Source organism: Rhizomicrobium sp. (assembly GCA_037200985.1).
Taxonomy (GTDB): Bacteria; Pseudomonadota; Alphaproteobacteria; order Micropepsales; family Micropepsaceae; genus Rhizomicrobium.
On sequence record JBBCGJ010000001.1, the window covers coordinates 3704905 to 3818022 of the forward strand.

At 67.3% G+C, this 113118-nt stretch carries 106 protein-coding genes, 1 tRNA gene and 1 other RNA gene (2 of these 108 cut by a window edge); 56 read left to right on the plus strand and 52 right to left on the minus strand.

Annotated elements, in window-relative coordinates; all coding sequences use genetic code 11:
• A protein-coding gene (locus tag WDN01_18295; GenBank protein MEJ0027981.1) for a hypothetical protein crosses the window boundary here: on the minus strand, positions 1-501 show its 5' portion. It extends 930 nt beyond the left edge of the window; only the first 501 of its 1431 coding nucleotides appear in the window; it begins with the start codon at positions 499-501; its stop codon lies off the left edge, out of view.
• 302 nt (positions 502-803) lie between these two features.
• Between WDN01_18295 and WDN01_18300 the strand changes: the two genes are divergently transcribed.
• The 9 genes from WDN01_18300 (at position 804) to WDN01_18340 (ending at position 9393) form a co-directional block, all read left to right on the plus strand.
• Entirely contained in the window at positions 804-968 is a 165-nt protein-coding gene (locus tag WDN01_18300) for a Flp family type IVb pilin (protein MEJ0027982.1), read from the plus strand.
• An 88-nt stretch (positions 969-1056) separates the two neighbouring features.
• The gene (locus tag WDN01_18305; GenBank protein MEJ0027983.1) at positions 1057-1566 is read left to right on the plus strand and encodes a prepilin peptidase; all 510 of its coding nucleotides are present in this window, start codon (positions 1057-1059) and stop codon (positions 1564-1566) included.
• Between the two features lie 104 nt (positions 1567-1670).
• Positions 1671-2483 (plus strand): Flp pilus assembly protein CpaB, encoded by an 813-nt coding sequence (gene cpaB / locus WDN01_18310; GenBank protein MEJ0027984.1) that lies wholly within the window; start codon positions 1671-1673, stop codon positions 2481-2483.
• Between the two features lie 2 nt (positions 2484-2485).
• Positions 2486-3976 carry a type II and III secretion system protein family protein gene (locus tag WDN01_18315; GenBank protein MEJ0027985.1) on the plus strand — a complete coding sequence of 497 codons (1491 nt, stop codon included), beginning with the start codon at positions 2486-2488 and terminating at the stop codon, positions 3974-3976.
• Between the two features lie 11 nt (positions 3977-3987).
• Entirely contained in the window at positions 3988-4668 is a 681-nt protein-coding gene (locus WDN01_18320; protein MEJ0027986.1) for a CpaD family pilus assembly protein, read from the plus strand.
• A gap of 11 nt (positions 4669-4679) precedes the next feature.
• On the plus strand, positions 4680-5930 hold the full coding sequence (locus WDN01_18325; GenBank protein ID MEJ0027987.1) for a pilus assembly protein CpaE: 1251 nt from the start codon (positions 4680-4682) through the stop codon (positions 5928-5930).
• 3 nt (positions 5931-5933) lie between these two features.
• Positions 5934-7427 (plus strand): CpaF family protein, encoded by a 1494-nt coding sequence (locus WDN01_18330; GenBank protein MEJ0027988.1) that lies wholly within the window; start codon positions 5934-5936, stop codon positions 7425-7427.
• Between the two features lie 7 nt (positions 7428-7434).
• A complete protein-coding gene (locus WDN01_18335) occupies positions 7435-8400 on the plus strand; it encodes a type II secretion system F family protein (protein MEJ0027989.1) in 966 nt (321 codons plus the stop codon).
• 12 nt (positions 8401-8412) lie between these two features.
• The gene (locus tag WDN01_18340) at positions 8413-9393 is read left to right on the plus strand and encodes a type II secretion system F family protein (GenBank protein ID MEJ0027990.1); all 981 of its coding nucleotides are present in this window, start codon (positions 8413-8415) and stop codon (positions 9391-9393) included.
• 279 nt (positions 9394-9672) lie between these two features.
• Here the strand turns inward: WDN01_18340 and WDN01_18345 are convergent, their stop codons facing one another.
• Positions 9673-10605 (minus strand): tetratricopeptide repeat protein, encoded by a 933-nt coding sequence (locus WDN01_18345; protein ID MEJ0027991.1) that lies wholly within the window; start codon positions 10603-10605, stop codon positions 9673-9675.
• A 207-nt stretch (positions 10606-10812) separates the two neighbouring features.
• Between WDN01_18345 and WDN01_18350 the strand changes: the two genes are divergently transcribed.
• Complete coding sequence (locus WDN01_18350; protein MEJ0027992.1) at positions 10813-11871, plus strand: TAXI family TRAP transporter solute-binding subunit; 1059 nt, start codon at positions 10813-10815, stop codon at positions 11869-11871.
• Here the strand turns inward: WDN01_18350 and WDN01_18355 are convergent.
• Positions 11868-12533 (minus strand): glutathione S-transferase, encoded by a 666-nt coding sequence (locus tag WDN01_18355; protein MEJ0027993.1) that lies wholly within the window; start codon positions 12531-12533, stop codon positions 11868-11870. The genes WDN01_18350 and WDN01_18355 overlap by 4 nt on opposite strands.
• 112 nt (positions 12534-12645) lie before the next feature.
• Here WDN01_18355 and WDN01_18360 point away from each other — a divergent pair, with 112 nt between their 5' ends.
• Together WDN01_18360 and WDN01_18365 are read left to right on the plus strand one after the other, a co-directional pair.
• Positions 12646-14022 carry a leucyl aminopeptidase family protein gene (locus WDN01_18360; GenBank protein MEJ0027994.1) on the plus strand — a complete coding sequence of 459 codons (1377 nt, stop codon included), beginning with the start codon at positions 12646-12648 and terminating at the stop codon, positions 14020-14022.
• The gene (locus tag WDN01_18365) at positions 14019-14846 is read left to right on the plus strand and encodes a C40 family peptidase (GenBank protein ID MEJ0027995.1); all 828 of its coding nucleotides are present in this window, start codon (positions 14019-14021) and stop codon (positions 14844-14846) included. The genes WDN01_18360 and WDN01_18365 overlap by 4 nt, the downstream gene beginning before the upstream one ends.
• 94 nt (positions 14847-14940) lie before the next feature.
• On the opposite strand, the gene WDN01_18370 is transcribed toward WDN01_18365, so the two are convergent.
• Together WDN01_18370 and WDN01_18375 are read right to left on the minus strand one after the other, a co-directional pair.
• A complete protein-coding gene (locus WDN01_18370) occupies positions 14941-15876 on the minus strand; it encodes a glyoxylate/hydroxypyruvate reductase A (GenBank protein ID MEJ0027996.1) in 936 nt (311 codons plus the stop codon).
• Positions 15877-15915: 39 nt separating this feature from the next.
• Complete coding sequence (locus WDN01_18375; protein ID MEJ0027997.1) at positions 15916-16524, minus strand: cytochrome c family protein; 609 nt, start codon at positions 16522-16524, stop codon at positions 15916-15918.
• A 110-nt stretch (positions 16525-16634) separates the two neighbouring features.
• Here WDN01_18375 and WDN01_18380 point away from each other — a divergent pair, with 110 nt between their 5' ends.
• Positions 16635-17372, plus strand: coding sequence for a 3-deoxy-manno-octulosonate cytidylyltransferase (locus WDN01_18380; protein ID MEJ0027998.1), 738 nt, complete (start codon positions 16635-16637; stop codon positions 17370-17372).
• The gene (locus WDN01_18385; protein ID MEJ0027999.1) at positions 17369-18232 is read left to right on the plus strand and encodes a prephenate dehydratase; all 864 of its coding nucleotides are present in this window, start codon (positions 17369-17371) and stop codon (positions 18230-18232) included. Before WDN01_18380 ends, WDN01_18385 begins: the two co-directional genes overlap by 4 nt.
• A gap of 138 nt (positions 18233-18370) precedes the next feature.
• Here the strand turns inward: WDN01_18385 and WDN01_18390 are convergent, their stop codons facing one another.
• From WDN01_18390 to nudC, 3 genes are read right to left on the minus strand one after another with little or no spacing between them, the layout of a single operon-like run.
• Complete coding sequence (locus WDN01_18390; GenBank protein ID MEJ0028000.1) at positions 18371-18829, minus strand: GNAT family N-acetyltransferase; 459 nt, start codon at positions 18827-18829, stop codon at positions 18371-18373.
• Positions 18826-19551, minus strand: a complete 726-nt coding sequence (locus tag WDN01_18395) for a hypothetical protein (protein MEJ0028001.1) — start codon at positions 19549-19551, stop codon at positions 18826-18828. The genes WDN01_18390 and WDN01_18395 overlap by 4 nt, the downstream gene beginning before the upstream one ends.
• On the minus strand, positions 19548-20471 hold the full coding sequence (nudC, locus tag WDN01_18400; GenBank protein MEJ0028002.1) for an NAD(+) diphosphatase: 924 nt from the start codon (positions 20469-20471) through the stop codon (positions 19548-19550). Before nudC ends, WDN01_18395 begins: the two co-directional genes overlap by 4 nt.
• A gap of 251 nt (positions 20472-20722) precedes the next feature.
• Here nudC and ffs point away from each other — a divergent pair.
• From ffs to WDN01_18420, 4 genes are all read left to right on the plus strand, one after another.
• An RNA gene (ffs, locus tag WDN01_18405) (signal recognition particle sRNA small type) lies at positions 20723-20817 on the plus strand.
• A gap of 79 nt (positions 20818-20896) precedes the next feature.
• The gene (locus WDN01_18410; GenBank protein MEJ0028003.1) at positions 20897-21304 is read left to right on the plus strand and encodes a hypothetical protein; all 408 of its coding nucleotides are present in this window, start codon (positions 20897-20899) and stop codon (positions 21302-21304) included.
• Positions 21294-21488 carry a helix-turn-helix transcriptional regulator gene (locus tag WDN01_18415; GenBank protein ID MEJ0028004.1) on the plus strand — a complete coding sequence of 65 codons (195 nt, stop codon included), beginning with the start codon at positions 21294-21296 and terminating at the stop codon, positions 21486-21488. Before WDN01_18410 ends, WDN01_18415 begins: the two co-directional genes overlap by 11 nt.
• Before the next feature lie 41 nt (positions 21489-21529).
• Positions 21530-23368: a DNA polymerase III subunit gamma/tau gene (locus WDN01_18420; GenBank protein MEJ0028005.1), complete on the plus strand. Its 1839-nt coding sequence runs from the start codon at positions 21530-21532 to the stop codon at positions 23366-23368.
• Positions 23369-23463: 95 nt separating this feature from the next.
• On the opposite strand, the gene WDN01_18425 is transcribed toward WDN01_18420, so the two are convergent.
• Positions 23464-24072, minus strand: a complete 609-nt coding sequence (locus WDN01_18425; protein MEJ0028006.1) for a short chain dehydrogenase — start codon at positions 24070-24072, stop codon at positions 23464-23466.
• A 118-nt stretch (positions 24073-24190) separates the two neighbouring features.
• Positions 24191-24898 (minus strand): HD domain-containing protein, encoded by a 708-nt coding sequence (locus WDN01_18430; GenBank protein MEJ0028007.1) that lies wholly within the window; start codon positions 24896-24898, stop codon positions 24191-24193.
• A gap of 61 nt (positions 24899-24959) precedes the next feature.
• On the opposite strand from WDN01_18430, the gene recR reads away from it, so the two are divergent.
• Positions 24960-25562, plus strand: coding sequence for a recombination mediator RecR (gene recR, locus WDN01_18435; protein MEJ0028008.1), 603 nt, complete (start codon positions 24960-24962; stop codon positions 25560-25562).
• Here the strand turns inward: recR and rmuC are convergent.
• Complete coding sequence (gene rmuC, locus WDN01_18440) at positions 25559-27118, minus strand: DNA recombination protein RmuC (GenBank protein MEJ0028009.1); 1560 nt, start codon at positions 27116-27118, stop codon at positions 25559-25561. The genes recR and rmuC overlap by 4 nt on opposite strands.
• Before the next feature lie 80 nt (positions 27119-27198).
• On the opposite strand from rmuC, the gene def reads away from it, so the two are divergent.
• The 3 genes from def to truA all read left to right on the plus strand — a co-directional run bounded on the left by def (position 27199) and on the right by truA (position 29499).
• The gene (gene def / locus WDN01_18445) at positions 27199-27717 is read left to right on the plus strand and encodes a peptide deformylase (protein MEJ0028010.1); all 519 of its coding nucleotides are present in this window, start codon (positions 27199-27201) and stop codon (positions 27715-27717) included.
• Between the two features lie 125 nt (positions 27718-27842).
• On the plus strand, positions 27843-28760 hold the full coding sequence (gene fmt / locus WDN01_18450; protein MEJ0028011.1) for a methionyl-tRNA formyltransferase: 918 nt from the start codon (positions 27843-27845) through the stop codon (positions 28758-28760).
• 16 nt (positions 28761-28776) lie between these two features.
• The gene (gene truA, locus WDN01_18455; GenBank protein ID MEJ0028012.1) at positions 28777-29499 is read left to right on the plus strand and encodes a tRNA pseudouridine(38-40) synthase TruA; all 723 of its coding nucleotides are present in this window, start codon (positions 28777-28779) and stop codon (positions 29497-29499) included.
• A gap of 98 nt (positions 29500-29597) precedes the next feature.
• On the opposite strand, the gene murI is transcribed toward truA, so the two are convergent.
• Positions 29598-30407, minus strand: coding sequence for a glutamate racemase (gene murI, locus WDN01_18460; GenBank protein ID MEJ0028013.1), 810 nt, complete (start codon positions 30405-30407; stop codon positions 29598-29600).
• Complete coding sequence (gene dapE, locus WDN01_18465) at positions 30404-31567, minus strand: succinyl-diaminopimelate desuccinylase (protein ID MEJ0028014.1); 1164 nt, start codon at positions 31565-31567, stop codon at positions 30404-30406. The genes murI and dapE overlap by 4 nt, the downstream gene beginning before the upstream one ends.
• 60 nt (positions 31568-31627) lie before the next feature.
• Between dapE and WDN01_18470 the strand changes: the two genes are divergently transcribed.
• A complete protein-coding gene (locus WDN01_18470) occupies positions 31628-32500 on the plus strand; it encodes an SDR family oxidoreductase (protein MEJ0028015.1) in 873 nt (290 codons plus the stop codon).
• On the opposite strand, the gene WDN01_18475 is transcribed toward WDN01_18470, so the two are convergent.
• The 3 genes from WDN01_18475 to WDN01_18485 form a co-directional block, all read right to left on the minus strand.
• Positions 32497-33060 carry a DUF805 domain-containing protein gene (locus WDN01_18475; GenBank protein ID MEJ0028016.1) on the minus strand — a complete coding sequence of 188 codons (564 nt, stop codon included), beginning with the start codon at positions 33058-33060 and terminating at the stop codon, positions 32497-32499. The two genes, WDN01_18470 and WDN01_18475, sit on opposite strands and share 4 nt — an antisense overlap.
• 111 nt (positions 33061-33171) lie before the next feature.
• Entirely contained in the window at positions 33172-33996 is an 825-nt protein-coding gene (gene dapD / locus WDN01_18480) for a 2,3,4,5-tetrahydropyridine-2,6-dicarboxylate N-succinyltransferase (protein MEJ0028017.1), read from the minus strand.
• Positions 33997-34000: 4 nt separating this feature from the next.
• Positions 34001-34702 carry a pyrimidine 5'-nucleotidase gene (locus tag WDN01_18485; GenBank protein MEJ0028018.1) on the minus strand — a complete coding sequence of 234 codons (702 nt, stop codon included), beginning with the start codon at positions 34700-34702 and terminating at the stop codon, positions 34001-34003.
• A gap of 120 nt (positions 34703-34822) precedes the next feature.
• Here WDN01_18485 and WDN01_18490 point away from each other — a divergent pair, with 120 nt between their 5' ends.
• Positions 34823-36067 carry a DUF2336 domain-containing protein gene (locus tag WDN01_18490; GenBank protein MEJ0028019.1) on the plus strand — a complete coding sequence of 415 codons (1245 nt, stop codon included), beginning with the start codon at positions 34823-34825 and terminating at the stop codon, positions 36065-36067.
• 108 nt (positions 36068-36175) lie between these two features.
• Here WDN01_18490 and WDN01_18495 read toward each other — a convergent pair whose 3' ends face one another.
• Genes WDN01_18495 through rpmH form a run of 7 tightly spaced genes read right to left on the minus strand, consistent with a single transcriptional unit; the run spans position 36176 to position 41408 of the window.
• The gene (locus WDN01_18495) at positions 36176-37204 is read right to left on the minus strand and encodes a DUF1036 domain-containing protein (protein MEJ0028020.1); all 1029 of its coding nucleotides are present in this window, start codon (positions 37202-37204) and stop codon (positions 36176-36178) included.
• Positions 37201-38100 (minus strand): acetylglutamate kinase, encoded by a 900-nt coding sequence (gene argB / locus WDN01_18500; protein ID MEJ0028021.1) that lies wholly within the window; start codon positions 38098-38100, stop codon positions 37201-37203. The genes WDN01_18495 and argB overlap by 4 nt, the downstream gene beginning before the upstream one ends.
• Positions 38101-38140: 40 nt before the next feature.
• Positions 38141-38785 (minus strand): ribosome biogenesis GTP-binding protein YihA/YsxC, encoded by a 645-nt coding sequence (gene yihA, locus WDN01_18505; protein MEJ0028022.1) that lies wholly within the window; start codon positions 38783-38785, stop codon positions 38141-38143.
• Positions 38782-40620, minus strand: a complete 1839-nt coding sequence (gene yidC, locus WDN01_18510) for a membrane protein insertase YidC (protein ID MEJ0028023.1) — start codon at positions 40618-40620, stop codon at positions 38782-38784. The genes yihA and yidC overlap by 4 nt, the downstream gene beginning before the upstream one ends.
• Entirely contained in the window at positions 40617-40865 is a 249-nt protein-coding gene (yidD, locus tag WDN01_18515; GenBank protein MEJ0028024.1) for a membrane protein insertion efficiency factor YidD, read from the minus strand. The genes yidC and yidD overlap by 4 nt, the downstream gene beginning before the upstream one ends.
• A gap of 35 nt (positions 40866-40900) precedes the next feature.
• A complete protein-coding gene (rnpA, locus tag WDN01_18520) occupies positions 40901-41299 on the minus strand; it encodes a ribonuclease P protein component (protein MEJ0028025.1) in 399 nt (132 codons plus the stop codon).
• A complete protein-coding gene (gene rpmH / locus WDN01_18525; GenBank protein ID MEJ0028026.1) occupies positions 41274-41408 on the minus strand; it encodes a 50S ribosomal protein L34 in 135 nt (44 codons plus the stop codon). Before rpmH ends, rnpA begins: the two co-directional genes overlap by 26 nt.
• Positions 41409-41543: 135 nt before the next feature.
• On the opposite strand from rpmH, the gene WDN01_18530 reads away from it, so the two are divergent.
• Both WDN01_18530 and tam read left to right on the plus strand, forming a co-directional pair.
• Positions 41544-42980, plus strand: a complete 1437-nt coding sequence (locus tag WDN01_18530; GenBank protein ID MEJ0028027.1) for a HAMP domain-containing sensor histidine kinase — start codon at positions 41544-41546, stop codon at positions 42978-42980.
• Between the two features lie 150 nt (positions 42981-43130).
• Positions 43131-43892 carry a trans-aconitate 2-methyltransferase gene (gene tam / locus WDN01_18535; GenBank protein ID MEJ0028028.1) on the plus strand — a complete coding sequence of 254 codons (762 nt, stop codon included), beginning with the start codon at positions 43131-43133 and terminating at the stop codon, positions 43890-43892.
• Here the strand turns inward: tam and ggt are convergent.
• On the minus strand, positions 43889-45586 hold the full coding sequence (gene ggt, locus WDN01_18540) for a gamma-glutamyltransferase (GenBank protein MEJ0028029.1): 1698 nt from the start codon (positions 45584-45586) through the stop codon (positions 43889-43891). The two genes, tam and ggt, sit on opposite strands and share 4 nt — an antisense overlap.
• A gap of 50 nt (positions 45587-45636) precedes the next feature.
• Between ggt and WDN01_18545 the strand changes: the two genes are divergently transcribed.
• Complete coding sequence (locus WDN01_18545) at positions 45637-46644, plus strand: P1 family peptidase (protein ID MEJ0028030.1); 1008 nt, start codon at positions 45637-45639, stop codon at positions 46642-46644.
• A gap of 155 nt (positions 46645-46799) precedes the next feature.
• A complete protein-coding gene (locus WDN01_18550; GenBank protein MEJ0028031.1) occupies positions 46800-47651 on the plus strand; it encodes a dienelactone hydrolase family protein in 852 nt (283 codons plus the stop codon).
• A gap of 30 nt (positions 47652-47681) precedes the next feature.
• On the opposite strand, the gene WDN01_18555 is transcribed toward WDN01_18550, so the two are convergent.
• Positions 47682-48887, minus strand: coding sequence for a hypothetical protein (locus WDN01_18555; protein ID MEJ0028032.1), 1206 nt, complete (start codon positions 48885-48887; stop codon positions 47682-47684).
• Between the two features lie 267 nt (positions 48888-49154).
• Here WDN01_18555 and WDN01_18560 point away from each other — a divergent pair.
• Positions 49155-49231 (plus strand) — tRNA-Arg (locus WDN01_18560).
• Between the two features lie 85 nt (positions 49232-49316).
• Here the strand turns inward: WDN01_18560 and ribA are convergent.
• Positions 49317-50096, minus strand: a complete 780-nt coding sequence (gene ribA / locus WDN01_18565) for a GTP cyclohydrolase II RibA (GenBank protein ID MEJ0028033.1) — start codon at positions 50094-50096, stop codon at positions 49317-49319.
• On the opposite strand from ribA, the gene ribB reads away from it, so the two are divergent.
• Both ribB and ribC read left to right on the plus strand, forming a co-directional pair.
• The gene (gene ribB, locus WDN01_18570; GenBank protein ID MEJ0028034.1) at positions 50082-51515 is read left to right on the plus strand and encodes a 3,4-dihydroxy-2-butanone-4-phosphate synthase; all 1434 of its coding nucleotides are present in this window, start codon (positions 50082-50084) and stop codon (positions 51513-51515) included. The two genes, ribA and ribB, sit on opposite strands and share 15 nt — an antisense overlap.
• A 14-nt stretch (positions 51516-51529) precedes the next feature.
• Positions 51530-52015: a riboflavin synthase gene (gene ribC, locus WDN01_18575; protein ID MEJ0028035.1), complete on the plus strand. Its 486-nt coding sequence runs from the start codon at positions 51530-51532 to the stop codon at positions 52013-52015.
• A 322-nt stretch (positions 52016-52337) separates the two neighbouring features.
• Here the strand turns inward: ribC and WDN01_18580 are convergent, their stop codons facing one another.
• The 4 genes from WDN01_18580 to nhaA form a co-directional block, all read right to left on the minus strand.
• Positions 52338-53750, minus strand: a complete 1413-nt coding sequence (locus WDN01_18580) for a PAS domain S-box protein (GenBank protein MEJ0028036.1) — start codon at positions 53748-53750, stop codon at positions 52338-52340.
• Positions 53751-53968: 218 nt separating this feature from the next.
• Entirely contained in the window at positions 53969-54772 is an 804-nt protein-coding gene (locus WDN01_18585; GenBank protein MEJ0028037.1) for a hypothetical protein, read from the minus strand.
• Positions 54773-54884: 112 nt separating this feature from the next.
• Positions 54885-56036 (minus strand): saccharopine dehydrogenase NADP-binding domain-containing protein, encoded by a 1152-nt coding sequence (locus WDN01_18590; GenBank protein MEJ0028038.1) that lies wholly within the window; start codon positions 56034-56036, stop codon positions 54885-54887.
• A gap of 11 nt (positions 56037-56047) precedes the next feature.
• Positions 56048-57907, minus strand: coding sequence for a Na+/H+ antiporter NhaA (gene nhaA, locus WDN01_18595; GenBank protein MEJ0028039.1), 1860 nt, complete (start codon positions 57905-57907; stop codon positions 56048-56050).
• A gap of 419 nt (positions 57908-58326) precedes the next feature.
• On the opposite strand from nhaA, the gene WDN01_18600 reads away from it, so the two are divergent.
• Positions 58327-58659 (plus strand): DoxX family protein, encoded by a 333-nt coding sequence (locus tag WDN01_18600; protein MEJ0028040.1) that lies wholly within the window; start codon positions 58327-58329, stop codon positions 58657-58659.
• On the opposite strand, the gene WDN01_18605 is transcribed toward WDN01_18600, so the two are convergent.
• Positions 58618-59556, minus strand: a complete 939-nt coding sequence (locus tag WDN01_18605; GenBank protein ID MEJ0028041.1) for a LysR family transcriptional regulator — start codon at positions 59554-59556, stop codon at positions 58618-58620. The two genes, WDN01_18600 and WDN01_18605, sit on opposite strands and share 42 nt — an antisense overlap.
• A 108-nt stretch (positions 59557-59664) precedes the next feature.
• On the opposite strand from WDN01_18605, the gene WDN01_18610 reads away from it, so the two are divergent.
• Both WDN01_18610 and WDN01_18615 read left to right on the plus strand, forming a co-directional pair.
• Positions 59665-60363, plus strand: a complete 699-nt coding sequence (locus tag WDN01_18610; protein ID MEJ0028042.1) for a pirin family protein — start codon at positions 59665-59667, stop codon at positions 60361-60363.
• A gap of 208 nt (positions 60364-60571) precedes the next feature.
• Positions 60572-61666: an ISAs1 family transposase gene (locus WDN01_18615; GenBank protein MEJ0028043.1), complete on the plus strand. Its 1095-nt coding sequence runs from the start codon at positions 60572-60574 to the stop codon at positions 61664-61666.
• Positions 61667-61950: 284 nt separating this feature from the next.
• Here WDN01_18615 and WDN01_18620 read toward each other — a convergent pair whose 3' ends face one another.
• The gene (locus tag WDN01_18620; protein MEJ0028044.1) at positions 61951-62235 is read right to left on the minus strand and encodes a hypothetical protein; all 285 of its coding nucleotides are present in this window, start codon (positions 62233-62235) and stop codon (positions 61951-61953) included.
• The gene (locus tag WDN01_18625; GenBank protein ID MEJ0028045.1) at positions 62232-62543 is read right to left on the minus strand and encodes a hypothetical protein; all 312 of its coding nucleotides are present in this window, start codon (positions 62541-62543) and stop codon (positions 62232-62234) included. The genes WDN01_18620 and WDN01_18625 overlap by 4 nt, the downstream gene beginning before the upstream one ends.
• 131 nt (positions 62544-62674) lie before the next feature.
• Here WDN01_18625 and WDN01_18630 point away from each other — a divergent pair, with 131 nt between their 5' ends.
• The 3 genes from WDN01_18630 (at position 62675) to WDN01_18640 (ending at position 64195) form a co-directional block, all read left to right on the plus strand.
• The gene (locus tag WDN01_18630; GenBank protein ID MEJ0028046.1) at positions 62675-63007 is read left to right on the plus strand and encodes a helix-turn-helix transcriptional regulator; all 333 of its coding nucleotides are present in this window, start codon (positions 62675-62677) and stop codon (positions 63005-63007) included.
• A 69-nt stretch (positions 63008-63076) separates the two neighbouring features.
• Complete coding sequence (locus WDN01_18635) at positions 63077-63796, plus strand: DUF433 domain-containing protein (protein ID MEJ0028047.1); 720 nt, start codon at positions 63077-63079, stop codon at positions 63794-63796.
• 18 nt (positions 63797-63814) lie between these two features.
• Complete coding sequence (locus WDN01_18640) at positions 63815-64195, plus strand: DUF5615 family PIN-like protein (GenBank protein MEJ0028048.1); 381 nt, start codon at positions 63815-63817, stop codon at positions 64193-64195.
• A 57-nt stretch (positions 64196-64252) separates the two neighbouring features.
• Here WDN01_18640 and WDN01_18645 read toward each other — a convergent pair whose 3' ends face one another.
• From WDN01_18645 to WDN01_18665, 5 genes are all read right to left on the minus strand, one after another.
• Positions 64253-64495, minus strand: coding sequence for a hypothetical protein (locus WDN01_18645; GenBank protein ID MEJ0028049.1), 243 nt, complete (start codon positions 64493-64495; stop codon positions 64253-64255).
• Positions 64496-64597: 102 nt separating this feature from the next.
• Entirely contained in the window at positions 64598-65089 is a 492-nt protein-coding gene (locus WDN01_18650) for a hypothetical protein (protein ID MEJ0028050.1), read from the minus strand.
• 59 nt (positions 65090-65148) lie between these two features.
• Positions 65149-65511, minus strand: a complete 363-nt coding sequence (locus WDN01_18655) for a YkgJ family cysteine cluster protein (protein ID MEJ0028051.1) — start codon at positions 65509-65511, stop codon at positions 65149-65151.
• A gap of 66 nt (positions 65512-65577) precedes the next feature.
• Complete coding sequence (locus WDN01_18660; protein ID MEJ0028052.1) at positions 65578-66636, minus strand: beta-N-acetylglucosaminidase domain-containing protein; 1059 nt, start codon at positions 66634-66636, stop codon at positions 65578-65580.
• Positions 66633-68000 carry a hypothetical protein gene (locus tag WDN01_18665; protein ID MEJ0028053.1) on the minus strand — a complete coding sequence of 456 codons (1368 nt, stop codon included), beginning with the start codon at positions 67998-68000 and terminating at the stop codon, positions 66633-66635. Before WDN01_18665 ends, WDN01_18660 begins: the two co-directional genes overlap by 4 nt.
• 141 nt (positions 68001-68141) lie before the next feature.
• Between WDN01_18665 and WDN01_18670 the strand changes: the two genes are divergently transcribed.
• Entirely contained in the window at positions 68142-71561 is a 3420-nt protein-coding gene (locus WDN01_18670) for a glycosyltransferase (protein ID MEJ0028054.1), read from the plus strand.
• Here WDN01_18670 and WDN01_18675 read toward each other — a convergent pair.
• The 6 genes from WDN01_18675 to WDN01_18700 form a co-directional block, all read right to left on the minus strand.
• The gene (locus WDN01_18675; GenBank protein MEJ0028055.1) at positions 71558-72949 is read right to left on the minus strand and encodes a glycosyltransferase family 39 protein; all 1392 of its coding nucleotides are present in this window, start codon (positions 72947-72949) and stop codon (positions 71558-71560) included. The genes WDN01_18670 and WDN01_18675 overlap by 4 nt on opposite strands.
• Positions 72946-74487: a hypothetical protein gene (locus WDN01_18680; protein MEJ0028056.1), complete on the minus strand. Its 1542-nt coding sequence runs from the start codon at positions 74485-74487 to the stop codon at positions 72946-72948. The genes WDN01_18675 and WDN01_18680 overlap by 4 nt, the downstream gene beginning before the upstream one ends.
• Positions 74488-74543: 56 nt before the next feature.
• Positions 74544-77885 (minus strand): error-prone DNA polymerase, encoded by a 3342-nt coding sequence (locus WDN01_18685; GenBank protein MEJ0028057.1) that lies wholly within the window; start codon positions 77883-77885, stop codon positions 74544-74546.
• Complete coding sequence (locus WDN01_18690; protein ID MEJ0028058.1) at positions 77882-79456, minus strand: hypothetical protein; 1575 nt, start codon at positions 79454-79456, stop codon at positions 77882-77884. Before WDN01_18690 ends, WDN01_18685 begins: the two co-directional genes overlap by 4 nt.
• The gene (locus WDN01_18695; protein MEJ0028059.1) at positions 79350-80114 is read right to left on the minus strand and encodes a hypothetical protein; all 765 of its coding nucleotides are present in this window, start codon (positions 80112-80114) and stop codon (positions 79350-79352) included. The genes WDN01_18690 and WDN01_18695 overlap by 107 nt, the downstream gene beginning before the upstream one ends.
• A gap of 132 nt (positions 80115-80246) precedes the next feature.
• Entirely contained in the window at positions 80247-80891 is a 645-nt protein-coding gene (locus WDN01_18700; protein MEJ0028060.1) for a TetR/AcrR family transcriptional regulator, read from the minus strand.
• Positions 80892-81334: 443 nt separating this feature from the next.
• On the opposite strand from WDN01_18700, the gene WDN01_18705 reads away from it, so the two are divergent.
• From WDN01_18705 to WDN01_18715, 3 genes are all read left to right on the plus strand, one after another.
• Complete coding sequence (locus tag WDN01_18705) at positions 81335-84625, plus strand: TonB-dependent receptor (protein ID MEJ0028061.1); 3291 nt, start codon at positions 81335-81337, stop codon at positions 84623-84625.
• 438 nt (positions 84626-85063) lie between these two features.
• Positions 85064-86590, plus strand: coding sequence for an alkaline phosphatase family protein (locus WDN01_18710; protein ID MEJ0028062.1), 1527 nt, complete (start codon positions 85064-85066; stop codon positions 86588-86590).
• Positions 86591-86654: 64 nt separating this feature from the next.
• Entirely contained in the window at positions 86655-87314 is a 660-nt protein-coding gene (locus WDN01_18715; protein MEJ0028063.1) for a TetR/AcrR family transcriptional regulator, read from the plus strand.
• A 28-nt stretch (positions 87315-87342) separates the two neighbouring features.
• Here the strand turns inward: WDN01_18715 and WDN01_18720 are convergent, their stop codons facing one another.
• The 3 genes from WDN01_18720 to WDN01_18730 all read right to left on the minus strand — a co-directional run bounded on the left by WDN01_18720 (position 87343) and on the right by WDN01_18730 (position 90323).
• Entirely contained in the window at positions 87343-88188 is an 846-nt protein-coding gene (locus WDN01_18720) for a fumarylacetoacetate hydrolase family protein (GenBank protein ID MEJ0028064.1), read from the minus strand.
• Between the two features lie 162 nt (positions 88189-88350).
• On the minus strand, positions 88351-89124 hold the full coding sequence (locus tag WDN01_18725) for a dienelactone hydrolase family protein (GenBank protein MEJ0028065.1): 774 nt from the start codon (positions 89122-89124) through the stop codon (positions 88351-88353).
• Entirely contained in the window at positions 89121-90323 is a 1203-nt protein-coding gene (locus WDN01_18730) for a cytochrome P450 (GenBank protein ID MEJ0028066.1), read from the minus strand. The genes WDN01_18725 and WDN01_18730 overlap by 4 nt, the downstream gene beginning before the upstream one ends.
• A gap of 260 nt (positions 90324-90583) precedes the next feature.
• Here WDN01_18730 and WDN01_18735 point away from each other — a divergent pair, with 260 nt between their 5' ends.
• Entirely contained in the window at positions 90584-92182 is a 1599-nt protein-coding gene (locus tag WDN01_18735) for an acyl-CoA synthetase (GenBank protein ID MEJ0028067.1), read from the plus strand.
• 169 nt (positions 92183-92351) lie between these two features.
• Here WDN01_18735 and WDN01_18740 read toward each other — a convergent pair whose 3' ends face one another.
• Genes WDN01_18740 through WDN01_18750 form a run of 3 tightly spaced genes read right to left on the minus strand, consistent with a single transcriptional unit; the run spans position 92352 to position 95811 of the window.
• Positions 92352-93959: a cisplatin damage response ATP-dependent DNA ligase gene (locus WDN01_18740; protein MEJ0028068.1), complete on the minus strand. Its 1608-nt coding sequence runs from the start codon at positions 93957-93959 to the stop codon at positions 92352-92354.
• On the minus strand, positions 93959-94972 hold the full coding sequence (locus tag WDN01_18745) for a ligase-associated DNA damage response exonuclease (GenBank protein MEJ0028069.1): 1014 nt from the start codon (positions 94970-94972) through the stop codon (positions 93959-93961). Before WDN01_18745 ends, WDN01_18740 begins: the two co-directional genes overlap by 1 nt.
• 44 nt (positions 94973-95016) lie before the next feature.
• On the minus strand, positions 95017-95811 hold the full coding sequence (locus tag WDN01_18750; protein MEJ0028070.1) for a dienelactone hydrolase family protein: 795 nt from the start codon (positions 95809-95811) through the stop codon (positions 95017-95019).
• 94 nt (positions 95812-95905) lie between these two features.
• Between WDN01_18750 and WDN01_18755 the strand changes: the two genes are divergently transcribed.
• The 8 genes from WDN01_18755 to WDN01_18790 all read left to right on the plus strand — a co-directional run bounded on the left by WDN01_18755 (position 95906) and on the right by WDN01_18790 (position 104436).
• Positions 95906-96928, plus strand: coding sequence for a polysaccharide deacetylase family protein (locus WDN01_18755; GenBank protein MEJ0028071.1), 1023 nt, complete (start codon positions 95906-95908; stop codon positions 96926-96928).
• 154 nt (positions 96929-97082) lie between these two features.
• On the plus strand, positions 97083-97829 hold the full coding sequence (locus WDN01_18760; protein MEJ0028072.1) for a sugar transferase: 747 nt from the start codon (positions 97083-97085) through the stop codon (positions 97827-97829).
• Positions 97829-98653 carry a WecB/TagA/CpsF family glycosyltransferase gene (locus tag WDN01_18765; protein ID MEJ0028073.1) on the plus strand — a complete coding sequence of 275 codons (825 nt, stop codon included), beginning with the start codon at positions 97829-97831 and terminating at the stop codon, positions 98651-98653. Before WDN01_18760 ends, WDN01_18765 begins: the two co-directional genes overlap by 1 nt.
• Positions 98654-98865: 212 nt before the next feature.
• Positions 98866-100185: a hypothetical protein gene (locus WDN01_18770; protein ID MEJ0028074.1), complete on the plus strand. Its 1320-nt coding sequence runs from the start codon at positions 98866-98868 to the stop codon at positions 100183-100185.
• A complete protein-coding gene (locus WDN01_18775; GenBank protein MEJ0028075.1) occupies positions 100178-101107 on the plus strand; it encodes a glycosyltransferase family A protein in 930 nt (309 codons plus the stop codon). The genes WDN01_18770 and WDN01_18775 overlap by 8 nt, the downstream gene beginning before the upstream one ends.
• Positions 101097-102389, plus strand: coding sequence for an O-antigen ligase family protein (locus WDN01_18780; protein ID MEJ0028076.1), 1293 nt, complete (start codon positions 101097-101099; stop codon positions 102387-102389). The genes WDN01_18775 and WDN01_18780 overlap by 11 nt, the downstream gene beginning before the upstream one ends.
• The gene (locus WDN01_18785) at positions 102386-103342 is read left to right on the plus strand and encodes a glycosyltransferase family A protein (protein MEJ0028077.1); all 957 of its coding nucleotides are present in this window, start codon (positions 102386-102388) and stop codon (positions 103340-103342) included. Before WDN01_18780 ends, WDN01_18785 begins: the two co-directional genes overlap by 4 nt.
• Positions 103336-104436 carry an endo-1,4-beta-xylanase gene (locus WDN01_18790; protein ID MEJ0028078.1) on the plus strand — a complete coding sequence of 367 codons (1101 nt, stop codon included), beginning with the start codon at positions 103336-103338 and terminating at the stop codon, positions 104434-104436. Before WDN01_18785 ends, WDN01_18790 begins: the two co-directional genes overlap by 7 nt.
• Here the strand turns inward: WDN01_18790 and WDN01_18795 are convergent, their stop codons facing one another.
• On the minus strand, positions 104437-105660 hold the full coding sequence (locus tag WDN01_18795) for an NAD(P)-binding domain-containing protein (GenBank protein MEJ0028079.1): 1224 nt from the start codon (positions 105658-105660) through the stop codon (positions 104437-104439). It abuts the gene before it with no gap.
• Between the two features lie 140 nt (positions 105661-105800).
• On the opposite strand from WDN01_18795, the gene WDN01_18800 reads away from it, so the two are divergent.
• The 4 genes from WDN01_18800 (at position 105801) to WDN01_18815 (ending at position 110565) form a co-directional block, all read left to right on the plus strand.
• On the plus strand, positions 105801-107000 hold the full coding sequence (locus WDN01_18800) for an ATP-grasp domain-containing protein (GenBank protein ID MEJ0028080.1): 1200 nt from the start codon (positions 105801-105803) through the stop codon (positions 106998-107000).
• 52 nt (positions 107001-107052) lie between these two features.
• Positions 107053-109212 carry an exopolysaccharide transport family protein gene (locus WDN01_18805; protein ID MEJ0028081.1) on the plus strand — a complete coding sequence of 720 codons (2160 nt, stop codon included), beginning with the start codon at positions 107053-107055 and terminating at the stop codon, positions 109210-109212.
• 139 nt (positions 109213-109351) lie between these two features.
• Complete coding sequence (locus WDN01_18810) at positions 109352-109921, plus strand: invasion associated locus B family protein (protein ID MEJ0028082.1); 570 nt, start codon at positions 109352-109354, stop codon at positions 109919-109921.
• Positions 109921-110565, plus strand: a complete 645-nt coding sequence (locus WDN01_18815) for an invasion associated locus B family protein (protein ID MEJ0028083.1) — start codon at positions 109921-109923, stop codon at positions 110563-110565. The genes WDN01_18810 and WDN01_18815 overlap by 1 nt, the downstream gene beginning before the upstream one ends.
• A 37-nt stretch (positions 110566-110602) precedes the next feature.
• On the opposite strand, the gene WDN01_18820 is transcribed toward WDN01_18815, so the two are convergent.
• Complete coding sequence (locus tag WDN01_18820) at positions 110603-111280, minus strand: DedA family protein (protein MEJ0028084.1); 678 nt, start codon at positions 111278-111280, stop codon at positions 110603-110605.
• Between the two features lie 182 nt (positions 111281-111462).
• On the opposite strand from WDN01_18820, the gene WDN01_18825 reads away from it, so the two are divergent.
• A complete protein-coding gene (locus WDN01_18825) occupies positions 111463-112944 on the plus strand; it encodes an efflux RND transporter periplasmic adaptor subunit (GenBank protein ID MEJ0028085.1) in 1482 nt (493 codons plus the stop codon).
• A 15-nt stretch (positions 112945-112959) separates the two neighbouring features.
• Positions 112960-113118, plus strand: partial view of an MdtB/MuxB family multidrug efflux RND transporter permease subunit gene (locus WDN01_18830; protein MEJ0028086.1) — the beginning only. It continues 2931 nt past the right edge of the window; only the first 159 of its 3090 coding nucleotides appear in the window; it begins with the start codon at positions 112960-112962; the stop codon falls past the right edge of the window.

Consider the following 113118-nt stretch of genomic DNA (forward strand, 5'->3'; position numbering starts at 1 on the left):
GCGGCTCCTGGCCGTTACGAGCTCCGCAGTCCAGATCGCGAGCAGGGGCAGCGCCAGAAGATGCGGCCGCGCCAGCAGGCTCGCCGTCATGCAGGACATCGCCAGCACGGTCGCGGCGGCCTGCGCCCTGGGTTCAAGCCAGCGGCCGAGCGCGTCGGCGAGCACGAACACGGTCGCCGCCGCGGCGGCGGCGAACAGCACGAGCAGCCCGCTCCATCCGCCCGCCGCATAGGCGAGCGCCATCGCGATCTCGGCCAGCCATTCATGCGCTTCCCACGGCGCGCCGGCGAAGGTGTAGGAGAACGGATCGCGGAACAGGATCGCGTGATCGTCCAGCATCCGGCGTCCCGCCGCGATGTGCAGGAACGTATCGCCGTCGTTCAGCACCTGTGGCGCGAACGCGGTCACGGCGAAGGCCAGCAGCGCGGCGGCCGCCGTCACCGCGCCGCGGCCGCTCCACGCGGCGGCGCGCCATCCGGACATCGAAAGGGCGATGGTCATCGTCTATCGGTAGCGCAAAGCGATGAGGGAATGATTGACTGCGTCCGGTGAACGCGGCTCGGCGGCGGAACCCGGATGAACCGCCGCGTTTCGGGCGAGACGGTTAACAATGCGCCGATATTAATCCTGACGCATGTTCCCGGCCGGCCATTCCGTTCGATATCGGTACATGTCCCGGATCGTGAGGATTGCGAGTTTAATCCGTCGTTAAGCCAGCCGCACTAGACTCACGGCTGTCCAGGTTGGTCTCTCGCAATTGATGCTGGCCGGACGTCCAAGGGTGTCATTTTGTGGAGGCTTTCATGAACAATCTTTTCGCTCGCTTCGTGCGTGACGAATCCGGCGCGACGGCCATCGAGTACGGCCTCATCGCGGCGCTCATCGCCGTCGTCATCATCGGTGCCGTTCAGGTCGTGGGTACCAACCTGTCGACCACCTTCACCACGGTGTCGGGCAAGATCAAGTAAACGTTCGCGCTCTTTGGCACGGACGTCTGGCGTGCGGCCGTTCCCGCCTGGGCGCGGCCGCTCGCATGCCTCTTGAACGGGAAAGCGGATGGCTGCCGAGCTTCTCGTCCTGATCGTGCTGCCCGCCCTTCTGGCGCTCGCGGCCGGCTGGGACCTTGCCAGCTTCACCATCCCCAACTTCCTCCAGCTCGCCCTGATCGCCGCCTTCGCGGCGTTCGTGATCTTCGCCGGCCTGTCGCCCGCCGCGATCGGCGGCCACCTGCTGGCCGGCTTCGTCGGCCTCGCGGTCGGCTTCACGCTGTTCGCGCTTGGCTATGTCGGCGGCGGCGACGCGAAGCTGTTCGCCTGCGTCGTGCTGTGGATGGGATTCCGCAACCTGCTCGACTACGCGCTCGTCGCCGCGGTGATGGGCGGAGGCCTCAGCCTTCTCATCATCGCGATGCGGCGGCTGCCGCTTCCCGTCTTTCTCGGCTCGCAGCACTGGATCGCGCGCCTGCACGACGCCAAGGCCGGCATCCCGTACGGCGTGGCGCTCGCCGCCGGTGCCTTCCTCGTTCTTCCGCAGACGGAAATTTTCAAAATCGCCGCCGCGATCTAGCGGCACGCATCCTCGATCGCGCGCCATGATTCGCTTGCACGGCTTTATGTTAAGCAAATTCTAAAGGGTTCGTGGTCGGATCGCACCCAAAGGAGTTTGGGCTCATGAACATGCCGCGCATGCTGGTTCTCGGTCTCGCCGTCGTCGCCGCGGTCGCCGCCGTGCTGATCGTCCGCGGTCTGATGGGCGGCGGCACGCCGCAGGTCCAGGCGATGCTGCCCAGGCCGCAGGTCGTCACGAGCGAAGTGCTCGTCGCGTCCGTGCCGCTCCAGCCCGGCCAGCCGCTCGACGCGTCGCTGGTGCGCTGGCAGACATGGCCGAAATCCGACATCGATTCGAGCTTCCTCACCCATGAAGACACGCCCAACCTCCAGGCCGCGCTCGCCGGCACGGTGGTGCGCGCGCCGATGGTGGCGGGCGAGCCGTTGACGGCGACGAAGTTCGTGCATGGCGACGCGGCGGGCTTCATGGCCGCCACGCTTCAGCCCGGCATGCGCGCGGTGTCGATCCCGATCGCCACCGAATCCGGCGCCGGCGGTTTCATCCTGCCGAACGACCGCGTCGATCTTCTGATGACCGAGCAGATCTCCGACACGCCGCGCCGCTTCCGCGCCCGCATCGTGCTCACCAATATCCGCGTGCTGGCGATGGACCAGACCTACAAGCAGGACAAGGACCAGAAAGTGGTCCTGGCCAAGACCGCGACGCTCGAATTGTCGTCCGACCAGGCGCGCACCGTGGTGAAGGCGCAGGCCGGCGGCCCGCTCAGCCTGGCGCTGCGCGCGCTCGGCGACAACTCCAAGCCGACGCCGATGGCGGCCAATCAGGCGAACGACGACGACGGGCCGGACGGCAGCGGCGTCACCGTCATCCGCTTCGGCGTGGTCCCGAACGGCGCGAACGGAAGGAAAGAGTGACGATGCGCAATATCCTTCTCGGGCTCGCCCTGGCCGCGCTCGGCCTCCTGGCCGGCAGCGCCGTCGCCGCGCCGCCTTCCGACGGCGCCGTGCGCGTCATCTCGATCAATACCAGGAACGGCACCGTCAGCCAGCGCATCGTGCTGTCGACCAACAAGGCCGTCGTGGTGCAGCTCGACGCCGACGCGCGCGACGTGCTGGTGTCGAGCCCCGACATCGTCGACGCCGTGGTGCGCAACCCGCGCCGCATCTTCCTGCTCGCGCTCAAGACCGGACAGACCAACGCCTTCTTCTTCGACGCCGCCGGCCGCCAGCTCGCCTCGATCGACATCCGCGTCGAGAAGGACACGACCGATCTCGGCACGATGCTCCGCAACGACATGCCCGACGCGAACATCAAGGTCGCGTCGATGAACGACAATGTGGTGCTGACCGGCACCGTCGCCAGCGCGCAGGAATCCGCCCGCGCCCAGGACGTCGCGGCGCGCTTCGCGGGCGACCCGCTCAAGGTCGTGAACATGCTTCGGGTCGCGGCCAGCGAGCAGGTGATGCTGCGCGTCCGCATCTCGGAGATGCAGCGAAACATCGCCAAGCAGTTCGGCGTCGATATCGCCAGCGCCGCCATCGTCGCCGGCGTGCCGATGGTGGGCTCCTCCGCGCCCGCCTTCGGGCTCACGGGACGCGCGCTCAACGACCTGACCGGCGGCCAGATCGGCCAGATCTGCAACGGCGCCACCGGCAGCACCGTGCAGAACCCGCTCACCGTGTTCCAGCAGGGCGGCAGCTGCAGTCTCCAGCCCAACAATCTGCAGGGCGCCCTGCAGGCGCTGGAGCAGGTCGGCCTGGTGCACACGCTGGCCGAACCCAATCTCACCGCGGTGTCGGGCGAGACCGCCAAGTTCCTCGCCGGCGGCGAATTCCCGGTTCCGGTCGCTAAGGACAACCAGGGCAATGTCACCGTCGAGTTCAAGCAGTTCGGCGTCGGCCTGTCCTTCACGCCCGTCGTGCTGAGCGCCGGGCGCATCTCGCTTCAGGTCTCCACCGAGGTCAGCGAGCTCACCAACACCGGCGCCTTCACGCTGCAGGGCACGACGACGGCCCAGGGCCTGACGATCCCGGCGCTGTCGGTGCGCCGCGCCCAGACCACGGTCGAGCTTCCCTCGGGCGGCAGCTTCGCCATCGCCGGCCTGATGCAGCACAATTCCAAGCAGGTGCTTCAGGCGCTGCCCGGCGTGAAGGATCTTCCGATCCTGGGCGCGCTGTTCCGCAGCCGCGACTTCCAGAACGACGAGTCGGAGCTGGTGATCGTCATCACGGCCTATCTCGTCACGCCGACCGCGATGGCCAATATCGCGCTGCCGACCGACGGATTCCTCTCGCCGACCGATCCGGAGACCATCCTGCTCGGCCGTCTCAACGCCGTCCACGACAACAAGCCCGCCGGTACCGCGAAGCCCAACGCTTCGTCCGGCGTCGGCTTCATCATCCAATAGGGAAATTTGCGATGGTGCCCAACGCCAAGGATTTTCTGAAGCTCGCGTCGCTCCTCGCCGTCCTCGCGGCGGGAAGCTGCGCCGCGCCGATCAACGATGCGAATATCGGCCTGCTCGACGATCCGGCCGTCAACCATCCGATCCAGGTCCAGCCGAACTTCCACACGATCAGCCTGCCCTTCTCGGGCAACGATGCCGGCCTGATGCCGGACGATTCGCAGCATTTCGACGCGTTCGTCGCCGGCTATGTCCAGCACGGCAACGGCGCGATCTCGATCGCGGCGCCGGCCGGCCGCGACGCCTCGGCGGCCATCGAATATTTCGGCGAGCGCCTGGCCTCGGCCGGCGTGCCGCGCGACCGCATCCTGGTGGGCACGCGCGACGGCGGCGACGGCAAGGTCGAGCTCGGCTATATCGGCTATGACGCGACGACCGCGCCCTGCGGCGACTGGTCGGCGAATTACGGCGATACCGCCTCCAACCGCGTCTCGCCCAATCTCGGCTGCGCCACCCAGCACAACCTCGCCGCCCAGATCGCCGATCCGCGCGACCTCGTCGCGCCGCAGCCGATGGGCGCGGGCGACGCCGCGCGCCGCGCCACCGTCTACAGCAATTACCGGGACGGCAAGCCGACCGGCGCCACGCTCACGCCGGAACAGTCGGGCGCCGTCGCCGACGTGAACAAGCAATAGGATTCGTCATGGTGAAACACGCACCGGAACCGGAAGAGGCCTTCGGCGCCGCGCCGCACGAGCGGCCGGTGCCGCGCATCTCCATCGACGCCTTCGTCGAATTCCCCGATACCGGCGCCGCGCTGCAGCGGGCCGGCGCTGACCGCCGTCTCGCCAAGGCGCATATGAACGTCCAGCTCGGCGGCATCAATGCCGCGATCGAGCACTTCCAGGGCCAGGTCACGCCCAATCTTCTCGTCGTCGAGACCCGCCTCAACGGCCAGGCGGCGCTGCAGGAGCTCGACCGGCTGGCCGAGGTCTGCGATCCCTCCTCGAAGGTCATCGTGGTCGGCCGCGTCAACGACGTCGAGCTCTATCGCGAGCTGATGCGCCGCGGCGCCTCGGAATATCTCGTCGCCCCGCTCAACCCGCTGCACCTGATCGAGGTGATCTCCGGCCTCTACACCGATCCGGAGGCCGCTCCCATCGGCCGCATCGTGACCTTCGTCGGCGCGCGCGGCGGCGTGGGCTCCTCCTCGCTGTCGCACAATGTCGGCTGGTGCATCGCCGAGGAATTGCGCATCAACACCACCATCGTCGATCTCGACCTGCCCTTCGGCACCACCGGCCTCGATTTCAACGACGAGCCGAGCCAGGGCGTCGCCGACGCGCTCTCCGCGCCCGAACGCCTCGACGACGTGCTGCTCGACCGGCTCCTCGTGAAACGTGGCGACCATCTGTCGATCTTCTCGACCGCGGCGCAGATCGACCGCGACTACGAGGCGGCCACCGACGCCTATGAATCGGTGCTCGACGCGGTGCGCCAGTCCACGCCCTGCGTCATCGTCGACGTGCCGCATCTGTGGACGCCCTGGATCAAGGCCACGCTCGTCAGCGCCGACGACATTGTCCTGGTCGCCACGCCCGATCTCGCGAGCCTGCGCAACACCAAGAACCTGGTCGAGATCCTGCGCCAGAGCCGCGCGAACGACTCGCCGCCCCGGCTCGTCCTGAACCAGGTCGGCGTCGCCAAGCGGCCCGAGATCCCGGTCAAGGACTTCGCCGAGACCATCGGCATCGAGCCGTCCCTCGTCATGGCGTTCGATCCCTATCTCTTCGGCCAGGCCGCCAACAACGGCCAGATGCTGAACGAGCTGGCGCCGAAATCGCCGGCCGCCGGCAGCATCCGGCGCCTCGCCGAACTCGTCACCGGGCGCGTGCCGCAGCCGCTGCAGAAGGCCTCCCCGCTTCTTTCGTTTTTTGCGAGCAAGAAGAGAGCGTAACCGATGTTCGGCAAGCGCAACGCCTCGACGGACGCCGTCGCGCGGACAGCACCTCCCGCGCCGCCGCCGCTCACGCCCGGCGCGCCGCCCAAGGCCCCCGTGGCCGCCGCCGGCGCGCCGCCGAAGGCGGACGCCCAGGGCGGAAGCGTTCCCCAGCGCAGCGCGCCGCTCCTCGTGACCCCGTCGCCCAAGGCGGGCGCGCGCGCCGTCGCCGACACCCGCTCGGACGACTACTACCAGATCAAGTCGACGATCTTCTCCGCGCTGATCGACACCATCGATCTGGCCCAGCTCGCCCAGCTCGATCCGGATTCGGCGCGCGAGGAAATCCGCGACATCGTCAACGAGATCATCTCGATCAAGTCCGTGGTGATGTCGATCGCCGAGCAGGAACACCTGCTGCAGGACATCTGCAACGACGTGCTCGGCTACGGCCCGCTGGAGCCGCTGCTGGCGCGCGACGACATCTCCGACATCATGGTCAACGGCGCCAACCGCGTCTTCATCGAAGTCGCCGGCAAGGTGCAGCTCACAAATATCCGCTTCCGCGACAACGCGCAGCTGATGAACATCTGCCAGCGCATCGTCAGCCAGGTCGGCCGCCGCGTCGACGAATCCTCGCCGATCTGCGACGCGCGCCTGCTCGACGGCTCCCGCGTCAACGTGATCGCGCCGCCGCTGGCGCTCGACGGGCCCACGCTCACCATCCGAAAGTTCAAGAAGGACAAGCTGACGCTCGACGATCTCGTCAAGTTCGGCTCCATCAGTCCCGCCGGCGCGCGGGTGCTGGCCGTGATCGGCCGCTGCCGCTGCAACGTCCTGATCTCCGGCGGCACCGGCTCGGGCAAGACCACGCTTCTGAACTGCATGACCGCCTATATCGACGCCGACGAGCGCGTCATCACCTGCGAGGACGCGGCCGAACTGCAATTGCAGCAGCCCCATGTCGTGCGCCTGGAAACCCGCCCGCCGAACCTCGAAGGCCAGGGCATGATCTCGATGCGCGATCTGGTGCGAAACTGCCTGCGCATGCGTCCCGAGCGCATCATCGTCGGCGAAGTGCGCGGACCCGAAGCGTTCGACCTGCTCCAGGCGATGAACACCGGCCATGACGGCTCGATGGGCACGCTGCACGCCAACAGCCCGCGCGAGGCGATGTCGCGTCTGGAATCCATGATCACCATGGGCGGCTTCCAGCTTCCGACCAAGACGATCCGCGAGATGATCGTCGGCTCGATCGACGTCATCCTGCAGGCCGAGCGCCTGCGCGACGGCTCGCGCCGCATCACCAAGGTCACCGAGGTGGTCGGCACCGAGGGCGAGGTGGTGATCACCCAGGATCTGATGAACTACGAGATTTCCGGCGAGGACGAGACCGGCCGCCTCAAGGGCAAGCATGTCGGCACCGGCATCGTGCGCCCCAGCTTCTGGGAGCGCGCGCGCTACTACAATCTGGAGCGCGAACTGGCCGAGGCGCTCGACGCGCTGCAGCAGTGAGGCGCTGATGCTCTATCTCGTCGCATTCGCGTTCCTGGTCCTGGCGATGGGCGGCGGCTATTACGCCTTCGCCGGCGGCGACGGCCGCAGCGCGCGGGTCAACGCCATCGCCAAGCCGCAGGCCGGCGGCCGCGGCGTCAAGGCCCCGGACAGCGCCGCGCTCAAGCGCAAGAACGTCCAGGCGCTGCTCAAGGAAATCGAGGACAAGCAGGCCGAAAAGAAGGTCAAGATCACGCTCGCCCGGCGCCTTGAACAGGCGGGCCTGCCCAACGTCTCGGTGCGCACCTACTGGATCGTGTCCGGCGCCCTCGCCCTGGTCGCGGCCATGTTCTGCGTCCTGTCCGGCCAGAGCCTCGTCGTCACCGCGCTGGTCGGCTTCGCCTTCCTGCTCGGCGTGCCGCGCTGGGCCCTGGGCTTCATGAAGCGGCGCCGCGAAAAGGCCTTCACCAACGAATTCGCCAACGCGATCGACGTCATCGTGCGCAGCGTCAAATCGGGCCTTCCGACCAACGAGGCGCTGCGCATCGTCGCGCGCGAGGTGCCCAATCCCTGCGGCGCCGAGTTCAACCGGCTGGTCGAAAGCCTGAAGGTCGGCGTCACGCTCGAACAGGGCGTCAAGAAGATGTACGACAGCATGCCGACGCCGGAAGTGAGCTTCTTCGGCATCGTCATGACGATCCAGCAGAAATCCGGCGGCAATCTGTCGGAGGCGCTGGGCAATCTGTCGTCGGTGCTGCGCGACCGCAAGCGCCTGGTCGGCAAGATCAAGGCGATGTCGTCCGAGGCCAAGGCCTCGGCCGCCATCATCGGTTCGCTGCCGCCGGGCGTGATGGGCATCGTCTATCTGACGACGCCGGGCTACATCAAGCTCCTGTTCACCGAGCATATGGGCAACCTCATGCTGCTCGGCTGCGTGATCTGGATGGCGCTCGGCATCGCGGTGATGCGCAAGATGATCAACTTCAAGAGCTAGAGGCGCAAACCTGTGCTCAATGTCGGCATCCTCGAGGTTCTGTTCGACAAGACCTTCATCGCGACGGCCTGCGCCGCGATCTTCGCCTTCGCGACCATCGTTACGCTGGGCCTGCCGCTCGCCAACCGCGACGGTCTCGGCCAGCGCCTCAAAGCGGTGTCGCAGCGGCGCGAGGAATTGCGCGCCAAGCATCTGGCGGCGCTCAGCGCCCGGCGCGGTGCGCTGCGCAGCCAGCCGGTCGGCTACATGAAGACGACGCTCGACCGCTTCAAGCTGGGCAATCTGCTCGAGTCGGAAGACACGCGCGAGAAGCTCTCCAGGGCCGGCTATCGCGGCCAGGGGCCGGTCGTGACCTTCATGTTCTTCCGCTTCGTCATGCCGTTCGCGGTGTTCCTGCTGTCGCTGCTCTATCTCTTCGTCATCGCCCATTTCACCTGGACGCCGACGATGAAGATCACCGTCTCGGTCGGCATGGCGCTGCTCGGCTTCTACCTTCCCGACCTCTTCCTCAACAACAAGATCGCGCGGCGCCAGCAATCGATCATGCGCGCCTTCCCCGACGCGCTCGACCTGCTGCTGATCTGCGTCGAATCGGGCATGTCGGTCGAGTCCGCGTTCCAGCGCGTCGCCACCGAGATCGGGGCCCAGTCCGGCGAACTGGCCGAGGAATTCGGCCTGACGACCGCGGAGCTCTCCTACCTGCCGGAGCGCCGGCAGGCGTTCGAGAATCTCGCCACGCGCTGCGGCCATTCGGGCGTCAAGGCGGTGGCCACCGCGCTCAACCAGGCCGAGAAATACGGCACGCCCATGGGCCAGGCGCTGCGCATCGCGGCGCAGGAAAACCGCGAGCTGCGCATGTCGGAAGCCGAGCAGAAGGCGGCCTCGCTGCCCGCCAAGCTGACCGTCCCGATGATCATCTTCTTCCTGCCCTGCCTCTTCGTGGTGATCCTCGGCCCCGCCATCATGAAGATCATGCACCTGACGCATCACTGAATCGCGCACGCTTCGCGATCGGCCCTGTCCGCTGGCGCCGCTCGGTCCGGCTTGAACCCTCTCGGCCGTCATCGCCCGCTTCATGCGGGCGACCCATTTTGGCGGCGGGAAAGATGGCTTGCCCGGACCAGCCGGGCGATGACGGCCCAATTGTGCGGGCAATTCAAACGAAACGACTCTGGATGTCCTGGCCGGCCGCGTGCGTGGGGACGATCTCAGGACGTTCGGGATCCCGCCGGCGGGACGGTGCGGGCGAAGATCGCGCCGCCTCCGAAAGCCTTACGGCCGGCTGGCGTCCGCCGTCATGCGCAGGGCCGGGATGTGGCTCGCGGCGGGCTTGGTCTTCTTGGGCGGCTTCGGCGTCGTCTGGGCGACGCGGGGCGTGGGACGCGCGGCCGGCTTCGCGGGCTTGGGCGCGGTCGCCGCCACCGGACCGGCGAGCGCGTCGACCGGGACTTCCTGCATGACGACCCGAGCGCCGTCCTGTGTCAGCGGCCGGGGGGCGCCGCTGGCGGAGGGGATGGGCGGCATCGCCGTGCGCGCCACGGGCCTCGTCGCGGGCGCGCCCGCGATGGCACCGGTCGGTGCCGTGGGCGCCGGCATCGCCGTCGGCATGACCGGCGCGGTGCGGTCGAGCAGCGCCAGATTGCTCGCGATGCGCGGATCGGCGGAGCCGCTCGCCTGCGCCTGCATCAGAAGCGTGCGCGCGCTCGCCGTGTCGCCGGCCAGCATGCGCGACATCGCGTAATTGTTCAGGATCGCGGGCTCGCCCGGCTTCAGCGCCAGCGCCCGCTCATAGGCGAGGCGGGCATTCGCCGGATCGTTGCGCTGGTCGAAGGCGACGCCCAGGGCCGAATAGGTCGACCAGTCATTGGGCTGGAGCTGGATCGCGCGGCGCAGGAACGCGATGGCGTCGCCGCTCGCCTTCTGCTGCACCAGAAGCTTGCCGTATTCGCCGACCACGCGCGGATCGTCGGGATAGACCAGCATGAGCTGGCTCATGATGCGCGTCGCGCCGGCGACGTCGCCGCCCAGGCGCAGCGCCTGCGCCTGTCGCACCGCCGCGTCCACATCGGGGGCCATCGGCGAGACGTCGGCGCCGCGCGCCGGCGCGCCGCCCGCATCCGTGTCGGACCCGCCGAAGGCGCCGCAGCCGCCGAGCGTGCCGGCGCAGAGCGCAAATGCCGCGATCCGAACAGCCAAACGATGCATCGCAAGATTCCCTTTTGCCCAAGAGCGCTCCCGGGTTTCAGGATGGACCGGCGGGGGTCAACAAACCCTTAAGTATATTGCGGCATAACGAGATAAAGGCCCGGAACGGCCGGGCGAAAGGCATTCCTCTCAAGCGCGGCGGGAAGGTTACTTTTTTCCGAACGCGTCCAATTCCTGACGCAAAAGGCGAGTTGGATTGGGCAGCTCATGAATATGCCCCGAATCCTCGGTCTCTCGGCCGCCGGTCTTGCCCTGATCGGCGGTGCATTGCTGCTCGCCGTCACGCTCGGCTCGGCGCAGGGCCTGGCGCCGCGCATCTCGTTCCAGATCCTGACCGGCTCGACGGGGGGAACTTATTTTCCGGTCGGCCAGCTCATCGCCGGCCTGCTCAGCCACCCGCCCGGAGTCGACCGCTGCGAGGCGGCGCCGGTCTGCGGCCCCGCCGGCCTGATCATCTCCGCCCGCACCTCGGACGGCGCCGTGGCCAATGTCCTGGCGGTGAATGCCGGCCGCGGCGATTCCGGTCTCGCCCAGGGCGACGTGATCGCCGAGGCGGTCAAGGGCGCCGGCGCCTTTCGCGGCACCGGCAAGCAGCAGGCCGTCCGCGTCATCGCCGATCTCTTCCCGGAAGACGTGCACCTTCTGGTCGCGCGAAAATCGAAGATCCAGAGTGTCGCCGATCTCAAGGGCAAGCGGGTGTCGCTCGGCGCGGCCAATTCGGGAACCGGCGTCACCGTGCGCGCCATCCTGGCGGCCTACGACATTCCCGAGCGCCGCCTGAAGGCGCGCCACGACACCAGCGACGTCGACGCCCAGCTTCTGCAGCAGGGCCAGATCGACGCCTTCTTCTTCGTCGGTGGGCGGCCGGTCGACCTGGTGGACGATCTGATTTCCCACGGCGTGGCGCGGCTGGTTCCCATCGACGGCGGGGGTCGCGACAAGCTGGTCAAGGCGGTGCCGTCGCTGTCGCCCGACGTCATTCCGGCCGGCACCTATCGCGGAACTCCGGCGGTGCAGACGGTCAGCGTCCGCGCCTTGTGGATCGTGAATGCCCGGGTGTCCGACGGTCTGGTCTACGGCCTCACCCGCGCCCTGTTCGATGCCGGCAACCGCGACGCGCTGAACGGCGGGGTGCGCTCGGCGGGGATGATCCGGCTCGACACCGCGACGCAGGACCTGCCCGCGCCGCTGCATCCCGGCGCCGCGCGCTTCTACCGCGAAATCGGCCGCCTGCCGAAGGTGAACACCAAGGCCGGCAAGATCTAGGCCTCGCCCGAATCGATTTCCGTCTGCGCCTCGGCGCCCCAGTCGCGCATCGCGGGCAGCGCCATCACGCGTTCCATGTAGGATTTCACCGCTGCGGGCACATCGACGCCGAAGGTGACGAAGCGCGACACCACCGGCGCATACATACAATCGGCGACCGAGAGGCCGCCGAACAGGAAGCCGCCATCGTGCCCGAACCGCGCCAGCGCCGAGGACCAGGCATCGACGACCCGGCCGATCTGCGCCAGGGTCGCCTCGCGCAGGGTGGGCAAGGGCAGGCGCCGCACGAAATCCATCGAGAGCTGGTCGCGCAAGTCGGGAAAGCCCGCATGCATCTCGGCGGCATAGGACCGCGCCTCCGCCCGCACCAGCGGATCGGACGGCCACAGCCCCGCCGCGGGATGGCGCTCGGCCAGCGTCTCGCAGATCGCAAGGCTGTCCCACACGATCGCCTCGCGTCCGTCGTCCTCCTCGATCCTGAGGATCGGCACGCGCCCCGCCTTGGAATAGCGCTTGATCTCGTCGCCGGTCAGATTCTGCTGGCGCAGCCTGACCTTGATCTCCGCGAACGGCGCCCCCGTCGCGCGCAGCGCAACATAGGGCCGCAGGCTCCAGCTCGACCATTCCTTGGTTCCCACGATCAGCGTGTAGCGCGCGGTCATGTCCTTGCGTCCTCGAAGGGCGCGCACTATCGCCCCATCGCCGCCGCGGCGGCAACATTGCGCGCCAGGACGCGCCGTCCTATCCATCGCCTCGACCCGAAGGAACCGCCCGATGCATCCCAGCCTCGTCAAGTCCGCGCGCGGCGCCATTCCCCTGCACGCCGTGACCAAGGACGGGCTCAAGCGCTTCCTCGCGGAGCTGCCCAGGCGCGACGCGGCCATCCTGAAGAGCATCGGCTTCGCCGCCGGCGAAGGCGAATTGAAGCTCGTGCCGAACGCGGCCGGCGACATCGGCGCCGCCGTGCTGGGGCTGGGCAAGGGCGATGACAAGCTCGCGCTCGCCGTGTTCTCCGAGCAGCTTCCCGCCGGCACCTATCGCTTCGCCGATGTGCCGGACGGCGTGGGCGGTGCGAATGGCGCGCTCGCCTGGATCCTCGGCACCTATCAGTTCACCCGCTACAAGAAGGGAAAGACGCTCGCCGCCAGGCTCGTCCTGCCCGACGGCGTCGACGGCGAAGAGGTCTCGCGCATCGCCGCCGGAATCTTCCTCGGCCGCGACCTCATCAACACCCCGGCCAACGACATGGGCCCGGAAGAACTCGCCGCCGCCGCCCGCGATGTCGCGAAGAAGCACGGCGCGAAATTCGCCGTCGTCGTCGGCGACGCGCTGCTGACGCAGAACTATCCGCTCATCCACGCCGTCGGCAAAGGCTCGGCGCGCGCGCCGCGCATCGCCAGCTTCGCCTGGGGCCGCGCCGGCGCGCCCAAGGTGACGCTGGTCGGCAAGGGCATCGTCTTCGATACCGGCGGCTACGACCTCAAGCCTGCCTCCGGCATGCTGTCGATGAAGAAGGACATGGGCGGCGCCGCGACCGTGCTCGCCATCGCCGACATGGTGATGGGCGCGGGGCTCGATGTCCGTCTCTCCGTCTTCGTGCCGGCGGCGGAGAATTCCGTCTCCGGCAGCGCCTATCGCCCGAGCGATGTGTTCCCCTCGCGCAAGGGCCTGACGGTCGAGATCGGCAACACCGACGCCGAAGGCCGCCTCGTCCTCGCCGACGCGCTGGCGGAGGCCGATGCGGCGGCGCCCGATCTTCTGATCGACATCGCGACCTTGACCGGCGCGGCGCGCACCGCCACCGGTTTCGAATTGCCGCCCTTCTTCACCGACGACGAGGCGCTGGCCGCCGACCTGATGAAGCATGCCGCGCTGGCCGGCGATCCGATGTGGCGCCTGCCCCTCTGGCGCGGCTACGAATCCGCGCTCAACTCCACGGTCGCCGACCTCACCAACAATCCGAACTACGGTTATGCCGGCGCGATCACCGCGGCGCTGTTCCTGAACCGCTTTGTCGAGAAGGCGAAAAGCTGGGTGCATTTCGACATCGCCGCGTGGGTCGACCGCCCCAAGCCCGGCCGCCGCGCCGGCGCCGAACCAACCGCGGCGCGCGCGATCTATTCCCTGCTGAAGGACCGCTACGGCCCGTGAGCGACCCGCGCATCACCCCGGCGCGGCCCGATCTCGCCGCCGCATCGCTGAAGGGCCAGGTCCAGGCGGCCGCCTTCGCCGAGGGCCGCGCCATGACCATCGCGCGCGGCCGCGCCCCGCTCCGGCATTCGCGCTCGCTCGAGGCGGTCCAGGACGACGAACTGCTCTTCGGCGAGGTGTTCACCGTCTATGAGACGAAAGACGGCTGGGCCTGGGGCCAGTCGGCGGTCGATTCCTATGTCGGCTATGTCCACACCATCTTCTGCTGCGATCCCGTCGCGCCCACCCATCGCGTCACGGCCCTGACGACGCCGATCCTGACCGGCCCCGACATCCGGCGCGCGACGCGCGATCTGCTGCCGCTGAACGCGCGCGTGAAGGTCCTGGACCGCGCCAAGGGCTTCATCCGCATCGCGCCCGACGGTTTCGTCTTCGAAGGCCATATCGCGCCGCTGGACGTGCTCGCGCCCGACTTCGTGGCGACGGCGGAGCGTTTCGTCGGCACCGCCTATGTCTGGGGCGGCAAGACGCATGCAGGTCTCGATTGCTCGGGCCTGGTGCAGACCGCGCTCGCGAGCGCCGGCATCGCCGCCCCCCGCGACACCGACCAGCAGGAGACGGCGCTCGGCCAGGCCGTGCCCTTCGCCGAGCGGCGGCGCGGCGATCTCGTCTTCTGGAGCGGCCATGTCGGCATCATGCTGGACGCGGCGCGCCTGCTGCATGCCAACGCCTTCCACATGCAGGTCGAGATCGAGCCGGTGGAAGACGCCGTCGCCCGCATCGCCCCCATCGCCGGCCCGGTGACGGTTGTGAAGCGGCTTTGAAAAAGCTGTCATGCCCGCGAAGGCGGGCATCCAGCGACTGGGCGATTCGCTGAGTCTGTCCTTTCCCGCCTGCGCGGGACGTGACGGAATTGCTTCAATACCCCCGCGTCATGTCCACGACGTTCTTCGGCGCCTCGCCGCGCTCCAGCGCCGCGATCCCGGCGAGGATCGAACGGGTGGCGGCCAGCGGCGAGGTGATCGCCGCGATGTGCGGCGTCGCGATAATCCTGGGATGCTTCCAGATCGGGCTCGTCTCCGGCAGCGGCTCGGTCTCGAACACGTCGAGCGTCGCGCCCGACAGATGCCCGGAGTCGAGCGCCGCGATCAGGTCCGGCTCGTTCACATGCCCGCCGCGCGCGATGTTGACGACATAGGCGCCTTTCGGCAGCTTCGCGAAGGTCTCGGCGCGCAGGATGTGCCGTGTGTCGGGCGTCAGCGGCAGCACGCAGATCAGAAAATCGCAGCCGCCGAGGAACGCGTCCATCTCCTTCGCGCCGGCGAAGCTCGTCACGCCCGCCACCGTCTTGCGCGAGCGGCTCCAGCCGCTGACGGCAAAGCCCAGGTCGCGCAGGCGTGCGGCGCAGGCCGTGCCGATCTCGCCCAGGCCCAATATGCCGACGCGCGTGTCGGCGGTGGCGCGCGGCAGCATGCGCTGGCGCCATTTGCTCTCCGCCTGCGCCGCGGCGAAGAACGAGACGGTGCGGTGCTGCATCAGCACATGGAGCACGGCGAACTGCGCCATCTCGCCCGACAGCGTCGGATCGACAAAGCGGATCAGCGGGATGTGCTTGGGAAAATCCGGATCCATCAGGAACCCGTCGACGCCGGCGCCGAGCGAGAACACCGCTTTCAGGTTCGGCAGCGAGGCCAGCAGGCCCGGCGGCGGGCGGAAGCTCACCGCATAGGCGATCTCGGCCGGGTCGTAGCTGTCGACGCCATGGGCATGGACCCGCAGCCCGCCGACCGACAGCGGCTGTTGCCACAGCCCGCCCCAGCCGGGCGGGACGAGCAGGAGGATCGATCCGTTCATATCGCGCACGCTCACGCCTTCGCGCGCACCGCGCAAGCTTTACTTCGCCGGCGGCGTCGCGGCCGGCGGTGTCGCGGCGGCCGCGGGCTTGGGCGGCGCGGGCGCCGGGATCGGCGGCGGGCTGTCGTTCTGGGTGCGCAGGAACGCGATCAGGTTGATGCGGTCCGCCGCGCTCTTGATGCCCGCGAAGGTCATCTTGGTGCCCGGCACATAGCTCTGCGGCGACTTGATGAACTTGAACAGGTTGTCATAGGTCCACGGATCGTGGCTGGCGCTCATCGCGCTCGAATAGGAGAAGCCGGCTTCGGTCGCGCGCGGCCGGCCGACCACGCCATAGAGCTCCGGTCCGATCTTGTTCGGCCCGCCCTTGGAGATGTCGTGGCACTGCTCGCAGCGGCCGGAGATCGCCTTGCCGCCGGCGACGTCGGCGGTCGGCAGCACCGTGCCCCAATCGGGCAGGGCTTCCTCGACGGGCGCGGTCGCGGCGCCGCCGGTGGAGGCGGTCTCGGTCACACCTTCGACGTGATAGGCCTCCTTGGCCGGCTTCTCCGGCTCGAACAAAGCTTCGGTCGCGAAATTGATCACGAGGACGAAGATCAGCGTGCCCAGGACCGCGCCGGCGATCTTGTTCCACTCCCAGGAATCCATAAGGTCACCGCTCCGCTAAGGTCGCCCGAATGCCGGGCGACATTACCCATGGGCTGGGAACCGTCATTGCGGCGAAGCGTCGCAGAATTCAAGGGAATTCAAGGGTTTCGATGAAACCGATCGTGCTTATCCCCGCCCGCATGGCGTCGACGCGCCTGCCCGGCAAGCCGCTCGCCGACATCGGCGGCCAGCCGATGATCGTGCTTGTGTGGCGTCAGGCGATGGCGGCGGGCATCGGCCCGGTGGCGGTCGCCGCGGCGGAGCCGGAAATCGCCGCCGCGATCGAAGGCGCGGGCGGCCGCGCGATCCTCACCGATCCCGACCTGCCGTCGGGGTCCGACCGCATCTTTCAGGCCCTGAGCCGGCTCGATCCGGGCGGCGAATACGACGTCGTCGTCAATCTCCAGGGCGATCTGCCCGCGCTCGACCCCGCCCAGGTCCGGCTCGTCGCCCGGACCCTGTCGGACAGCGGCGCCGACATCGCGACCCTGGCCGCGCAGATCGACGATCCGGCCGATTGCGACAATCCCGCCGTCGTGAAGCCCGTTGTCGCCTGGCAGGGCAATCGCGGCCGCGCTCTCTACTTCACCCGCGCCCGGGCGCCGTCGGGCGACGGCCCGCTCTACCATCACATCGGCATCTACGCTTACACCCGTGCGGCGCTCGCGCGCTTCGTCGCCTTGCCGCCGTCCCCGCTCGAAATGCGCGAGAAGCTCGAACAGCTTCGCGCGCTGGAAGCGGGCATGAGCATTGCGGTGGCCCGCGTGGACAGCGTGCCGCTCAGCGTCGATACTCCCGCCGATCTCGAAAAAGCGCGCGCGATATTGGGCAAGAAGACGTCGTCATGAGCGGACCGGCCATCTCCAAGGCGCGGCGCGTCGCCTTCCAGGGCGAGCCCGGGGCCTATGCCAACCTCGCCGCGCGCGAGGCGCTGCCGCACGCGCAATACATTCCCTGCCCGACCTTCGACCAGGCGGTCGAGGCGGTGAAGCAGGGCGAGACCGATCTGTGCATCATCCCGGTCGAGAATTCGCTGATGGGCCGCATCGCGGACATCCATCACCTCCTGCCCGAGGCGGGGCTGCACATCGTCGGCGAGCACTTCCTGCGCATCCGCCACCAATTGCTCGGGATCAGGGGCGCGGCGCTCGGCGGCCTCAAAAGCGTCTACAGCCAGGGCCCGGCGCTGGCGCAGTGCCTGAAGGTGATCCGCGAGCTGAAGCTGAAGGCCGAGAACTGGCACGACACGGCCGGTTCCGCCAAGCACATCGCCGAGCTCCAGGACCCGACCGCCGCCGCCATCGCCTCGCGGATGGCGGGCGAGCTTTACGGTCTCGACGTGCTGAAGGCCGATGTCGAGGACGAGCATCACAACCATACCCGCTTCCTCATCATGTCGCGCGAGTTCGATGTCGCGCCGAATGACGGGCGGCGGATCATCACGACCTTCGTGTTCCGGGTGAAGAACATCCCCGCCGCGCTGTACAAGGCGATGGGCGGCTTCGCGACCAACCAGGTGAACATGACCAAGCTGGAGAGCTACCAGCTCGGCGGCTCCTTCAACGCAACGCAGTTCTACGCCGATATCGAGGGCCATCCCGACGACGACAATGTCCGCCGCGCGCTGGAAGAACTCGCCTTCTTCACCTCGAAGCTGACCGTGCTCGGCGTCTATCCGGCGCACGAGTACCGCGACGACATGCCGTGACGTATAATCAGTTCTCGCATAACCAAAACTGTCATGCCCGCGCAGGCGGGCATCCAGCGTCTGGGCGGATAGCCGGGTGTGGATTCCCGCCTGCGCGGGAATGACATTCTGGAATTGGGACGTGAATGGCGGTCGGGCTCAACGCTTGGCAGCCCGCCAGCGATAATACACCCGCGGCCCCGACCATCCCTCCTGCATGATCTCGTTCTCGCGCACGAAGCCCTCGCGCTCGTACCAGGCGATTGCCTTGGCGTTGCCGACGGCCGTCCGCAGCAGGATCTCGTCCGGCAGGTGTTGCCGCGTGAATGCAAGCAACGCCTTGCCGATGCCCTTGCCCTGATGCTCCGGCGCGACGAACAACTGGTCGAGATAGTTGTCGTGCGAGCGGAACGCCAGCATCGCCGCGATCCTGCCGTCCAGCTCGGCGACGTAAAGCTGCCAGCCTCGTGCGATCTCGTCCGGAATCCGCGCCCGCAGATCCGCCAGCGTCGCATCCCATCCGGTCGCCAGCCCGGTCGAGACATGGCTATCCATCCACACGCGGGCGACCGCGTCGAACTCGTGCGCGCGCGCCGGCCGGATGACGATGCCGCTCACAGGCAAAAGCTCTCTCCCACGAAGGGCAGTGCCAGCTTGGCGATCACGCGCTGCGAGGCGGCGTTGTCGCGATGGGTCGAATAGAACAGCACCGGGTGGCGCGGCAGAAGCGTGCTCCAGGCCGCCGTGACGGCCGCCGCCAGCCCGCGCCCGCGATGGGCTTGGATCGTGAACACGCCGACATCCGCGGCCAGCAACCCCTTGCGCGCCGCGAAGGCGATGGCCGCGAGTTCGCCCTCCGCCAGCGCGACGCACCACGGCTCCCAGAAATGGCTGAGGTCGGCGAAGCCGGCCTCGATCATGCCCTGCGGCATGCCTTCGCGTTCGATCCGCGTCCGCAGCACCTCGCCCTCCGGCGTGCCGCTGCGGACGAGCGCCGCCTCGCCTGTCCACCGCAGGCCGCGCGGCAGGCGGTGGATCGGGCCGTAATTGTGCCCGGTCAGCAGGTCGCTCCAGCCCACGATCTCGCGATAGGCGTCGGCGAAGCGCGGCACCGCGCCCGGCGCGCGGACCGGCGGCTCGCGCAAGATCAGTTCGTCGAACGCCCGCGCCGCGGCGTCGTCCACGTCCTCGCGGACATAGCCGATCCAGCCTTCCTCGCAGCCAGACATGAAGAGGAGCGGGCCTTGCGATCCCTCGGGATCGTTCTCGCACACGATCCGCCGGGCCGGCGTGAGGCGGAATCGCGTCGCGGCATGCAGGGCAAGAAGCGCGCGCGTCACATCGCTCCTTCCGCGAACGCCTTGATCAGGTGATGCGCGATGGCGACGGCGGGCGGCACCGAGATGTCGGGCAGCCGCTCGCCCGCGATCAGGCGCCGCGCCTTGTCGCGGTCGAGCCACATCGCATCGGCGATCTCCTCGCCGTCCGGCTTGAAGTCGCGGCTTTCGGCTTCCGCGAGGCAGCCGATCATCAGCGAGGACGGAAACGGCCAGGGCTGCGTCGCGTGATAATGCACCCTGCCGACCTTGAGGTTCACCTCTTCCATCAGCTCGCGGCGCACCGCATCCTCGATGGTCTCGCCCGGCTCCATGAAGCCCGCGAGCGCCGAATAGAAATTCCCCGGAAAGCGCTTGTTGCGCCCGACCAGGCAGGCGCCGTCGTGTACCGCCAGCATGATCACCACCGGATCGGTGCGGGGGAAGTGCTCGGAATTGCACGAAGGGCAGAGGCGTTTCCATCCCGCATCGGCGAATTCGCTGCGCGTGCCGCAATTGGCGCAGAAGCCGTGGCGGTTGTGCCAGTCGATCATCGCCTTGGCCTCGCCCATGATCGCGGCGTCGGGGATGGGAAGCGTGGCGGCGGCCGCGCGCGCATCGCGGAAATGGCCGAGCCCGGCCAGCGGCCCTTCGTTGGCCGGATCGCGCGCCGCCGAGATATCGAGCGCGAAGATCGCGTGGTCCTTCTCCAGGCCGAGGAAGATGCAAGGCGCGTCCGGCGCCGCCAGGGAATCGGCGAGCCCTGGCTTCAGGAGGCCGAGTTCGACCGGCGCGGCCGCCGTCTCCGGCCCGATGACGAAGGGTTGCAGCCGCCACATCGGCAGGATGAAGGACGACGCGTCGCGCCGCCTGGCGGCCATCCAGTCGGCATCGGTCCGCTTGACGCTCGCCCGGTCGAGGGGATTGCCGGTGAAGGGAATCATGAAGCACCCGATAGCTGTTCGCGCCATGGTAGGGCGGAGCGGCGCCAAGATGAAACCGGCAAGGCGACTCGCATTTTCCGCGGCGTCGCCCTATATCCCCGCCCGGAAGTCGGTTGGACGGACCGCTCGCCAACCCGGTCAGGTCGGGAACGGTGAGGGCCCCTTGGCGAGAGCCGACAGGCTCTCGCGGCCCGAACGCCGTAACGAATCCGCCGACTCGCATTTTTCGCGGCATCGCCCTATATCCCCCGCCGGAAGTCGGTTGGACGGACCGCTCGCCAACCCGGTCAGGTCGGGAACGAAGCAGCCGTAACGAATCCGATCCGGGTCAGCCGGCTTCCACCTCACCCAAAATTCGAATGTAAAGCACCCTTGACACGCCTTTTGCGGCCGCCTATGTAAAGGATGCTTTACAGGAGGTTTCCATGATTGCTGCTGTCAGACCGGTCAAATACGCCGCCCGTGCCTATATTCTCGAACTGATCTTCGTCCAGGCGCTCTACATCCTGGCCGCCGTCATACGGCCATGGCTGATCGCCCATGCCGCGAACGCCGACTGGGCGCTGGCGGCGCGGATCGTACCGGCGATTCCGATCTGGCTGACCTTTGGGGTGATCTGGCGCTACTATCGGCGGATCGACGAATTCGAGCGCCTGAAATTTCTCCAGACGCTGGCGGTCTCCTTCGGCGTCGGATCTTGCGTCCTGATCACCTACGCCGTCCTCTCCGACGCGGTTCCGTCGCTCGCCATCACCTGGGCCTGGCCCACGCTGGCCGTGTCCTGGGCCCTGACCACGGCGATCATGTCGCTGGCTCAGAACCATGCGAAATAGCCTTCCGGCGCTCCGGGCCGAGCGCGGCATGACGCAGGCCGCGCTCGCCGAGGCGCTCAACGTCTCGCGCCAGACCATCAATGCCATCGAGACCGGGCGCTACGACCCGAGCCTGCCCCTGGCCTTCGCTATCGCCGCGGTTTTCAACAGGCGAATCGAGGAAATCTTCCAGCCCCAGGCCTGAGATTCCGCGAGCGCGGCGGCCGGGCTTGCTATAGTGCCCCCATGGATGAAACCGACGAACCCGCCCTCGGACTAGGCCTCGAACCCGCGCCGGCCAAGGCGGAAGCCTACCGCGTGCTGGCGCGCAAATACCGGCCGCAGGATTTCTCCGGCCTGATCGGGCAGGAGGCGCTGGTCAAGACGCTGTCCAACGCCTTCGCCACGGGGCGCATCGCGCATGCCTTCATGCTCACGGGGGTGCGCGGCGTCGGCAAGACGACGACCGCCCGCATCATCGCCCGCGCCCTCAACTGCGTCGGCCCCGACGGCACGCGCAAGGAACCCACGATCCATCCCTGCGGGGTGTGCGAACCCTGCGTCGCCATCGCCGAATCGCGTCATGTCGACGTGCAGGAGATGGACGCCGCCAGCCACACCGGCATCGACGACATCCGCGAGATCATCGAAGGCGTGCGCTATGCCCCGGCCAGCGCGCGCTACAAGGTCTACATCATCGACGAAGTGCACATGCTGTCCAAGGCCGCGTTCAACGGCCTGCTCAAGACGCTGGAAGAGCCGCCGCCGCATGTGAAATTCGTCTTCGCGACGACGGAGATCCGGAAAGTTCCGGTGACCGTCCTGTCCCGCTGTCAGCGTTTCGACCTGCGCCGCATCGAGACCGGCGAGCTGGTCGGCCTGCTCTCGACCATCGCCGAGAAGGAGAATGTGAAGATCAGCCGCGATGCGCTGGCGCTGATCGCCCGCGCAGCGGAGGGTTCGGCCCGCGACAGCCTCTCGCTGCTCGACCAGGCCATCGCGCATAGTGGGGAGAAGAGGGGCGACGGCGGCGAGATCCCGGCCGATGCGGTGCGCGGCATGCTGGGCCTGGCCGACCGCGGCCGCGTCCTCGACCTGTTCGAAAAGCTGATGGGCGGCAGGATCGCCGAGGCGCTGGGCGATCTCGGCGAACTCTACGACCACGGCGCCGATCCCCTGGCGGTGATGCAGGACCTTTTGGAGATCGTGCATTTCCTCACCCGCGTGAAGGTGGCGCCCGGCGCCGAAGGCTTCTTCGACGGCGGCTCGGGCGAGGCCAAGCGCGCCGCCGCCATGGCGGGCAAGCTCTCCGTGCCGTCGCTGACCCGCGCCTGGCAGGTGCTGCTGAAGGGCCTCATCGAAGTGCGCGACGCGACGCGGCCGGTGGCCGCGTGTGAAATGGCCCTGATCCGGCTCGCCTACGCCGCCGACCTGCCGCCGACCGACAAGCTGGTGCGGGATTTACTCGACAACCCTCCCCTTGAGGGGTCCGCCAGCGGCGGCGTGCGGACGCGGAGCGAAGCGGAGCAGGGGTCGAAAAATTCGAGCGAAGCGAAGAATTTTTCGGGGAGGGGTCCGACCGCCGCCGCCAACCCCTCCCCGAAATTTGCTTCGCAAATTTCGACCCTCCCTCAAGGAGAGGGTGGAAAAAGTTTCGCGCCGAAGATCGAGGCGTCTGCTGCGCCGCAGGTTCAACTGCGCTCGCTGCAGGACGTCATCGCGCTGCTCGAACCGACCTCGAGCCTCAAGGTGAACCTCGAGCACAACGTCCACCTCGTTCACATGGAGCAAGGCCGCATCGAAATCCGCCCCACGCCCAAGGCGCCGACGACCCTGGCGGGCGATCTCTCCCAGAAGCTTTTCGCGCTGACCGGCCAGCGCTGGTCGATCTCGATCTCGCGCGAGGCCGGTCAGCCGACGCTCGCCGAGCAGAAGCGCGACGCCAAGGCGGCGAAGTTCGAAAGCGTGACGCAGGAAACTTTGGTGCGCGCCGTTCTCGACCGCTTTCCCGGCGCCGAGATCAAGGAAGTCCGCCGCATCGCCGACGAAGACGTCGCCGCGCCGACGCCGGAAGACAATTCCTGACACGTCATCGCCCGCGTCATGCGGGCGACCCAACTTGGCCGCGGGAAAATAGGTTGCCCGTATATGGGGAACTTCAAGTCGAAACGACTCTGGTCTCAGCTATCCGTCTTGTGAAGTTTGACGATCCGGCCGTTCATCGGCGTCGCGATGGCGCGCAGATAGGCGTTTGCGACCTCCGCCGCCGGCACCGGCGTGAAGCCGGGGAAGGCGGCGTAATAGGCGGTCGATTCCGTCAGCACCGTCGGGCTCACGCAGTTGATCCGTATTCCGCGCGGCAGCTCGGACGCTGCGCCCTTCACGAAGCCTTCGACCAGATGGTTGATCGTCGTGCCGATGGTGCATCCCTGGATGACCTCGTCGGTGAGCACGCCGGAGATCAGCGTGAACGACCCCCGGTCGGCGATATGGGGCAGCGCCGCGCGCACCAGATTGATCTGGCCCATGCCTTTCCCCTGGATCGAGCGCGCCCAATCCGCGTCGCTCGCCTGTTCCAGCGGCGCGGGAAACACGTCGCCGGCGGCGCAGGCCACGGCGTCGAACGCCCCGATGCCGGCGAACAGGCGGTCGAGGCTGGCCTTGTCGGTCATGTCCGCCCGATGCGCGCCGGACGAACGGCCGACCGCCACGATCACATGGCCGGCCTCCGCAAGCGCGGCCCGGACGGCTTTTCCGATGGTTCCGCTGCCGATGACGATGACGCGCATTGCCGATCCTCCGTGATCGCGGTTGTTGCACGCCGCAAGCAATGCCGGCGCGATGGCCTTCTGTCTGCTACCAAAAGGTATAATTGCACCGACCGCCGGAAGGGGCCGCCGAGGCGTCCTATAGAAAATTGTTCGGCCAGATCATCGTGCGCCACATATGGGCGACGGGCGAATTGTCGAAGCCGAGGCCTTCCTCCGGCTGCTTGAAGTGCCGGCCGATGACATCCTCGAATTCGCCCGGATCGACCGTGACCGACTCGTCGAAGGCATAAATGTCGTTCAGGCAGATGATCCGCGACGTCATGTACCAGCGATGCGCGCGCGCCGCCGCATAGGCCTTTTGCAGATATTCCGGCACGACATAGCCGGGCCCGAAGAACCGGTCATAAGCCGCCGGATATTCGTAGCCGACATCGGGATCGGGAAAGAACCGCAGCGCCTGGTGGTGCTGTATGGCCCAGCTCACTTCCGCGTCGACGTAAGGCGCCACCAGTTGCGCGCCCCAATAGCCGTGATCGCTGCGGATCAGCACGCCGTTTGCGATGTCGTGCAAGAGGCAGGTGAGCACGATCTTCTCGGAATGCCCCGCCTTGCGCGCCAGCATGGCGCTTTGCAGCAGATGGTTGACGGTGATCTTGCCGAAGCGCAGGCGGAAGAAATCCAGCAGCGTCGGCTTGGCCGGCATTTTGGGCAGCGCCGGATTGTCGCCCTGCATCATCACGACGCCGGGCTCCAGTTGCGCGACCACGGCGCGCTCGGCGCTGCATTCGCGGTCGCCGGCCGTTGCGATCGGCTGCGACAGAATAAGCCGGCGCGTGTCGGACATGGCGGTCTCCTGTTCGCGGGCGACCATGGCAAGATTCCGGCGGCCCTGCTAGATCGTCGCCATGACCAATTCCTCCATGGGGCCGCAGATCGAGCGGCTGATCCAGCTTCTCGCCAAGCTGCCGGGGCTGGGTCCGCGCTCGGCGCGCCGCGCCGCGCTGACCCTGCTCAAGAAGCGCGACCTTTTGCTCGAGCCCCTGGCGCTGGCGATGCGCGACGCGGCGGCCGCGATCAAGACCTGCGAGACCTGCGGCAATCTCGACACCACCTCGCCGTGTTCGCTGTGCCGCGATCCGCGCCGCGATTCCCATGTGCTCTGCGTGGTCGAAGACGTCGCGGACCTCTGGGCGCTGGAGCGCGCCGGCGTGTTCCGCGGCAAATATCACGTTCTGGGCGGCGCGCTTTCTGCGCTCGACGGCGTGACGCCGGAGCGCCTCAACGTCGCCGGCCTGGTCGGCCGCGTGAAATCGGGCGTCGACGAGGTCATCCTGGCGATGAACGCGACGGTCGAGGGCCAGACCACGGCGCATTATCTGATGGACATGCTGGCGCCGACGGGTGTCGCCGTCACGCGGCTGGCCCATGGCGTGCCGGTGGGCGGCGAGCTCGACTATCTCGACGAAGGCACGCTGTCGGCCGCGTTCAAGGCGCGGCGCAGTCTCTAGGCCGCCTCGCCATCGTCCTCGGCTTCGCTCTCCAGCGTTGCTTCATCGAGACCGAGCAGCGTTTGCGACGCAGGCCCCGGCGCCGCTTCGACATTGCGCAGCGCCCGGTTCATGGCCCGCGTCCGCGTGCCCAGCTTGTCGATCGTGTTGGTCGCGGCGTTGAGCTGGCGCTTGAGCGAATCCACCACCTTGCCGTGCGACAGGAACTCGGTACGCACCGCGCCCAGCATCTGCCACACCTCGCTGGAGCGTTTCTGGATCGCCAGCGAGCGGAATCCCATCTGGAACGCGCTCAACATGGACGCCAGCGTGGTCGGCCCGGCCAGCGTCACGCGGCAATCGTTTTGCAGATGCTCGAACAGGCCGGGCCGGCGCAGAGCCTCGGCCAGCAGGCTTTCGGTCGGCAGGAACAGGATCGCGAAGTCGGTCGTGACCGGCGGATTGATGTATTTTTCCGATACGGTCTTGGCGAAGCTCTTGATCCGCGCCTCCAGCGCCGCCGAGGCTTCTTCGACCGCCACGACATCGGCGCGCTCGGTCGCCAGCACCAGCCGCTCATAGTCCTCCTGCGGGAATTTGGCGTCGATCGGCAGCAGCACCTCTTTCTCGTCGTCGCGGCCGGTGAAGCGGACCGCGTATTCGACGCGCTCCAGGCTGTGCTCCTTGACCTGCGCGTTGCGCAGATACTGGTCGGGCGACAGGAACTGCTCGAGCAGCATGCCGAGTTGCACCTCGCCCCAGGTGCCGCGGGTCTTCACATTGCTGAGCACGCGCTTCAGATCGCCGACGCCGGTCGCCAGCGATTGCATCTCGCCCAGGCCGGAGTGCACGCGTTCGAGCTGCTCCTGCACCGTGCGGAACGATTCCGTCAGGCGCTGATCCAGCGCCGTTTGCAGCTTCTCGTCGACCGTCTGCCGCATTTCGTCCAGCTTGGCGGCATTCTCCTGCCGGATGGCGTCGAGGCGGCCCTCGACCGCGCTGCGCAAGATTTCCTGATCGGCGCTTTGCCGGTCCGTCAGCCCCTTGAGTTCGGCGGCGACCTTGTCCAACCGCTCCTGCTGCTGCACGCCCAGGTCGCGCGTGGTCGAAGACAGCGTGTCAGCGGTGCGCGTGTAGTTTCCGATCAATTCTTCGCGCAGCTCGCGGGCGGCGATTGTCTGGCGATCTGCGAACTCGTTCAGCTTGGTTTCGATGGCTTGGCGAAGAGCGTCGCGATTCTCGCCGGCGTCCTTGCCCATCTTGGCGATGTCGGCGTCCAGCTTCTGGCCGATGCCCACGATCGGCTGGCGGATATTCTCGATCGCGACGTCCAGGCGGTTCAGCAGCGCGTCTTGAAAGCGCAGGATCGCCTCGTCCAGTCTCTGCTTCACGGCGCGCGACTGCTCGGCATTGTCGGCGCGGACGCGGTCGGCCTCGGTCCGCACCGTCGCCGCGATGGCGTCGGCCGCGAGGGCCGATTGCGGCAGCTTGCGGCCCACGCCCAGGAGCAGCAGAAGCCCCGCCAGCGTCGCGGTCGCGCTGAACGCCAGCGTCAGATAAAGCAGGATTTGCGGCATAATCGGGTCCGGTTCGCGCGGGAATCGCCGGATTCTATCCTTGCTTGACCGCAGCCACTATCGTCCTTATTTGAGCGATCATGGCCGTACGACCCATCCTGACCGCGCCCGATCCGCGCCTCAAAGCCGTCTCGCAGTCCGTCGAGACGGTCGATGCCGCCACGCGCCGGCTGATCGACGACATGGTCGATTCGATGTACGCCGCCGACGGCATCGGCCTCGCCGCGGTCCAGATCGGCGCGCCCCAGCGCATCATCGTGATGGACCTCGACCAGCGCGAGGGCAAGAAGACCCCGCGCCATTTCATCAACCCCATCATCACCTGGCGGTCGGAGGACCTGGCGACCTTCGAGGAAGGCTGCCTCTCCGTGCCCGAGATCTGGGAAGACGTGGAGCGCGCCGCGCGCATCAAGGCGACCTATCTCGACCGCGACGGCAAGAGCCACGAGCTCGAAGCCGACGGGTTGCTCGCCACCTGCCTGCAGCATGAGATGGATCATCTCGAAGGCGTCCTGTTCATCGACCACCTCTCCAAGCTCAAGCGCTCCATGGCGCTGCGCAAACTGCAGAAGGCGAAGCGTCTGAAAGAGACGGGGTAGGCATGCGCCTTGTCATCCCGGAAGCCGCGACAGCGGCTATCCGGGACCCATCGGGACGCTGCACCATGGGTCCCGGCTCTGCGCGATGCTTGCGCATCGCTTGGCCGGGATGACAGGCTTGTAAAATGACCCTCCGCCTCGCCTTCCTGGGCACGCCCGATTTCGCGGTGCCGACGCTCGCCGAATTGATCGCGCAGGGCCACGACATCGCCTGCGTCTATTCCCAGCCGGCCCGCCCCAAGGGCCGCGGGCTGGAGACCGAGCCCTTGCCGGTCCATGCCCTGGCGCTCAAGCACAAGATCGCGGTCCGCACGCCGGTCTCGCTCAAGGACGCCGCGCAGCAGGAATTGTTCGCCGCCCTCGACCTCGATGTCGCCGTCGTGGTCGCCTATGGGCTGATTCTGCCCAAGCCGATCCTCGATGCGCCGCGGCTCGGCTGCATCAATCTGCACGGCTCGCTCCTGCCGCGCTGGCGCGGCGCCGCGCCGATCCAGCGCGCGATCATGGCGGGCGATGCCGAGACCGGCGTGATGACCATGCAGATGGGAGAGGGCCTCGACACCGGCCCCGTCCTGATGGCGGAGCGCACGCCCATCGGCCGCAAGACCTATGGCGCGCTGCACGACGAACTCTCCCGTCTCGGCGCCGATCTCATGGCCCGCACCCTGGCGGCGCTGGAGCGCGACACCATCGCGCAGACGCCGCAGGCGGAGGAGGGCGCGACCTATGCGAAGAAGATCGCCAAGCAAGAAGCCCGCATCGATTGGACCAGGCCGGCGCGCGAGGTCGATTGCCTGATCCGCGGCCTCTCGCCGATGCCCGGCGCCTGGTGCGAGGCGAAAGGCGAGCGCCTCAAGATACTCGACTGCGATCCGGCAACCGGCAGCGGCGAACCCGGCATGCTCTTGGACGACGCGCTGACCGTCGCCTGCGGCGACGGCGCGCTGCGCCTCACGCGCCTGCAACGTTCCGGCAAGTCCGCGATGAGCGCGACCGAGCTCCTGCGCGGCTTCGCGCTGCCGCGCGGCGCCGTGCTCGCCTGAGATGCCGCGCTATCGCTTGACCCTCGAATATGACGGCGCCGGCTTCGTCGGCTGGCAGCGGCAGGACAATGGCGCCTCGGTCCAGGGCACGCTCGAAGCCGCCATCGAAAGCCTGTCCGGCGAGCGCGTCACCGTGCACGGCGCCGGCCGCACCGATGCCGGCGTGCATGCGCTCGGGCAGGCGGCGCATTTCGATCTCATGAAGGACTTCGCCCCCGACAAGGTGCGCGACGCGCTGAACCATTTCGTCCGTCCCGCCGCCATCGCGGTGCTGGAGGCGGCTGTCGCCGCGCCGGATTTCCACGCGCGGTTCTCGGCGACGGGCCGCCACTATCTCTACCGCATCCTCACCCGCCGCCCGCCGCCGGTGCTCGACGCCGGCAAGGTCTGGCATGTCGTGCACGCCCTCGACGCCGAGGCGATGGACGCCGCGGCGCAGGCCCTGGTCGGCCGGCACGATTTCACGACGTTCCGTGCCGCCGAATGCCAGGCGAAATCGCCGGTGAAGACCTTGGACAAGCTCACCGTCCGTCGCGCCGCCGAGGAGATTCATATCGAGGCCTCGGCGCGGTCTTTCCTGCATCATCAGGTGCGCTCGATGGTGGGTTCGCTGAAGCTGGTCGGCGAGGGCAAATGGCGCGCCCGCGACCTCGCCGACGCGCTCGCAGCGCAGGACCGCGCCCGCTGCGGCCCCGTCGCCCCGGCGGACGGGCTGTATCTGGTGCGGGTCGACTACTGACCTTATGCCTGTCATGCCCGCGTAGGCGGGCATCCAGAGTCGCTTGCGGCCAAGACTGGATTCCCGCTTCCGCGGGAATGACAACCTGGAATCGGGTTCTAATTCTGCAAGTCGATCAACTCGACCGCGCCCGGATCGATCGGCTGTCCCAAGAATATCTCGCCCGCGCGCGCAAACCGGTCCGGCGCATCGGTGGCGAGGAAGCGGAGAGTCGGAGTCCCGCCCTCGCTTGCCAGCCCGCGCGCCGCGATCAGTTCGGCCACCGCCTCCGCCGTCGTGATCGCGCTGTCGACCAGCACGATGTCGTCGCCGGCGATCCGCGCGATGGCCTCTTTCAGCACCGGATAATGCGTGCAGCCGAGCAGAAGGCATTTCGGCCGCGGCAGCGTCGCCAGCAGGGGATCGAGATAGCGCCGCACCGCGAGTTCCACGAGCGGCCCGTCGGTCAGTCCCTCTTCCGCCAGCGGCACGAAAAGCGGGCAGGCCTGCTGCACGATCGGCACGTCGGAGCCTTCCGCCCGGATCGCGGCGCGATAGGCGCCGCCCTTCACCGTCCCTTCCGTCGCGATGACCGCGATGGGTCCGTCCGGCGCCGCCGCCAGCGCCGCCTTGGCGCCCGGCACGATCACGCCCAGGACCGGCAGCGGCGCCAGCGCCGCGGCGACCTCAGGCAGCGAGACCGACGCGGTGTTGCAGGCGATCACCACCATCTTCACGCCGCGCGCCACCAGCGCCTTCGACGCCTGGACGGCATAACGGCGCACCGTGTCGGCGCTCTTCGTACCGTAGGGAAGCCGCGCCGTGTCGCCCAGATAGACGAAGCTCTCGCCCGGCAGCCGCGCCATCAGCGCGCGCATCACCGTCAGCCCGCCCATCCCGGAATCGAACACCCCGATGGGCGCCTTCATCGCGGCGGATCGGCGAAATAGGCGTCCAGCACGCGCGCATAGAGCGCCGTCAGCGTCTCGATCTCGGCGACCGGCACGCATTCGTCGGCCTTGTGCATCGTGCCGCCGGGAAGACCCATCTCCACCACGGGGCAATAGTTCTTGATGAAACGCGCGTCGGAGGTGCCGCCCGTGGTCGACAGCTCCGGCGTCCGTCCTGTCACGTCGTGAACCACTCTGCTCAGCATCGCCGTGAAGTCTCCGGGCGTGGTGAGGAACGGCTCGCCGCTCGCATGCGCGCTCACCGCGATCTCGACGCCGCGCGCCGCCGCGACCCTTGCCGCCTCGGCTTCGATATGCGCGACCAAGTCGGCGCTTTTGTGGCGGTCGTTGAAGCGGATGTTGAAACCCGCGCGCGCCTCGGCCGGAATGACGTTGGTCGCGGGATTTCCGACATCGACGGTGGTGAAGGCCAGCGTCGAAGGATCGAAATGCTCGGTTCCCTCGTCGAGTTTCCAGGCCGCCAGCGCGGCTACCAGTTCCGCCAGCGCCGGGATCGGATTGTTCGCCTTCGCCGGATAGGCGGCATGGCCCTGCGTGCCGGTGACGGTCAGCTTCACGTTCATCGTGCCGCGCCGGCCGATCTTCAGCACGTCGCCGGTCGCCGCCGTCGCGGTCGGCTCGCCGACGATGCAGTGATCGAGACGCTCGCCCTGTTCCGCCAGCCATTGCAGCACGCGCTTGGTGCCGTTGACGTTGGTCGGGCCTTCCTCGTCGCCGGTGATGAGCAGGCTGATCGAGCCGTGAGGCTTGCCGCTCGCGATGAACCGCGCCGCCGCCGCCGCGAAGCAGGCCACCGCCGTCTTCATGTCGACCGCGCCGCGGCCATAGAGCGTGCCGTTCTCGATCGTCGCGCCGAAGGGATCGTGCTTCCACAATTTGGCGTCGCCCGGCGGCACCACGTCGGTGTGTCCGGCGAAGCAGAAATTCGGTCCCTGCGTTCCGATGCGCGCATACAGGTTCTCGACCGCCGCCGTGCCGTCCGCCTGAAACCGCAGCCGCGTGCAGGTAAAGCCCAGCGGCGTCAGCGCCGCTTCCAGCACGCCCAGCGCGCCGCCGTCCTCCGGCGTGACGGAGCGGCAGCGGATCAGGGCCTGGGAAAGGGCGACGGGATCGGTCATCGGTTGCGATGTACGCGCGCCCCTCGCTATGGTCAATCAAGGCAAATTCGGGAGGTTCGCATGGCCGGTCGTCTGGAAGGCAAGGTCGCCGTCGTCACCGGCGCGGCGAGCGGCATCGGCCGCGCCACGGTCGATCTCTTCGTCGCGGAAGGCGCGCGCGTCGTCGCCGCCGACATCCAGGACGACAAGGGCGCCCGCATCGAGGAGGACCACAAGGGCATGGCGCATTACGTCCGTTGCGACGTGACGCGGGAAACGGACATCGCGGCCGCCGTCGCCGCCGCCAAGCGGCATTTCGGCCGCCTCGACGTGCTGTTCAACAATGCCGGCACCGGCGGCGCCAACGATCCGGCCGACGGCGTCACGGCGGAGGGCTTCGATTCCGTCATGCACCTGCATGTCCGCGCCGCCCTGTTCGGCATGAAATACGCCGTGCCCCTGATGCGCGCGGCGGGCGGCGGCGCGATCATTTCCACCGCCTCGGTCGCCGGCATCCGCACCGGCTACGGCCCGCTGCTCTATTCCATCGCCAAGGCCGCCATCGTGCACATGACCCATGCCGCCGCGGCCCAGCTCGGGGCGGAGAATATCCGCGTCAACTGCATCTGCCCGGGCGTGATCGCCACCAACATCTTCGCCCATGCCATGGGAATCCCCAGCCAGATCGGCGAGACGCGAATCGAGGCCATCGCGGAGGCCGGCGCGGCCCTGCAGCCGATCCCGCGCGGCGGCCGCGCCCGCGACATCGCCGAGGCCGCGCTCTATCTCGCGTCGGACGGCGCCAGCTTCGTCAACGGCCATGCCCTGGTGGTCGATGGCGGCCTGACGCTGGGGCCGACCGGCATGGCGCAGATGGCGGTCTACGCGCCCATCGTGCAGGCGCTCGGCGTCGACGCGGACGCCATCGCCGCCGCGGTGCAGGCGCGCGGTTAGCGCCCCGCCAGCGGATCGGGCCCGAAGCGGTTGTCGCCCGCCGTGCCGCGCAGGATGTAAAGCTCGACGAAGGCCCACAGCCCGATGATCGTCGCCGCGCCGCGCGCGATCAGAGCCAGCGGCGACTGGACCGGCGGTGGCGGCGGCGGCAGATTGTTCTGCGCCGCGTGCATCGCCGCGCCGATATTGGCGAACATCTCCGGCATGGCCATGATGGTCGGTATCTGCAGCACCGCCGGAAGCAGGAAGAACACGATCAGCCACCATGCGCTCCGGTTGCGGTCGTGCAGCCGCTTGGTCGCCACCGCAAGGCCGATGTAAAGGCCGATCAGGTACAATACGCAGAAGACGATGCCGAAGGTGTGCGCCTGCGGCGTCGCGACGACGGCCGACAGCGTCGTCTGCTCCTGGGCCAGCGCGACGATTGCCTGAAGGCCGATCGTGTAGACGAACACGACGCAGACCAGCGCGACATGAACCGCGCTCACCAGCAGCACGGCCCATTGCTTGGCGCGATTGATGCGGCCGGAAAAGCCGAAGAGATAATGACCCAGACCCATGGAAAGCCCCCGCCTTCGATGGCGGCAGTATCGCCCGCCGCGGCGGTCGCGTGAAGGGTTAACGGCCTCAAATAGCGAAGCGATAGGCCGAATAAATCATGCTGCGCCGCGTCAATCGCGCAACAGCTCGTTGATCGCGGTCTTGGACCGTGTGCGCGCGTCCACCGTCTTGATGATGACACCGCAATAGAGCGACGGCTTGCCAAGCCCGCCGCCGATCGAGCCCGGCACCACGACGGAATAGGGCGGCACCCGCCCGGTCACGATCTCGCCCGTGTGACGGTCGACGATCTTGGTGGTCGAGGTCAGGAACGTCCCCATCGCCAGCACCGATCCCTCGCCGACGATCACGCCCTCGGCGACTTCGGAACGCGCGCCGATGAAGCAATTGTCCTCGATGATGGTCGGCGCCGCCTGCAACGGCTCCAGGACGCCGCCCAGCCCCGCGCCGCCGGAAATGTGGCAATTGGCGCCGACCTGGGCGCAGGAGCCGACCGTCGCCCAGGTGTCGATCATCGTGTTCTCGCCGACATGGGCGCCGACATTGACGAAAGACGGCATCAGCACGACGCCCCTGGCGATGAAGGCGGAGCGCCGCACGATCGCCCCCGGCACGGCGCGGAAGCCCGCGGCCTGGAAGCGGCCTGCGTCCCAGCCGGCGAATTTCGAATTGACCTTGTCCCACCACGACGCCTCGCCCGGCGCCCCTTCGATCAGCTTCATCGCGTTCAGCCGGAAGGACAGCAGCACCGCCTTCTTCAGCCATTGATGGACGACCCATTCGCCCGCGCGCTTCTCCGCGACGCGCGCGCGCCCCGCGTCGAGGTCTTCGAGCGCGGTCTCCACCGCCTCGCGCACTTCGCCCTTGGTATTGGCGTTCAGCGCGTCGCGGTTCTCCCACGCCGCGTCGACGATGCGGGCGAGTTCCTGGGCCATGGGTTCAGATCCTGATCGATTGCAAGAAGGTCGGAAGATGGTCCGTCTCGTGATCGATGTGAAGCTCGGGATTGTCGATCCGCCAATAGGACTGGCCCTTGCCGTCGTTGAACCACACCGTGGTCATGCCCAGCGCCCTGGCGGGCACCAGATTCCTGGGCGAATCGTCGAACAGCGCGGCGCGGCCGGGATCGAACCGGCCGCGCGCCAGCAGCGCGTCATAGGCCGGCGCCTTGGGCTTGGGCACGAAGCCCATCGCCTTGGCGTCCACGATGGCGTCGAACAGATCGTCCACCCCCAGCCGTGTCAGCACCGCATGGGCGAAGCGGCCGCAATTGTTGGTGAAGACCAGGCGCCGGCCGGGCAGCCGCAACAATCCGGCGCGCAAGCCGGCGTCGGGCATCAGCTCCAGCGCCTCGATGTCGTTGATGTCGTCGTGATATTCGTCGGGGTCGATCTTCTGATGGACCATCAGCCCGGCGAGCGTGCTGCCATATTCCTTCAGATAGTGCTTCTGCATCTCCCAGGCGGCGGCGCGCGGCAGGTCGAAATGCCGCTGGACATAGCGGCAGATGCGCTCCTCCATCTCGGCATGCTGGGCCTCGTTGAAGGTGTAGAGCGTGTGGTCGAGATCGAAGACCCAGGTCTCGACATGGGAAAAATCGGGACCGGGGATGTTGTCGTCGACGGCGGCTGCGCTACGCATGGCGCGACCTTGGGCGAAGCCGCGCCGGCAGGCAAGCATCGTAAGGCTTCCTCAACCACGTCTCTTAAACGAAGGTAAACCGCGCCGGCCGACTATCGCGGGTCAGGGAGAAGACCGGCGATGGGACGGGAAGCCGCCAAGACGCCTGCCATGACGCGCGACGAGGCCCTTGCGCGGCTGGAGACGCGCGCCCAGGCGGCGCAGAGCGAACTGGCCGGCCGCACCGATGCCGGCCCGAAGGTCCTGACCTATCTGGCCGAGAACGGCGCGCCCGCCACGCGTCGCGCCGTGGCCGCGAACATCGCCGCGCCCGCCCAGGCCAATCGCCGCCTGGCCGATGACGACGACGACGACGTCCGCGCCGAACTCGCCCGCAAGGTCGCCCGGCTGATGCCCAGCCTCTCGGCCGCGGAAGGCGCGCATGTCCATGCGCTGACCGTGGAGACGCTGGAGCGTCTCGCCCGCGACCAGGTTCCGCGCGTCCGCGCCGTCCTGGCCGACGCGGTCAAGACGCTCGACTGCATCCCGAAATTCATCGTGCTCACCCTGGCGCGCGATCTCGACGCCATCGTCGCCGCGCCGATCCTCGAATATTCGCCGCTGCTCTCCGACGCCGACCTGATGGAGGTCATCGCCGCCGCCAAGGCGGAGGAAGTCCTCGCCGCCATCGCCCGGCGCAGTCCGGTGAGCCCGGCGGTGTCCGAGGCCCTGGTCAGCTCGCTCGACATCCCGGCGATCGCCGCCCTGCTCGCCAATCCCGATGCGAGGATCCGCGACAAGACGCTCGACGACATCGCCGCCCAGGCCGAGAAGATCCAGTCCTGGCACGTTCCCCTGGTCCTGCGCGCCGATCTGTCCAAGCGCGCCATCCTGCGCATCGCCACCTTCGTCGGATCGAGCCTGATCGAGCAGCTCGTCACCCGCTACGGCCTGGACGCGGACATCGAGCACCAGCTCAACAAGGAATTGCGCGCGCGCCTGGCCGAAGAGGCGCGGCCCGCATCCTCGGCGACCGATCTGGCGGTGCGCGACGTCGCGGCGGCGCGCGCGGGCGGCAAGCTCGACGAGGCTTTCGTCGAGCAGGCGGCCAATGCCGGCCAGCGCGACGCGGTCGCCCTGGCGCTGGCGGAGCTTGCCCGCGTGCCGGACGCGACGGTGCGCAAGATCCTCGCCTCGCGCTCGGCCAAGCCGCTCGTCGCGCTGGTCTGGCACGCCCGGCTCAGCATGCGGCTGGCCTTCAAGATACAGAGCTTCGTGATGAAGCTTCCCGCCGGCGAATTGCTGCCCGCGCGCGCCGGCGTGCACTTCCCCATGACCGAAGACGAGATGCGCTGGCACCTGGGCTATTTCGACGTCGCGGCGTAGTGGGGCTCATCGTCCCAATTCCAGATTGTCATGCCCGCGCAGGCGGGCATCCGGCGACTGGGCGCTGCCAAGACTGGATGCCCGCTTTCGCGGGCATGACAGTTTAGGTCACTTCCCCGGCCGGCGCGGCGGCGTCCGGATCATCCCCGTCTCGCCGATATGGACGGCATAGCCGCTGAGCCCCTTCACCCGCGTCTCGGCGAAGCCCAGCTCGGTCAGTCCGCGATTGGAGCAGCGGCCGCGGCCCTGGATGTCGAATTCGATATCGGCGACGCAGAATTTGTTGGGCCCGCTCACCACCGGCGGCCCGCCGATCTTCTGCACGAAGAGAAAGACCGAATCGAGCGCGCTCAGATCGGCCATCACCCGGGCGCAGCTGCCCGCCGCGATCTTCCACCAGCCATGGCTGACCCAGTCGTTGCGCAGCTTCTGTCCCGTCGCCGCCGCGACCGCCTTGGCCGTGTCGTTGCACACCGCATAGCCGGCGGGCGTCGCGTTCTTCAGCGCCTCGGTCTCCAGCGCGTCGAACATGTCGGCGACGGTGGCGGTCGGCGCCAGCCTGAGCTTCTTGCGGAAATCGACGAGTGCGGCGTCGGTCGCCTTGTTCGGCGCGGCATCGATCGCGGGGATGCGATAGCCGGTGTCGCGCAGGAGCCGCTTGAGGCCCGCGAGCTGCGCCTGCGGCAGGCTCGCGAGCTGCGGCGTCTCGCTGAAGGTGGCGGTCCAGGATTTGAGGTGGTGGGTGTCGACGGTGGCGAAGGGCAGTTCGAAGAAATCGTCGGTCGCGCAATGCGTCTGGTTCATCGTGTCGCGATTGGTGAAATTGGTGTCCTTGACGCAGATCTGGACGTTGCCGCCCCAGGCGCGCTGCGCCCCCGAATGGGCCTGCGACGAGCGGGCATAGAGATAATAGGTCGGCGCGGTCAGGTCGCCCGGCAGCACGGCCTGGCACGTTCCCGGCGTCACGCGCGACCAGCCCTGGGCGGCGACGCCGCCGGGCACCGCCATGCCCGTCGCGGCATAGAGGACGTAGGAGGTGCGATTGCACAGCGTCAGCGCGGCGCGCGACGGGCTCGCGAACAGCGAACATCCGAGCGCGAGCAGAAGGGCCGGAAGGCAGCGCGCCAGCACCTTCATTCGGCGGTGATCAGCGTACCGGCGCCGTGCTCGGTGAAAAGTTCGAGCAGAAGGACGTGCGGGATCCGTCCGTCCAGGATGACGGCGGCGTGCACGCCGCCCTCGACCGCGTCGATCGCCGTCTCGATCTTGGGGATCATGCCGCCCTTGATGATGCCCTGGGCGATCAGCGCGCGGGCTTCTTCCACCGTCAGGCGCGGGATCAGCTTCTTCTCCGAATCCAGCACGCCCTCGACGTCGGTGAGCAGGATCAGGCGCTCGGCCTTCATCGCGCCGGCGATGGCGCCCGCCACGGTGTCGGCGTTGATGTTGTAGGTCTCCCCCGCCTCGCCCACGCCGATCGGCGCGATGACGGGAATGATCTCGGACCGCATCACGGTGTGCAGCACGTCGGGGTTCACGCGCTCCGGCTCGCCGACGAAGCCCAGATCGACGCCGTTCTTGACGAGCTTGCGCGCCAGGAGCAGCGTCGAATCCTTGCCCGACAGGCCGATGGCGCGCCCGCCCGCCGCGTTGATGCTGGTGACGATCTGCTTGTTGATCGATCCCGTCAGCACCATCTCGACCACGTCGATCGCCGCCTGGTCGGTGACGCGCAGCCCGTCGACGAAGGTGGACGGGATCTGCAGCTTGCTCAGCATCGCGCCGATCTGCGGCCCCCCGCCATGCACCACGACCGGATCGATCCCGGTCTGTTTCATCAGCACGATGTCCTGCGCGAAATCCGCCGCCGTGCCGCCCCCCGCCATGGCGTTGCCGCCGAATTTCACGACGATGGTCTTCTGGTCGTATTTCAGGATGTAGGGCAGCGCCTCGACCAGGACGCGCGCGGTCGAACGCCAGCGCGCCATCACGCGCAGATTGCGTTCCTGGCCGAACTCGTCGGTGAGCGCCATATGCCTAATCCACTGAAAGCGCGGGCCTTATAGCCCATGCTCAGGGCTGGGCCAACGCCGCAAGTTGCAGCTTCAGAGGCTCCAAGCCAAGCCCCTCATGCGCCGAGGTCGCGCAGATTTGCGGAAACGCCGCGGTGTGCTTGCGCGCGGCGGCATCGGCCGCGGCGACGGCCGCCGCCGCTTCCTCGGGCTTCAGCTTGTCGATCTTGGTCAGCACGACGCCGTAAGACACCGCCGCCTCGTCCAGAAGTTTCATGACCTCCTGGTCCAGGTCCAAGACGCCGCGCCGCGCATCGATCAGAAGGACGACGCGCCTCAGGCTGGCCCGGCCGCGCAGATAGGCGAAGATCAGCTTCTGCCACTCCGCCGTCATCGCCTTGGAGGCCTTGGCATAGCCATAGCCCGGCAGGTCGGCCAGCATCAGCCGGTCGGCGAGCTTGAAGAAATTGATTTCCCGCGTGCGCCCCGGCGTGTGGCTGACGCGGGCCAGCGTCTTGCGGTTGGTCAGCGCGTTGATCAGGCTCGACTTGCCCGCATTGGAGCGGCCGACGAAGGCGATCTCGGGCAGGCCCGCCGGCGGCAGGCTGTCGATGTCGCCGGTGCCCCAGACGAAGTCGCAGGCGCCGGCGAACAGCTTCACCGCAGCGGCGCGTTCCTGCTTCCGGTCTTCGGCTTCGTCGCTCACCTGTCGTTCGCGGCCGGCGGCTTGGCCCCGCCGGTCAGCCGCTGCACCAGCGCGTCGAGCTTGAGGTTCTTGAACAGGTGCACTTCCACGCCCTGGCGGCGCATGATGTACCATTGCTGCGCCACGCCCAGGATGTTGTTCCAGGTGTAGTAGATCACCAATCCGGCGGGAAATGTCGCGAACATGAAGGTGAACATGATCGGCATCAGGCCGAACATGCGCGCCTGGATCGGATCGGCCGGCGCGGGGTTCAGCTTGGTCTGCACCCATTGCGTGATGCCCATCAGGATCGGCCAGATGCCGATCGACAGGAACGCCGGGATGAAGCTCGGCGGATGGAAGGGCAGGAGCCCGAACAGGTTGATGATCGAGGTCGGATCGGGCGCGGCGAGATCGTGGACCCAGCCATAGAACGGCGCCTGGCGCATCTCGATGGTGACGAAGAACACCTTGTAGAGCGAGAAGAACACCGGAATGACCAGGAGCTGCGGCACGCAGCCGGTCACCGGGTTCACCTTCTCGCGGCGATAGAGCTCCATGATCGCCTGCTGCTGCTTGGCCGGATCGTCGGCGAAGCGCTCCTTGATCTTCTCCTGCTCGGGCTGGACCTTCTTCATCTTGGCCATGGTCTTGGCCGACGCATTGGCGATCGGGAAGGTCACCGCCTTGACGCAGACGGTGAGCAGAAGGATGGCCAGCCCGAAATTGCCGAGCAGCTTGTAGAAATAATCCAGGATCCAGAACAAGGGCTGGGTGATCGGCCGGAACCAGCCCCAGTCCACCGCCATCACGAAGTCCTGCACGCCCAGCGTGCTCTCATAGTGGCGCAGCGTGTCGACGACCTTGGCGCCGGCGAACAGGTGATGCGTCACGCTCGCCGCGCCGCCGGCCGCGAGGTTGCGCGCGCCGAGCTGATAGCTCGCGTAATAGGCTTTCGTGCTTCCGAAATTCTCGGCGCGGAACGAGCCGTCATAGTTCTCATGCTGCGGCGGGATGACGGCGGCCATCCAGTATTTGTCGGTGATGCCGGCCCAGCCGCCCGTGGCGGAGAAGGTCTTGGCCGGCGTGCCGTCGTCCTTGAAATCGTCATAGCTCGCGTCTTTCAGCGAATCCGCCCAGGCGACGAAGCCCTCGTGCAGCACCCAGTACTTCTGGCCCGGCGGCACGCCGTCGCGCGCCACCAGCGCATAGGGGTAAAGCGTCGCCGGCGCCGCGCTCTTGTTCTGCACGCCGTCGGTGATCGTGAACATGAACTGGTCGTCGACCTCGATCCGCCGCGTGAAGACGAGTCCGTGGCCGTTGTCCCAGGTCAGCGTCACCGGATGGCCGGGCGACAGCACCGTGCCGTCCGCGAGCGTCCACACCGTGTCGTCATTGGGCAGCGGCTGGTGCATGCCCTGGGCATTGGTCCAGCCGAAATCGACGAAATAGGGATACTCGGTCCCCTTCGGCGCCAGGAGCACGATCTCGGGGCTCTTTGTGTCGGCGGTGTCGTGATATTTCTTCAACCGCAGATCGTCGAACCGCGCGCCCTTGAGCTGCAGCGAACCATCGACGTCGGGCGTGTCGATCCTGACGCGCGCGCCGCCCGCGGCCAGCGCCTGGGCGCGGGACACATGTCCGCCCGTGCCGCCGCCCGCGACGGTCGGTACGCCGGCCGGCGTGCCCGCCGGCGTCGTCGGAGTCGCGGCGTGCTTCTGCGACAGCTCCGCCGCCGCGCGCCGCGCCTGCGCCGCCTTCTCCGCCGGGCCGCCGATGAAGAACTGCCAGCCCAGGAAGATCACGACCGACAGAAGCGTCGCGATGATGAGATTGCGGTTGTTGCTGCTGTTCATCGACAAGACCTATCGGGGCGGCCAAATTTACCGGGAGGAACGGGATCGAAGCCCGACGAACCGCCGAGCCAGGAAATGGGATGGCAGCGCGCCAGCCGCCGGAGCGCCAGGGCCGCGCCTTTCAGCGCCCCATGGGTCTGGATGGCCTCGATCGCATAGTGCGAGCAGGTCGGCTGGAAGCGGCAGGCGGGCGGGAAGAACGGCGACACCACGGCGCGATAGAACCGGATCGGCGCGATCAGCACGCTTGCGGCCACGCCGCGCCTATCCTTGACCGTGCTCACCGGACGTCTCCTCGCGGCGCCAGCTTGAGATGGGCGGCGCGTAGCGCTTGGGCAAGGTCGGATTTGAGGCTTTCGAAGGGCCTCGTGGCCGTGTCCCGCCGCGCCACCAATACATAGTCGGTGGCCGGAAGGCCGCAAAGGGCAAGCACCTCGGCCGCGGCGGCCCTGAGGCGCCTTTTGGCCCGGTTGCGCACCACGGCGCCGCCGACCTTGCGACTGGCGGTGAAGCCGACCCGAAGGGGCCCGCCCTCCGGATTGGGGCAGATTTCGAGCGTGAACCCGGGCGTCACGCGGCGGATGCCGCGCGCGGCGCGCAGGAATTCTTGGCGTTTGCGGAGGTGTTCCAGGGGGCGGCCCGGGGCCGCGCCGTCAGGCGGACAGCTTCGCGCGGCCATGGGCCCGGCGGCGGGCCAGCACCTTGCGGCCGCCCTTGGTGGCCATGCGCGCGCGGAAGCCATGGCGCCGCTTGCGGACGATCTTGCTGGGCTGGTAGGGGCGCTTCATGGGTGTCTCGGGTCTGACGTCGAAAGAGCGGGGGTTCTATGGCCTCCGCTAGTGGGCTGTCAACCGCGCCGGACAGGGCCGGCCCCGCCCGGTCCGGGCTAGGATTTGGCCCTTTCTTCGGGCTTTATGCCGGCCATGCCTGGCCGCCTCCGCGCCCGACTGGCCGACGCCTATGGGCTTGCCGCCCATAGCCTTTCCGGCCGCCTGCTGCTCCTGACCGTGATTTACGTGATGGTGGCGGAAGTCCTGATCTTCGTGCCCTCGGTCGGCCGCTACCACCGCGAGCTCCTGAACAACCATATCGAGAGCGCGGAACTGGCGGTGCTCCCCTTCACCGAGCCGGGCGGGCAGAACCTGTCGGACGACGTCCGCTCGATCCTGCTCAAGCGGGCCGGCGCCATGCAGGTCCTGCTCACCTCCAGGGACATGCGCCAGCTCTTCCAGGTCGACGGCAAGGCCGACCGGATCGACGCCACCATCGACCTGATCCACGCCGCGCCCGCGACCGACATGATCGATGCGCTCGACAGCCTCGTGAACGGCGGCGACCGCACGCTGCACGTCATCGCGCCGACCAACATCAAGGGCGAGGATTCCATCGGCATCATCCTGTCGGAAGGGCCGATCCGCGCCGCGCTCGTCGCCTATGCCGACCGCGTCATCGTCACCGGCCTGATCGTGTCGCTGATCACCGCCTTCCTGGTCTTCGCCAGCCTCTATCTGGTCTTCGTGCGCCCGATGCGCCGTGTGACCGAGGCGATGGTCGCGTTCCACGAGAATCCCGAAGACCCGGCGCGCATCGTCCAGCCCAGCGCCCGCCGGGACGAGATCGGCCTCGCCGAGCGAGAGCTCGCCGCCATGCAGCGCGATCTTTACGGCTTTCTGCAGCAGAAGACGCGGCTGGCGGCGCTCGGGCAGGCGGTGGCGCGCATCCAGCACGATTTGCGCAACATCCTCTCCAACGCCCAGCTCGCCTCCGACCGCCTGAGCGCGATCGACGATCCGGTGGTCAAGAAGCTGGCGCCGCGCCTCGTGGCGTCCATCGACCGCGCCGTCTCGCTCGCCACCAACACGCTGCGCTATGGCCGCGCCGACGAACGCCCGCCGCAGCGCAAATTCGTGCCGCTCGCGCCGCTGGTCGCCGAGGCCGCCGACGCCGCGATCGAGGCGCGCATCGCGCCCATCGACATCGCGCTCGAAAACGCGATCGATGCGGCGCTGGAAATCGACGCCGATGCGGAGCAGCTCTATCGCCTGGTGCTCAACCTGATCCGCAACGCGGTGGAGGCGCTGGTCGCGCAAGGCTGCGCCGGGCGCATCTGCGTGAAGGCGGAGCGCCAGGGCCAGCGCGTCGTGCTCGAGATCGCGGACAGCGGCCCGGGCATTCCGCCGAACCTGCATGCCCGGCTGTTCCAGCCCTTCGCGAGCGCTGCCCGCGCCGGCGGCTCGGGCCTCGGCCTCGCCATCGCCCGCGACCTCGCGCGCGCCCATGGCGGCGACATTGTCCTCGTCTCCACGAGCGAGGCCGGCACGGTGTTCCGAGTCGAAATTCCCGATAGGGAATTGCTTTGACAACCCCAATTGGTGTCATGGCCCGCGAATGCGGGCCACCCAGTTGACGTCTGACAATTGCCGCTCGGCTTTGGTATTGGAAATCCTGAGCACGCCCGCGAGCGTCACCTGGATGGCCCGCATTCGCGGGCCATGACAAAATGGGATGTCATGACCTGGAACCCCGCCGCCTATCTCGCCCATGCCGACGAGCGCACGCGCCCCGCCGCCGAGCTTCTCGCGCGCGTGTCCGACACATCGCCGGCGCGCGTCGTCGATCTCGGCTGCGGCCCGGGCAATTCCACCGCGCTGCTGCGTGCCCGCTGGCCGCAGGCCCGTATCGAGGGCCTCGACTCCTCCCCCGACATGCTGGCGCAGGCCAAGGCCTCCGGCATCGCCGCCGATTGGCTGCTTGCCGATCTCGCCGCCTGGACGCCGTCCGCGCCCTATGACGTGGTGTTCTCCAACGCGACCCTGCAATGGCTCGGCGATCACGAAGCGCTGCTGCCGCGCCTCCTCGGCTTCGCGAAGCCCGGCGGCACCTTCGCCTTCCAGGTGCCGCACAACATGGATGCGCCGAGCCACGCCCTGATGCGCGAGACCGCCGCGCGAGGTTCGTGGTCGGCGAAGCTGGCGAATGTCCGCGAGATCGCCGTTCTGCCGCCCGCGCGCTACTACGACATCCTGGCGCCGCTGGCCGCGTCGGTGGACATCTGGGAGAGCGAATATCTCCATGTGCTGAGGGGCGCGGACGCCGTCTATCGCTGGGTCGCCGCCACCGGCCTGCGCCCCTTCGTGCAGGCGCTGGACGGCGCCGAACGCGACGCCTTCATCGCCGACTACAAGACGCGGCTGAGCGGCGCTTATCCGATCCGCCCCGACGGCACGACGCTGTTCCCGTTCAAGCGGCTGTTCGCGGTGGCGAAGCGCTAATCCCCGAGCGCCACCCCGTCGCGCCGGGGATCGGCGCCGCCGATATAGCCGCCGGGCACTTTCTCGATCGTATGCGTCCCGCTTCCCAGCTCGGTGAGCACCACCGTATGGCCCATCGCCGTCAGCGGATCGCGCAGCGCTTCGAGCGACGTCCCCTTCTCCAAAAGCGTCGGCCCGTTGGGATTGAACGGATGCGGCAGGGCGGCGGCCTCCTGCGGCGTCATGTGCCCGTCGATCATCGCGATCAGGTCCTGCGCGACATAGCCGATGATCGCGGGCCCACCCGGCGAGCCGGTCGCGATGGCGAAATCGCCCTTGGCGTCGAACACGATGGTCGGCGACATCGCGCTCATCGGCCGCTTGCCCGGCCCCGGCGCGTTGGCGACCGGCTTGCCGTTCAAGACCGGATCGAAGGAGAAGTCGGTCAGCTCGTTGTTGAGCAGGAACCCGTTCGCCATCGTCTGCGACCCGAAGGCGAATTCGATGGTCGTGGTCATCGCCGCCACCTGGCCGCGGTCGTCGACCACCGACAGATGCGACGTGCCCGGAAGCTGGACGCTGCGCTGCGGCGCATAGTCGGCGCGCTTGTCCGGCGGCGTGCCGGCGCTCGCCTGGCCCATGTCCTTCTTGGGATCGATCAGTGCCGAGCGCTGCGCCAGATAGGCCGGATCGGTCAGGCCGCGCAGCGGCACGGCGATCACGTCGGGATCGCCGAGATAGGTGGCGCGGTCGGCGAAGGCGAGCCGGCTCGCCTGGGTGAAGAGATGCACCTCGCTCAGCGAATCGGGCGCCAGGTCGCTTTGCGGAAACCGTTCCAGCATGCCGAGTATCTGCAGCACCGCGACGCCGCCCGAGCTCGGCGGCCCCATCGAGCACAGCTTATAGGTCCGATAGGTGCCGCACACCGCCGGGCGCTCCAGCGCGCGATAATTTGCGAGATCCTTCAGCGTCATGCCGCCCGGATTGACCGGCGCATGCTGAACCGCGTCGACGATGTTCTGCGCGATCCTGCCCGTATAGAACGCCTTGGCGCCGCCTTTGGCGAGAACGCGCAGCGTGGCGGCGAAGCGCGGGTTCTTCAGGATCTCGCCCTGCGCCACGGGCGTGCCGTCCGCGTGATAGAAATAGCGCTTGATCGACGGCATCGCCGCCATCTGCGGAAACTGCCTGAGTTCGGCCGCGAGCTTGCGGCTCACCGGAAAGCCTTTTTCCGCGAGCGCGATCGCCGGATCGAACAGCCTGGCCCAGGCGAGGCGTCCGTACTTCTTGTGCACGAGATCGAACAGCGCGATCACGCCCGGCACGCCGGTCGAAAGCCCGCCGGGGATCGCATCCATATGCGGCCTGGGCTTGCCGTCCGTCCCTAAGAACATGCCCGGCGTGGCGCTGGCCGGCGCCGTCTCGCGCCCGTCGAAGCTCAGCGTCCGCTTGGTCTTGGGGTCGTAGAGCATCAGGAAGGCGCCGCCGCCGATGCCCGACGATTCCGGCTCGACCAGCGTCAGCACCATCTGCGCCGCGATGGTCGCGTCCACCGCCGAGCCGCCCTGGCGCAGGATCTGCCGCCCGGCCTCCGCCGCCAGCGGGTTGGCGGCGGCGATCATGTGGTGCTTGGCGATGGGCTCGGCGGCGTCGGCGGCTGCGCTGAAGGCGAAGAACCAGACCAGGGCGTACAGCACCCCACGCATAGCACGCATCGAAATCCTCGCTCTTTCCGCACCGCCGCCGAGGCGATAGCCTTGCATACATGGTACGTCCCGGCGCGCGAAATCTCATCACCGACGTGGCCGGATTGCGGGTCGGGAATGCGCAGGACCGCGCCGTCGTCACCGGCACCACGGTGCTGACCGCCGACAGGCCGTTCGCCGCCGTGGTCGATGTGCGCGGCGGCGCGCCGGGCACGCGCGAGAGCGACGCGCTCGATCCCGCCAGCCTCGCCGGACGGGCCGATGCCATCGTGCTCTCGGGCGGCTCGGTGCATGGGCTGGACGCGGCGTCCGGCGTCACCGCCGCCCTGTTCGCCGCCGGACGGGGCTTTCGCCTGGCGCCGGGCGCGCCGCCGGCGCCCATCGTGCCCGCCGCGATCCTGTTCGATCTCACCAATGGCGGAAACAAGGACTGGGGCGAAGTCTCGCCCTATGCCGCGCTCGGCCGCGCCGCGCTGGCGGCCGCCGGCGAATCTTTTCCGCTCGGCAATGTCGGCGCGGGCCTCGGCGCGCGCGCCGGTGCCTATAAGGGCGGCCTCGGCAGCGCCTCCTCCGTCACCGATGACGGCTTCACCGTCGGCGCGCTGGCGGCGGTCAATTCGCTGGGCTCGCCGCTTATTCCCGGCACCGGCGTGTTCTGGGCCTGGCCGTTCGAGCAGGCGGGCGAATTCGGCAACCGCCGCCCGCGCGACGGCGGCGCCATCGATCTCGATCTGCCGGCGGACCTGAAAGGCCCCATCCGCGCCGGCACCAACACGACCATCGCCATCGTCGCGCTCGATGCCGATATCAGCCGCATCGAGCTCAAGCGCATCGCGGTGATGGCGTCCGACGGCGTCGCCCGGAGCTTGCGCCCCGCCCACACGCCGTTCGACGGCGACCTCGTCTTCGCGCTCACGACGGCCGCGCGCCCGGTGGGCGAGCCGCGGCCCCGCGCCCTCATGCGGCTGGGCAGCATCGCCGCCGACACGCTCGCCCGCGCCGTCGCGCGCGGCGTCTTTGACGCAGAAACATTGGGCGCGATGAAGAGTTATCGGGATTCGTTTTAGAGATGGCGCCCTTGTCGGAACCAATCCCCGTTTGTCATTCCCGCGAAGGCGGGAATCCAGGGCCAGCGACACCGCGACCGTCCTCTGGATGCCCGCCTTCGCGGGAATGACAGGCTCGTTGTTGAAGAACGCAATCGATCTCCAGAGAGAGTCCCATGGATAAAGACCAGACCTTCGCCCTTCCGCGCCGCGCCTTCGTCGGCACGCTGGTGGCCGGCTTCACGCTGGCGGCCGGCCCCGTCAGCGCCGCCGCCATCGTCACGGACACGAACGGCCTCGACGCGGGGGAGGTCTCGATCCCCGTGTCCGACGGCCATATCCCCGCCTATCGCGCGCGCCCCTCGGCCAAAAAGGACGCCGCCATCGTGCTGGTGGTGCAGGAGGTGTTCGGCGTGCACGAGCACATCAAGGACCTTTGCCGCCGTCTCGCCCATGCCGGCTATTACGCCATCGCGCCGTCGCTCTATGCCCGCCAGGGCGATCCCGGAAAGTACGACATGGCCCATGTCGGCGACCTGCTGAACGACATCGTCGCCAAGGTGCCGGATGCGGAGGTGATGAGCGACCTCGATTCCACCGTCGCCTTCGCGAAGGGGGAGGGCGCCGACACCGTCCGGCTCGCCGTCACCGGCTTCTGCTGGGGCGGACGCATCGTCTGGCTCTATGCCGCGCACAATCACGCGGTGAAGGCGGGCGCCGCGTGGTACGGCCCGCTCGCCGGCACCGACAACGATCTGCATCCGCACACCGCGATCGAACTGGCGGGCGCGGTGAAGGCGCCGGTGCTCGGCCTCTATGCCGGCCTCGACCAGAACATCACGGCTGGGGACGTCGAAGCCATGCGCAAGGCGCTGGCGGCGTCCGGCAACACGACCTCGCGCATCGACGTCTTCGCGGATGCCCAGCACGGCTTCAACGCCGATTATCGTCCCAGCTACAACGAGAAGGACGCGAAAGAGGGCTGGGCCAGGATGCTCGCCTGGTTCAAGGCGAACGGCGTCAGCTGACGTTCCTCTCCCGCGAGGGGGAGAGGACGCTTACCTGACGAACACCCGCACTTCGCTCGAGGTCGCGCCCGGATCGGTCGCGCTCGCCACCGCCAGCCGCGAGGCCGGCACGCCCATGTCGGTCATCGAGCGCAGCACTTCCTGCGCATGGTTCTTGGCCGAGGTCTGGGCGAGCTGCACCGCCGCCGCCGTGCCGCGCGTCGGCGCCACCGCGACGACCGAGAAGCCGGCATTCGGCTTGGACTGCAGCGCCTGGCTGAGCGCCGCATAGAGGATCTGCTGATAGTCGACGCCCGGGCGGTCGAAGCGGATCACCACCAGCGGCGTGCCGGCATAGGCCAGCGTCGAGGCCGACATCGGCCCGCCGGCCGAGGCCGCGATCGGCGCGCTGCCGAGATCGGCGCCATAGAGCTCCCCGTTCTTGATCGCCGAGGCCAGCGTGGTGAGGTTGGCGCGCTCATTCGCGACATAGGCGGTCTGGCGCTGGGTGTCTTCCGCCGCCGCCTTCAGCAGCCGGTCGATCAGCACGATGGTCTGGTTGGTCTCGTCCTCCAGCACGCCGAGCTGGCGATGATCCTCGTCGACCGCGCCGGAGACGTTGTAGGTCGCCTGGATCTGGTCGAGCGCGAAATGCGCCGTCGAGGAATCCGTGGCGAGCGAGGCGGCGAGCGAATTCAGCGCATTGATGTTGCCGGCAAGGTTGTCGAGCGAGGACTGCGCGTTGTTCCACTCGGTGACGAGTTCGGGATTGCCGCGCGTCGTGCCGATCTGCAGCCGCGTCGTGATGCGCGCCTTGGATTCGTGATAGGCCCCGGCCGCGTCGGCGCCCTGGTTGCGCAGGTCGCTCAGATGCGAGGCATTGGCCGCGAGATGGTCTTCCAGCGTCTGCACCTGGCCGCGCAGCGTGGCGATGGTGGCGCTGACCGCGGTGCCGGTATTGCTGCCCGGCTCGATCGGCACCGGCGTGATGGCGACGACGGGGGCCGAGCCGCCCGATGCCGCCGGACCGGAAGAACCGCCCGGCAGCGAACCGGGCAGCGTGCCCGGCGAGCCCGCGGGTGCGGGGCCGCCATCGGGGTAGGGCGAGGCGCTGCCGGGGACCGAGCCGGAATCGTCCGGCTGGCCGCCGAACAGCGAATTGTCGAGATCCGAGCAGCCCGCCAGGCCGAGGCCGGCCGCAAGCGCCAAGACACTGACCAGGCGAGACTTCCGCCCTGCCGCCGGATTCCCCTTCATGTGCCGCTCTCCGCCCCCGCCCGCCGCATCGCGGCCGCCGGTCCATCCACCAGATGGGACGCGTCATGGTTACGCGAGTCCCTCGCGGGCCAGTCTTAACCAGCGGGGCGAGTGCAAACAAGGGTACGCGATGCCGCTTCCTGGGGAGATTTTCCCGAAGCGGGAAGGACTTGGATGGTTTCGCGCGGGCCCGGCGGGGCAGGGCGCGGCGGTGCCGGTTGCGCTTGCCTTTGGCCGCGCCTCACAATAGGTTCGCCGCCCTTGAATGCACCCGTAGCTCAGCTGGATAGAGCATCAGACTACGAATCTGAGGGTCAGGAGTTCGAATCTCTTCGGGTGCGCCATTTTCGATGGCGGGCGGGCAAGGCAGCCGCCACGCCAACCCTGCTTTGCCCGCCCGCTGAAATCCCGCCTCAGTCAGACCCCGCCTCAGTCAGACAAAGTCGGAAAGGCTGCCCGCTTCGCCGCGATATATCTGCCGTTATAGGGCGTGAGATAAGCCGGTGTCGCCACGCGCTCGCGCACGACAATGCCGTGCTTCTCCAATTGCGCGATCTTGTCGGGGTTGTCCGTGATCAGGCGTATTTCCGTCGCCCCCGCGGCGCGCAGCATGGCCGCCGCCGCGGAATAGTCCCGCAGATCCGCCGGCAATCCGAGTTCGCGGTTCGCCGCGAAGGTATCGAAGCCTTCGTCTTGCAAGCGGTAGGCGGACAATTTTTTGTAGAGACCGATTCCTCTGCCTTCCTGGCGCAAGTAGACGAGGAAGCCACCCTGCGAAGACATGCGCTCCAGCGCGCCGGTCAATTGCTGGCCGCAATCGCAGCGCAGCGACCCGAACAGATCGCCCGTCAGGCATTCGGAATGCACGCGCACCAGGGGCGCCGCCGTCCGGTCCGGCTCGCCGACGATGATCAGCAGATGCTCTTTCTGTTCGTCCAGCCCGGTGAAACTGCAAAACCGGACCGTGCTGCGAATCCGCGCGATCGGAATCGCGACGGTCTCCGCGATTTTCGGGGAGCGATCCGCCGGCCCATCGATCTCGATCCGTGTCATTGCCGCCCCAAGGATTGCCTTTTCGAATATTTCGAATATCATACATACGATACAAACGAAACAGGCCGGCTGTAAATGGCCCGATACGGGGAAATTCCGACCAGATCCGAGGTCGCGCTGGCGCAGGCGGCCAAGCGTGTCTTGGGTCAGGCCCATGGCGGCCCGGCGCGGGTTTCGCACGCCGCGCACAAATCCGCCGTGCTGCCCGAAGCGGCGTTCCAGGTCCTGCTCGAAACCCTCGGCCAGATGGCGCGCGGCAACGTCGTCGCCGTCACGCCGCTGGAGGCGAGCCTGACCACGCAGCAGGCCGCGGAGCTTCTGGGCGTGTCGCGGCCGCATCTGGTGAAATTGCTGGAATCGGGCGCCATTCCCTATCGCAAGACCGGCAAGCACAGGCGCGTCAGCCTGAGCGACCTCAATGCCTATCGCTCACCGAACCACGCCGCGGCGGAGGGACTCATGAAGCTCGACACGGTGGATGACGCGATCCGGGCGATCGCGCGCGGCGAGATGGTCGTCGTGGTCGATGACGACGACCGGGAGAACGAAGGCGATCTGATCGTCGCCGCGTCGAAGGTCACGACCGAGCAGGTCGCCTTCATGGTCCGCCACACCAGCGGCATCCTGTGCGCCCCCCTCACGCGGGAACGCGCGCAGCACCTGCAACTGGAGCCCATGGTGCGCGAGAACAGCGCGCCGCTGCGGACCGCCTTCACCGTCTCGGTGGACTACCGGGACGGACTGACCACCGGCGTTTCCGCAAGCGAGCGCACCAACACCGTCCGCGCCCTGGCGAACGGCAATGTGGCGGCGGGCGATTTCGTGCGCCCCGGCCATGTCTTCCCGCTGATCTCCGAGGAGGGCGGGGTGCTCATGCGCTCGGGCCACACCGAAGCGACGACGGACCTCGCGCGTCTCGCGGGCCTGCCGCCAATCGGCCTCCTGGGCGAGCTCGTCAACGACGACGGCACGCTCAAGCGGCTCCCGCAGCTCGTCGCCTTCGCCAGGGAGCACGGGCTGGCGATCGTCTCGATCGCCGATCTGATCGCCTATCGCCGGGCGCGCGAGAAGCTGGTCCGGCGGATTTCGGAGTTTGAAATCGCCACGGAAATCGGACCAACGAAGGCGGTCGCCTATGCGACGGCGTTCGACACCGTGCAGCATCTCGCCCTGGTGTTCGGCGACATTCAAACCGGTAGGCCGGTCCCGGTGCGCATCCACCGCCAGGAGGTGATTTCCGACGTCTTCGGGCAGACGCCCAATCTCATTTCCGCGGCCCTGCGGATCATGAAAGCGGAAGGCGGCGGCGTGCTGGTCTATCTGCGCGAAGGCGCGTCGGGCGTCGCCGCGCCGGCTTGGAGCGATCCGCCCGCCGCCGCGCATCGCAGCGAAGTCCGGCGCGAGAAGCAATGGCGCGAGGTCGGGATCGGGGCCCAGATACTGAAGGATCTGGGGCTGGGCGCGATCAAGCTCCTCACCACGCACCGGCTGGACTATGCCGGCCTCGCGGGCTTCGACATCCAGATCGCCGAGAGCGAGATCATCGGTTCGCAAGCTTCGGGCGAACCCGGCTGACGAAGGAGCATGCGATGACGAAGAAACTGGGAATTGTCGATACGAGCTTCGCGCGAATCGACATGGGCGGCATCGCCCTCGAATACCTCAACGACTCGGCCGGCGACGATATCGCATGCGTCCGGGTGACCGTTCCCGGCTTCAAGGACCTCGCGGTCGAAGCGAAGCGGCTGGTGGAAGAGGATCGCTGCGACATGGTCCTGGCGATGGGCTGGTCCGGCGGCGCCGCGCTCGACGCCAACTCGGCGCAGATCGCTTCGGCCGGGATCATGCTGGCGCAGCTTCTGACCGGACGCCACATCCTCGAAGTCTTCGTCCATGCCGACGAGGCCCCGAACGACGAGACGCGGCTTCGCGCGATTGCCGAGGGCCGGGTGCGCGGCCATTGCGAGAACGCGCTGCGGATGCTGCGCGACCGGTTCGCGCTGGTCGGCCGCGCCGGCACGGGCCGCCGGCAGGGCGAGCGCGATGCGGGTCCGCTTCCGCTCCAAGGGCGTTGAGGCGGACCGGCCGCCCTATGCCATGTCCCGATCCGTGGAAACCCCATAACCCAACCGGTCCAGGGCCGGCTGCAGGATCGGGATGACCGGGGCGAGATGTTTCACATACCACCGGTGCGGCTCGGACTGCTGGCATAGGTCGGATGAACCGGCGCCAGCGCGGCGCCCGCGGCCGGCACGCCCCAGGCGGCGGCGAGCGCAAGAAGCATTTTCATGGAAACCCGGCCCGCAGCCGCGCAACGAACGCCGAGCCGGGCTGCCGGGCCACGGCTTTCGGAGCTTCCGGCGCGGCCTGCTGCCTGTCAATGCCCGTCGGCCCGGCTCAATCCGCGCGCGTCTGGAACTCGAACCGGCAGCAAACGCCCTCCGGCTCGAAGAGCAGGCTGGTGCTGCCGTTCTGCTCCGCGGCCACCGCGGATTTGATGACGCGGCTTCCGAATCCGCTTCGCGTGGGGACGCTCACGATGGGCTCTCCGCCGCGCTCCGTCCATTCGATCGCGACGCGCCCCGCATCGTCCACGGACCAGTGCAGGGAAACCCGCCCCGCCGCCGTCTTGAGGGCGCCGTATTTGATCGCGTTCGTCGCGAGTTCGTGGACCGCCAGGGCAAGGCCGCCGGCGGTCGTCTCCGACACTTCGACATGCGGTCCGCCCATGGCGATCTGCGCCTGATTGGGATCGACGAAAGGCTGCAGCGCCATCTCGAACAGCTGCTGGAGCGAGGCCTGCCGCGACGCCGAGCCGACGACGATTTCGCCGCTGGACAGAAGGGCGCGCAGCCGCCCGACGAACATATCGAGCACGGCTTGCGCTTCCGGCGCGTCCTTGGGGCGCGACTGCCGCGCGATGGCATCGACCACCGCCACGAAATTGCGGGTGCGGTGCTTCATCTCGCCCAGAAGAAGTTCTTGCTGCTCCTGCGCGCGCCGGCGCTCCGAAATGTCCCGGGCGATCTTGGACGCGCCGATCACCCGTCCGCTCGAATCCTTGATCGGCGACACCGTGATCGAAAGCTCGATCGGGCTGCCGTCCTTGCGGCGGCGGATGGTCTCGTAGTGATCGACGCGCTCGTTGCGCCGGATCTTGCTGAGGATGACCGCTTCCTCGTCGAGGCGGTCCTGCGGGATGAGAATGGAGATGTGCCGCCCCACGACCTCGTCCGCCGTATACCCGAACACGCGCTCCGCCGCCCGGTTCCAGCTCGAAATTATCCCGTTGAGGTCCTTGCCGACGATCGCATCGTCGGACGACTCCACGATCGCGGACAGGCGCTCGCGGATTTCCTCCGCCTTCTTGAACTCGCTGATCTCCACCAGCATGTTCACGGCGCCGATCAGCGTGCCGGCGTCGTCGAACAGCGGCGTGGGGTAGGGAAGGAACGGCACGCGCGTCCCGTCGGGCCGCTCGGCGATGGCCTCCATGCCGCGCACGATCCGCCGCTCCTTGACGGCGATGGCCATCGGACAGGCGCCATGCGGAAGCGGCGTGCCGTCGGGCCAATAGAGTTTCCACGAACCGCACCACTCGCTCGTCCCGAGCGGCGGGCTGTGCCCCCAAAGCGAGGCGGCTGCCCGATTGTAGTAGGTGATGCGGCCCGACGCGTCGGTCGTATAAATCGCGGCCGGAAGCTCGTCGAGAACCTTGCGGAAGTACCGGTCGCGCGAAACGACCGCTTCGCCTGCATAGGGAATGGCTTGCCCCGCTGGCGCTATGTCTGTACGCGTCGTGCTCTTCATCGAACAATCTACCGCTTTTGCGGTCAAAGAGCCATGGCGGCCGATCTTCCGGCATTTTTGCAGCCCTTTTCAAGCGGAAAACAATTCAAGCATGCCGAAGCCGGACGATCGTTGTTTCATCGGCCGGCGGTCGCAGGCAACGTCGTCCCGTCGGTTCGCCGCGCGAAGTTTCCAGGAGAAACGCGCCAGCGCCTTGTGCCCTGTCGCTGTCGCAATCCTTACGGATACAGCCGCTTGTACGTCGCCCAGACGTTCTGCCCGTAATTCGCCTCGTTGGGATTGTTCTGCTGCGCGACCGTCATGACGATCGCCTGCTCGCCCGGCACCGGCATCTTGGCGAGCTGCGCGTTCACCCGGACGCGCACCGTCGGCGTGATGAACGCTGTGCCGTTCTGGGCCACGGCGACCGCTTCGATCCTGGCGCCGGCGGTGCCGGGCGGCGCGTTCACCGCCTTGCGCTGCCAGGCGGCGCGGTTCTCGCCCCAGGTGTTCGGCCGCGTGATGTAGGTCTTGAGGCTGCTCTCCCCCAGGCCCAGCCGTTCGGCCGGCGCCAGGCTCGCGATGGCCTGCGCCGCCGTCTTGCGGTGCGCCGCCACCTCCGCGGCGAGCGCGTCGATCTTCCGCTTGAGCGCGGCGGCGGCGAACATCGTGGCGACGTCGGCGGCGCCGAGCCCCGTCGCGGCGACGGCGCCGGCATGCTGGGCGACGAAGGCTTGCGGCGTCTGCGTCGACTCGGCCACGAGGGCGAGCAGCGTCTTGACCGCGTCGCAGCGCGACGCGGCGGCGGCGAGCTCCGCCGCCGTCAGCGCCGGCACCGCCAGGCCGCGCAGCGCCGCGAAGCGCGTCAGCGCGTCGACGGCATAGGGCATGGTCGCCTGCTCGACCGTCGCCATGCTGGCGGCGAGTCCCGCCACGGTGTTGAGCTTGGATTCGACGGGCGCCGGATGGTCGCCGCCGCGATTGGTCTCCCAGATGCCGATACAGCGCACGATGCGCGCGGTCAGTTCGTCTGCGCTTGGCATGTGATGCTCCCGCCCAGGCGCCGGCCGGCGCCGCGACCGCAAGGACGCGCGGCAGAACCCGGACATGTCATCACGAACGCCCGGTCTTTCAAAGGACGGAATCGTCCGCGCCTTATCCTTCCAGCGCGAAACGCAGCCCCGCCTTCTTCGGCAGCCGCTCGAGCAGGGCATCCGCCATCGCCGCGGCCGGGCTCCAGCAGCCGCCGGGCGTCGTCGTCTTCGGCACGCCCGCCAGCGCCAGCGCCGCTTCGGCGAGGATCTTCGACGTCGAGCCATAGCCCGGATCGCGGTCGCCCTTGACCGCGGCGCGCAGGCTGCGCCCGTCCGCCGTCTCGGCGACGAACAGGATGTCGTACCAGCCGGTGTCGCGTTCCTGCTTGCTCGGTCCCTCGCCCGGCTTCGGCAGGCCGCCGGCCCCGAAACTGAAGCCGCCGAGCCCGCCGGCCTGGGGCTTGGGCGGCCCGTCCAGCATCTGCATTTCGCAATAGCGGAAATCGGCGCCCCAGGGATGGCCGAGCAGGAAGTTGGTGCGATGCACCGCCTTGGTGTTGATGGACGCCATCATGAACGGCCCGACCCAGGCGCCCACCGCTTCGTCTTCATAGGGTGTGTTGCCGTCCGGCTGTTCCGCGCCGGCAAAGCCCGGCGTCAGCGCGAAGGGATTGCCGAGCGTCTCGGCGATCTTCGGATCCTTCGCCGCCGCCATCATCGTCGCCTGGCCGCTCGCCAGCGTCCCGCCGGAGAGCCCGCCCGCCATGCCGCGGATGCGCCCGCGCACCCGCGGCGCATAGGTGCCGAAGGCCGCCTTCGCCGCCTCCTGGACGAAATGGACGCCGAGATCGAACGGAATCGAATCGAAGCCGCAGGAGAACACCAGCCGCGCCCCGCTCGCCTTCGCCGTCGCCTCATGCGCCGCGATCATCTGCGCGATCCAATGCGACTCGCCGGTCAGGTCGACATAGTCGGTGCCGGTCCTGGCGCAGGCCGCGACCAGGTTGGAGCCGTAGAGCTGATAGGGCCCCGCCGTCGACACGATCACCTTGGCGCGTCGGCACATCGCCTCCAGCGACGCCGGATCGTCGGCATCGGCGAGGATCAGCGGCAGGCTGGCCGGCGCATCGATCTCCTTGCGCACCTGTTCGAGCTTGTCCTTCGACCGCCCCGCCATCGCCCAGGCGACGCCTGGCTGCTTGAGCAGATGCTCCGCCACCAGCCGGCCGGTATAGCCGGTCGCGCCGAACAGGATGACGTCGAATTCCCGCATGACCGTTCCCCTCACGCCAATTCCGTCTGCCGCGGCAGCGGCTTGACCGCGATGATCGCCGCGCCCAGCGCCGCCGCCAGCCCTGAGCCGATCAGAACACCGATCTTGGCGATCTGCGAGTCCGCCCCGGCCGGGAAGGCCTGGTCCGCCAGCAGCAGCGCCACCGTATCGCCGATGCCGCACAGGCAGGCCGCGCCGATGAAGCCGCGCACGCTCACATCCTCGGGCATGCGCCCCAGCCCGCTCCACACCGCGCCCAGCGCCGCGAGGCCGATGCCGATCGGCTTGCCCAGCACCAGCCCCAGCACCACGCCGGCCAGCACAGGACCGGCCCCCGGCGCCGAAAGATCGGCCGCCAGACTCACCCCCGTCGCCGAGAACGCGAACAGCGGCAGCACGACATAAGAACTCCACGGCGCCACCGCGCGCTCGACCTGCTCGGCCGGCGAGCGCAGCCTGTCGCTTGCCGCGGCGAGGTTGCGGCTCGCCCAGTCCCAGATCGGCTCCTGCATCAGCGCGGTCTTGTCCTCGGTCTCGCGCTCGGCCTGTTCCAGCGCGGCGAGCGCGGTCGCCGCCTGCGCCAGCAGCGGCCCCGCCGCCGGCGCCGGCCGCGTCGGCAGGAAGCCCGCGAGGAAGATGCCGGCCAGCGCGCCATGCACGCCGGCACCGTGCAGCGCCACCCACAGGAACACCGTCGCCACGAGATAGGGCCACAGCGCATAGACGCGGAAGCGGTTGAGCGCCGCCAGCGCCACGATTCCGCACACCGCCGCCCCCATCCAGCCGAGCTCGAAGGCGCGCGGATAGAAGATCGCCAGCGTCAGCACCGACAGGATGTCGTCGACCACCGCCAGCGCGGCGACGAAGACGCGCAGCCCCGTCGGCACGCTGGGCCCGAGCAGCGCCAGCACGCCGAGCGCGAAGGCGATGTCGGTCGCCGTCGGCACCGACCAGCCGCGCGCGGTGGGGCCTTGGTTGAGCGCCAGATAGATCGCCGTCGGCACCAGCACGCCGCCGACCGCGCAGAGCACCGGCAGCGCCGCGGCCCGCAGGTCGGTCAGCGATCCTTCCGTCAGCTCGCGCCGGATTTCGAGCCCGACGAGCAGGAAGAAGATCGCGAGCAATCCTTCGGAGAACCACTCGCCCACCGGCATGGACAGCGCGCCGTCCTTCACGCCGACGCCGAACGGCATGTGGATGAAGGCGTGGTAGTACGTGCTCAACGACGAGTTGGCGCAGAGGATCGCCGCCGCCGCCGCCAGCAGCAGGATCAGTCCGGCCGAGGCCGGCAGGTTGGCGAAGGCTTTCGCCGAGCGGCTGATCTGGGCGGCGACCGGGCGCTGCAGCTCCTCCAGCATGGAATGGAAATCCCACGCCCCGTCATAGCGCTGCCCGTCGATGAAGAAGGACGGCGTGCCGGTCACGCCGTTGCGCCGCCCTTCCTCGAGGTCTTCCTCGACCCGCGCCGCCAGCGCCTCGTCTTCGAGGTCGCGCTCGAACTGCGCCATGTCCAGGCCGATGTCGCGCGCCAGCTTGCGGGCAAGCTCCGGCGTCAGCGGATCGGCGCCGTAGAGCGCGTCGTGCATCTCCCAGAAGCGGCCCTGGCGGCCGGCGGCTTCGGCGACGCGGGAGATGAAATGCGCCCCGGGATGGGCCCTCTCGTTTGGGAAGTGGCGATAGGCATAGGCCAGCTTGTCGCCCAGCGCGCCGCGCAGCCGGGCGATGATATGGCCCAGCCGCCGGCAATAGGGACACAGATAGTCGCCATAGAGAACGACCTGTACGGCGTCGCGCCTGCCCACGTCGCCGCGCACATGGTCGCGCGCGCGGTCCACGGGGCGCTGCAGTCTTGTCCGTTGGGATTCGGTCATGCGGGGAAGTCCGGGGGGTTAACCGGTCGCCACTCTAGAGTCCCTGGATCATTTTTCGAAACCCTGCGTTTCCTGCCGGTCGCTTCTGATCGGGACGCACAACCCTATCTCTGCGGTGTGGTTCGAGGACGGCATTCCCCTTCAAGGTCGCCGTCCATTGTTGGGCCGGAGTGCCGCGGTTCCCCCCTCCCCGCGCCTCCGGCCCAATGTTTTGTCCGCGGACGAGATGCGTTGCCGCACGCGCGGCGCGCAAGCAGGGTTGGCGTGGCGGCTGCTGGCGCGCCGCGCCGCCAAAAAATCCCGACAAAGCCGCAAAGTCGTAGGGGTTTGCTCTTTCCGCAACACAGTCCCGCCGCGGTCGCTCTTGAAGATGTTCCCGTCGAACACGATTTGCTTCAGACGGGTTGGAGCACAAAAACGTGAACTGGTCGGTCGAACATTTTGCACAAGGGCTCGCGGCGATCTTCGCCGTCGCGGCGGCCGTGCATCTGTTCGGGCCGCGCGCGCTGCGCGAGGCCTATGCGCGCTGGCGCTATCCCAGCGGCTTCCGCGAAGTGACCGGCACGCTGCTCGCCCTTGCGGCGGCGCTGCTGTCGCTGCATGGGACGCGGCTCGTCGGCCTGGGCGTCGCCGCCTTCGTGATGTTCCTGTCGGCGACCACGCTCCTGCATCACCGGCAATACCGCTACGCCGCGCCGCTCATCGCGCTGCTATTTGCGCTGATCCCGGTTTCGCTTGCCGGCCCGGTGTGAGTGGCCGAGCCGCTCCGCCAGGAAATCCCCCAGCACGTCGACCCGCGCCGGCTTCGGACCGCCCGGCGGCGTCACCCAGTGCAGCGCGCTCGCCGGCAGCGACCAGTCGGGCAGCACCCGCTCCAGCGATCCGTCGGCCAGCGCCGCGCGCAGGATGAAGTCGGGCAGGACGCCCAGCCCCAGCCCCGCGATCAGCGCCGGCAGCATCGCGTCGCCATTGTTGGCGCGTAAGGGTCCGCCGGCGGGGTGCACGACGGCGCTCTCGCCGTTCTTGTGCGTGAAGCGCCAGCTGTCGGGACCGAGCAGATAGGCATAGCCGAGGCAGGCATGCTCGGCGAGATTCATCGGATGCTTGGGCCGTCCCTTCGCTTTCAGGTAGGACGGCGCGGCGACCAGGAAGCGCTCGACGGTGCACAGCCGCCGCGCCACCAGCGAGGAATCGGGCAGCGTCGCGATGCGCAGCACCGCGTCGAAGCCCTCGCCGATCACGTCGACCATCTGGTCGCTCAGGTGCAGGTCGACCTGCACCTCGGGATAGGCTTTGAGGAAATCCGGGATCATCGGCGCGATGGTCTGCACCCCGAACGACATCGGCGCCGCCAGCCGCACCAGCCCGCGCGGGTTGACCGATTGGGACAGCGTCTCGCTCTCCGCCGCTTCCGCCTCGCGCAGGATATTGGCCGCCCGCGCCGACAGAAGCCGCCCCGCATCGGTCAGCGCCAGCCGCCGCGAGGTGCGGTTGAACAGCCTGGTGCCGAGCTTGGCCTCCAGCCGGCTGACCGCCTTGGACACCGTCGCCTTGGAGAGGCTGAGCGCCCTGGCCGCGCCGGCGAAGGAGCGGGCTTCCACCACGGTCGCGAACACCGCGAGGCCTTCGAAATCGGGCAGTTTCGTCATGGCGTTTCCGGAAACCATTGGTTTCGAAAGTTTCTATTTTTAATCCAATGGTGCCGCGATATCTATTCGTCCGGAAGCGGAGCGGCGCTGTGCCGCGAGGAGAACGCGATGATCGACAAACGTCCTTTCGCCGGCCTGGGCGGCGGCAATCACGGCTGGCTCAATGCCAAGCACCATTTCTCGTTCGGCGAATACTACGATCCCCGCAACATGGGCTGGGGCAGCATAAAGGTGTGGAACGACGACGAGATCGCGCCCAACACCGGTTTCCCGCCGCACCCGCACGCCAACATGGAGATCGTGACCTATGTCAGGAAGGGCGCGGTGACGCACAAGGACAGCCTGGGCAATGAGGGCCGCACCGAGGCCGGCGACGTGCAGGTGATGAGCGCCGGCTCGGGCATCCGGCATGCGGAATACAATCTGGAGCCCGGCACCACGACGCTGTTCCAGATCTGGATCCAGCCGCGCAGCGGCGGTGGACAGCCGGCCTGGGGCGCCAAGCCCTTCCCGAAGGGCGACCGCGCCGGCCGTTTCGTGACCCTGGCGAGCGGTTTCGAGAACGACAATGACGCGCTCCCGATCCGTGCCGATGCGCGGGTCTTGGGCGCGACGCTGAAGGCGGGCGACACGGTGGAGTACAAGCTGGGCGCGGCGCGCCATGGCTATCTGGTGCCGGCGCTGGGCGCGGTGGAGGTCAACGGCGTCAGGCTAGACGCCCGCGACGGCGCAGCGATCAAGGACGTGGACGTGCTGACCGTGAAGGCGCTCGAAGACAGCGAGCTGGTCCTGGTCGACGCGGCCTAATCGCTCAACCCGCTCTCGCGGAGCGTGGGAGAGGGGCCGTGGCGGCAGCGTGCGGATGCCGCAAAGCGGTATCGGATGAGGGCCGCGCAAAGCTCGATCTTTCCTCCCCCGCTGTTGCGGGCAGGGGAATCGCATATGGGATTTTGGCGGTTGCGGGCTTGGTCTTTGTGGCTTCTGAAGGTGTCTTCTGATTCTTCAGGAGACGGGAATGGACAGCTTCCACGAGGTATTTGGGGACTTGCCCGATCCGCGCGCGGACAATGCGCGCCACGATCTTGTGGAAGTCCTTTTCATCGCCCTGGTTGGGACGCTGTGCGGGGCCACGTCGTGCAGCGACATGGAAGAGTTCGGACTGTCGAAGGAACCGCTTCTTCGGCAAATCCTGGTGCTGGAGCATGGCATTCCGAGCCACGACACCTTCAGCCGGGTGTTCCGGATGCTCGATCCGCAGGCGTTCGAGGCGGCCTTCCGGACGTTCATGGCGGCCTTTGGGGCGGCGGCGAAGCTGGGCAAGACCAAGGGCGTCGTGGCGGTGGACGGCAAGTCGCTGCGCCGCGCCTACGAGGCGGGCCAAAGCCACATGCCGCGGCTGATGGTGACGGCATGGGGCGCCCAGACCCGCATGGCCCTGGCCAACATGCTGGCGCCGGACAACGACGAGGCCGGCACGGCGCTGAAGCTGCTCGAACTGGTGGCGCTGAAGGGCTGCATCGTCACCGCCGACGCGCTGCACTGCCATCGCAAGATGGCCCGGACGATCGTGAACCGCGGCGGCGACTATGTGCTGGCGGTCAAGGACAACCAGCCGGGATTGTTGGCCGATGCCAAGGCAGCCCTGGCGGTGCTGCCCAAGGACACCGAACCGGCCAGGAGCCGGGACGGCCATCACGGCCGCACCGAAAGCCGCGCCGCCCTGGTCACCTCGGCCCCAGGCATGGCCGACAAGCACGCCTTCCCGGGCTTGAAGGCGGTGGCCAGGATCATCTGCCGCCGCGGCACGGACAAGCCCGTCGAGCGCTACTTCCTGCTGTCGCGCTCCTGCACCGGTGCCGAACTGCTGCGCATCGTACGGGCCCATTGGGGTATCGAAAACCAGCTCCACTGGGCCCTCGACGTCGTCCTCGACGAGGATCTGGCGCGCAGCCGAAAAGACAACGCGCCGCAAAACCTCGCCGTCCTCAGACGAACCGCACTCAACATCGCAAGAGCACATCCCAATACAAAGACTTCCCTGCGCCGCAAAATCCTCCGCGCAGGATGGGACGACAACTTCCTCTTCGACCTCATCAGACATATGCGATAGCCCTGCTGTTGCGGGGGAGGTGCCGAGCGAAGCGAGGCGGAGGGGGCCAGCCGCGCGACACGGCGCTTGGCGTCCGGCGCCTACGCCCCCGCCAGCCGCGTCATCTCCGTTTCGAATTCCAGCCGCAACTGCGCCGCTTCCGCCTCGGGCAGCCAGTCGCACATCCGCGGAAAGACGGTCTGGGAGCGTCTCACGGTTTTCCTCCCCCGCGTTTGCGGGGGAGGTGCCGAGCGAAGCGAGGCGGAGGGGGCCAGCCGCGCGACATGGCGCCTGGCGTCCGGCGCCTACGCCCCCGCCAGCCGCGTCATCTCCGCTTCGAATTCGAGCCGCAACTGCGCCGCTTCGGCCTCGGGCAGCCAGTCGCACATCTGCGGAAAGACGGTCTGGCGGTATTTCGCCTTCGCCGGCGTCCACGGCATCCGCTTCGCCGCCCGCGCCTCCGCGAGAACCTTGTGCAAATCCCGCCGCACCTCGTCCGGATCGGCGCGATAGGCCCGCGCCGGCTGGTCTTCCAGCAGGCCGGGCTGCACCTCGGTGCGGAACAGGTCGAGTTGTCTGCCGAAGGTCACGACGACGCATCCGATCCAAGCACGCCGTCACGCGTTCGCTCCATCCGCCGCACCGCTGCCATCACGCGCACCAGCGTGGCTTCCTCCGCGGTCTCCCCGCGCCGGCCCGCGCGCTGGGCGAGTATGCGCAGTTCCTCCGTCGCGCCGACGCCGAAATGCGCGATGCAGTCGCGCGCCAGGACGTCGATCTCGGCCTGCGGAATGAAATAGGGCTTCAGCCGCTCCCAGATCAGCATCCCGGCGGCCACGAATGGCGGCGATGCGAACACCGCGGCGAATCCAAATATGGCAGCACGAATAAGGTCCATCGGCAGTTGTCCGGCGGGACGCTATATTCGCGCAGGAAATGTATTGAGTCAATACATTTTAGGCTTTTTATATCGAACAGCAGGTTATGCAGGTCTGCGACCTCTCCGACCTTGGCGTTGGAAGGTGCGCTGTGCGACTCGAAAAGACCTTTGCCGCCAATCTCCGGCAATACCGAAAGGCCAAGTCTCTCAGGCAGTGGCAATTGGCCGAGCTTGTCGGCTTGGGGGAAAAGGCGATCAGCGACTACGAAGTCGGCCGCACGATTCCTTCTTTCGAGACCATCGACAAGCTTGCCGACGCGCTGGAGATACCTGCAGCCGCGTTGTTCGGTGCCGGCGTTACGATCGTCCCCACGGGGTCGCGCGGCAAGCTCCTGCACCGGATCAACGCGACGTTGTCGCGACTCAACGAGGCGCAGCTCGCCCGCGCCGCGAAGATGCTGGAAGCCTTCGCGGGGTCGTGAAGCTGTCCGTACCGACGTCGTTCAACGATAACAGAGTCATAGAAAACCCTTATGAATCAAGGATATTACTTGACATTTGACGATCAAACAGCGACCGTTGATATGATGATCAAGCATAAGCGAGCCGCCAGTACGAGGCGTGGGACCAGCCCAACTGTGGTTGTTGCCGCTTTCAGCGAAGAGCAAGTCCAACGGCTTACCGGAATTAGCAAGACACAGCTTCGCTATTGGGATCGCACGAATTTTTTCACACCGTCGTATGCAGACGCCGATAGGCGGCAAGCCTATAGCCGCATCTATTCCTTCCGTGACGTGGTGTGCCTTCATGTCCTCAACGAGCTACGGAACAATTCACGCGTTTCGCTGCCGCATCTGCGTGACGTAAAGGAGAAACTGGCCCATATGGGCGACGACATGTGGGCGACGACGACGCTGTATGTTCTCAATCGCAGGGTTGTTTTTGATAATCCGAAAACAAGCAGGCGTGAGGAAATCGTGTCCGGGCAAAGCGTCCTGCAAATCCCTCTCAAAGTCGTGCGCGGCAAGATGGAGGATGCGGTTAAAATCCTCTGGATGCGAGACAAGTCCAAGGTGGGCACCGTCGAGCGACTGCGAAATGTCGCGAGGAACCAGCCTGTCATCGCCGGTACCCGCATTCCTATTCGAGCGATCAAGAACTTTGCCGACGCTGGTTACAGTGTGAAGGAAATACTTGCGGAGTATCCGGACCTGACATCGCGAGATGTTGAGGCGGCGTTGGCGTACAAGCCTGAGAAGGCGGCGGCGTAATTACCTCGGCGGGGAATATTGCGGTTCTTTCTGGACAATTGTGTTCCAACTGCCGTTGCTCGCGTCCTCGCGGAAGCAGGTCACGAGGTTATTCTACAAAAGCAGGCTATCGCGCCAGATTCCTCTGACTCGCTCGTTGCAATTGCGAGTGCAACCAACGATGCGATCTTGGTTAGCTGGGATACCGACTTCAAAGGGATCGCCTCGCGTGCCGGCGTTAGCCATAAGCGCTTGCGCAAGCTCAGCCGTATTCATTTTAGATGCACGGAGCCGCAGGCGGCCGACCGCCTTCGAAAGGCCATGAGTTGGATAGAAGCCGAGTGGGCAATTGCCCAAAAGTCACCCGATAAACGTATGTTTCTCGAAATCCAGGGCAATGCATTGAAATCAATTCGCTAGTTACGCGCCTGCTTTAATCCCTCGCATTGGTTTTTCTTCTCGATGCCTGACATCCTGTCACAAAATTGCACCGCCGCAACCTTGAAACCACAGGATGTGTTGCATACCTGCAACTACGAAGCCTTGGAGAACGCGCCGCTCGTTCGTGAATAAGCCGAGAGCGGCCAGAACCGTCGCCATGTCGTGAGCCTGCGAGTCGTCATACAGGTCGAAGGTGTGCTGTCGCAGACACCTGGGCGAAGCGGCCGCGCCGCGCGCGAAGACCGTTGGTTCGGCGAAGGTGCCGTGTGATCGACCCATCGGGTCCTCCGCCGGCCGGCCTGTCGCGCGATCAGGGCGGATCGACCGCTCCGCGCGCCCGGCCCTCGGCCCGCGCGCGGGGGCGTCGCCTCCGCCCTTTTTTTATCGGGGCCGGAAGCGGCGCACCGCGAAATACCCGGCGACGACGAACGCGATCAGGACCGCGGCCTGCGTCGCGCCGAACAGCGGCCCGGCCGGCGGAACGCTCGGCACCAGCCGGTGCAGCGCCGGCACTTTCAGGAAGGACTGAACCACCAGCACGAAACAGTTGAGATAGAGCGAGGCGACCGCCGTCACGACATAGATCCAGCGCCAGGCGCCGGCCATCCCGTGGAGATAGCGCGCCGCCAGCGCGAGCACGAGCAGCACGCTCAGCAGAAAGCCGAACGCGACCGCCGGCGTCACCGGCGCGATCTGGATCACGAATCCGGTGATCGCGGTCAGCACCGAGAACAGAAGGAAGATCGCATGGACGAGGTCCTGGCGCGCGTTGCGCAGCATGCCCGCCAGCATGATCAGGCCGGCGACGATCGCCACCAGCGTGATGAGCGTGTGGACGAAAACGAAGGAATCGAGCGGAATGCCGAAGAACATGCTTTAGAGCCCCCCCGCGCGTCAGGCGCATGGGAACCTAACACACATTTTTTCGCCGTTCACCCGTTCCAGGTCGAGGCGACATGCTCGTCGTCTTCCTGCGACGACCGCTCATGCATCAGGAAGCTGTAATAGCCGCAATGGTTGTCGCCGGGATAGGAACGGCAGATCTCCGGCCTGACCGCATAGATCGTGCAGCGCCGCTTCTCGAGGTCGAAGAAGCGGCAGATCTTGCCGTAATGCTCGTCGGCCTTGCGCCGCATGGCGTATTGCTCGTCGCCGTCGACCTTGGTGAATTTCTTGCGCGCCGCCGCGAAGGACAGCCCGAAATGCTTGGCGAGCCGCGTCACGTCGCGCTTGTTCAGCGGGATGATGGGATAGGAACAGCAATAGCCGGGGCACTTCGCGCAATTGTAGGCCATGATCCGCCACCGTTCGTTTGTCTCTCGATAGCGGATTCGCGGCCCGGCACAAAGCGTTTCGGCGGCTTAGGCGATCTCCTCCTGGAAGCGGTATTCCCCATCGAGGAACGCCACGATCTCGCGCGCCGCGTCGTGATCGATCGCCGCGTAGCGCTGGCGCAGCCTTTCGACGGTCTTGGGCGCCAGCCGCTCCAGCCCGACATCGTTCAGAAACAGAATGTCCTTGGCGATGATCTCCGCCAGCTCCACGCCGAGCAGCGCTGTCGCGGCATGGGTGAAGGCCGCGCCATATTCGTAAGCATCGCCCAGCCGGTAGCTTTCGGCCAGGGTGATCGCCGGGATGCAGGACAGCGTCGGCTGCAGCGCCGGATTGACGGCGTGCGCTGAAAGATGCGCCGCGATGCTCGCCGGCCGTCCGGTGAAGGCGCGCAGGTGCAGGAAGCGCGACATGCGGGCGCCGTCATTGACCGGGTAATTGTCCCAGAGAAACGGCTTGCGCCCGAGCTGCGCCGTCACCCGCGCCAGATGCCCCGGCGAGAATTCCCGCGCGCAGACCTCCTCGCCGGTCCAGAAGATCTCGACGCTTCCGTCCAGCAGGCGGCCGAGGTCTTCGAGATAGTCGTCCGGCCGCTGTCCGAAGAAGCGGTCCAGGACGGGATCGTCGGTGTAATAGCTCGGGCACATGATCGTTCGTGTCGCCTTGGTCCGCGCCTGCACCCAATGGATGATGTCCGCCTGGGTCCGGGCGAGGTCCGGGAGGTCGCCGCGCATGTCGTCGAACAGGATCGCCAGGTCGTCGATGCCCCAATCGTCGAACTCCGCCAGCTTGCGCGCCAGGTCGGCCTGCGCCTCCGCATGAAAGTCGCGATAGAGTTCGTAGGGGCTGAGGCCCACGCCGAAGCGGACGCCCATGTCCCGGCAGCGTCGCGACAAGGCGCGAAGGGCGCTCGCCGTTTCGGCCGGATGGCTTTCGCGCCAGCGCTTGCGGAGGAACGCGTCGGCCTTGGGCGCGTAGATATAGAATGTGTAGCCCTGCGGTTTCAGCGTCGCGATCGTCCGCGCACGCGCGCTCCAGCTCCAGGGCGTCCCGTAGTAGCCCTCGATCAGGCCGAGTTCGATGCTCATGGCTTTCCTTCGACGACGCTCCGGGGCTCGAGCGCAAGGTAGAGCACGCTCGCCAGCGCCGAAAGATCGAGGGCGTAGAGGTAGCGATAGTCGCAGGAGATGGCGATGACGAAAAAGCTCCCCGCGAAGGCGAGCGCGCCGCCCAGCATCGCGGCCATCGCGATATCGGCCGGCCGGCGCCGGCGCAGCAGAAGCCAGATGCCCGCGACGGCAACGATGGCGAAGGGAATATGCGACAGCACCGGTGTCCCGAAGAATGCCCTGCCATAGCGCTCCAGCGCCAGGTCGCGTCCGTCGCGCCGTGGCGCGAGGCCAAGCCTCCGCATCTGCGGCGCCGCGCCTTCGATGCCGGTGAAGATCGGCCGGCAGGCGGCGATGTCGGGCGTAAACGCCACCCAGGCGAAATCCGCGGCGCGGATCCGCAAGTACAGCCAGGGATGGCGCAGGACGAGGCCGCGCCAGTCGGCGGCGACCGCCTCGTCGTCGAGCGTGCGCATCGGCGCCTGCATCTGCGGCGCCGATGCCAGCGGATCGTTGCGCAGCGGCGTATAGAGCCGCGCGCTGTCCTGCCTTAGCACCGTCTCGAGCTCCGGATCGTCCTCGGCCAGGGCGCTGAGCGGGAAGGCCGGCTCGCGCGCCACCGCGCCGGCCAGATCGTAGATCTGCAGAAGACGGAACTGCTCCGTCGGCCCCGCCTCGCCGTCGCTTTTCAGATTCAGAAGCGCCGAGGCGGCGAAGACGAACGCCAGAAGCCCCGCGAAAAATCCCACGCCGCGCAGCGCCGCGCCGGTCCACGACCGGCCGTCGCGTGCGGCGATCCAGCCCAAGCCCGCTCCGGCGAACGGCAGCAGGATCGCCCCGTTCTGCCGCGTCAGCGCCGCCAGCGCGAGCAGCAGGAAACTCCCCGCGAGCAGCGTCCAGGGCGCGGCGTTCCAGCGCCGCGCGGCAAGCGCCAGGCACACGAAGCCCGCGACGGCGGCGTCGGCGAACAGCACGTCCTTCCAGACGATCCCCTGATAGATCAGCACCTGGGGCGACAGGACGATGGCGAGGACGGTCGCCGCCGCCGGCCATCCCACCCGTTCCGGTGCCAGGCGCAGCACGCCCGCGAACGCGCCGAAGGCCAGGGCGGCGTCGAAAACGACGAACAGCCCCGTCCCGGGCACCAGCGCGTCGCCCAGTCCCAGCAGCCACGCCATGACCGGCGGGTGCCAGGTGTTGTAGAGGCCCGTCCGGCCCTGCAGCAGTTGCAGGATCGAATCGTAGGACAGATGCCCCGGCCAGTTGAGCGCCAGCGTCACGGCGAACCCGGCCACCAGGACGAGCCCGGCCACGCGCCCGGCCCAATGTGAGGGAATGTTCATGTCGCTTTTTTTGGCATGTCCGTCGCGTTTCCGCTAAATTGCCGCCGGCGCGCCGCTTTGCGGCGCCTGGAGCACAAAAATGACAAACAACCAGCGCACGACCTGCGCCGCAAAGCGGCAGCGCGGGTCGATCTAGGGACTATGTCGAACAAGCCGGTCTTTTTCGACGCCACAGGGCGGCGCGCCTTCGGCGCGTCCGTCGTGGGATGGACGGCGGCGGTCCTCAGCCTGGCGCTGGGGGCGGCCTTCGTTGTTAGCCTCCTGACCGTGCCCACCGCGGCGCCCTTGCGGCTGCCCGGGCGGCTGGTCGCCGTCAATCTTCCCGAACTGGAGCGAAAGGCGCAGGCGCCCGGCCTGGTGCGCTCCGCCGAACGGCTCGCGACCGAGGCCCGCGCCCGGCGCGAGGAACTGGCCCGCACGCGTCGCGAACGCAACGAGCGGGGCCTGCATAGCCGCCCGCTCGCCTCGATCCTGAAGCCCCAGGCCAACCGTTCGCTGGCGGTCGCCTTCTTTCCGGGCTGGCATCCGGCGTCGGATTCGGCCTATCCGGCGCTCCTGCGCGCCCTGCCCAAGCTCGACTGGGTGATGCCGACCTGGCTCGGGCTGCAAGGCCCGAACATGGACCTTAGGAGCACGCTCGATCCGCATATGCTGAGCGATATTCGGACCAAGCGGGCGAACATCGCCATCTTGCCCGTGCTGCAGAACGCGACGGACGGCAAATGGGACGGCGCCGGCCTCGCCCGCCTGCTCAAGGACAAGACGCGCAGCGACGATCTGGTGCGTCGGATGACGGCCCTGGTCGGCGCCAACAAGCTTCAAGGGATCGTCGTCGATTTCGAGGAAATCCCCGCCGATGGCCATCCTGCGGTGGAAGCGTTCCTGAAGAGTCTCTCGGCGGCGTTCCTGCCGCATGGCTGGATCGTCGTCATGGCGGTGCCGTTCGACGACGAAGACTGGCCCTATCAAGCCTATGCGCGGCTCGTCGACTACACGCTGCTCATGGCCTACGACCAGCACGACGACACCGGACCGGCGGGCGCCATCGCGGCGCAGAGCTGGTTCGAGGAGACGCTCGACAAGCGCATGCGCGCGCTGCCGCCGAGCCACACGCTCGTCGGCATCGGCTCCTACGGCTATGACTGGAACGGCGATCACGCCGACGATCTGTCCTTCGAGGAGGCTGTCGTCGCGGCCCACGATTCGGAGGCGATGATCGATTTCGACGACGCCACCAACAACCCGCATTTCTCCTACATCGAAGACGACCACATCACGCACGACGTCTGGTTCCTCGACGCCGTCACCGCCTACAACCAGATGCACGCCTCCGACATCTATCGGCCCGCCGGCTACGCCCTGTGGCGGATCGGCACCGAGGATCCTTCGATCTGGGAGGTGATGGGGCGCAGCTACGGCGCCGGCGCGCCGGACGGGCTGCGCCGGATCACGCTCGTTTCCGATATCGACTACGAAGGCGAGGGCGAGTTCTTTCGGGTCGAGGCCGAACCTTCGCCCGGCGCGCGCAAGCTGGAGATCGATCCCCATAGCGGCGACATCGACGACGAGAGCTATACGACGCTGCCGACCAACTACGTGATCCGCCAGTTCGGCTATTCGAAAGGCAAGATCGCGCTGACCTTCGACGACGGCCCCGATGCCGAATGGACGCCGCAGATTCTCGACATCCTCAAGGAAAAGCACGTCAAGGCCACCTTCTTCATCATCGGCGGCAATGCGGAGGCCCACCCCGACATCGTCCAGCGGATCTTCGACGAAGGCCATGAGCTCGGGAACCACACCTATACCCATCCCAACCTCGCCGACACGCCCAGCCAGGCCGTGACGCTGGAGCTGAACGCCACGCAGCGCCTGTTCGAAGCGCTGACCGGCCGCTCGCTCGTGCTTTTCCGGCCGCCTTATCTGGGCGACGCGGAGCCGGACGACGACAGCGAGATACTTCCCGTCGAAATCGCGCAGAGCCTCGGCTACATCACGGTCGGCGAGCATATCGATCCGGTCGACTGGTCGCTGCCGGGCGCCGATGCCATCGTCAATCGCGTGCTTTATGCGCTCGATCACGCGCCGGCGAGCGCCAAAGGCAACACGATCCTGTTGCATGACGCGGGCGGCGACCGCGCCCAGACCGTTGCGGCGCTGCCGGTGCTGATCGACAAGCTGCGGGCGCGGGGCCTTCGCTTCGTGATGGCCTCGCAGCTCATCGGGCTGACGCGCGACCAGGCGATGCCGCCGCTGTCGCCGACCATGTCGCTGCTGACCGACCGGGTCGTGTTCTTTACCGTGAGCTGGCTCAGCCGCGCCCTGTACTACGCCTTCCTTGCGGCCATATGGCTCGGCGTCTCGCGGCTCTTCTTCCTCGCCGGCCTCAGCCTGTGGAATGCGCGCCGCGAGGCCGAGGCGCGCAAATTGCCGCCGAAGGAATCGCTGCATGTCACCGTGATCATCCCCGCCTATAACGAGGAAAAGGTGATCGTCGAGACCGTCGAGCGCATCCTTAGCAGCGACCACAAGGACCTCGACGTCCTGGTGATCGACGACGGCTCGGCGGACAACACCTCCGGCGTGCTGCAGGCGGCGTTCGGCGCGAACGACCGCGTCACGCTGATCCGCGTCGTCAACGGCGGCAAGGCGGCGGCGCTGAACATCGGCCTCGGCAAGGCGGCCGGCGACATCCTCGTCGCGCTGGATGCCGACACCCAGTTTCAGCGCGACACCATCCCGCGGCTGGTGCGCTGGTTCTCCGATCCGCAGATCGGCGCCGTCGCCGGCAACGCCAAGGTCGGCAACCGCACCAACATGATCACGCGCTGGCAGGCGCTGGAATATGTGGTGGCGCAGAACCTGGAGCGGCGCGCGCTGGCGGCGCTCGGCACGCTCACCGTCATCCCCGGCGCGGTGGGCGCCTGGCGCAAATCGGCGCTTCAGGCGATGGGCGGCTTCCACTCCGACACGCTGGCGGAGGACCAGGACCTCACCATCGGCCTCCAGGCCAAGGGTTACCGCGTCCGCTTCGATCCGTCGGCGATCGCCTGGACCGAGGCGCCCTCGACCGTGCGCGGGCTGGCGCGGCAGCGTTTTCGCTGGGCCTTCGGCACGCTGCAATGCCTGTGGAAATATCGCGGCCTGACCTTCAATCCGCGCTATGGCGCGCTCGGCCTGTTCGCCCTGCCGCAGGTCTGGCTGTTTCAGATCGCGCTCACCGCGCTGGCGCCGCTCGCCGATCTCCTCCTGATCTGGCAACTCGTCGGCCAGTGGATCGCCTATGCGCAGCACGGCTCGGAGTTCAGCAACGTCGATCTCATCACCGTCGGCGTCTACTACATCGTGTTCATCGTGGTCGACCTGCTGGCCGCGACCTTCGGCTTCCTGATGGAGCGCGGCGAGGATTGGCGCCTCCTCCTATGGCTGCCCTTGCAGCGCTTCGGCTATCGCCAGCTCATGTACTATGTGGTGGTGCGCTCGATCTCGGCGGCGATCCGCGGTGCGGTGGTCGGCTGGGGCAAGCTCGAACGCACCGGCACGGTGAAGGCGCACGGTTAGCGCGGCGCGAAGATCGCCCGGTCGTCGTCCTGCAGGACGATGTGATAGTTCCGGTCGAGCGCGCGGTGGACATTCTCCGTCAGCGGAAAGGGCGACAGCTCCTCGAGCTGGATCAGCGCGTAGTGCCGCGCCGCGATGGCCTGCGCCAGTCCGGCATCGCTGCGGGCGCCGGTGAGATAGGCCTGCTCGATGTTGAAGACGTCGACCTCGGCCGGCTTTCCCGCCCAATAGCAGAGCGACAGCATCTCGCAGAGCACCGGTCCTTTCGCGTCGTGCAGCAGCGCGATCTGCGCCCGCGCCGCGGCGCGGTCCTGCGCCATCGGGCGAAGCCAATAATCGTCGCTCCGCCAATCGGCCCCCAGGCTCGCGATGCCCAGCGCCAGCGGAACGGCATAGAGTGCGGCGGCGACGCTCTGGCCGGCCGGAAGGCGATTCATCAGCACGCCGGCGCTCAGCGCGAGCGCGATGTCCGCATCGAACAGCGCATTGGCGTCGACGCCCGCGCCGCCGCTGAAATAGAGGCCCGCGACGGTCGCCAGCACGACATAGATCGCGCAGAACACGACATGCCGGTCGCGCCGACCGAAGATGTACAGCGCGGTCGCGCCCAGCAGCGGGATCGCGCTCCAGCGCAGCCACTGCGCACCAGCCGTCTCGATATTGGCGAAGGAATATGTCCGCGCCGAATCGATCGCATGGAACAGGCTGAACCCATAGGCCTGTTTGAACAATCCAAGCCCGATCAGGAAGAAGACGATGCCGCTGCCGGCGAAGGTCGCGGCCGAGCGGCGGTCGAGCAGCGCCAGCCAGGCCGCCACGGCCAGCGGCAGCACGACGAGGTTGTGCTTGACGAAGAAGGCGAGAGCGAACAGCAGCGCCGCGACGACCATGGCGCGCGGCGTGCGCGGCTCGCGCAGCGCGACGACAAGCCCGCCGATCGCCACCGCGTGGCCGAGCATCTGCGGATCGTCCATGCCGGCATAGTCGCTGGTCAGCATCACGCCGGCGGCGAAGAACAGCGCGGCGAATGCCGCCTCCATCCGGCTGCAGCCCATGCGCCGCGCCGCCGTCTCGATGCCGAGCGCGACCGCGAACAGCGCTGCCAGCGCCACGATGCGGCCGGCGATGACGGCGTCGCCGGTGAGCGCGGCGACCGCGCCGACGATGTAGAACGACAGCGGCGGGTAGTTGTCGATCAAAAGGCTCTGCGGCGCCGGGTAGGGCGAGCCGGTCGCCATCGCGGCTTGCGCGAAATAGGCGTTCCAACCCTCGTTCGGATCGAACGGCACATGGAAGCCGATCGCGCAGGCGATGTGCATCAGGCCGAGCGCGACGCCGGCCGCCAGAAGCGCGGTCAGGGTGCGCAGCCCAAGCGAGTCGGTCGTCATCGGCGGGTGCAGGTCTGGTCCGGGACGACGTCGTAAAGCGTATAGAAGCTTCCTTCCAGTCGCTTGCGCAGCATGAGGGGCACGCGCGCATGCGGCCCGGCGCCGTGGACGACCAGCGCCTCGTCATAGCGGCACTGGAAATGCATCAGATAGGGAAAGACGGCGCGGTAGTCCTCGTCCTCTTCCATGCGCCCCGCCGCGAGATCGTCGAGCTCGTCGATATCCGGCGGCGAACCCTGCTGCGCCGTGGCCGCCGCGATGCGCTCCAGCGGCGGGCGCAGACGTACGACGTGCTGGCCGCCGGTGGTGAACATCAGGGGCGTGAACGCGCCGCGGTCGATCACCGCGAACTCTGCCATGTGCCAATAGGGCTGGTCGGCCGACCAGCCGAGCGAATCGCCGTCGAGCACCGTCAGCAGCTTCGCGCCCGGCCGTATCGCGCCGTCATGGGCGCGAAATTCGGTATATTGCGCGTCGTAGCGCTGCCAGTCCCGCGCCAGAAGCAGCGCGCCGGCGGCGAGAAGCGCCAGCGCGATCGCGGCGCCGGCGGCGAGCGCGCGGGGCGCCGCTTTCCAGTCCAGGGATGCGAAAGCCAGCGCGCCCGCCACCGCCGGCAGGCGAAAGTGCACGCCCCAGCCGCCCATCGCCCATTCCGGCGCGAACAGCGCCGCCAGCGCGAACAGGGCAAGGGCTAAGCGCATGCGCGGATGGACGACCGCGCGCCCGGTCGCGACGGCAAGGACGAAGAGCGCGATCAGCGCGGCGGTAAGCGGTAGCGCCGGCTTGTCGAAGCCGAATTGGATCGCGGCCTCGAAGCGGTCTTGGAGCGTTCCGAGCAGATAGAATCCGAAATTGTCGCCGCCGGCCGCCTTCGGCTTCAAGAGGACGAATGCCAGCGCGGCGGGCAGGCAGCAAAGCGCGGGCCCCAAGACCCGGCGCGTCAGCGCAAGGACGGCGAACCGTTCCGCGGCCAGCGCGGGCAATTCATAGCCGCCTATGGCGAGCAGAAGCACGGCGAGGCCGAAGAGATGGCTGAAATAGATCGCCGTGAAGGCGATGGCGAAGCCGGCGAGGTGAAGGGCGGTCCGCCGGCCATCGGTCGCGATCCAAGCGGCGAAGACGACGAAGGCGAGGCCGACCGCGAAGGTGTAGTTGAAGAAGCCCCAGGTGAAATTGGCGTTGTACGCGAAGAAGGCCGACAGCAGCACACCCGGCCCGACCCGACCGAACAGCGCGCGCTGGATCAGTGCGGGACCTAAGACCCAGAGCACCACCGTCGCGGTCAGCACGGTCCTCGCCGCCGCTTCGAGCGGCATCGCGCGGCCGAGCAGCGGCACGAGGATTTCGGTGGCCAGGTTCGGCAGGGCGGCCCATTCCACGAAATAATGCCGCGACGGCGCGCCCGCGATCAGCGCGAAGCTTGCCAGATGCGCCGGATAATCCGGCATGCCGGGCATCGTCACGCACCAGAGCGGCATCGCAAGCAGCATGGCGGCCAGGGCCGCGGCGAGCGGCCATGCGAAACCACGAAAACGCAACGTGCTGGACGTGTACAGGTGGCTGTCCCCCGCACCCGCTATAGCGCCGGGCCCGGCTAATGGAAATCCCGCGATTTGGGCAGGATGCGGACATTGCGCGGATGTCGCGGGCTGCGGGAATCGGGGCGCTGATAGGCGATGTCTTCCAGCCGGCCCTGGAAAGGCCTGAGCGTATCCTCGGACAGGCGTTCCAGATCCTGGCTGCGGTCCAAGATTCGCTCCGCCACCAGATGCACGACATTGTCGGCCTTCTGGACCCTGCCTTCGATCAGAAGCAGGCGGGCGCCCATCACCTCGCGGCGGAAGGTCTCGAAGACGCGCGGCCAGACGACAACATTGGTGATGCCGGTCTCATCGCTGAGCGTGATGAACACCACCCCGGCCTCGCCCGGCATCTGGCGCACCAGCACCACACCGGCGCCACGCACCCGGACCCCGTCGTCGGTCGCCTCGACCTCGGCGCAGCTCTTGACCTTTTCGCCCGCAAACATCTCGCGCAGGAATTGCATCGGATAGCCCTTGAGCGACAGGCGCAGCGTCTGGTAGTCGGCCAGCACATGCTCGCTGAGCGGCATGACGGGCAGGGGCGCGATCGCCTCCGCCGGCAATTCCTTCAGGCGCTGGGCCTCGAACAGCGGCAGCGTGTGATGGTCGGGAATGCGGCGCACCGCCCACAGCGCCTCGCGCCGGTCCATCCCGAAGGACCTGAGCCCATCGGCCTCGGCAAGCACCATCAGCGCCTTCTTGGGCAGTTCGCTGCGGCGTACGAATTCGGCGAAGCAGCGATAGCCATAGCCGCGGTTCTCCACGATGGCGCGCGCCCAATCCTCGCGGAAGCCGCCGATCTGGCGATAGCCGAGCCGAAGCGCGAGCACGCCGCAGCTATTGCGTTCGAGCGTGTTGTCCCAATCGCTGAAATTGGCGTCGGGTGCCAGCGCCTCCACGCCGTGCACGCGCGCGTCGCGCACGATCTCGGCCGGCGCATAGAAGCCCATGGGTTGCGAATTGAGCAAAGCACAGGCGAACACCGCCGGATGGTGGCACTTGATCCAGGCCGAGATGTAGACGAGATGGGCGAAGCTCGCGGCATGGCTTTCGGGAAAGCCATAGGAGCCGAAACCCTTGATCTGATTGTAGCAGTTCTGCGCGAACTCCAGCGTATAGCCGCGTTCGGTCATCCGTCCGATCATCAGCTTCTCGAACTGGCCGATGGTTCCCAGATTGCGGAAGGTCGCCATGGCGCGGCGCAGTCCGTTGGCTTCTTCTCCCGTGAATTTCGCCGCGACCATGACGAGCTTCATCGCCTGCTCCTGGAACAGCGGTACGCCCATGGTCTTGTCGAGCACCTCGTGCAATTCGTTCGCGGGGCCGCACTCGGGCGACGGCTCGGGAAATTTCACCGGCGTCCTGCTGTTGCGCTGCTTGAGATAGGGGTGGACCATGTTGCCCTGGATCGGGCCCGGCCGCACGATCGCCACCTCGACCACGAGATCGTAGAATGTGCGCGGGCGAAGGCGCGGCAGCATGTTCATCTGCGCCCGGCTCTCGACCTGGAACACGCCGATGGCGTCGGCCTTGCACAGCATGTCGTAGACCTCGGGCTGCTCGCGCGGCACGGTGGCGAGGTCGAAGTGCCGCTTTTCGTGCGTCTGAAACAGGTCGAAGGCCTTGCGGATGCAGGTCAGCATGCCGAGCGCCAGCACGTCGACTTTCATCAGCCGCATCGTGTCAAGATCGTCCTTGTCCCATTCGATGAAATAGCGGTCGTCCATCGCCGCCGGCCCGATCGGCACTAGCGTGTTCAACGCGTCGTCGGTCAGCACGAAGCCGCCGACATGCTGCGACAGGTGGCGCGGAAATCCCATGATCTGGTTGGCGAAATGCACCGCCCGTGCAATGGCGAGATTCTCGGGATCGAGCTTTCCCTGCCGTACCTGAGATTCCTTTAGTTCCGAACCCCAGTTGCCCCACACGCTGCCCGCCATCGCGGCAGTGACGTCTTCCGACAGGCCGAAGACCTTGCCGACCTCGCGGATCGCGCTCCTCGGACGATAATGGATGACGGTCGCGGTCAGCGCGGCGCGGTGATGGCCATAGCGCTTGTAGACGTGCTGGATCACCTCCTCGCGCCGCTCATGCTCGAAATCGACGTCGATGTCGGGCGGCTCGTTGCGCTCGGCGGAGATGAAGCGCTCGAACAGAAGGTCGATCTGCGTGGGATCGACGGCGGTGACGCCGATGGCGTAGCACACCGCCGAATTCGCCGCCGAGCCGCGGCCCTGGCAGAGGATATTCTTCTCGTTGGCATAAGCCACGAGGTCGCGCACGGTCAGGAAGTAATGTGCGTAGTGCCGCTCTTCGATGATCGCGAGTTCTTTTTCCAGCGTCTCGCGCACCTTCCCCGGGATGCCGTCCGGATAACGTCGGGCGGCGCCCTCCCATGTGAGGTCGCTCAGATGACCGATCGCCGTCTTGCCCGGCGGCACCGGCTCATGCGGGTAGTTGTATCTGAGGTCGCTGAGCTGGAACGTGATCCGATCCGAAAAGCGCACCGTCTCGGCGATCGCCTCGGGACAGTCGCGGAATAGCCGCGTCATCTCGGCCGGCGTCTTCAGATGCCGCTCGGCATTGGCCTCCAGCAGCCGGCCGGCCTTGTCGATCGTCACATGCTCGCGGATGCAGGTGACGACATCCTGGAGCGCGCGCCGCTCGGCCGCATGATAGAGCGTGTCGTTCACCGCCAGCAGCGGCGCGCCCGCCGCGTCCGCGCAATGCGTGAGGCGGCGCAGGCGGCGCCGGTCGTCGCCGCGATAGAGCATCGACGCGGCCAGCCAGACGCGGTCCGGCGCGGCGGCGCGCAGGCGGCGCAAAGTCGCTTCCGTTCTCGCCAGCGAACCGCGCGAGGGCGGCATCACCGCGAGCAGCAATCCCTCCTGGAAATCCAGCAGGTCGCGCAGGAACAGCGTGCATTCGCCCTTGGTGGCGCGCTTCTGTCCCTCCGGCACGCAGAGCTTGCCGCGCGACAGGAGCTGGCACAGCCGTCCATAGGCCGCGCGGTCGGTCGGATAGGCGAGGATCTCCGGCGTATCGTCGGCGAACACCAGCCGTGCGCCGATCAGGAGTTTCGGCTTCCTGCCCGTCAGGCGCGGGTCCTGGAACGCCGCATAGGCGCGCACCACGCCCGCCAGCGTGTTGCGGTCGGCGATGCCGACGGCTTCGTAGGCATAACCATACGCGGTGAGCGCCAGCTCCTCCGGCCGCGAGGCGCCGCGCAGGAAGGAGAAGTTCGACGTCACCGCGATCTCGGCATAAGGCGGCTGGCCTTCAAGAACTGTGATTGCACTTTCCTCCCCCGCAAACGCGGGGGAGGAAGTCCTTGGCCTGTCCCGCGTCTTCATGCGAACAGCCCATGCACATACCAGCGCGGCGCAAAGGGCTCGCGCCCATAGAGCCCGTCGCGATAGAGCCAGAAGCGCCGCCCGGCCTCGTCCTCGACGCGGAAATAGTCGCGCGTCGGCCGCGGCGTCTGGTGCTGCCACCATTCCATCGCGATGCGCTCCGGCCCTTCGGCCCGCGCGACGGCGTGCAGCAGGCGGCGCCAGCGGAAGCGCAGAGGCGGCCCGTCGGGCACCTGCGCCATGACGTCGATGGGTTCGGGCGTCTCGAACAGGCGCAGCGGCCGGCGCGGCGCCTCTCCGGGAAGGCGCGGCTCGAACGCAATCTCCGTTTCCGGCGCGTGCTGCGCCGGCACGGCGACGCCGGCGGCCTCGGGGATATGGGTGTCCTGCGCCTGGAATGTCAGCACCCGGTGCGATCCGAAGCGCGCCGCCAGCCGGTCGATCAGGAAGGCGATGGCCTTTTCCTCGTCGGGCCGCGCCTCCAGCCCGATGCTTTCCGGCACCAGCCGTTCCGCATGAAGCGCCGCGAGCCGCACGAGATCGAAGCCGAAGCCGGGATCGAGCGGATCCCCGCTTTCGCGGGGACCGAGTGCGTCCAGCCTTGTGCGGAACAGCCTGGCGATGACGGCCGGCTCGCGCAGCGGCCGCGCGGTTTCGACGGCGATATGGCGCACGACGCCGTCGGTGCGGAAGAAGGAGGCTTCCAGCATTCGCGCGCCCTGGCCGCGCTCTTCCAGCACGCCGCACAGCGAACGGGCGAGCGACAGGATCGACTCGGCGATGACCTCCTCCGTCATCACCGGCTCGGCGAAGCGATGCTCCACCAGGAAATCGGGCAGGATGCGGCGCGGGCTGATCGGCTGTTCGCTGAGGCCCAGCGCGCGGTCGAGGGTCAACACAAAGTCCTTGCCGAAGCGGGCATTGAGTTCGCCGCGCCCGCGCCCCGCGACCTGCGCGATGGTCTTGAGGCCCGCGCGCTTCAGCGCATGGGTGTCGCGCGGCTCCAGGTCGAGCGCTGCGACGGGCAGCGGGGCGATGACTTTCGCGTCCTCGCCCGGCGCGGCGATGCTGCCGTCGGCATAGCGGGCAAGCGCCCGCGCCGCCGCCGCCGTTCCGGCCAGCGCGCCGCGCACCGCAAAGCCCTGGCCTCCGATCTTCGCACGCATGTCGCGCAGCATTTTTTCTTCGCCGCCGAACAGATGCGTCGCGCCGGTGACGTCCAGCAGCAATCCGTCCAGGCCGTCGAGCGCGACGAAGGGCGTGAAGCGGTCGCACCAATCGGCGATCTGCGCCAGCAGCCTGGCATCGGCCGGCGGATCGGCTTCGACCACATCGAGTTCGCGCACCATGGCGCGCGCGCTGGCGAGCGCCATGCCCGGCTGCAGCTTCAGCTTCGCGGCCTCGGCGTCGACCGCATGGACGATCCGCGCATTGCCGCTGCGGATCGAGACGACCAGCGGCCGCTCAGCCGGCGCGTCTTTGCGGCGGCGATGCAGACGATCGGTCGGAAGCCGCGGAAACCACAGCGCCAGAATGCGCCGCCTGTTCGAAGGGATCGCCAAAAGCGTCATCGTCACAACACCACTCCATCATCCAGCGCCCGGTCTCTCCGTGCCGGTTGCGCACAAGCTCCGCGTCGAAGCGCGGCTGTCCCCAGTCGTCGGTCCCGGTCGAGCGCGCGCTGCGCACCCGCCAGCGGGTCTGCGCCGCGCTGGGCTCGATCTCGGCCTCGCTGCGCAGGAGGAGGGCGGTGACGCCGCTCGTCTGCGCGCCCAGCACCAGCCGGCGCGAGGCGGTGAGGTCGAGGATTTTCGGATTGCCGGGGATCTCGACGATCACCGCACCCAGCGCCGAGCAGCTCAACGCATCGGCGCCGGCGCGCAGCGCGTCGGTCGCGTTGGCGGCGCGCATCAGAAGAGCACAAGCCGGATCGATGCCGAACTCGGCCAGGCCGGTCGCGCTGACCTGGCCATGCTCGAGCGCGGAATAGTCCTGCACGATCCAGAGAAACCGTTTGGTTCCACTCGCGCGCCGCGCCAGGCCCAGGGCGAAGCCGGACCCCGCCGCGTCGGCGGCGAAGACTTCGTGCAGGGCACCGCGCATCAGTCCGCCCCGCAATGTCCGGTCGGCCTCGCCATGGCCGAGCGGCGCAAGGCAGCGGGAAGGCCCGCCCAGGATAGGGGTCAGAAGCTGCCGCGCACCGGCCAGGGCTTTTGCATCGATGGACATTGTTCACTCTTTGTTCTATAGTGCCAATGCCATCGGCAAAGAGTCAATAAGGCACGAGATTTTTTGTGTTTTCCGTGGGATAGGCCCGAAATCCGGGGTCCCCAACGCTCGCCGAGACGGACCCTAAGCCCGCTACTCCGCCGCCTGCGCGGCCTTGCGGCGGGCGAGGCAGACCGCCCGGAAGCCCTCGGCGCTATAGCTCACCAGACGGGGCTCGATCGCCTCGAAATCGTTCGCCAGGCACAACCCGCCCGACAAATTCTCGATCGAGCTGTTGGCCGCGTTCACCAGCATCAGCGAGCCGGAGAACATGTGGTAGCTCCAGAACAGATCGGCCTCGTCGGCCTCTGGAAGGGCGCGATGCAGCAGCGCGATCAGGCGCTTCAGCACGGGATCGAATTTCTTGGCGAAGATGTCGGCCAGTTCGGTCGAGTCCAGATGGGTGACGAAGGCGCAGAAATTCCGCCAGCCCTGGCCGCCTTGCCGGTTCAGGCTGAACGAGGGCCGCAGATAGGCCGCGATGATGCCCTCGACCGTGACCGCGTCGCCGACATCGGCTTCATAGCGGTCCATCTCCCGCATGCGCTCGGAGTTCAGCACGTCGCAGCGCCGCGCGAAGACCGCGTCGAACACGCCGCGCTTGGATTCGAAGTAGTAGTGCAGCAAAGCGGTATCGACACTGGCGAGTTCGGCGATCTCGCGCATCGTCACGCCATAGATGCCGTGCCGCGCGAAAAGCTCCTCCGCCGCATCCAGGATCCGCTCGCTGGTCGCCATGCTTCTTTGCGTTCGCTTGGACGATTTATCGTCCAGAAGCGCGCGACGAAACGGGCGGCGGCCTTTGCGCACCGCTCGATCCCGATCTCTACGCCCCGCGACTGGGGCCACTCCCTGCATAATCGTTGCCCCCCAAAAGGAACGATTACTGTTGTTGTCGTTGTTACAAGGCTTACACAAATCGTCCGAAGCCCAAAGATCGTTTGCAGCGTTTGCCCCATTAATTTCTGACAAAAAGTCGGGTGCAATGCAGCAAAGATCGCAAAGCATTGCGCTGCAGCGCAGCAAACATATCCATCGACGTGGCCCCTCCGCCACACAGTCGGAACATAATTCAATGTCCGATGAAAATTCTTTGACAACAAAATGTCCCGCAGTCATCACTCATCGATCAATGAAATAAGCGTCGCGATTTTATGCGAACCGCAGGGGAGTCCACTCGCGTGTCCATCAAAGGTCATACCGCCAAATTTGCTGCCGCGCTGCTCGTCACGACCGCCTTCACGGCGCCGGCCTTCGCGCAGATCGAAACCGTGGTCGTCACCGCCGAGCGCAAGGCGGAAGACATCCAGACCGTTCCGCTCGCCGTCACGGCGCTCACCGGCGCCGATCTGAAGGCGAAGCAGGTCAACAGCTTCCGCGATCTCCAGTTCCACGTTCCGAGCGTGACCTACACGAAGTCCAACTTCGGCGGTGCGCAGTTCCAGATTCGCGGCATCACCACCCAGTTCGGCCTCGGCGCCGCCATCGCGCAGAACATCAACGACGTCTATCAGGAAGCGCCCTCGCTGGTGAACGGCCAGTATTTCGACGTGGATCGCGTCGAAGTCGCGCGCGGCCCGCAATCGACCTCCTATGGTCGCGCGGCGACCGGCGGCGCGGTGAACGTCATCACCTCCAAGCCCAACCTGGAGGAATTCCAGGCGCGTGCCTCGTTCGACTACGGTACCTACAACACGCTGAAGCCGGAGTTCATGGTCAACGTGCCGTTGATCGACAACGAGCTCGCCGTGCGCGTCGCCGGCCTCGGCGTCTTCCATGACGGCTACGAAAAGAACGAATACAGCGGCCCGCAGATTTTTCCGGGCGGCCCGGTCGACAAGCGGATCAACGGCCAGGGCACCGCGTCGGGCCGCGTCTCGGTCCGCTGGCAGCCGAGCGACGACACCACGGTCGATCTGGTCGGCGAGGTCGGTTACGAGAACGACAACCGCGTCCGCGGCGATAAGCAGCTTTGCCATCGCGATCCGTCGGGCGTGATCGGCTGTCTGCCCGACGCGCTGGGCTTCGAGCCCATCAACAACCTTTCCACCCTCGGCACCACGCTCGGTTCCAAGCAGGGCATCGCGGCGCTGCTCAATCTTTCCTTCGGCGTGCCCTTCGCAACGGCGCAGGCGCTGGGCAACAGCCTCGGCCTGGTCCAGCTCGCCGGCAATGGCGGCCCGGGCGATCCGGCCGGTCCGGTGGTCGGCCGCGCGTTCCTCGGCACCGCCCTGTTCCCCAATCCCTATTCGTCGGCCGCGCCGCTGCCCTCGCCCCCGTTCCCGCCGGGCACCTTCACGATGAACCCGCAGGTCGTGAACGGCATCGGCTCCGGTGCCGGCGGTGTCGTCAGCCACGACCTGCTGACCTCGGACACGCCCTTCAATCCGAAGTTCAAGGGCTCGAACCAGACCTTCCAGCTCAACTGGTCGCAGAAGATCAACAACTGGCTGAAGGCGACGGTCGATGCCGGCTATTCGTCCGGCTATCAGTTCACGCAGCAGAACTATACGGACTCGACGCCTGAGAACATCAGCTCTCTGATCGGCCCGGCCGTCGCCGGCTTCAAGGTGCTGTTCGGCGACAACACGCCCGTTCCGCATGCCGGCGCGATCGGCGGCGCCAATCAGACCGGTGCCTACGACCCCTATTTCTCGGTGCCCGGCGCGCTGCCGATCTCGAACACCTTCTACAACGGCAAGTTCGGCTCTTATGCCGGCAGCATCGACCAGGCGCATGGCATCCTCACGCGTACGCCCTATCTCGCGAGCTATGACGAAGACTCCGGCTCTTCGCGCGAATGGACCGGTGAAGTCCGCTTCCAGACCGCCTTCGACGGTCCGCTGAACTTCTCGGCCGGCGCATTCTTCATGTCGTTCGACGGCCGCAGCCAGTACTGGGTCGCCTCGAACGGCCTCGACTGGGAATCGATGGTCATCGGCGCCTTCGCCGGCAGCGCATCGGGCAATCTCCCGCTCATGCAGGCCAACACGACCTTCGACAGCGAGTCGCGCCGCGACGCCACCCAGTCCCGTTCCGCCTTCCTCGAAGCCACCTACGACATCACAGACGACCTCAAGGTCATCGCCGGTGCCCGCTACAATGACGATCGGACCAGCGCGCTGACCTCGCCGATCCAGGGTGCACCGCTGTCGACGGCCCCCGGCGCGCCGATCGCAACGGTCGGCGGCGGCCTGTTGCTGACGAACGGGTTCGCTCTCATCGGCACGCCGAGCTGCACGGCCAATGGCGGTCTCGCGGCGCCGGGCTGCATCGGGTTCCCCGGCGTGTTCCGCCTGCCGACCGACGTCAACGGCAAGCAGAACAACGTCACCGACAAGTGGACCGGCCGCGCGACCATCCAGTGGTCGCCGCACACCTCCTGGTCCGACCAGACCCAGTTCTACGCGACCGCGTCGCGCGGCGAACTGGCCGGCGGCGTCAACAAGAACAACGCGGCCGGCTCGCTCGTCGTGCCCCTCATCTACCAGCCGGCCACAGTGGATGCGATCGAAGTCGGCACCAAGAACACCCTGCTCGACGGTTCGCTGCAGGCCAACCTGGATGTCTGGTACTACAATTACGAGAACTATCAGGTCGGCATCATCTCCAACCGCCAGGCGCTCACGCTCAACATCCCGGCCCATCTCTACGGCCTGGAGAGCGAACTCGTGTGGCAGCCGGAAGACGACCTCGCGTTCAACTTCACGCTCAGCCTGACGCAATCGCAGGCCGGCAACGCCTTCCTGGTCGATCAGCGCAATCCGACCGCAGGCCAGCCCAACTCGATCCTGGTCAAGGACATGACCAACGGTTCGCTGTGCGTCGTCCAGCCGACCACGGCGGCGACCATGGGGCACACCCCGGGCGATTCCAGCCTGGCGCCGGCCAACACGATCGGCGCGCATGTCGACAACTTCTACCTTCCCAATGGCGGCAACGCCGCCATCGACGCGCCCTTCGGCGTGCCGCTGGTCAATTACGGCGTCTGCAATCCGGCGCTGGAGCCGCTGCTCGAGGCCGCCGGCTTCCAGTACGCGGTCGACCAGAACGGCGTCACCGGTGCGCCGATCGCCGGTGCGCATAACGGCAACGGCGTCGCCACCAACGTGCATGGCAATCGCCTGCCGCAGATTCCGAACGGCCAGGTCGGCATCGGCGGTCAGTACACCTTCCACATCAACGACTACACGCTCGTTCCGCGCCTCGACTACTACTGGCAGTCCAGCATGCAGGCGCGCGTGAACAACGATCCGGGTTCGGACTACATCGCGGCCTGGGACACGCTGAACGGGCAGGTCCAGCTCAACGCGCCGGACAGCGCGTGGTATGCGCGGGTCTTTGCGACCAACATCTTCGACAAGCGCAATCCCACCGGCGAGTACCTGACGGATCCGACGTCGGCGCTCTATACCAACGTGTTCGCCGAAGACCCGCGCGTCGTGGGAATCTCGATCGGCGCCAACTGGTAAGCCGGACCGACGACAGAACAGGGGGCGCCGGTTGCCGGCGCCCCTTTTTGTTTGCGCGGCGTCGAACGGCGCGCATGAACATTTCATCATCTGGTGAAATTCGGTTGACCGCCTTGCCGGGGCGCGTTATTCACTAAGCGGTGAATTTCGCTGCAACTGCGCAATATTCGCCGGTGCAGCATCGAACACCCGGCCGGATCGCGTTCTACCCAGGAACGTCCCGGACGGCGAAATCCCCCGGCCTGCGCTCCTCCTCGGGCAGGGCTGGGGGATGTTCACCCTCGACAAATCCCCGATCGTGACCAGATACCCTTGAGGGCATCAGGCCGCCCGTTCCTGGTACCCCCCTCCCCCGACGTTCGCGGTTCAATTGGGCAGCGCCCTTTAACCGGCCGGACTGCCGAGGCAATCTCGTCTTTCGGACGGAGCCTCTGCGGCATGACCAAGCCTTTGAATGTGCTTTTCATAACGGCCGACCAATGGCGCGCGGAGTGCCTCTCCGCGCTGGGCCATCCCGTGGTGCGCACGCCCCATCTCGACGCCCTGGCGCGGGACGGAGTCCTGTTTGCCAGCCACTTCGCCAATGCGGTGCCCTGCGGGCCTTCACGCACCTCGCTGCACACCGGGATGTATCTGCAGAACCACCGCTCCGGCACCAACGGCACCCCGCTCGACGCACGCCACACCAACTGGGCCAAGGAAGCCGCCGCCATCGGCTACGATCCGGTGCTGTTCGGCTATACCGACACAAGCCTGGACCCGCGCGCGCTGGAAGACGACGATCCCTGGCTGCGCACCTATGAAGGGCCGCTTCCGGGTATCCGGCCGCTCGTCCTGATGGGCGAGACGCCCTACCCCTGGACCGACTGGCTGAAGGCGAAGGGCTACACGGTCCCCGAACCCATCGCCGGCGCCTATTCGCATCGCGGCGAAGGCCCTGACTACGAAGACGGCGCCGCCGTTCCCAAGCCCTTGGCCTATCCGGAGGCCGACGACGACACGAACTTCCTGGTCGACCGCTGCATCGATTACATGCGCGACGCCAAAGACCCGTTCATCGCGCACCTTTCGATCTTGAGGCCGCATCCGCCCTTCGTCGCGCCGGAGCCATACAACGGGATGTACGATCCGGCCTCTGTGCCGGGCTTCGCGCGCCTGGCCACGCCGGACGCGGAGGCGGCGCAGCACCCCTGGCTCGCCTATCAGCTCTCGCGCCGCCAATTCCGTGCCGGCGCCGACGAACGCAAGCTGCGGCGCATGAAGGCCGTCTATTACGGCCTGATGAGCGAGGTGGACGCGGCTCTCGGGCGGATCTTCGCCTTCCTCAAGCAGACGGGTCGCTGGGACGACACGCTGATCGTCTTCACTTCGGATCACGGCGAGCAGATGGGCGATCACTGGCTGCTCGGCAAATGCGGCTATTTCGACGCGTCCTATCGCATCCCGCTGATCGTGCGCGATCCGCGGCCTTCGGCCGACAAGGGCCGCGGGGCGGTCGTCCGCTGCTTCACCGAGAATGTCGACATCATGCCGACGATGCTCGAAGCCATCGGCGCGGACGCGCCCCTGCAATGCGACGGCCTTTCGCTCAGTCCCTTTCTCGAGGGCCGCGGCGCGCCCGACAATTGGCGCACCGAGGCGCATTGGGAATACGACTTCCGCGATCCCGCCGACGACAGCGCCGAAAAGCGGCTCGCGCTGACGCTGCATCAATGCACGATGAACGTCGTCCGCGACGCGCGCTATAAATACGTCCACTTCACCAAGCTGCCGCCCCTGCTGTTCGATCTCGAAAAGGATCCCGGCGAATACGTCAACCGCGCCGACGATCCGCAATATCTGCCCGTCGTTCTCGAATATGCACAGAAGCTTCTCTCCTGGCGCATGAACCATGACGAGCAGGTGCTGACGCATATCGCGTTGACGCATGACGGGCCGGTTTCGCGGCCCGCGATGCGCTACTGAAAAGGCCTCGCTGGCGCCGGATGGCGATTTGGTCTAGCAAATTCCGACCGAAGACGGAGCAAGCTTGGATTCGCTCGAAGGCATAGACGGCGTCCTGCCGGCCAACCAGGCGCGCAGCCGCAACGCCCGCGACCGCCTGCTGCAGGCGGGGGAGAGGGTCTTCGCCAGGCTCGGCTACGACGCGGCGCATGTGAGCGACATCGCCCAGGCCGCGGACTGCTCGGTCGGCAGTTTCTACCGCCGCTTCCGCGACAAGGAGGCCTTCTTCAAGGCGCTGCACCAGCGCTTCACGGAGCGCAATCTCGAAAACGGCGCGCGGTTCTTCTCCATGCCCGAATGGCAGGAGCAGCCGACCAGCGCGATGATCCGCACGCTGATCGGCAATACCGCCCATATCATGCGGCGCAATCACGGCTTCTTCCGCGCCCTGTTCCAGCGCACGCTGGCGGGCGCCGGCGCCGATTACTGGCCGCGCATGCGGGCGGGAACGCAGCGCCAGGGGGAATTGCTCGCCGAATTCCTCGCCGCGCGCGGCGAGGGCGGCCGCGAAGGCCTCGTGCAGGATTGCATCTTCGTGCTGCGCTCGGTGGACGGCTCGATCGTCCACCGCCTCCTCAACGACAGCCCGCCGCTCGACGACGAGGTGGCGATCGACGCGCTGTCGCGCATGGCGCTCGCCTTCCTGGGCATCCCCGATCATGGCAAGCCGGCAAAGCGCAGATGACGCGAGAAGATGTTGCGCCAAGGGCTCTCTAAGGTTCAGCGATCATCTTCGCTTCGATGGCGCCGATCTTGTCGATTTCGACGCGCACCGTATCTCCCGCCTTGAGGAATTGCGGCGGCTTCATCGACTGGCCGACGCCGCCCGGTGTTCCGGTGAACACCATGTCGCCGGGCTCCAGCGTCATCGCCTGGCTGAGATAGGCGATCTGGTCGAAGCAGCTGAAGACGAGATTCTCGGTATTCGAATTCTGCTTGATCTCGCCATTGACGAGGCAGCGGATGCCGAGCGTGTGCGGATCGCCGATCTCGTCGGCGGTGACGATCCACGGTCCGATAGGTGCGTGGGTGTCGAACGACTTTCCCACCAGCCATTGCGCCGTGTGGAACTGCCAGTCGCGCACGCTGACATCGTTGCCGCAGGCATAACCGAAGATCACGCCGGGCGCTTCTTCCTTCGTCACATGGCGGCAACGCTTGCCGATGACGAAGACCAGTTCGGCCTCCCAGTCGATCGCCGACGAAGCCTTGGGGACCTGGATCGGATCGTTCGGTCCGTTCACCGCATTGCCGAGCTTGGCGAACCAGATCTGGCGCTCCGGCGTTTGCGCTCCGCTCTCCTTGATGTGGTCGGCATAGTTGAGGCCGATGGCCATCACCTTCTGGGGCCTGGGCACCGGCGCGCGAAGATGCACGTCCTTGAGGACGTAGTGCGGCGGCTCTTCCTTCACGCGGCGCGCGATCTTTTCCTTGAGCGCGGGCCAGTTCGCGATGAGGGCGATCATGTCGGGCGCGAGGTCGGTCAGCTCGACGATGCCGTCGCCCATGACGGCGCCGATGCGTTCGCCGCCATCGGCGTGAAAGGTTGTGAGTTTCATGTGCCTGCCGCTTTCGGTTTGGTGTTCTTGACGCTTGCCCGGACCAACTTGTGGCGATGGCCGTCGTTGAGAGCGAACGCCGGTGCAGCGATGGTCTCAGACCGCGAGCGTACCCTCGTGCCATTTGCGCCGCCAAGTGAAATCTCGTGCGGCGGCGTACCTCTATTTCAGCGCGGCGGTGAAGAATGCGACCGCGGCCTTGTGGGCATCCCTGGTCGCTTCCGGATTGTGGCGCATGATGACCTTGCCGCCCTTGCCCTGATTGCCGAAGGGGTCGTTCACTTCCATGTCGGCGCCCGGCATGTCGAAGCCGTGATGGCTGTCCGGCATGACTCTCAGCGTGATCCTTGCGGCATCGGCGGCCGCCAGACCGGCCACCAGCTTGGCGGACACCTCCGGATCGTTGTCGTACTGGTCCAGCGCGCCGGTGACGAGGAGCATCGGCGCATCGGCGAGATCGCCGAACTCGAAATTCGGCACCCGGTTCCAGGTCCATGTCGCCGGATAGACCGGCATGAAGGCGCGGAACGCCCCGTCCGCGGCGTGGCGCCGGGTCGCCGCCAGCATGGCCGCGACCCCGCCGAAGGAAAATCCGGCAAGGCCGACGCGCGCCGCGTCGACCGAGGGATGCGCGGCGAGGAAGGCGCGCGCGCCATGGACGTCGGGCAAGGTCTCGACGACGGTCTTCGGCCGCCCGTCCGCGCCGCCCTTCAGATTGCGCGCCGACCACTGGTCCGGCTCCAGGGTGACGAAGCCCGCCTCGTTCAGGACGTCGGCATAGCCGCCCTCACGCCCCGACGGACCGGCGGAGCCGTGCAGCAGGATGACCGCCGGGTGCCTGTCGCCGCCGTCAGCCGGCACGCGTAGCCGCGCGGCGATCGTCAAAGGCTGCGCATGCAACGATCGGAACGCAACATAGTGCAGGGAAACGGTCATGCCGACCGCCCGGCCGGGGCAAAGGTCACGGGCATGGTCTGCGGGCCGGAGATGAAATTCGACGGCAGCCATTTCGGCGGCGCCGCAAGGCGGAAATCCTTCATCCGCGTCAACACCTCGGTCAGCATCGCGTCGATTTCGATGCGCGCGATATGCTGGCCGAGACAGCCATGCGGCCCGGTGCCGAAGGCGATGTGCTCGTTGGGCGCGCGCGCGAGGTCGAGCCTGTCGGCAGCCGAGAACTTCTCCGGGTCGCGATTGGCCGCACCGAAATACATCACGACCTTGTCGCCTTCCTTGAGCCTGCGTCCCGCAAGCTCGACGTCCTGGGTAACGCGGCGGCGCATATAGATCACGGGGCTCGTCCAGCGCAGCAATTCCTCGCGCGCGCTGTGCAGGCGGCCGGGCAAGTCCGCCATCAGCCAGGCACGCTGATCCGGATGGTCGAGCAGCGCCAGCATGCCCGAGGACAGCAGGTTTCGCGTCGTGTCGCCGCCGGCGTCGATCAAAAGGATGAAGAACAGAAGGAACTCGATGTCGTCGAGTTTGCGGCCTTCGACCTCGGCCTGCAGAAGCTTGGTCGCGAGATCGTCCCTCGGTCGGGCGCGCTTTTCCTCGATCACCTTGCGACCATATTCGAACATCTTGAAAACGGCGACGGCGCCTTCCGGCGACGGCGAGCCGCCGGCGGAGGTGTGGATCGCCTCGGTCAGCTTGTAGAGTTCCCGACCGTCATCCAGCGGCAGGCCCATCAGCTCGGCAATGACATAGGACGGCATCTCGCCGGCGACGTCGCTCACGAAATCGCATTCGCCCCGCGCGATCACGGCATCGACGATCTGTCGCGCGAGTTGCTGCATGCGAGGCGCGCGCCCGCCGGAGACGCCTTGCGTGAATTCCTGGCGGATGAGGCGGCGGAACGCCGTATGCTGCGGCGGATCCATCATCAGCATCATCTTATAGGGGCCGAAGCTGTTTGCGCTCTCCGGACTGTCCTCGATCATCACGGTCGGCTCGGACGAGAACGCCCGGAAGTTGCGGTCGACATCGTAGACGTCGCGATAGCGTGTGATCGCCCAATAGCCGGGACCGTTCGGCTCCTGCTGGAAGTGCACCGGATCGTTGGCGCGCAGCCAGTCGTACTGCGTGTGCGGATGGCCGGCGGCGAAGCTGTCGGGGTTCCAGAGGTCGATGTTCATTTCGATCTCTCGATCGGGTGTATGGTCTGCCCGCAAACGATACTTATGATCCGCGTGCCCGCGCCGCGGACCGGACCATCAGGCTCGCGCCGCCGCTTCATTCCCGTTGCCAGCGCCATCGCGTTTTCTCCAGAACCTTTCGATTGTGCTGATATCGCGCGCCAATGCGCAATCGCATTGTTCGCCGCGCATTCCGACACTACATTGCCGCAAAAGGGCGTACGGACGATGTTTCCGCTGCGTCATGCCGGGAGCTGCCTATGCCATGGAATTTCGGTGACATTCTGGACGCCATCGAGCCGGTGCTGCCGCCCGAGGCCCCGGCCTTCGTGCATGGCGAGCGCCGCATCACTTGGGGCGAGACCTCCAAACGCACCAACAATCTGGCGCGGGCGCTGATCGCGCGCGGCGCCAGGCCGAAGGACAAGGTCGCCTTCTACATGCGCAACCGGCCGGAATATTGCGAGACGCTGGCGGCGTCGTTCAAGGCGCGGCTGACGCATGTGAACGTCAACTACCGCTACAAGCCGGACGAGGTGTTCTACATCTTCGACAATTCGGACGCGCAGACGGTGGTTTACGGCTCCGAGTTCCGCGACGTCGTTGCGGAAATCCGTCCGCGGCTGAGCAAAGTGCAAACCTTCGTCGAGGTCGGCGGCGCGCCGTCCGACTTCGCGTCGGACTACGAGACGCTCGCGGGTGAAGGCGACGGCTCGCCGCTCGGAATCGAACGCTCGCCGCGGGACGAGTTCTTCATCTACACCGGCGGCACCACCGGCATGCCCAAGGGCGTCATCTGGGCGCATGACGATCTGCGGGAGACCTCGCTGATCGCGCTGCGCAAGCTGGGACCGGTGCCGGAAAATCTCGAACAGGTCGTCTCGGCCATCAAGCTGATGGGCCCGGGCAACCGGCTGTTGCCGGCCTGTCCCTTGATGCACGGCACGGGCCTGCTGATGGCGCTCTCGACCATCTTGAGCGGCGGCTGCATCGTCACGACGGCGCATCCTTCGTTCAACGCGCACGAGATGTGGGACGCGGTGCAAAAGAACAAGGCGATGACGCTCGTCATCGTCGGCGATGCGTTCGCCAAGCCGATGCTGGCGGCGCTCGACGAAGCGCCCGGGCGCTACGATACGTCGAGCGTCGTGAATATCGTATCCTCCGGCGTGATGTGGTCGCGCGAGGTCAAGAAGGCGCTGCTCGCGCACATGCCACAGGCGATCATGGTCGACAGTTTCGGCTCCTCGGAAGCGGTGGGCTTCGGCACGTCCATGATGACGGCGGCCGGGGAGGTGGCGACCGCGAAATTCCAGATCGGCGACCGCTGCAAGGTGTTCGACGCGGAGGATCGTCCGGTCGAGCCGGGCTCGGGCGTGCCGGGCATCATCGCGATGCCGCAGCCGATCCCGCTCGGCTACTACAAGGATGCGAAGAAGACGGCCGAGACCTTCAAGACCATCGCGGGTGTGCGCTACTCGATGCCGGGCGATTGGTGCGTGGTGGAGGCGGATGGGACGCTGACGCTGCTGGGCCGCGGCAGCGTATGCATCAATACCGCCGGCGAGAAGGTCTATCCCGAGGAAGTCGAGGAGACGCTGAAGCTGCATCCGTCGGTCGAGGATGCGCTGGTGGTCGGCGTGCCGGACGACAAATGGGGCCAGGCCGTGACGGCCGTGGTGGTGGCGAGCGGCGAGATCGACGAGGAAGACCTGCGCGTCCATGTGCGCGAGCGGCTCGCCGGATACAAGACGCCCAAGCGCGTGTTGGTGGCCGGCGTGCCCTTGCGCGCGTCGAACGGCAAGGCGGATTACAAGAGCGCACTGGAATTCGCGAAGCGCGAACTCGGCATCGTCTAGCGGAAAAAGAAAGACCGGGCGCTGGGCCCGGTCTGGCCAAATCCGGCAGGCGCGGTCTTATTGGTAGGTGGCCGATGTCGTGTGGCCGTATGGAAAAAGCCCCGTTGGGCGCACCAGACGCTCAATACGCGAACCATGCAAGGCGCGCCGGGCGAACTAGATAGCGAACCTAGCTTTCGAGCATCTTCTCCAAAGTCGGCAATTCGTCGGCCTCGCGCGCGGGCTTGTCCCAGCGAATGCGGTTGATGCGGGGGAAGCGCATGGCGACGCCCGATTTGTGACGCGTCGAGCGCTGCAGTCCCTCGAACGCGACCTCGAGCACCAGGCCGAAATCCTTGTCGGCGCGGACGCTGCGGACGGGCCCGAAACGTTCGACCGTGTTGTCGCGGACGAATTTGTCGATCTGTTTCAGCTCGTCGTCTGTGAAGCCAAAATAGGCTTTGCCGACCGGCGTCAGCGACCGCGTGCCGTTCGAATCCTCGCGCCACACCCCGAATGTGTAGTCGGAATAGAAGCTGGAGCGCTTGCCGTGGCCGCGCTGGGCATACATCAGCACGGCGTCGATCAGATGCGGGTCGCGCTTCCACTTGAACCAGGGGCCTTTCGGCCGGCCGGCTTCGTAGATCGAATCCCAGCGCTTGAGCATAAGGCCTTCGGCGACCTTCGCGTCGCCCTCGGGCGGGTCGGCGCGCAAGGCCGCGAGTTCGGCCCAGCTTGCGAAGGGCTGCAGGGACGACAGATCGATGCGCGCGGATTTGAGACGCGCGACGAAGGCCTCGAGCCGCTTGCGGCGTTCGGCGAAGGGCAGAGCACGGATATCGTCCGTACCGTCGAGCAACAGATCGTAGGCACGGATGCCTGCCGGGAATTTGGCGATGGTCTTCGGATCGGGGTTCTTGCGGTTCAGCCGCTGCTGCAGATCGCCGAAGCTGTCGATACGGCCGTCGCGCATGACGAGCAACTCACCGTCGATCACGCCTTCGAAGTTCAACGCGGCCATCACATCGGGAAAGGCGTGGCCGATATCGTCGCCGGTTCGAGAGTAGAGCCGCTTCTCGCCGCGCTCGGACGCCGCCTGGACGCGGATGCCGTCCCATTTCCACTCGGCGGCATAGTCCTTGGCATCGTAGCGCGAGAAATCCGTCGCCTCATCGATCGCCTGCGCCAGCATCACGGGGCGGAAACGGGCCGGCGCGTCGGGTGAAGGCTTGTCGCTGCGCTTTTCCAGCCAGGCGAAGAGGTCCTCGTAAGGCGGGCGCTGGCTGTGCCAGACTTCCTCGATCTCCGCGACATCGATGTCGCCCAGATCGGCGAGCGCCTGCTTGGCGAGGCGGGCGGACACGCCGACGCGCAGGCCGCCGGTCAGCAATTTGAGCAGGGCCCAGCGCCCGTCGGCGTCGAGCGCGTCCAGCCAGTCCTCCAGAAGGCGCTGCACCTCGGCGCGGCCGGCGCTGCGCAGCGCGTCTACGACTTCGGGCAGTTCGGGCTCGCGGTTGGCCCCGGGCTTCGCGGGCCAGATCAGCGCCACCGTCTCGGCAAGATCGCCGACGAAATCGTAGGAGAGGGCGAAAAGCTGCGGATCGACGCGCGCTTCCACGGCCTTGCGGATGAAGGCGGGCTTGGCCGCATCGAAGGCGAGCACGCCCGTCAGCGCCGCGAGCGCCCAGCCGCGTTCCGGATCGGGCGCGGCGCGCAGATAGTCGTGCACCAGCGTCAGCTTGGTGTTGCGCGACGGCGTGAAGGCGAGGCTGTCGAGCAGGCGGGCGAAGGCGCGCATCAGTCCTCGCCCTCGTCATCGTCATAGCCCATCAGCGACAGCGCACGCGCCTTGCGGCCGTTCAGTTCGGCCCAGCGCAGCAGCGCTTCCTCCGCGCCATGGGTGACCCAGAGCTCATCGGGTGCGAGTTCGCTCGCGGTGAGCGTGAGTTCGTCCCAGTCGGCGTGATCGGACAGGATCAGCGGCAGCTCGACGCCGCCCTGGCGCGCGCGGGCGCGCACCCGCATCCAGCCCGACGCGAAGCACACCACCGGATCGGCAAAGCGCCGCGACCAGCGGTCTTGCGTGGCGGAAGGCGGCGCAACGACAATGGCGCCGGCGAAATCCTGCTTCTTGCCGACGGTGGCCGGACTGAGCGGTCCGAGATCGACGCCGAAGGATTCATAGAGCGCGTTGATCTTCTCCAGCGCGCCATGGACGAAGATCGTCTTGTCGTATCCGGCTTCGCGCAACAGGCAGATCAGGCGCTGGGCCTTGCCCAGGGCATAGGCCCCGACCAGATGCGTGCGTTCGGGAAACTGCGCGACGGATTTCAGCAGCTTGGCGATCTCGTCGGTATCGGGCGGATGGCGGAAGACCGGCAGGCCGAAGGTGGCTTCCGAAATGAATACGTCGCACGCGACCGGCTCGAAGGAGGGGCAGGTCGGATCGCGGCGCCGCTTGTAGTCGCCGGAGACGACCATGGTCTTCCCGTTCCAGCGCAGCACCGCCTGCGCCGAGCCGAGCACATGGCCGGCCGGGACGAGGCTGACCGAAACGCCATTGATGTCCACGCCGTCGCGATAGGCGAGGGTTTGGGTCGCGGCCGCATAGTCCTCCCCATAGCGCGCCTCCATGACGGCGAGCGTCTCGCGTGTCGCGAGCACCTTGCCGTGACCGGCGCGGGCATGGTCGGCGTGACCATGGGTGATCACGGCGCGATCCACCGGGCGGGTGGGATCGACATAGAAATCGCCCGGCGGGCAATAAAGCCCGGCCGGGGTGGGTTTGAGGAAGTCTTCGTACCGCGCCATGCGGGAAGTTTAACGCGGCACGTCCCAAATCGTCATGGTCGTCCCTATGCCCCCGTCCTTTCCTTGAAGAACGCGATCACACGCTGCTCGGCCCTCTTGGTCGGACCCTCCGGGTCGTCGTCGCGCAGGTTGATCGTCAGCACCGAATGCGCCGCCATTGGGCCGGGGGCGGCGTCCTTGGGATCGAGCTCGATGGCCTCGAACTTGTCGCCGAAGGTCTTCTTATAAGTCTCGAAGCGCTCCGGCTTGACGAAGGGGTCGCCGTGGAAGCGCAGGCCGATCATCGAAAGATTCTCGTCGGCGAAGCGGCGCTTGGCGCAGGCTACTTCGTCCGGCGACACGCCCATTGCCGCCTCGCGCCGCTTGTTGCCGAAGCCAAGCGGCAGCGAGGGCTGCGACAGCACCGGCGCGACCACCGACGGCTCGGTCATCATCGCGAGGGCGAAGTTCCCCGTGAAGCACATGCCGACCGCGCCGACACCCTTGCCGCCGCATTCGCCATGGGCCTTGCGCGCCAGCGCCCGCAGCCAGTCGACGATCGGGCTCGATTTGTCGGTCGCCCATACGCTGAACTCGCGGCTGATGCAGATGCCCTTGAACATCTGGCCCAGACCGTAGAGCGGCGTGGGCGCGCGGCCGGGATGGCCGAACAGGCTCGGCAGATACGCCGTCATGCCGGCCTCCGCGACATGACTGGCGAAGCGCACCACCAGGGGGTGCATGTTCGGCATCTCGTGGATCACGATGACGGCGGGCCCGTTGCCGCGACGGTATACCGGGCGTGTCCAGCGTCCGTCGCTGAAATCGAACGGCGTATAGTCCTTCAGAACATCGTTCACCACTGTCCCCCCGATAGTCCTGGCGCGCACCTTAGCGTTAAGAACCGGTAAGCGCATTAATTCCGGCGTAAGGCTTGCACGCCATGATTGGCGCATGAGCCGTTTTGGACAGATCGCGCGTGGGCTCGGCCGGTTCATTCCGGCCGATGCGGTGCGCGCGCTCGGCCGGCCGGCCGCGGTGTTCTTCCATGGCGTCGAGCACGCGACGATCGATCCGCGGCTTCAGGAAAATCATCACGAGACGGCCGAATTCACGGCGATCGCCCGCCGGCTGAAGGCTGATTTCGACGTCCTGCCCCTTACGGCACTGACCGACGTATTGAACCAGCCCGACCGCCATCCGCGCGCCCTCTTCCTGATGTCGGATGACGGCTACGCCAACACCCTGACGGTCGCGGCCGATATTCTCCAAGATATGGGCCTGCCCTGGACGCTGTTCGCCAGCACCCATCACATAGACACCGGCGCGCGCAATCCGATTTTCCTGGCCCGGCTCTTCGCCTTCAAGGCGCCGGCCGGCAGCTATGCGATCCCGCACCTGCCGCGGCCGCTCGTGCTCGGCGATGAGCGGGGCGCCGTCGCGGATCGCATCGTCTGGCAGCTCCGCGCCTTGGATATGGCGAGCGCCCAGCAGGCGGTCGATGCGATGACCGCGCAATTCGAGCCCAAGGTCCTCGAGGGATTGCTGGCGACGTTCGACTCCGAGCGGTTTCTGACCTGGGACCAGGTCCGCGAGCTCAAGCGCCGCGGCGTCGGGATCGGAGCGCACGCGCATCGTCACTGGCCGATGAACGCATTCCAGACGCCATCGATGCTGCGCGAGCAGGCGACGCGTTCCCGGGCGCGCATCGAGGCCGAGGTCGGTCCCTGCCGCCACTTCTCCTATCCCTTTGGAAACAAGGGAGATATTTCCAAGACGGCGTGGCATTCGGTGCGCGACGCCGGCTATGACCATGCCTTCACGACCCTCGCCGGCACGCTCGACGCCCGGGCCAATCCCTTCCTTCTGCCGCGTTTCGGTATCGAGGCGCGGGCCCCGCACCTGACGGCGCAGATATCCTTGCTGCGTGCCGGAAATCCCCGCGTCGCACGCTGGCAGCAGGAGCTGGCCGGCTAGTCTCCATGCGGGACGCCATCCGTTCCTGGCGTCCCAGCCTTAACCGGTCTTAAGCCTGGACGGCACATTTGTGTGCCGGTTTGAGACAAACCGCTGGCCGGGTCCCTGGCGCGGCCGATGCAGCCCTCCATTCGGACGCAAATGAGGGCCGGCCGTGAGCCTGCAGCAGCAATTCGCCGAAGATCTGACCGCCGCGCATTCCGCCGCCGACGTGCTGTGGGTCGCCTCGAACGACATCGCCTCCGCCTTCGGGCTTTCGTCCGACGCGATGTGGCGCACCCCCGCCAACGGCAATACGTGCCCGACGGCGCTGCAGCCCGTCCTCAAACGGCTGCTCGATCTTGCCGTCGCGCTTTTTCTTCTCGTCCTCTGCGCGCCGCTTTTCGCGATGCTGGCGGCGATCGTGCGGCTGGATACAGGCGGTCCGATCCTTTTCCGCCAGACACGGCTGGGCCAGGGCGGCAAGCCCTTCGACATTTTCAAGTTCCGCACGATGACCGTGATGGAGAATGGCGACACGGTCGTCCAGGCGAAGCAGGACGACGTTCGCGTCACGCGCAGCGGCAAGTGGTTGCGCGCGACGAGCCTCGACGAGCTGCCCCAGCTGCTCAACGTCATCGCGGGGGACATGTCGCTGGTGGGCCCGCGCCCCCATGCCCGCGCCCATGACCTGCACTATGCCGGATTGATCGCGAACTACACGCTGCGCCAGGACGTCAAGCCGGGCATCACCGGCTGGGCCCAGATCAACGGGCATCGCGGCGAAACGCCGACGGTGGGGACGATGCGCTCGCGGGTCGACCTCGACATATTCTATGCCCGCAATGCGAGCCTGGCGCTCGATCTGTTGATCCTGGCGCGCACGCCCCTGGCGGTGCTGTCGGCGAGGAATGCACACTGATGAGCGTTGCACTCAGAACCCAGGTCAAGGTCTTGGTCGAGCGCCGCGCGATCCCGCGCCCCGCCAATGACGACCACTATGTCGAAGCGGTCATCGGCGGTATCAAGACGGCGTGCGTCACGCGCGCGCAGCTCGCCAACCTCATGGTCAACGATTGCTTCTCGGCGCGCCGCACCAAGCGGGCGCCGAAGCTCGTCTTCGCCTCCAACGGCCATGCCATCGCGCTGGTCGCCACGGACGCGAAATTCCGCAAGACGTTCCAGGCCGCCGACATCGTGCATGCCGACGGTCAGCCGGTGGTGATCGCCTCGCGCCTGTTCGCGAGCGCACATGTGCCGGAGCGCAGCGCCACCACCGACTTCATCCACGATGCGGCGAAGACGGCCGCGGCGCATGGGCTCAAGGTCTTCCTGCTCGGGGCGACCGAGACCGTTAATGCGCACTGCGCCGACATCCTGCGCTTCAGCTATCCCGATCTCGAGATCGTGGGCCGCCGCAACGGCTATTTCCGCCGCGACGAAGAAGCGGCGATCTGCGAGGCGATCAACCGGTCCGGCGCCGATATCGTGTTCGTGGGCCTGGGTGTTCCGCTGGAATACGATTTCTGCGTGCGCAACAAGGATCGCCTGCGCGCCGGCTGGGTCGTGACCTGCGGCGGCTGCTACAACTTCGTCACCGGCGACTACACGCGCGCGCCGCAATGGATGCAGAAATCTTCGCTCGAATGGCTTTATCGCCTCGCGCGCGAACCCAAGCGCCTGTTCTGGCGCTACGCCGTGACCAATACGCTGGCGCTGTTCCTCATGCTGACGCGCACGGCGTAAGAAGTTCCACCCTCCCTGAGGCAGGGTCGAAATTCGCGAAGTGAAAGTCGCGGCGACAACGCTGCGATTTTTGTCCCTCTTTCGAGAAGGTCAGGCGTCTCGCACGCCTTTTTTCGCTCATCTCATTGCACTATTTTTCTCGGCGCGCGCCGCCAAACTGGCCTCGCGCTTGCAATCGTTCGGACAGTTGCCTCAACAGAAAGCACCTGCCCGTGCAGATTACGTCCTCCGCTTTCGGCGCCGCGATCGATCTTCTCGACGGGGGGCTTTCTGCCGGCCCCTCGCCGCTTCAAAAGCTTCTCAAGACGGCGGGTCGCTACGCACTCTCCGCGGCGGGTCCGGTCGCGATGTCGGGCGCGCATTTCATGGGCGCGCTGCTCGTGCTGCACACCCTGTCGCCGGTGCATTTCGGCTTCTTCTCCTTTGCGATGACCATCGTGCCGTTCTGCGTCAGCGCCGCCGCGGCGCTGATCGGCGCACCGACCACGATCGGCATCCGCAAGCGCGGCCATGTCGACGCGGCGGAACTCGCGACCTTCCAGAAAGCCAATCTTGTCCTTGCCGTCTTCGCCTTCGCCGTCGTCTCGGCTTCGATGGCGATGAGCGGCCTGCGCCCCGCCGCATCGGCGATGTTCGGGCTCTACGGGGCGGCGATGAGCCTGCGCTGGTTGGGCCGCGTCCATGCCTATGCGACGGGCGCGCCGGCGCGGCCGGCCCTGTCCGATGCACTCTATGGCGCGCTGCTCGTCGCCGGGCTCGGCATGCTCTATCTGCTCGATCGCATGACGATGACCTATATCGCGGCCGTTCTGCTGGCCGCGGCCGCCGGAAGCCTCGCCGCCTTCGACCGCGACTTCCTGGCCCGCCAGTTCCGGCCCTCGGCGCAGGGCCGCCTGGCGGACTATGCACCGGTGTGGCGGGACCTGACACGCTGGTCGCTCCTGGGCGTGGCCGCCACGGAACTTGCGATCAATGCCCATGCCTATTTCGTCACCTTCTTCGCCGGCCCGGGTTCCTTCGCGGTTCTGGCCTTGGGCAGCCTTCTGATGCGTCCCGTAGCGGTGGTGCTGGCCGCATTGCCCGATATGGAGCGTCCGACCATGGCGCGGGCCCTCGGCACAGGCGATTTCGCCAGGGCTTTCCGCGCCGTTAAGGAATTTCGAACCGCCGCGGCTGCAGTGTTGCTCGCCACGACCCTTTCCGCGGCGGCTCTTTTGATCTGGTTCCCTTCGCTCGTCCTGAAGCAAGGCTATGACGCCTCATCGGCGGCCGCGATCCTCGCGATCTGGGTCGCGATCATGGCGGTGCGCGCGCTGCGCACGCCCGACGCGGTGCTGCTGCAGGCGGCCGGAGAGTTCCAGAGTCTCGCCACCATCGGCACCAAGGCGTCGCTGATCTCGCTCGGTGCGACGCTCGCGCTTCTGTTCGCCTTCGGTCCCATCGCCTCGCTGCTCGGCATCGTCGCCGGCGACATCGCGATGACCGCCGGCATCTTCGCGAAAACCCGCGGCTTGAGGCACGCCCATGGCTGAGGTCATCGTCGCCGTCCCGACCTTTCGCAGGCCGCGCGGGCTTAAACGCCTGCTCGATGCGCTGGCGGAGATCGAAACGACGGCAATGGTCACCGTGCTGGTCGCCGACAACGATGCAGAGAGGCACGAGGGCTTCGATCTCTGCGGTCGCATTCGCGCCCAAGGCTATCGCTGGCCGATCCGTTCGGTGATCGTGGCCGAGCGCGGCATCGCGGCGGCGCGCAACGCGCTGGTCGCCGGCGCGCTCGACGATCCGCGCATGCAATTCACCGCCATGCTCGACGATGACGAGTGGCCCGAACCCCAGTGGCTCGAGGCGCTCCTCCGAGAACAGGCGAAGACCGGCGCGGACGTGCTGCAAGGTTCTATCCTCTTCGACTTCGAGACGAAGCCCGGGGCCTGGGCCGTGCCGTTCGACGGCATGTCCGACATCCGTAACGCCAGCGGGCCGGTCGCTATGCTGCAGGGCGCGGGAAACCTCCTGATGACCCGCGGCGCGCTGGAAGTCCTGCCGCGGCCTTGGTTCGATCCGGCCTTCGCGCTCGGCGGCGGTGAGGACCGCGATTTCTTCTTGCGGCTGAAGCGGCAAGGCGCGCGTTTCGCCTGGTCGGACGAGGGTCTCGCCCACACCTTCGTGCCGGTGACGCGGACGAGCCTGAAATGGGCCCTGGCGCGGGCCTATTCCATCGGCAATTCCGATATGCGGGTGTTCCTGAAATACGCACCGGACGCGGCCGCGCGCGCGAAGGAACTCGCGCGCATCGCCGGCGCGCTCTTGTTGTCGCCCATCCTCTTCGTCATCTTAGCCTTCAGCGCGAATCGCCGCACGGACGCGTTGCGCCGCCTGTTCCGCGCCGCCGGCAAATTCACCGCGCTGATCGGACGGCAATACAATGAGTATTCCGTGATCCATGGCGACTGAGGGACTATCGGCCGGCCTCGCCCGTTCCGGCCTCGACACGCGCCTCGCCGAGGCCGGCTTCGTCATCGTCCTGCTGCTGATCATCGTCGGCCTGACGCCGTTCGACACGCGCACGGCAGCGGCGATCGCGGCGCGCGACGCGGCCTCGACCCAGGGCGATATCCTGCGCCAGATCGCGTTCCTCGGCACCTTCGGGATGATCCTCTATGGCGCCCTGCGCAAGCACGGGATCGCCGCATTCGGCGCCGTTCCCGTCCTGGTCGCGCTGCTGCTTGTGTGGTGCTTCGTCACCGCATTGTGGACGGACGAGCCGGACGTCGTCGCGCGGCGCGCCGTTCTCGCGGCGATTTTCGTGCTCTCGATGCTGCTGGCGGTCGATACGCTCGGCACGGAGCGAACGGTGGCGATCTGGCGCGTCACCATCGCCTGCGTGATCCTGGCCGACATAGCGTCCTGTCTCGTCGTGCACAATGCGGTTCATCAGCCGGACGATCTCGAAGCGGGTCTCGCGGGCGCCTGGCGCGGCCTGCACAGCCACAAGAACATGGCGGGATCGGTGGCGGCGAGCGCGGTCGCGATGTTCTTCTATTTCTGGCTCGAGACGCGGCGTCGGTCGGACCTCCTGCTCTGCATCGCCTCGCTGTTCTTCCTGGTGATGACGCGGTCGAAATCCTCCCTCGGCCTGCTGCCGGTGGCGCTCGCCGCCGGGGCGCTCTACCGCATCGCCGCGCGCAACATGCTCGACCGCAGCATCGCCGCGGTCGGCGTGGTCCTGCTCGTGCTCGCCTTCGGCGTCGTGGTGGCGCTGGAATGGCAGGTGATCGCCAGATTCCTCGAAGATCCGCAGCACTTCACCGGCCGCGCGGCAATCTGGTCGGCCGAAACCGCTTTCATCCGCGACCACCCGCTGGTCGGCTCCGGCTTCGGAACCTTCGGCAATACCGGCATCCGCTCGCCGATCTATCAATATGTCGGCGCCGGCTGGGTATCGCAGATCGGGGAGGGCCATAGCGGATATCTGGAGATGCTGGTGACGCTGGGCAGCATCGGCTTCGCCATCGGGATGGCGGGCCTGATCGTGCAGCCCTTCGTGCAGTTCTGGCGCCCCGGCCGCGGCAGCTACCTGGACGCTTTGATGCTTACGCTCTTTGTTTTCGACGTGCTGCACAATTTCATGGAATCGGATTTCGTCCAGGTCACCTCGGCGCAATGGGGCCAGATGCTGATGGTGATCGCGCTTCTGCGGGTGACTGCGCGCGAGGCGAGGGAGAAGATGGCATGACGCCGTTCTTCTCCGTCGTGATCCCGGTGTTCAACCGCGCGGAGGCGCTGGGCGCGGCGCTGTCTTCCGTGTTGGTGCAGGGCGAGCAGGATTTCGAAATCGTCGTCGTCGACGATGGTTCCGCGGACGATCCCAAAGCGGTGGTCGACGGCTTGGCCGATCCGCGCATCCGTCTCCTGCGCCAGGAGAACCGCGGCGGCGGGGCGGCGCGCAACGCCGGTATAGCGGCCGCGCGAGGCCGCTTCATCGCCTTCCTGGATTCCGACGACGTGTTCCTCGCCGGTCATCTTGCGACCATGCGCCAGCTGCTGGAAGGAACGGCGCACACCGCCGGCTATGCCCGCATCGTGGTTGATCGCGGCGACGGCCGTCTCTTCCTGAAACCGCCCCGCGCTCTCGCACCGGGCGAGGACATGGCGGCTTATCTGCTCTGCGACCGAGGTTTCGTGCCGACGATCACCACCGTGGTGCCGGCCGATCTCGCAAAGGCGACGCTCTACAACGAAAATCTCCGCGAGGCCGAGGATACGGATTTCGTCATCCGGCTCGCGCTCGCCGGCTGCGCTTTCGTCATGGCGGATGCGCCGGGCGCCGTCTGGTACGACCGCTACGATCCCAGCCGCCAATCGGCGGGGCGCAGCAGCGCGCGCATGGCGGCGTGGCTGGATGCGCTGAAGCCGCACATTTCGCGCAAGGCCTGGCGCGGCGGGCGCGGTTGGGCGGTTGCGAAAGGCGTCGCGCTGCGCCATCCTCTGCGCGCTCTGTCCTACTATTTGAGCGCGTTGACCCATGGCTGCTATCGCCCGGGCTTGGCAGCGATCGTGTTCTTGCAGATATTCCTGCCCGACAGCGTCTATCGCGCCGGAGCCGATCGCGCGATCGGCTGGCTGCGTATCGGTTTGCGTCCGGCGCGGGACACGCGTGTCGCAGTCCCGACCGAACGGCCGTGCTGACCCGCCGCGCCGCGCTGGCGGGCCTCGGCGGATCGCTGCTGGCGACGCGCACCGGCGCCGCCGATCTGCGTCCCAGCGAAGACGATACGCCGCCGCTGCGTGCGCTGGCGGCCCGCAAAGGCCTGCTGTTCGGTGCGGCAAACAACACCTATTGGATGCGGGATCCCGATTTCGCGGCCGCCTTCGCGCGCGACTGCGGCATCCTGGTGCCGGAATACGAGCTCAAGCGCGAGGTGACGGAGCCGTCGCCGGGCGTCTACGATTTTTCGGCCGTGGATGCGCTGCGCGATTTTGCGCGGGCGCATGGCATGCTGCTGCGCGGTCATCCGCTGGTCTGGTTCGCCGCCAATCCGCCCTGGCTCGATGCTGCGGTCGCCGCAGCGCGGGACGAGACGATCTTCACCGCCTTCATCGCCAAAACCGCGGGACGCTATCGCGGTCAGATGCATTCCTGGGACGTCGTCAACGAAGCGATCGAACCGGCGGATGGCCGCGCCGACGGATTGCGCGACACGGTCTGGCTGCGCAAATTCGGGCCGCCCTATATCGACCGCGCCTTCGCCGCGGCCCGCGCCGCCGATCCACAGGCGCTGCTCGTCTACAACGAATACAGCATCGAGACCGACAGTCCCGAACGCGACCTGCGCCGCCGCGCGACGCTCAATCTGCTGGAAGGCCTGGTCGCGCGCGGTGCGCCCATCGGCGCGCTCGGCCTCCAGGGCCACATCACCGCCTTCGGCCCGCCGGTGAACCAGAAGAAGTTCGCCGCCTTTCTCGATGCGGTGCGCGCCATGGGCCTGAAACTGCTCGTGACCGAGCACGACGTCGATGATGGCGGCGGGCCGACCGATATCGCGAGCCGCGACCGCGCTGTCGCCGATGCCTCGCGCCGCTATCTCGACGTCGCGCTGGACAATCCGGCGACGCTCGGGCTCCTGACCTGGGGATTGTCGGACCGCTTCCTCAAGCCCGAAGGCGCGCGCGACGAGCTGCTGCGCGGCACGCCGCGCATGCTGCCCTACGACAGGGCGATGCGGCCGACGCCGATGTACGACGCGATCGCGCGGGCGCTGACGGGCGCGCGGAAGCGCTAGCTATGCGGCGCGCTTCGTGACCGCCGCCGTCACGCGGCGGCGCAGATGCGCGGCGAGGCGCGGGGCGGCGAATTCGGCGCCGAACATGAAGCGCAGCAGCGGACCGAAACTGTTCGCCGCCGCGAGGCCCATGAAATAAAGATCGGGCATGGATGCCTCGAACTGGTCGCTGAGGACCGGTGTGCCGTCGATCTGGTCGATCGCGTTGCGCAGTTCGGCGTCGAGGAAGGGCAGGCGGGCGAGGTCGGGCTTGTAGCCCGTTGCCGCGACGACGTGATCGACGACCAGCGTACTCTTGGTCCCCCGATCGTCGGCGAGGTCGAGCGCCACGCGTCCCTCGGCCAGCCGCGCACCCAGCAGGGTCGTGCCGAGCATCGTGGGGATATTGCCCTCGACCTTGTCGCGCGTGAACCAGCCCGGCGCGGGGCCGAGATGGCGGCGCGTGACTTCCAGGCGCAGCGCCTTGGGCAGGCGGTGGAACAGAAGCGGCGCGTTCACGCAGAAGAAGGAGCGCCAGCCCGGCCCGATCCCGGTGTCGGGATTCTGAAGCTGGCCGATGATGGTGGGCTCTTCCTCGCCGGGCGCGACGTGATAGGCGATCGTCTTGCGCCGCGCGACGATCTTCACGCGGGCGCCCGCCTCGTGGAAGCAGATGGCGGTGTCGATGGCCGAGGCGCCGGCGCCGAGCACCACGACGTCCTTGCCGCGGAAGCGCTCCGCGGTCTTGTGATCGAAAGAATGCGAGACATGGCTGGCCGGCAGGTGTTTTAGTTCCTCCGGCAGGGATTTGAACCAGGTGATGCCGACAGCCATCACGACGCGCTTTGCATGCACGATCGCGCCGGTTTCGAGCGTCAGCGTATAGCCTTTGTCGCCACGCATCAGGTTGATGACGTTGAGCTGCTCAAGGGTGGGAACGTAGGTCCTGGCGAACCAGTCCGCATAGGCGACGAAATCTTCGAGCGCGACCGGAATCTTCTGCGCCGAATAGGCCTTTCCGTTCGCCGCGCACCACGCCTCCAGGGTCGAATCCGGGTCCGGCGCCGACAGGTTGGAGGCGAAGCCCTCCGACTTCAGGCACATGCCCTTGGGCATATGATCGCGCCAGGTGCTCATCGGTTTGCCGAAGATGCGAAAGGAAATGCCGGCCGCTTTCAGATGGGCGGCGAGCGAAAGGCCGTAAGGGCCGGCTCCGACGATGGCGACGTCGACGCAATTCAGCATGAAGCAGCTTCCCCGTCCCGATTTGGGACAATTCCAGTTTCGGCACGGCGAGATCCGCATTTCGCCGCTTCCTCCCAGAGATGTTCCAAGCCGCGTGCCATCTTCAGAATTGGTTGAGGCTCCCGCATTACGGTTACGTCATGAGCCCCCGCGTCCTCCTCGCCACGACTGTGCAATGGCCGTCCTTTGCGCGGCTGGCGGGCGCATTCGCCGGCGTCGGTGCGCAGGTCGAGGCGTTGCTGCCGTCCGGTCATGTCGCGGGCAAAAGCCGGTTCGTGTCGCGGACGCATGCCTATAATCCGCTTTTTCCGTTGGGCGCCCTTGCGCGTGCGATCGCGGCCGCGGCGCCCGATCTGGTCGTGCCCGGTGACGATCGTGCCTTGGCGCATCTTCTCTCGCTTTCGGCAGGCCATGCGGCGCTGGTCGAGCGGTCGCTGGGTCGCGTGGCGAGCTATGCGACGCTCATCGCGCGGCGTGATTTCATCGGCGCGGCGCAGGCGGCCGGCATCGCGGCGCCAAGGACCATCCGCCTCGACGGCGCGGGCGATCTCGAGGCCGGGCTTGCCGCCATCGGCTTTCCCGCCGTCCTGAAGGTCGACGGAAGCTGGGGCGGCGAGGGCACCGTCGTGGCGGCCAATCCCGAACAGGCCCGCGCCGCCTATGCCAGGCTCGCGGCGACGCCGTCGCGCGGGCGCAGCGTGCTGCGCGCGATCCTGCGCCGCGATGCGAACTTCCTGCACGAAGCACTGTCGCCGCCGGCACGCACGGTCAATCTCCAGGCCTTCATCCCGGGCAAGCCGGCCACCAGCGCCTTCGCCTGCTGGAAAGGCCGTGTGCTCGCGAGTATCCATATGGACGTGCTGGAGACCCTATATCCGTGCGGACCGGCCACCGTCATGCGGCGGGTCGATTGCCCGCAGATGGAGCAGGCGGCGGTGCGGCTCGCCGAGCAATTCGGCCTTTCCGGCCTGCATGGGCTCGATTTCGTCCGGGACGGAACGGGGCAGGCACATCTGATCGAGATAAATCCGCGCGCCACCCAGGCCAGCGCTTTCGCCCTCGGACCGGGGCACGACTTGGCCGCAGCACTCGCCGGCTGCCTGGCCCCGGCGGCCCGCTGGCCGAGGCCGCTGCTCACGGAGAACCCGGTTCTCGCGCTCTTTCCCCAGGAATGGCGGCGCGATCCGCAGAGCGCCTGGCTTCACAGCGCGTATCCGGATGTACCCTGGGACGATCCCGAGGTGCTGCGCGCCTGCCTGGCGCCGGGACAGAAGCCGCCGGAGCGGCGCAGTCCCGAGCGTTCACCCGCATTAACCCTTCGTCAGGCGCTTGGGCGGTAAATCTCGTAGTTGAAGCAAAAGGCTCGCACGCGGCGCCCGCGGCGAAGAGGGCATGTCGTTCCAGGGGATTAACCCAAACTCCGCCGCGCCCAACGCCGGCCCAAGCCTGGCCGAAATCCTGGCCGGATTGCGCGCGCGCACCGGATTGATCCTGTGCGTGACAGCGGTGGTGGTCGCGCTCGCGGTGGTCGTCGTGACGCTGCTGCCGACGCGCTACATCTCGTCGTCCGTCGTGATGCTCGATCAGCGCAAGAATACCGTTGCCGATCTTTCGTCCGTTCTCTCCGCATTGCCGACCGATCCGGCCTCGATCCAGAACCAGCTCCAGATACTGCAGTCGCGCGATCTCGCCGCCGAAGTCATCGCCAAGCTCAGGCTCTACGACGATCCGGAGTTCAACCCGGCGCTGCAGCAGAGCGTCGGCGGGGCGCTCGTCTCGGCGCTCAATCCCCGCAACTGGTTCGCCGACCGCGACGCCACGGCGACCGTCGATCCGGCGGTGCAGAAGGACGCGATCATCGACGCTTTTCTCGGCCATCTCTGGGCCGAGTCGCTCGGCCTCTCGACCACCCTCACCGTCTCGTTCAGTTCGCGCGACGCCAAGAAGGCGGCGCTGATCGCCGACACCGTCGCGCAGACCTATGTCGACGATCTGGTCGAAGCCAAGCTCAGCGCCTCTGACGCGACGAGCACATGGCTGACGCAGCGCATCCGCGAACTCGGCGGCAAGGTGCAGGCGCAGGAGGCCGCGGCGTTGACCTATCGCGCCCAGCACAATCTGGATTCCAGCGCCGGCGGCACCTCGCTGATCGAGGCCCAGCTCGGCGGCATCAACGGGCAGATCGTGCAGGCGCGCGCCGACCTCTCGGCCAAGGAGGCGGTCTACAACCAGGTGCAGACGCTGCTGAAGGCCGGCAATCCCGTCGACATCTCGCAGATCGTCGCGTCGCCGCTGATCATCCAGCTTCGCACCCAGCAGGCCGATCTGATACGCCAGCAATCGGCGCTCGCCATTCCCTACGGACCGAGGCATCCCAAGCGCATCGCGGTCGACAATCAGCTCAAGGATCTCCAGCAGAAGATCGACGAGGAGGGCGCGCGCATCGCAAGCGCGCTCGCCAGCGACGTCGCGGTGGCGCGCGCGCAGTTGAATTCGCTCCAGGGCAGCTTCAGCGCGACGCAGCATCAGGTCTCCGGCCAGGACATGACGGCGGTGAAGCTGAGGGCGCTGCAGGCCGATGCCGATTCGTCGCGCAAGCTCTACGACGCGTTCCTGAGCCGGCTGACCGCGATCCAGGACCAGGAGGGGCTGCAATATCCCGATGCGCATGTGATCAGCCGCGCGCCGGTGCCTTCGGCCCCGAGCTCGCCGCAGCGTATGCTGATCGTGATGGCCTCGATCCCGGCCGGCCTCCTGCTCGGATGCCTGGCCGCCCTTCTTGCCATGCGCTTTGCGGGCGTCCGCCCGCCGGTGTCCGTCGTCCGTCCCGTGCGGTGGCCGGTTCCGAATCCGGCTTCCGCGCCCATTCCCGTTCCGGTTGTCGCGGCGGCTGGACCGCCGCTGCTCGCCGACGTGCCGGGCGCATTGGCGGAGGGCGCCGCCGACCACATGGTCGACTGGCCGGCCTCACCCTTCGCGCGCGCCATCGGTGCCCTGCTTGGGCGTGTAGCGCCAAACCGCAACCTCGGCGCCGGTCGAATCGTCGCCGTGACGACCTCCGAATCGCCCGCCGCCGGAACCACGGTCGCGCTGGCACTGGCGCGGGCGGCGGCGGCGCGGGGTCTGCGCACCATCCTGATCGACGGCCACCTCGCCAGGCCCGTCCTGGCCGAGGCCGCGCGTATCCGGCCGCAAGCCGGCCTGTTGGAGGTGCTCGGTGGGGTGCTGCCGCTCAACCGGGCGCTGGTCCGCGATCCGCGGTCCGATGTCCTGCTGCTGGCGCTGGCCCGGCCGCCGCGCGATCCCAAGGCCGCCATCGCGTCGCCCAAAATGGGCGAGCTCTTCGCGCATCTGCGCGGCATCTGCGATCTCGCGATCGTCGCTGCGCCGCCCGTGCTCGAATCGTCCGAGGCGCCCTCGCTCGCCCGGCTGTCCGACGCCGTCGTCATGGTCGCCCATCCCGACGAGCGGCCCCGGCCTCGGCTTTCCCAGGCGCTGGCGGCGCTCGTCAAAGGGCGCTCGGCCCCGGTCGGCGTGGTGCTGGTCCGCTGAAGCGCGGCCATTTACCTCATCGGAAGACATGGCGGCCAATTTACCCGGAAACGGACAGGTCCGGCTTGCCCTGACCCCCTGCTTCCCGTTAAGTGCGGCCCGTTCAAAGCTATGGGGCAATCGCCATATGCCGTTTGACTTGAATAGTAACCCGGTTCGCATCGCCATCGGGGTGGTGCTCCTGATTCTTGGTCTGATCATCGGCTGGTTCGGCCACAAGGCGATCTATGCGCCGCCGGACATCCCGGTCGCGTCGCAATATGACGACTGGCGCCTGACCTGCCCGAAGCGCAGCGAAAAGGATATCGGCTGCGAGATCCAGCTCGACGTGCCCGACGACAAGGGCCAGACCGAACTCGCGCGGCTGCAGATCTACAAGCCGAAGAACTCCGCCACGAACGAGATGCTCGTAACGGTGCCGTTCAACGTGCTGCTCGATCCGGGCATCGGCATCGTGTTCGGCAGCGACAAGCCCAAGCTCTATCCTTACGAATATTGCGGCGGACTGGGCTGTGTGGTGCGCGTCAAATACGACGCCGACATCGAGAAGGCCATGGTCGCCGCCGGTCAGGCGAAAATCCTGCTCGCCGGCCTGGACGGCAAGGCCGCGGCCCTGCCCTTTTCCCTCAAAGGCTTCGTCGACGCGCACAAGGCTTTCGTGAGCGACGCTGCCAAGCGCCGTTCCTGGTGGTGGAGACTCTGGTCGTGATGTCATTCCGTTCAACGCTTATCGGCGCGCTTGCGCTGAGCCTTCTCTCCATCGGCACGGCGCAGGCCCAGACCGCACCGACCGGCGGTGCCGCCGGTCCGGTGCAGCCGTCGGAGACCAAGCAGTTCAGCGACTGGATGGTGCGTTGCTATCCCGTGAAGTCGCCGTCGCCCTGCGATATGTTCGAGCTTCTGGCCAACAAGCAGAACCAGCAGCGCATCCTGTCGATCTCGATTGCCTATGTGCCGTCCAGCGACAAGCATGTGATCCAGATCGCGGTGCCGCTCGGCGTGCTGATCCAGAAGGGCCTGGTCCTGTCGTCGGACGCCTATACCTCGCCGATGCTGCATTATCGGCGCTGCGATCGCGGCGGCTGCTATGTCGAGATGCTGCTGCAGCCCGAGGCGGTGAGCGCGCTGGCGAGCGGTGCCGGTGCGGGCAAGATCATCGTCTATGCCGATGCCGGCAAGGCGTTCGAGATTCCGTTCTCGCTGAAGGGCTTCAACGAGGCGCACGGCGCCATGCAGGACCTTGCCCGCAAGAAGACCCAGGGCAACACGCCGCCGCCCGAAGCCCCGGCGCCCGCGCCGGCCGGCGGCGATGCGACGCCCGCGCCCGACCAGACGCCGACCCCGTCGCCGTAGATTCGGTCGTGCCTGAAATGAAGAGAGGGCGGGACGGCTAAGCCGTCTCGCCCTTTCGCTTTGCCGCCAGTGATCGCCACGCCGCGGCGATGCGGCCGTGAAAGGCGATGCCGAGCGCGATGACGATCACGGCCACGGCGATCGTCGGCCAGCCGCCCAGCGAATGCCAGATGGACTTCATCGCGGCCCAGCCCGCCGCGCCCAGCAAGAGCAGCGACGCCGACCAGATCAGCGCCGAGCTCACATTGGCGATCTGGAACGGCCAGAACCGCATCTGGGAGATGCCGGCGACCAGCGGCACCGTGGCGCGAAACGGGCCCATGAAGCGGCCGATGAAGATGCCCCACACGCCCCAGCGGCCGAAGAAACGCAGCGCGGTGTCCATCTGGTCGCGATAATGCGTGATGGGCCAGGTCGACAGCACATGCTCCTTGAAGCGGTGGCCGATCCAATAGGAGATCCAGTCGCCCAGGATGGCGCCGACCGCCGCCGCAGCCCAGACGGGGAAATAGCTCAAGAACGCCGCATCGATCGCGCGCAGCAGGGCGCCGAGGGCAATCAGGATCGTCGTGCCCGGCACAAGGAACGAGAGACCGGCGAACGACTCCGCGAAGGACACCACGAAGGCGATGGCGAAGGCGGAATCGGGATGGTTCTTGGCGAAGGTCAGCAGCCAATCGGCCGCGTCTCCGATCCAGGCGAAAAGACCGTGCATCAAGATGAAATCCGCTTAAGGAACGCCGGACGAAGGGATGAGTTACAACTTGGATATGGTGCCTTTTTGGGCTCCTGTCCAACGCGGCCGCGACAGTTTCGACATAATTCGCGACTTTTCGTTTGTTATTTGACCCCTGGCGGGGGCACTGCCAGATATCTCACGGTACAAGCGAGACGATAATGAGCGGTCCCGGCAGCCAGAAGGGCGTTTTCAGCGTGGCGGCGGAGCAGACCGGCCAGGCTTGGCGCTGGGGTGCGGCGCGCCTTCCGGGCGGCAAGACCACCCTTTGGGTGCTGTTGGGCTTGGTTTTGGTCGGCTTTGTCGTCTGGCGCGTCTATTCCGCCGGCTCGACCGGCCATACCTCCCGCTTCGGCATGGGTGGACCGCAGGCCGTGGGCGTGGCCACCGCAACCAGCGGTGACATGGACATCACGCTCAATGCGCTCGGCACGGTGACGCCGCTCGCGACCGTGACAGTCCGGCCGCAGGTCGGCGGGCAGATCGTCAAGATCGCTTTCACCGAAGGCCAGATGGTCAAGGCCGGCGAGCTGCTGATGCAGATCGATCCCGCGCCGTTCCAGGCGGCGCTCGATCAGGCCAAGGGCCAGCTCGCGCGCGACACGGCGAACCTGAACAACGCCATTCTGGACATGAAGCGCTTCGCCTCGCTCAACGAAGCCAAGGCCATCTCCCAGCAGCAATACGCGACGCAGCAGTCGCTGGTGGAATCCGACCGCGGCGTCGTCCAGTCCGACCAGGCCAATGTGAAGAGCGCCGCGATCAATCTCGGCTATGCCAGCATCACCGCGCCGGTCGCCGGCCGCGTCGGCCTGCGCCAGGTCGACATCGGCAACATCGTATCGGCGGGACAGACCAACGGCGTCGCAGTGGTGACGCAGGAGCAGCCGATCTCGGTCCTGTTCTCCCTGCCGGAAGACAACATCGCCGACGTCATGGCGCGGACCCGGTCCGGCGCGACGCTCACCGTCTATGCCTATGACCGCGGCCAGACCGTGCAGCTGGGGACCGGAACACTGGCGACCGTCGACAACCAGATCGATACGACCACCGGCACGGTGAAGGCCCGCGCCCTGTTCGACAATTCGGACGGCAAGCTGTTTCCCAATCAGTTCGTCAATGTGCGTCTGCTCGTCGATACGCTGCACGGCCAGACGCTGGTGCCGGTGGCGGCGGTGCAGCGGGGCGCCGAAGGCAATTACGTCTTCGTCGTGCAGCCGGACAAGACCGTGGCCCAACGCACCGTGACGCTCGGTCCCGGCAATGCCACCACCGTCTCGATCACCCAGGGACTGAAGCCCGGCGATGTGGTCGTGATCGACGGCGCCGACCGGCTGCGCGACGGCGCCGAAGTCTCCCTGCCCAACGCCCCGCCGCCGACCGCCCAGCCGAGCGCGGCACCGGCAGGCGCCTCCGGTGGCGCCGATGCAGACCGCGCCGCCCGCCGCGCCAAGGCGCGGGCCGCGCTGAAGCAATATTGCGCCGCGGACATCGCGAAATACTGCCCGAACCAGACCGGCCGCGAAGCGATGAGGTGCATGTTCCAGAACCGCGATTCGTTCAGCGATGCCTGCCAGGCGGCGCTGAAGAAGATGCGCGGCGCAGGCGGCGGCCGGCGCGGCGGCGGAGGCGGCGGGCCCTAGGCGGGACGCAGCCCCATGAACCCCTCCGCCCCCTTCGTCCTCCGGCCGGTCGCGACATCGCTTCTGATGATCGCGATCCTGCTCGTCGGGCTGGTGGGCTATTCCTATCTGCCGCTGTCCGCGCTGCCCGAGGTCGACTATCCGACCATCCAGGTCCAGACCTTCCTGCCCGGC

Excerpts from the sequence above, each read along its gene's own strand:
- WDN01_18300 (MEJ0027982.1), top strand. The coding sequence starts at position 804 with ATGAACAATCTTTTCGCTCGCTTCGTGCGTGACGAATCCGGCGCGACG.
- WDN01_18305 (MEJ0027983.1), top strand. The coding sequence starts at position 1,057 with ATGGCTGCCGAGCTTCTCGTCCTGATCGTGCTGCCCGCCCTTCTGGCG.
- cpaB (MEJ0027984.1), top strand. The coding sequence starts at position 1,671 with ATGAACATGCCGCGCATGCTGGTTCTCGGTCTCGCCGTCGTCGCCGCG.
- WDN01_18315 (MEJ0027985.1), top strand. The coding sequence starts at position 2,486 with ATGCGCAATATCCTTCTCGGGCTCGCCCTGGCCGCGCTCGGCCTCCTG.
- WDN01_18320 (MEJ0027986.1), top strand. The coding sequence starts at position 3,988 with ATGGTGCCCAACGCCAAGGATTTTCTGAAGCTCGCGTCGCTCCTCGCC.
- WDN01_18330 (MEJ0027988.1), top strand. The coding sequence starts at position 5,934 with ATGTTCGGCAAGCGCAACGCCTCGACGGACGCCGTCGCGCGGACAGCA.
- WDN01_18335 (MEJ0027989.1), top strand. The coding sequence starts at position 7,435 with ATGCTCTATCTCGTCGCATTCGCGTTCCTGGTCCTGGCGATGGGCGGC.
- WDN01_18345 (MEJ0027991.1), bottom strand. The coding sequence starts at position 10,605 with ATGCATCGTTTGGCTGTTCGGATCGCGGCATTTGCGCTCTGCGCCGGC.
- WDN01_18350 (MEJ0027992.1), top strand. The coding sequence starts at position 10,813 with ATGAATATGCCCCGAATCCTCGGTCTCTCGGCCGCCGGTCTTGCCCTG.
- WDN01_18355 (MEJ0027993.1), bottom strand. The coding sequence starts at position 12,533 with ATGACCGCGCGCTACACGCTGATCGTGGGAACCAAGGAATGGTCGAGC.
- WDN01_18360 (MEJ0027994.1), top strand. The coding sequence starts at position 12,646 with ATGCATCCCAGCCTCGTCAAGTCCGCGCGCGGCGCCATTCCCCTGCAC.
- WDN01_18370 (MEJ0027996.1), bottom strand. The coding sequence starts at position 15,876 with ATGAACGGATCGATCCTCCTGCTCGTCCCGCCCGGCTGGGGCGGGCTG.
- WDN01_18375 (MEJ0027997.1), bottom strand. The coding sequence starts at position 16,524 with ATGGATTCCTGGGAGTGGAACAAGATCGCCGGCGCGGTCCTGGGCACG.
- WDN01_18380 (MEJ0027998.1), top strand. The coding sequence starts at position 16,635 with ATGAAACCGATCGTGCTTATCCCCGCCCGCATGGCGTCGACGCGCCTG.
- WDN01_18385 (MEJ0027999.1), top strand. The coding sequence starts at position 17,369 with ATGAGCGGACCGGCCATCTCCAAGGCGCGGCGCGTCGCCTTCCAGGGC.
- nudC (MEJ0028002.1), bottom strand. The coding sequence starts at position 20,471 with ATGATTCCCTTCACCGGCAATCCCCTCGACCGGGCGAGCGTCAAGCGG.
- WDN01_18410 (MEJ0028003.1), top strand. The coding sequence starts at position 20,897 with ATGATTGCTGCTGTCAGACCGGTCAAATACGCCGCCCGTGCCTATATT.
- WDN01_18415 (MEJ0028004.1), top strand. The coding sequence starts at position 21,294 with ATGCGAAATAGCCTTCCGGCGCTCCGGGCCGAGCGCGGCATGACGCAG.
- WDN01_18420 (MEJ0028005.1), top strand. The coding sequence starts at position 21,530 with ATGGATGAAACCGACGAACCCGCCCTCGGACTAGGCCTCGAACCCGCG.
- WDN01_18425 (MEJ0028006.1), bottom strand. The coding sequence starts at position 24,072 with ATGCGCGTCATCGTCATCGGCAGCGGAACCATCGGAAAAGCCGTCCGG.
- WDN01_18430 (MEJ0028007.1), bottom strand. The coding sequence starts at position 24,898 with ATGTCCGACACGCGCCGGCTTATTCTGTCGCAGCCGATCGCAACGGCC.
- recR (MEJ0028008.1), top strand. The coding sequence starts at position 24,960 with ATGACCAATTCCTCCATGGGGCCGCAGATCGAGCGGCTGATCCAGCTT.
- rmuC (MEJ0028009.1), bottom strand. The coding sequence starts at position 27,118 with ATGCCGCAAATCCTGCTTTATCTGACGCTGGCGTTCAGCGCGACCGCG.
- def (MEJ0028010.1), top strand. The coding sequence starts at position 27,199 with ATGGCCGTACGACCCATCCTGACCGCGCCCGATCCGCGCCTCAAAGCC.
- fmt (MEJ0028011.1), top strand. The coding sequence starts at position 27,843 with ATGACCCTCCGCCTCGCCTTCCTGGGCACGCCCGATTTCGCGGTGCCG.
- murI (MEJ0028013.1), bottom strand. The coding sequence starts at position 30,407 with ATGAAGGCGCCCATCGGGGTGTTCGATTCCGGGATGGGCGGGCTGACG.
- dapE (MEJ0028014.1), bottom strand. The coding sequence starts at position 31,567 with ATGACCGATCCCGTCGCCCTTTCCCAGGCCCTGATCCGCTGCCGCTCC.
- WDN01_18470 (MEJ0028015.1), top strand. The coding sequence starts at position 31,628 with ATGGCCGGTCGTCTGGAAGGCAAGGTCGCCGTCGTCACCGGCGCGGCG.
- WDN01_18475 (MEJ0028016.1), bottom strand. The coding sequence starts at position 33,060 with ATGGGTCTGGGTCATTATCTCTTCGGCTTTTCCGGCCGCATCAATCGC.
- dapD (MEJ0028017.1), bottom strand. The coding sequence starts at position 33,996 with ATGGCCCAGGAACTCGCCCGCATCGTCGACGCGGCGTGGGAGAACCGC.
- WDN01_18485 (MEJ0028018.1), bottom strand. The coding sequence starts at position 34,702 with ATGCGTAGCGCAGCCGCCGTCGACGACAACATCCCCGGTCCCGATTTT.
- WDN01_18490 (MEJ0028019.1), top strand. The coding sequence starts at position 34,823 with ATGGGACGGGAAGCCGCCAAGACGCCTGCCATGACGCGCGACGAGGCC.
- WDN01_18495 (MEJ0028020.1), bottom strand. The coding sequence starts at position 37,204 with ATGAAGGTGCTGGCGCGCTGCCTTCCGGCCCTTCTGCTCGCGCTCGGA.
- argB (MEJ0028021.1), bottom strand. The coding sequence starts at position 38,100 with ATGGCGCTCACCGACGAGTTCGGCCAGGAACGCAATCTGCGCGTGATG.
- yidC (MEJ0028023.1), bottom strand. The coding sequence starts at position 40,620 with ATGAACAGCAGCAACAACCGCAATCTCATCATCGCGACGCTTCTGTCG.
- rnpA (MEJ0028025.1), bottom strand. The coding sequence starts at position 41,299 with ATGGCCGCGCGAAGCTGTCCGCCTGACGGCGCGGCCCCGGGCCGCCCC.
- rpmH (MEJ0028026.1), bottom strand. The coding sequence starts at position 41,408 with ATGAAGCGCCCCTACCAGCCCAGCAAGATCGTCCGCAAGCGGCGCCAT.
- WDN01_18530 (MEJ0028027.1), top strand. The coding sequence starts at position 41,544 with ATGCCTGGCCGCCTCCGCGCCCGACTGGCCGACGCCTATGGGCTTGCC.
- tam (MEJ0028028.1), top strand. The coding sequence starts at position 43,131 with ATGACCTGGAACCCCGCCGCCTATCTCGCCCATGCCGACGAGCGCACG.
- ggt (MEJ0028029.1), bottom strand. The coding sequence starts at position 45,586 with ATGCGTGCTATGCGTGGGGTGCTGTACGCCCTGGTCTGGTTCTTCGCC.
- WDN01_18545 (MEJ0028030.1), top strand. The coding sequence starts at position 45,637 with ATGGTACGTCCCGGCGCGCGAAATCTCATCACCGACGTGGCCGGATTG.
- WDN01_18550 (MEJ0028031.1), top strand. The coding sequence starts at position 46,800 with ATGGATAAAGACCAGACCTTCGCCCTTCCGCGCCGCGCCTTCGTCGGC.
- WDN01_18555 (MEJ0028032.1), bottom strand. The coding sequence starts at position 48,887 with ATGAAGGGGAATCCGGCGGCAGGGCGGAAGTCTCGCCTGGTCAGTGTC.
- ribA (MEJ0028033.1), bottom strand. The coding sequence starts at position 50,096 with ATGGGCCTGACCCAAGACACGCTTGGCCGCCTGCGCCAGCGCGACCTC.
- ribC (MEJ0028035.1), top strand. The coding sequence starts at position 51,530 with ATGACGAAGAAACTGGGAATTGTCGATACGAGCTTCGCGCGAATCGAC.
- WDN01_18580 (MEJ0028036.1), bottom strand. The coding sequence starts at position 53,750 with ATGAAGAGCACGACGCGTACAGACATAGCGCCAGCGGGGCAAGCCATT.
- WDN01_18585 (MEJ0028037.1), bottom strand. The coding sequence starts at position 54,772 with ATGCCAAGCGCAGACGAACTGACCGCGCGCATCGTGCGCTGTATCGGC.
- WDN01_18590 (MEJ0028038.1), bottom strand. The coding sequence starts at position 56,036 with ATGCGGGAATTCGACGTCATCCTGTTCGGCGCGACCGGCTATACCGGC.
- nhaA (MEJ0028039.1), bottom strand. The coding sequence starts at position 57,907 with ATGACCGAATCCCAACGGACAAGACTGCAGCGCCCCGTGGACCGCGCG.
- WDN01_18605 (MEJ0028041.1), bottom strand. The coding sequence starts at position 59,556 with ATGACGAAACTGCCCGATTTCGAAGGCCTCGCGGTGTTCGCGACCGTG.
- WDN01_18610 (MEJ0028042.1), top strand. The coding sequence starts at position 59,665 with ATGATCGACAAACGTCCTTTCGCCGGCCTGGGCGGCGGCAATCACGGC.
- WDN01_18615 (MEJ0028043.1), top strand. The coding sequence starts at position 60,572 with ATGGACAGCTTCCACGAGGTATTTGGGGACTTGCCCGATCCGCGCGCG.
- WDN01_18625 (MEJ0028045.1), bottom strand. The coding sequence starts at position 62,543 with ATGGACCTTATTCGTGCTGCCATATTTGGATTCGCCGCGGTGTTCGCA.
- WDN01_18645 (MEJ0028049.1), bottom strand. The coding sequence starts at position 64,495 with ATGGGTCGATCACACGGCACCTTCGCCGAACCAACGGTCTTCGCGCGC.
- WDN01_18650 (MEJ0028050.1), bottom strand. The coding sequence starts at position 65,089 with ATGTTCTTCGGCATTCCGCTCGATTCCTTCGTTTTCGTCCACACGCTC.
- WDN01_18655 (MEJ0028051.1), bottom strand. The coding sequence starts at position 65,511 with ATGGCCTACAATTGCGCGAAGTGCCCCGGCTATTGCTGTTCCTATCCC.
- WDN01_18660 (MEJ0028052.1), bottom strand. The coding sequence starts at position 66,636 with ATGAGCATCGAACTCGGCCTGATCGAGGGCTACTACGGGACGCCCTGG.
- WDN01_18665 (MEJ0028053.1), bottom strand. The coding sequence starts at position 68,000 with ATGAACATTCCCTCACATTGGGCCGGGCGCGTGGCCGGGCTCGTCCTG.
- WDN01_18670 (MEJ0028054.1), top strand. The coding sequence starts at position 68,142 with ATGTCGAACAAGCCGGTCTTTTTCGACGCCACAGGGCGGCGCGCCTTC.
- WDN01_18675 (MEJ0028055.1), bottom strand. The coding sequence starts at position 72,949 with ATGACGACCGACTCGCTTGGGCTGCGCACCCTGACCGCGCTTCTGGCG.
- WDN01_18685 (MEJ0028057.1), bottom strand. The coding sequence starts at position 77,885 with ATGAAGACGCGGGACAGGCCAAGGACTTCCTCCCCCGCGTTTGCGGGG.
- WDN01_18690 (MEJ0028058.1), bottom strand. The coding sequence starts at position 79,456 with ATGACGCTTTTGGCGATCCCTTCGAACAGGCGGCGCATTCTGGCGCTG.
- WDN01_18695 (MEJ0028059.1), bottom strand. The coding sequence starts at position 80,114 with ATGTCCATCGATGCAAAAGCCCTGGCCGGTGCGCGGCAGCTTCTGACC.
- WDN01_18700 (MEJ0028060.1), bottom strand. The coding sequence starts at position 80,891 with ATGGCGACCAGCGAGCGGATCCTGGATGCGGCGGAGGAGCTTTTCGCG.
- WDN01_18710 (MEJ0028062.1), top strand. The coding sequence starts at position 85,064 with ATGACCAAGCCTTTGAATGTGCTTTTCATAACGGCCGACCAATGGCGC.
- WDN01_18720 (MEJ0028064.1), bottom strand. The coding sequence starts at position 88,188 with ATGAAACTCACAACCTTTCACGCCGATGGCGGCGAACGCATCGGCGCC.
- WDN01_18725 (MEJ0028065.1), bottom strand. The coding sequence starts at position 89,124 with ATGACCGTTTCCCTGCACTATGTTGCGTTCCGATCGTTGCATGCGCAG.
- WDN01_18730 (MEJ0028066.1), bottom strand. The coding sequence starts at position 90,323 with ATGAACATCGACCTCTGGAACCCCGACAGCTTCGCCGCCGGCCATCCG.
- WDN01_18735 (MEJ0028067.1), top strand. The coding sequence starts at position 90,584 with ATGCCATGGAATTTCGGTGACATTCTGGACGCCATCGAGCCGGTGCTG.
- WDN01_18740 (MEJ0028068.1), bottom strand. The coding sequence starts at position 93,959 with ATGCGCGCCTTCGCCCGCCTGCTCGACAGCCTCGCCTTCACGCCGTCG.
- WDN01_18745 (MEJ0028069.1), bottom strand. The coding sequence starts at position 94,972 with ATGGCGCGGTACGAAGACTTCCTCAAACCCACCCCGGCCGGGCTTTAT.
- WDN01_18755 (MEJ0028071.1), top strand. The coding sequence starts at position 95,906 with ATGAGCCGTTTTGGACAGATCGCGCGTGGGCTCGGCCGGTTCATTCCG.
- WDN01_18765 (MEJ0028073.1), top strand. The coding sequence starts at position 97,829 with ATGAGCGTTGCACTCAGAACCCAGGTCAAGGTCTTGGTCGAGCGCCGC.
- WDN01_18775 (MEJ0028075.1), top strand. The coding sequence starts at position 100,178 with ATGGCTGAGGTCATCGTCGCCGTCCCGACCTTTCGCAGGCCGCGCGGG.
- WDN01_18780 (MEJ0028076.1), top strand. The coding sequence starts at position 101,097 with ATGGCGACTGAGGGACTATCGGCCGGCCTCGCCCGTTCCGGCCTCGAC.
- WDN01_18785 (MEJ0028077.1), top strand. The coding sequence starts at position 102,386 with ATGACGCCGTTCTTCTCCGTCGTGATCCCGGTGTTCAACCGCGCGGAG.
- WDN01_18795 (MEJ0028079.1), bottom strand. The coding sequence starts at position 105,660 with ATGCTGAATTGCGTCGACGTCGCCATCGTCGGAGCCGGCCCTTACGGC.
- WDN01_18800 (MEJ0028080.1), top strand. The coding sequence starts at position 105,801 with ATGAGCCCCCGCGTCCTCCTCGCCACGACTGTGCAATGGCCGTCCTTT.
- WDN01_18805 (MEJ0028081.1), top strand. The coding sequence starts at position 107,053 with ATGTCGTTCCAGGGGATTAACCCAAACTCCGCCGCGCCCAACGCCGGC.
- WDN01_18815 (MEJ0028083.1), top strand. The coding sequence starts at position 109,921 with ATGTCATTCCGTTCAACGCTTATCGGCGCGCTTGCGCTGAGCCTTCTC.
- WDN01_18820 (MEJ0028084.1), bottom strand. The coding sequence starts at position 111,280 with ATGCACGGTCTTTTCGCCTGGATCGGAGACGCGGCCGATTGGCTGCTG.
- WDN01_18825 (MEJ0028085.1), top strand. The coding sequence starts at position 111,463 with ATGAGCGGTCCCGGCAGCCAGAAGGGCGTTTTCAGCGTGGCGGCGGAG.